83 protein-coding genes and 2 tRNA genes are annotated in these 99,280 nt (G+C 46.8%); 45 read left to right on the top strand and 40 right to left on the bottom strand.

Annotation, left to right across the window (positions count from 1 at the left end):
* A partial coding sequence (locus QUB68_RS08675) for a CHAT domain-containing protein (RefSeq protein WP_332991334.1) occupies window positions 1–1,891 on the top strand: 1,891 nt, incomplete at its 5' end.
* A gap of 11 nt (window positions 1,892–1,902) precedes the next feature.
* Here QUB68_RS08675 and QUB68_RS08670 read toward each other — a convergent pair.
* Both QUB68_RS08670 and QUB68_RS08665 read right to left on the bottom strand, forming a co-directional pair.
* Window positions 1,903–2,037: a hypothetical protein gene (locus QUB68_RS08670; protein WP_332991333.1), complete on the bottom strand. Its 135-nt coding sequence runs from the start codon at window positions 2,035–2,037 to the stop codon at window positions 1,903–1,905.
* Window positions 2,038–2,181: 144 nt separating this feature from the next.
* On the bottom strand, window positions 2,182–3,090 hold the full coding sequence (locus QUB68_RS08665; RefSeq protein ID WP_332991331.1) for an Rpn family recombination-promoting nuclease/putative transposase: 909 nt from the start codon (window positions 3,088–3,090) through the stop codon (window positions 2,182–2,184).
* A gap of 659 nt (window positions 3,091–3,749) precedes the next feature.
* Here QUB68_RS08665 and ccsB point away from each other — a divergent pair.
* From ccsB to tilS, 3 genes are all read left to right on the top strand, one after another.
* Window positions 3,750–4,820, top strand: coding sequence for a c-type cytochrome biogenesis protein CcsB (gene ccsB, locus QUB68_RS08660; protein ID WP_332991329.1), 1,071 nt, complete (start codon window positions 3,750–3,752; stop codon window positions 4,818–4,820).
* Between the two features lie 404 nt (window positions 4,821–5,224).
* Window positions 5,225–5,665 carry a KGK domain-containing protein gene (locus tag QUB68_RS08655; protein WP_332991328.1) on the top strand — a complete coding sequence of 147 codons (441 nt, stop codon included), beginning with the start codon at window positions 5,225–5,227 and terminating at the stop codon, window positions 5,663–5,665.
* 199 nt (window positions 5,666–5,864) lie between these two features.
* Window positions 5,865–7,046: a tRNA lysidine(34) synthetase TilS gene (tilS, locus tag QUB68_RS08650; RefSeq protein ID WP_332991326.1), complete on the top strand. Its 1,182-nt coding sequence runs from the start codon at window positions 5,865–5,867 to the stop codon at window positions 7,044–7,046.
* A 7-nt stretch (window positions 7,047–7,053) separates the two neighbouring features.
* Here the strand turns inward: tilS and hmpF are convergent, their stop codons facing one another.
* Window positions 7,054–8,802: a pilus motility taxis protein HmpF gene (gene hmpF / locus QUB68_RS08645; RefSeq protein WP_332991324.1), complete on the bottom strand. Its 1,749-nt coding sequence runs from the start codon at window positions 8,800–8,802 to the stop codon at window positions 7,054–7,056.
* 370 nt (window positions 8,803–9,172) lie between these two features.
* Here hmpF and QUB68_RS08640 point away from each other — a divergent pair, with 370 nt between their 5' ends.
* From QUB68_RS08640 to QUB68_RS08605, 8 genes are all read left to right on the top strand, one after another.
* A complete protein-coding gene (locus tag QUB68_RS08640) occupies window positions 9,173–9,328 on the top strand; it encodes a hypothetical protein (RefSeq protein ID WP_332991321.1) in 156 nt (51 codons plus the stop codon).
* An 84-nt stretch (window positions 9,329–9,412) separates the two neighbouring features.
* A complete protein-coding gene (locus QUB68_RS08635) occupies window positions 9,413–10,645 on the top strand; it encodes a response regulator (RefSeq protein ID WP_332991319.1) in 1,233 nt (410 codons plus the stop codon).
* Between the two features lie 1,499 nt (window positions 10,646–12,144).
* Entirely contained in the window at window positions 12,145–12,678 is a 534-nt protein-coding gene (locus tag QUB68_RS08630) for a chemotaxis protein CheW (RefSeq protein WP_332991931.1), read from the top strand.
* Window positions 12,679–12,822: 144 nt separating this feature from the next.
* Window positions 12,823–15,915, top strand: coding sequence for a methyl-accepting chemotaxis protein (locus QUB68_RS08625; protein WP_332991316.1), 3,093 nt, complete (start codon window positions 12,823–12,825; stop codon window positions 15,913–15,915).
* Between the two features lie 140 nt (window positions 15,916–16,055).
* Complete coding sequence (locus QUB68_RS08620) at window positions 16,056–16,874, top strand: HNH endonuclease (protein WP_332991314.1); 819 nt, start codon at window positions 16,056–16,058, stop codon at window positions 16,872–16,874.
* Between the two features lie 51 nt (window positions 16,875–16,925).
* Window positions 16,926–22,331 carry a hybrid sensor histidine kinase/response regulator gene (locus QUB68_RS08615; protein ID WP_332991312.1) on the top strand — a complete coding sequence of 1,802 codons (5,406 nt, stop codon included), beginning with the start codon at window positions 16,926–16,928 and terminating at the stop codon, window positions 22,329–22,331.
* 248 nt (window positions 22,332–22,579) lie between these two features.
* Window positions 22,580–23,074, top strand: coding sequence for a peptide-methionine (R)-S-oxide reductase MsrB (msrB, locus tag QUB68_RS08610; RefSeq protein ID WP_332991310.1), 495 nt, complete (start codon window positions 22,580–22,582; stop codon window positions 23,072–23,074).
* Between the two features lie 201 nt (window positions 23,075–23,275).
* The gene (locus QUB68_RS08605; RefSeq protein WP_332991307.1) at window positions 23,276–24,499 is read left to right on the top strand and encodes a Rid family detoxifying hydrolase; all 1,224 of its coding nucleotides are present in this window, start codon (window positions 23,276–23,278) and stop codon (window positions 24,497–24,499) included.
* A gap of 462 nt (window positions 24,500–24,961) precedes the next feature.
* Here the strand turns inward: QUB68_RS08605 and QUB68_RS08600 are convergent, their stop codons facing one another.
* The gene (locus QUB68_RS08600) at window positions 24,962–27,109 is read right to left on the bottom strand and encodes a polyribonucleotide nucleotidyltransferase (protein WP_332991305.1); all 2,148 of its coding nucleotides are present in this window, start codon (window positions 27,107–27,109) and stop codon (window positions 24,962–24,964) included.
* Between the two features lie 423 nt (window positions 27,110–27,532).
* On the opposite strand from QUB68_RS08600, the gene QUB68_RS08595 reads away from it, so the two are divergent.
* A complete protein-coding gene (locus QUB68_RS08595; protein WP_332991303.1) occupies window positions 27,533–30,901 on the top strand; it encodes a DEAD/DEAH box helicase in 3,369 nt (1,122 codons plus the stop codon).
* A gap of 243 nt (window positions 30,902–31,144) precedes the next feature.
* Entirely contained in the window at window positions 31,145–31,972 is an 828-nt protein-coding gene (locus tag QUB68_RS08590) for an SWIM zinc finger family protein (protein ID WP_332991301.1), read from the top strand.
* 288 nt (window positions 31,973–32,260) lie between these two features.
* Here the strand turns inward: QUB68_RS08590 and QUB68_RS08585 are convergent, their stop codons facing one another.
* Both QUB68_RS08585 and queG read right to left on the bottom strand, forming a co-directional pair.
* On the bottom strand, window positions 32,261–32,893 hold the full coding sequence (locus QUB68_RS08585; RefSeq protein ID WP_332991299.1) for an HAD-IA family hydrolase: 633 nt from the start codon (window positions 32,891–32,893) through the stop codon (window positions 32,261–32,263).
* A 243-nt stretch (window positions 32,894–33,136) separates the two neighbouring features.
* The gene (gene queG, locus QUB68_RS08580) at window positions 33,137–34,105 is read right to left on the bottom strand and encodes a tRNA epoxyqueuosine(34) reductase QueG (RefSeq protein ID WP_332991297.1); all 969 of its coding nucleotides are present in this window, start codon (window positions 34,103–34,105) and stop codon (window positions 33,137–33,139) included.
* Window positions 34,106–34,316: 211 nt separating this feature from the next.
* On the opposite strand from queG, the gene QUB68_RS08575 reads away from it, so the two are divergent.
* Together QUB68_RS08575 and QUB68_RS08570 are read left to right on the top strand one after the other, a co-directional pair.
* Window positions 34,317–35,279, top strand: coding sequence for an orange carotenoid protein N-terminal domain-containing protein (locus QUB68_RS08575; protein WP_332991296.1), 963 nt, complete (start codon window positions 34,317–34,319; stop codon window positions 35,277–35,279).
* 402 nt (window positions 35,280–35,681) lie between these two features.
* Entirely contained in the window at window positions 35,682–36,116 is a 435-nt protein-coding gene (locus QUB68_RS08570; protein ID WP_332991294.1) for a nuclear transport factor 2 family protein, read from the top strand.
* 422 nt (window positions 36,117–36,538) lie between these two features.
* Here the strand turns inward: QUB68_RS08570 and QUB68_RS08565 are convergent, their stop codons facing one another.
* The 3 genes from QUB68_RS08565 to rsmH form a co-directional block, all read right to left on the bottom strand.
* The gene (locus QUB68_RS08565; RefSeq protein ID WP_293256122.1) at window positions 36,539–36,961 is read right to left on the bottom strand and encodes an ATP-binding protein; all 423 of its coding nucleotides are present in this window, start codon (window positions 36,959–36,961) and stop codon (window positions 36,539–36,541) included.
* A 306-nt stretch (window positions 36,962–37,267) separates the two neighbouring features.
* Window positions 37,268–38,941 carry a SpoIIE family protein phosphatase gene (locus QUB68_RS08560; protein WP_332991292.1) on the bottom strand — a complete coding sequence of 558 codons (1,674 nt, stop codon included), beginning with the start codon at window positions 38,939–38,941 and terminating at the stop codon, window positions 37,268–37,270.
* Window positions 38,942–39,158: 217 nt separating this feature from the next.
* On the bottom strand, window positions 39,159–40,061 hold the full coding sequence (rsmH, locus tag QUB68_RS08555; protein ID WP_332991291.1) for a 16S rRNA (cytosine(1402)-N(4))-methyltransferase RsmH: 903 nt from the start codon (window positions 40,059–40,061) through the stop codon (window positions 39,159–39,161).
* A gap of 65 nt (window positions 40,062–40,126) precedes the next feature.
* On the opposite strand from rsmH, the gene QUB68_RS08550 reads away from it, so the two are divergent.
* The 4 genes from QUB68_RS08550 to QUB68_RS08535 all read left to right on the top strand — a co-directional run bounded on the left by QUB68_RS08550 (window position 40,127) and on the right by QUB68_RS08535 (window position 43,511).
* The gene (locus QUB68_RS08550) at window positions 40,127–41,311 is read left to right on the top strand and encodes an NAD(P)H-quinone oxidoreductase subunit H (protein WP_332991290.1); all 1,185 of its coding nucleotides are present in this window, start codon (window positions 40,127–40,129) and stop codon (window positions 41,309–41,311) included.
* Window positions 41,312–41,397: 86 nt separating this feature from the next.
* The gene (locus QUB68_RS08545; RefSeq protein ID WP_332991287.1) at window positions 41,398–41,736 is read left to right on the top strand and encodes a type II toxin-antitoxin system RelE/ParE family toxin; all 339 of its coding nucleotides are present in this window, start codon (window positions 41,398–41,400) and stop codon (window positions 41,734–41,736) included.
* Entirely contained in the window at window positions 41,729–42,106 is a 378-nt protein-coding gene (locus tag QUB68_RS08540) for a helix-turn-helix domain-containing transcriptional regulator (protein ID WP_332991285.1), read from the top strand. Before QUB68_RS08545 ends, QUB68_RS08540 begins: the two co-directional genes overlap by 8 nt.
* Before the next feature lie 190 nt (window positions 42,107–42,296).
* Window positions 42,297–43,511, top strand: a complete 1,215-nt coding sequence (locus QUB68_RS08535; protein WP_332991284.1) for a class I SAM-dependent methyltransferase — start codon at window positions 42,297–42,299, stop codon at window positions 43,509–43,511.
* A 26-nt stretch (window positions 43,512–43,537) separates the two neighbouring features.
* Here the strand turns inward: QUB68_RS08535 and QUB68_RS08530 are convergent, their stop codons facing one another.
* The 6 genes from QUB68_RS08530 to QUB68_RS08505 all read right to left on the bottom strand — a co-directional run bounded on the left by QUB68_RS08530 (window position 43,538) and on the right by QUB68_RS08505 (window position 48,613).
* On the bottom strand, window positions 43,538–44,185 hold the full coding sequence (locus tag QUB68_RS08530; protein WP_332991282.1) for a hypothetical protein: 648 nt from the start codon (window positions 44,183–44,185) through the stop codon (window positions 43,538–43,540).
* A gap of 261 nt (window positions 44,186–44,446) precedes the next feature.
* Window positions 44,447–45,556 carry a DNA cytosine methyltransferase gene (locus QUB68_RS08525; protein WP_332991280.1) on the bottom strand — a complete coding sequence of 370 codons (1,110 nt, stop codon included), beginning with the start codon at window positions 45,554–45,556 and terminating at the stop codon, window positions 44,447–44,449.
* Window positions 45,557–45,674: 118 nt separating this feature from the next.
* The gene (locus QUB68_RS08520) at window positions 45,675–46,448 is read right to left on the bottom strand and encodes a Uma2 family endonuclease (protein WP_332991278.1); all 774 of its coding nucleotides are present in this window, start codon (window positions 46,446–46,448) and stop codon (window positions 45,675–45,677) included.
* A gap of 128 nt (window positions 46,449–46,576) precedes the next feature.
* Complete coding sequence (gene hisS / locus QUB68_RS08515; RefSeq protein ID WP_332991275.1) at window positions 46,577–47,899, bottom strand: histidine--tRNA ligase; 1,323 nt, start codon at window positions 47,897–47,899, stop codon at window positions 46,577–46,579.
* 122 nt (window positions 47,900–48,021) lie between these two features.
* Window positions 48,022–48,303 carry a hypothetical protein gene (locus QUB68_RS08510; protein WP_332991929.1) on the bottom strand — a complete coding sequence of 94 codons (282 nt, stop codon included), beginning with the start codon at window positions 48,301–48,303 and terminating at the stop codon, window positions 48,022–48,024.
* Between the two features lie 34 nt (window positions 48,304–48,337).
* Window positions 48,338–48,613: a helix-turn-helix domain-containing protein gene (locus tag QUB68_RS08505; protein WP_332991273.1), complete on the bottom strand. Its 276-nt coding sequence runs from the start codon at window positions 48,611–48,613 to the stop codon at window positions 48,338–48,340.
* A 449-nt stretch (window positions 48,614–49,062) separates the two neighbouring features.
* On the opposite strand from QUB68_RS08505, the gene QUB68_RS08500 reads away from it, so the two are divergent.
* On the top strand, window positions 49,063–50,040 hold the full coding sequence (locus QUB68_RS08500) for a carbohydrate kinase family protein (RefSeq protein ID WP_332991271.1): 978 nt from the start codon (window positions 49,063–49,065) through the stop codon (window positions 50,038–50,040).
* A 316-nt stretch (window positions 50,041–50,356) separates the two neighbouring features.
* Here QUB68_RS08500 and QUB68_RS08495 read toward each other — a convergent pair whose 3' ends face one another.
* Window positions 50,357–50,845, bottom strand: coding sequence for a gluconokinase (locus QUB68_RS08495; protein WP_332991268.1), 489 nt, complete (start codon window positions 50,843–50,845; stop codon window positions 50,357–50,359).
* Between the two features lie 309 nt (window positions 50,846–51,154).
* Complete coding sequence (locus QUB68_RS08490; protein WP_332991266.1) at window positions 51,155–52,477, bottom strand: 3-isopropylmalate dehydratase large subunit; 1,323 nt, start codon at window positions 52,475–52,477, stop codon at window positions 51,155–51,157.
* Between the two features lie 433 nt (window positions 52,478–52,910).
* Between QUB68_RS08490 and QUB68_RS08485 the strand changes: the two genes are divergently transcribed.
* From QUB68_RS08485 to QUB68_RS08460, 6 genes are all read left to right on the top strand, one after another.
* The gene (locus QUB68_RS08485) at window positions 52,911–53,642 is read left to right on the top strand and encodes a response regulator transcription factor (protein WP_332991264.1); all 732 of its coding nucleotides are present in this window, start codon (window positions 52,911–52,913) and stop codon (window positions 53,640–53,642) included.
* A 167-nt stretch (window positions 53,643–53,809) separates the two neighbouring features.
* On the top strand, window positions 53,810–54,898 hold the full coding sequence (locus tag QUB68_RS08480) for a C1 family peptidase (RefSeq protein ID WP_332991262.1): 1,089 nt from the start codon (window positions 53,810–53,812) through the stop codon (window positions 54,896–54,898).
* Window positions 54,899–54,978: 80 nt separating this feature from the next.
* Entirely contained in the window at window positions 54,979–55,416 is a 438-nt protein-coding gene (locus QUB68_RS08475; protein ID WP_332991260.1) for a hypothetical protein, read from the top strand.
* A gap of 341 nt (window positions 55,417–55,757) precedes the next feature.
* On the top strand, window positions 55,758–56,087 hold the full coding sequence (locus tag QUB68_RS08470) for a protease inhibitor I42 family protein (RefSeq protein ID WP_332991258.1): 330 nt from the start codon (window positions 55,758–55,760) through the stop codon (window positions 56,085–56,087).
* 136 nt (window positions 56,088–56,223) lie between these two features.
* Window positions 56,224–57,510: a S8 family serine peptidase gene (locus QUB68_RS08465; protein ID WP_332991256.1), complete on the top strand. Its 1,287-nt coding sequence runs from the start codon at window positions 56,224–56,226 to the stop codon at window positions 57,508–57,510.
* A 280-nt stretch (window positions 57,511–57,790) separates the two neighbouring features.
* Window positions 57,791–58,018, top strand: coding sequence for a hypothetical protein (locus tag QUB68_RS08460; protein ID WP_332991254.1), 228 nt, complete (start codon window positions 57,791–57,793; stop codon window positions 58,016–58,018).
* Between the two features lie 5 nt (window positions 58,019–58,023).
* On the opposite strand, the gene sfsA is transcribed toward QUB68_RS08460, so the two are convergent.
* Both sfsA and QUB68_RS08450 read right to left on the bottom strand, forming a co-directional pair.
* Entirely contained in the window at window positions 58,024–58,758 is a 735-nt protein-coding gene (sfsA, locus tag QUB68_RS08455; RefSeq protein WP_332991252.1) for a DNA/RNA nuclease SfsA, read from the bottom strand.
* Window positions 58,759–58,839: 81 nt separating this feature from the next.
* Window positions 58,840–60,012 (bottom strand): DUF3095 domain-containing protein, encoded by a 1,173-nt coding sequence (locus QUB68_RS08450; RefSeq protein ID WP_332991249.1) that lies wholly within the window; start codon window positions 60,010–60,012, stop codon window positions 58,840–58,842.
* A gap of 67 nt (window positions 60,013–60,079) precedes the next feature.
* On the opposite strand from QUB68_RS08450, the gene murJ reads away from it, so the two are divergent.
* The gene (gene murJ, locus QUB68_RS08445) at window positions 60,080–61,693 is read left to right on the top strand and encodes a murein biosynthesis integral membrane protein MurJ (protein WP_332991246.1); all 1,614 of its coding nucleotides are present in this window, start codon (window positions 60,080–60,082) and stop codon (window positions 61,691–61,693) included.
* A gap of 80 nt (window positions 61,694–61,773) precedes the next feature.
* Here the strand turns inward: murJ and QUB68_RS08440 are convergent, their stop codons facing one another.
* The 4 genes from QUB68_RS08440 to moaC all read right to left on the bottom strand — a co-directional run bounded on the left by QUB68_RS08440 (window position 61,774) and on the right by moaC (window position 64,364).
* On the bottom strand, window positions 61,774–62,718 hold the full coding sequence (locus QUB68_RS08440) for a phytanoyl-CoA dioxygenase family protein (RefSeq protein ID WP_332991245.1): 945 nt from the start codon (window positions 62,716–62,718) through the stop codon (window positions 61,774–61,776).
* 410 nt (window positions 62,719–63,128) lie between these two features.
* Window positions 63,129–63,431: a DUF3181 family protein gene (locus tag QUB68_RS08435; RefSeq protein ID WP_332991242.1), complete on the bottom strand. Its 303-nt coding sequence runs from the start codon at window positions 63,429–63,431 to the stop codon at window positions 63,129–63,131.
* A 64-nt stretch (window positions 63,432–63,495) separates the two neighbouring features.
* A complete protein-coding gene (locus QUB68_RS08430; RefSeq protein WP_332991239.1) occupies window positions 63,496–63,753 on the bottom strand; it encodes a 2TM domain-containing protein in 258 nt (85 codons plus the stop codon).
* 89 nt (window positions 63,754–63,842) lie between these two features.
* Window positions 63,843–64,364 carry a cyclic pyranopterin monophosphate synthase MoaC gene (gene moaC / locus QUB68_RS08425; RefSeq protein WP_332991237.1) on the bottom strand — a complete coding sequence of 174 codons (522 nt, stop codon included), beginning with the start codon at window positions 64,362–64,364 and terminating at the stop codon, window positions 63,843–63,845.
* A 78-nt stretch (window positions 64,365–64,442) separates the two neighbouring features.
* Between moaC and QUB68_RS08420 the strand changes: the two genes are divergently transcribed.
* Window positions 64,443–64,516, top strand: a tRNA-Arg gene (locus tag QUB68_RS08420).
* A gap of 328 nt (window positions 64,517–64,844) precedes the next feature.
* Here QUB68_RS08420 and QUB68_RS08415 read toward each other — a convergent pair.
* A complete protein-coding gene (locus QUB68_RS08415; RefSeq protein ID WP_332991235.1) occupies window positions 64,845–66,089 on the bottom strand; it encodes an MFS transporter in 1,245 nt (414 codons plus the stop codon).
* A 152-nt stretch (window positions 66,090–66,241) separates the two neighbouring features.
* Window positions 66,242–67,429: a glycosyltransferase family 4 protein gene (locus tag QUB68_RS08410; RefSeq protein WP_332991233.1), complete on the bottom strand. Its 1,188-nt coding sequence runs from the start codon at window positions 67,427–67,429 to the stop codon at window positions 66,242–66,244.
* 114 nt (window positions 67,430–67,543) lie between these two features.
* Here QUB68_RS08410 and QUB68_RS08405 point away from each other — a divergent pair, with 114 nt between their 5' ends.
* Window positions 67,544–67,702, top strand: coding sequence for a hypothetical protein (locus QUB68_RS08405; protein WP_332991231.1), 159 nt, complete (start codon window positions 67,544–67,546; stop codon window positions 67,700–67,702).
* On the opposite strand, the gene QUB68_RS08400 is transcribed toward QUB68_RS08405, so the two are convergent.
* Entirely contained in the window at window positions 67,659–69,347 is a 1,689-nt protein-coding gene (locus QUB68_RS08400) for a DUF2079 domain-containing protein (RefSeq protein ID WP_332991229.1), read from the bottom strand. The genes QUB68_RS08405 and QUB68_RS08400 overlap by 44 nt on opposite strands.
* 88 nt (window positions 69,348–69,435) lie before the next feature.
* Here QUB68_RS08400 and QUB68_RS08395 point away from each other — a divergent pair, with 88 nt between their 5' ends.
* Complete coding sequence (locus QUB68_RS08395; RefSeq protein ID WP_332991226.1) at window positions 69,436–70,674, top strand: histidine kinase; 1,239 nt, start codon at window positions 69,436–69,438, stop codon at window positions 70,672–70,674.
* A gap of 120 nt (window positions 70,675–70,794) precedes the next feature.
* Here the strand turns inward: QUB68_RS08395 and mutT are convergent, their stop codons facing one another.
* The 7 genes from mutT to QUB68_RS08360 form a co-directional block, all read right to left on the bottom strand.
* Entirely contained in the window at window positions 70,795–71,199 is a 405-nt protein-coding gene (mutT, locus tag QUB68_RS08390) for an 8-oxo-dGTP diphosphatase MutT (RefSeq protein ID WP_332991225.1), read from the bottom strand.
* Window positions 71,200–71,494: 295 nt separating this feature from the next.
* Window positions 71,495–71,836, bottom strand: a complete 342-nt coding sequence (locus tag QUB68_RS08385) for a DUF760 domain-containing protein (RefSeq protein ID WP_194009546.1) — start codon at window positions 71,834–71,836, stop codon at window positions 71,495–71,497.
* Between the two features lie 222 nt (window positions 71,837–72,058).
* Window positions 72,059–73,018 (bottom strand): RNA polymerase sigma factor, RpoD/SigA family, encoded by a 960-nt coding sequence (locus QUB68_RS08380; RefSeq protein ID WP_332991223.1) that lies wholly within the window; start codon window positions 73,016–73,018, stop codon window positions 72,059–72,061.
* Window positions 73,019–73,550: 532 nt separating this feature from the next.
* The gene (locus tag QUB68_RS08375; protein WP_332991221.1) at window positions 73,551–74,327 is read right to left on the bottom strand and encodes a TrmH family RNA methyltransferase; all 777 of its coding nucleotides are present in this window, start codon (window positions 74,325–74,327) and stop codon (window positions 73,551–73,553) included.
* Window positions 74,328–74,401: 74 nt separating this feature from the next.
* A tRNA-Leu gene (locus QUB68_RS08370) sits at window positions 74,402–74,483 on the bottom strand.
* Window positions 74,484–74,801: 318 nt separating this feature from the next.
* Window positions 74,802–75,890 (bottom strand): alanine dehydrogenase, encoded by a 1,089-nt coding sequence (ald, locus tag QUB68_RS08365; protein WP_332991219.1) that lies wholly within the window; start codon window positions 75,888–75,890, stop codon window positions 74,802–74,804.
* Between the two features lie 106 nt (window positions 75,891–75,996).
* Entirely contained in the window at window positions 75,997–76,842 is an 846-nt protein-coding gene (locus QUB68_RS08360) for a class I SAM-dependent methyltransferase (RefSeq protein ID WP_332991217.1), read from the bottom strand.
* A gap of 347 nt (window positions 76,843–77,189) precedes the next feature.
* Here QUB68_RS08360 and QUB68_RS08355 point away from each other — a divergent pair, with 347 nt between their 5' ends.
* The 7 genes from QUB68_RS08355 to QUB68_RS08325 all read left to right on the top strand — a co-directional run bounded on the left by QUB68_RS08355 (window position 77,190) and on the right by QUB68_RS08325 (window position 82,479).
* Window positions 77,190–78,725, top strand: coding sequence for a DEAD/DEAH box helicase family protein (locus QUB68_RS08355; protein ID WP_332991215.1), 1,536 nt, complete (start codon window positions 77,190–77,192; stop codon window positions 78,723–78,725).
* Window positions 78,726–78,779: 54 nt separating this feature from the next.
* Window positions 78,780–79,994: a DUF790 family protein gene (locus tag QUB68_RS08350; protein ID WP_332991212.1), complete on the top strand. Its 1,215-nt coding sequence runs from the start codon at window positions 78,780–78,782 to the stop codon at window positions 79,992–79,994.
* Between the two features lie 248 nt (window positions 79,995–80,242).
* Complete coding sequence (locus tag QUB68_RS08345; protein WP_332991210.1) at window positions 80,243–80,962, top strand: DUF2786 domain-containing protein; 720 nt, start codon at window positions 80,243–80,245, stop codon at window positions 80,960–80,962.
* 42 nt (window positions 80,963–81,004) lie between these two features.
* Window positions 81,005–81,610 carry a hypothetical protein gene (locus QUB68_RS08340; protein ID WP_332991208.1) on the top strand — a complete coding sequence of 202 codons (606 nt, stop codon included), beginning with the start codon at window positions 81,005–81,007 and terminating at the stop codon, window positions 81,608–81,610.
* A 122-nt stretch (window positions 81,611–81,732) separates the two neighbouring features.
* On the top strand, window positions 81,733–81,933 hold the full coding sequence (locus QUB68_RS08335) for a DUF2281 domain-containing protein (protein WP_332991206.1): 201 nt from the start codon (window positions 81,733–81,735) through the stop codon (window positions 81,931–81,933).
* Window positions 81,934–82,016: 83 nt separating this feature from the next.
* Window positions 82,017–82,196: a type II toxin-antitoxin system HicA family toxin gene (locus QUB68_RS08330; RefSeq protein WP_332991204.1), complete on the top strand. Its 180-nt coding sequence runs from the start codon at window positions 82,017–82,019 to the stop codon at window positions 82,194–82,196.
* Window positions 82,197–82,266: 70 nt separating this feature from the next.
* Window positions 82,267–82,479 carry a type II toxin-antitoxin system HicB family antitoxin gene (locus QUB68_RS08325; protein ID WP_332991202.1) on the top strand — a complete coding sequence of 71 codons (213 nt, stop codon included), beginning with the start codon at window positions 82,267–82,269 and terminating at the stop codon, window positions 82,477–82,479.
* A gap of 46 nt (window positions 82,480–82,525) precedes the next feature.
* Here the strand turns inward: QUB68_RS08325 and QUB68_RS08320 are convergent, their stop codons facing one another.
* The 4 genes from QUB68_RS08320 to QUB68_RS08305 all read right to left on the bottom strand — a co-directional run bounded on the left by QUB68_RS08320 (window position 82,526) and on the right by QUB68_RS08305 (window position 85,290).
* The gene (locus QUB68_RS08320; protein ID WP_332991200.1) at window positions 82,526–83,086 is read right to left on the bottom strand and encodes a Uma2 family endonuclease; all 561 of its coding nucleotides are present in this window, start codon (window positions 83,084–83,086) and stop codon (window positions 82,526–82,528) included.
* A 228-nt stretch (window positions 83,087–83,314) separates the two neighbouring features.
* Window positions 83,315–84,031 (bottom strand): GUN4 N-terminal ARM-like repeat domain-containing protein, encoded by a 717-nt coding sequence (locus QUB68_RS08315; RefSeq protein ID WP_332991198.1) that lies wholly within the window; start codon window positions 84,029–84,031, stop codon window positions 83,315–83,317.
* 220 nt (window positions 84,032–84,251) lie between these two features.
* Window positions 84,252–84,824, bottom strand: a complete 573-nt coding sequence (locus tag QUB68_RS08310; protein ID WP_332991196.1) for a hypothetical protein — start codon at window positions 84,822–84,824, stop codon at window positions 84,252–84,254.
* A gap of 256 nt (window positions 84,825–85,080) precedes the next feature.
* The gene (locus QUB68_RS08305; protein ID WP_332991194.1) at window positions 85,081–85,290 is read right to left on the bottom strand and encodes a hypothetical protein; all 210 of its coding nucleotides are present in this window, start codon (window positions 85,288–85,290) and stop codon (window positions 85,081–85,083) included.
* A 1,079-nt stretch (window positions 85,291–86,369) separates the two neighbouring features.
* On the opposite strand from QUB68_RS08305, the gene QUB68_RS08300 reads away from it, so the two are divergent.
* The 5 genes from QUB68_RS08300 to aroF all read left to right on the top strand — a co-directional run bounded on the left by QUB68_RS08300 (window position 86,370) and on the right by aroF (window position 92,390).
* Window positions 86,370–89,003, top strand: a complete 2,634-nt coding sequence (locus QUB68_RS08300) for an AAA-like domain-containing protein (protein WP_332991192.1) — start codon at window positions 86,370–86,372, stop codon at window positions 89,001–89,003.
* Between the two features lie 165 nt (window positions 89,004–89,168).
* Window positions 89,169–89,789 carry a Holliday junction branch migration protein RuvA gene (gene ruvA / locus QUB68_RS08295; RefSeq protein ID WP_332991190.1) on the top strand — a complete coding sequence of 207 codons (621 nt, stop codon included), beginning with the start codon at window positions 89,169–89,171 and terminating at the stop codon, window positions 89,787–89,789.
* 257 nt (window positions 89,790–90,046) lie between these two features.
* On the top strand, window positions 90,047–90,316 hold the full coding sequence (gene rpsO, locus QUB68_RS08290) for a 30S ribosomal protein S15 (RefSeq protein ID WP_332991188.1): 270 nt from the start codon (window positions 90,047–90,049) through the stop codon (window positions 90,314–90,316).
* Between the two features lie 170 nt (window positions 90,317–90,486).
* Window positions 90,487–90,960, top strand: a complete 474-nt coding sequence (locus QUB68_RS08285) for a PAM68 family protein (RefSeq protein ID WP_332991186.1) — start codon at window positions 90,487–90,489, stop codon at window positions 90,958–90,960.
* Window positions 90,961–91,328: 368 nt separating this feature from the next.
* A complete protein-coding gene (aroF, locus tag QUB68_RS08280) occupies window positions 91,329–92,390 on the top strand; it encodes a 3-deoxy-7-phosphoheptulonate synthase (RefSeq protein ID WP_332966536.1) in 1,062 nt (353 codons plus the stop codon).
* 508 nt (window positions 92,391–92,898) lie between these two features.
* Here the strand turns inward: aroF and QUB68_RS08275 are convergent.
* The 3 genes from QUB68_RS08275 to QUB68_RS08265 all read right to left on the bottom strand — a co-directional run bounded on the left by QUB68_RS08275 (window position 92,899) and on the right by QUB68_RS08265 (window position 96,778).
* The gene (locus QUB68_RS08275) at window positions 92,899–93,162 is read right to left on the bottom strand and encodes a hypothetical protein (RefSeq protein ID WP_332991184.1); all 264 of its coding nucleotides are present in this window, start codon (window positions 93,160–93,162) and stop codon (window positions 92,899–92,901) included.
* A 95-nt stretch (window positions 93,163–93,257) separates the two neighbouring features.
* Complete coding sequence (locus tag QUB68_RS08270) at window positions 93,258–95,282, bottom strand: serine/threonine-protein kinase (RefSeq protein WP_332991182.1); 2,025 nt, start codon at window positions 95,280–95,282, stop codon at window positions 93,258–93,260.
* A 176-nt stretch (window positions 95,283–95,458) separates the two neighbouring features.
* Window positions 95,459–96,778 (bottom strand): NB-ARC domain-containing protein, encoded by a 1,320-nt coding sequence (locus QUB68_RS08265; RefSeq protein ID WP_332991180.1) that lies wholly within the window; start codon window positions 96,776–96,778, stop codon window positions 95,459–95,461.
* A 189-nt stretch (window positions 96,779–96,967) separates the two neighbouring features.
* Here QUB68_RS08265 and QUB68_RS08260 point away from each other — a divergent pair, with 189 nt between their 5' ends.
* Window positions 96,968–98,080, top strand: a complete 1,113-nt coding sequence (locus QUB68_RS08260; protein WP_332991178.1) for a peptidoglycan DD-metalloendopeptidase family protein — start codon at window positions 96,968–96,970, stop codon at window positions 98,078–98,080.
* A gap of 286 nt (window positions 98,081–98,366) precedes the next feature.
* Complete coding sequence (locus QUB68_RS08255) at window positions 98,367–99,152, top strand: hypothetical protein (protein ID WP_332991176.1); 786 nt, start codon at window positions 98,367–98,369, stop codon at window positions 99,150–99,152.
* Window positions 99,153–99,280: the final 128 nt, after the last annotated feature.

The following is a 99,280-nucleotide window of genomic DNA, read 5'->3' as shown; positions in this document are numbered from 1 at the left end:
AATCGTGCAAAATCCAGCGCCGGTGTCAAATTTGCAGATCGCACCGACAATCGTCCAAAATCCCGCGCCAGTATCAAATTTGCCGATCGCACCGACAATCGTCCAAAATCCCGCGCCAGTATCAAATTTGCAGATCGCACCGACAATCGTGGAAAATCCCGCGCCAGTAGTGTCAAATTTGTCGATCGCACCGACAATCGTGCAAAATCCCGCGCCAGTAGTGTCAAATTTGTCGATCGCACCGACAATCGTGGAAAATCCCGCGCCAGTAGTGTCAAATTTGCCGATCGCACCGACAATTACTCAAAATCCAACGCCAGTATCAAATTTGCCGATCGCACCGACAATTACTCAAAATCCCGCGCCAGTAGTGTCAAATTTGCCGATCGCACCGACAATTACTCAAATTGTGCCTGCTGCCGCACCAATAAATCTCGCACCGATACCGACACCGGAAATCGCTCCCGCACTCTCCGCCAGCGGACAGCCCAGCACAAATCCTTTATTTTCCGCCAGCTTGCAACAGCAAAACCAGATATCTAATTCCTTGCAACAGCGCAATTCACCTCCCGCGTCTCCGAATATTGAGGCTTCCAAGTTGCCACCCAACCTCAGCACCGTTATTTTTCCCGTAGAGGACAGATTTACCAGCGAGTTTGCCGATTACCTAAATTTGCCAGCCACAAATACGATCGCCACCCTAGAAGATGCTCAAAATACCCTTCGCAGCGTCCAACAAGCCACAGGCATCAAACCAGCTCTCGTTTATATGAGTTTTGCACCCAAAGGTTCTACAGTCGATCGGCCTTACAACAGTTCGCCCCTGTTGCGCGTAGAACAGCAAATTCAAACCTCTGACGAACTCGAATTGATGGTAATTACCCCCGAAGGCGTGCCCGTTCGCCTGCGCATCTCTGGAACCTCTCGCGCCCAGGTAATGGAAGCTGTTCGGAAATTTCGCAACGAACTGACTAATCCGGTAAAGCGCAATACTACAAGTTATTTGCCCTTGGCTCAGCAGCTCTACCAGTGGATGGTAGCGCCGCTGGAAGCAGAGCTGCAAGCCAAAGGCATTCAGAATTTATCTTTTATCTCGGATCTGGGGTTGCGATCGATCCCGATGGCCGCCCTGCACGACGGCAAAGGCTTTCTGATAGAGCGTTACAGCGTCGGCTCGATGCCGAGTCTGAGTTTGACAGATACCAGCGCCGCCAATTTCAAAAATACCCAAGTTCTAGCCATGGGGGCGTCGCAATTTCCAGATATGAGTCCTTTACCTGCGGTGGAAATAGAAGTATCGACAATCACCCCGCAGGAGTGGCCCGGGAAGTCTTTCTTGAACCAAGCTTTCACTCTGGCAAATTTGCGATCGCAGCGCCAGCAGCAACCTTTTGGGATAATTCACTTGGCTACTCACGCCGAATTTCGATCGGGAGATCCCAGCCAATCCTTTATTCAGTTGTGGGATACTAAATTGCGTTTGAATCAGTTGCGCCAAATGGGATGGCACAGCCCGCAGGTTGAACTGTTGGTTTTGAGTGCCTGCAAGACTGCTGTGGGCGATCGACAGGCGGAGTTGGGTTTTGGCGGTTTAGCCGTGCAAGCCGGGGTTAAATCAGCTATGGCGACTCTTTGGTATGTCAGTGACGAGGGCAGTTTGGGATTGATGGCGGAGTTTTACGGCCAGTTGAAAACTGCTCCGATTAAGGCTGACGCCTTGCGGCAAGCTCAATTAGCGATGTTGCGCCAAGAGGTGCGCATTGAAGGGGGGATGTTGCGGACTTCTGTTGGTAATGTGCCGCTACCTCCGGAATTGGCAAACACGGCGACTCGGAATTTTTCTCATCCTTATTATTGGTCTGCTTTTAGAATGATTGGTAATCCTTGGTAATCAGATTTGTTTTAGTTAAGCGATTGTTTGACTGTGCGGGCGATCGACTTTTGGTAAATTGTGGGAGAGCAAGTATCAAGGGAGGGGTACTGATAATTGCCTATTTTATAATGTCCATTCCATTTTAAGTTAATCAGTGCTGCCATCAGCAAGGCAATTCGCTATTGCCATTACAGCGGATGCACTTTCATACCGCCCCAGAACCAGGTCATCCGAGGGGGAGTGCGTTTGAGGTATTTGTTCGCGTAAATGGTGCGATCGCCTCCTCAAACGTAATCCCTAACATCGCCTCAATCTTCCTGCGGCAAATTTTCCAACCAAACCTCCAAATCCTCGATCGACTGAAAATCCAACAATTCCTCTGCTAGAGTTTCAATTTGCTCGATCGACAAATCAGCAATTCTAGTCGTGATAGATTCCGGCAAAGTTCCAACTCGCCGATTTAACAGACGGCGATTTAACTGACGTAAAATCAAGGCTCTTCCTTCTTGTGCGCGGCCTTGTGCGCGGCCTTGTTCGATGCCTTGTTCGATGCCTTGTTCACGGCCTTCTTCCTTAGCTTCCCGATAAAACCGCGTTTCCTCAAGCGTAATCCCTAACATCGCCTCTGCCTCCCTTCGGTTCAAATTTGTAAACTTGTAAACCAGTATCGTCGTCAGCATCTCTATTATGGCCCGACTAGCTGCTTCCGACTCCTCCCGCTGCGATCGCGCCAGCAACAATCGCGCCGCTTCAGGCGTACTCGCTTCGTCGATAGTCGTCAACGCCATCAGCGCCACCCCCAGCGGCAACTGTTCGATCGCACCCAACTCATCCAAATATACCAGATGCACCTGATTGCTGTTCAAGAGCGATCGATAGGGATACGTTTCTGATTGTTCAGTCGATCGTGTAGGATAAATTACCACCGCTTCCCAATCTGTAAAGCGCTGACGGTTGCGATAAAAATACAAAAACGACTCACCAAACAATCGCTCATAAAGCAATTCATCCCGCTGAAACTGCACCTCACAGAAATAGACAACTCCCGGCTCAGCATCCGGCGGCAAAAACACCCCATCAATTTCAAACTTCGGTTCCTTCACAGCAACCGAGTCAAATCGATATTGTTCCGCATTCGATGGTGACTCTTCCAATAGCTCAAACAGCAGCGTCGGAGCTTCTTGAAATAACTTGTAAAATATTGAATCTCGACGCATTAACTCAACATCTCCTCTAGCCTATGCAACTCATCCAACCGTCAGTCGATTTTAGATTTTAGATTTGACTCGCCTTGATAAATCTGGGAGGTTGAGCTTTGGTCTAAAATTTGGGGAGTATCCACAACGATTGTACGTGGCACGATACCCGTTTTTTTGCTGGTTGCAAAAACAGCAAGTGGGTAATCTGCTCAATCAATTCTAAAGGATTCCAGATAGCCCCAGATCAAAAAACATCCTATATTTTCAGTCCTAGACGCACTCCCGACCAAGAAACCGGGTTTTTTACTTAATCTTTGAGTACGAACGAAGGATTTTCCTAAAAAAACCCGGTTTCTGGCCCCCCGTGCGTAAGTCCTAATTTTGTTAATTGGCGATCGAATTTCGCCCGTCAGAATTCCGTGTTTCCTTACTTTCAACTCGTCCAACCTCAAGCCGTCAGCCAGAATCAACAAGCGTGACTTGACGGGATCACACTCGTCTGGTGGGTCAATAGTAGCTTGTTTGATGCGTCCGGGCGATCGCCCCCCCGCACCTCAACAACCGCCAAAAACTCAGAATTGCCACAAAAATTCAAAATCCCAAACCCAAAACTCCCGAAGCCCAGTACGATCGAGATAGTTAGCAAAAATAAGTAAAAACCTACGAGGGTAAATTTTATGGATCTGGTCGTACTCCAGAACTGGCTGGACAACATCTCCTTCGCCATCTTGTTCTCAACAATGCTCATTTACTGGGTTGGCGCAGCATTCCCCGGCATTCCCTACCTATCAGCCCTAGGAAGCGCAGGAATGGCCGTCGCCAACCTCTCCATCGCCGCCTTACTCGGTTCTCGGTGGATAGAAGCCGGCTACTTCCCACTCAGCAACCTCTACGAATCCCTATTTTTCCTAGTTTGGGGAATCACCGCCATCCACCTAGTCGCGGAAAACATGAGCCGTTCCCGCCTAGTAGGAGTAGCCACATCCCCCGTAGCAATGGCAATATCCGCCTTTGCAGCCCTGACTCTGCCCGACACCATGCAATCGGCAGAGCCCCTAGTACCCGCCCTCAAATCCAACTGGCTGATGATGCACGTTAGCGTCATGATGCTCAGTTACTCAACTTTAATGGTAGGAGCATTGCTGGCGATCGCATTTTTAATCGTCACCCGCGGCCAAAAAATCGAACTCACAGGTAGTTCCTTCGGCACCAACGGCAACCGCAACGGCAACTACCGCATCCAACGCGCTCAAAACCCCGAATCTCCAACCCTCGAAATAGTCGGCGACAGCGCATTAGCTTTCAGCGAACCATCTTTCAACCCCAACAATAACGGTTCAGGCAGCACCGCAGTGCTCGAATTAGCAACCGTTCAAACCGCATCAACCGCCCCAACTCAAACCGCAGAACTTCTCTCGCCCCAGCGCTTGAATCTAGCAGAAACTCTTGATAACATTAGCTATCGCATCATCGGTTTAGGATTCCCCTTACTCACAGTTGGGATTATTGCCGGTGCCGTTTGGGCTAACGAAGCTTGGGGCTCGTACTGGAGTTGGGACCCGAAAGAAACTTGGGCGCTGATTACTTGGTTGGTATTTGCTGCCTACCTGCACGCCCGCATCACTCGCGGCTGGCAAGGAAGACGCCCAGCAATTTTAGCCGCCACAGGTTTTGTGGTAGTTTGGATTTGCTATCTAGGCGTTAATTTGTTAGGCAAAGGTTTACATTCCTACGGTTGGTTTTTCTAATTTTAGAGCTACCAATCAGCCACAGAATAACAGCATAAATCTAAGCATAGGGATTAATATCATCTCCGGTAAAGAGAGTTGGTAATGCCCAATATTAGTGTCAACTCAACCCTAAAACTATTTGTATCTCTCGTTTACAGCCGAGTCTCGATCCCCCTCGCATCCCCCTAAAAAAGGGGAGTTGGGGTTGACGCAAGAGAATGCTCCTGTCCCCCCCTTCTTAAGGGGGGCTAGGGGGGATCAGATCCTAATAGTAAAACAGCCGATCGATACTACGTTTGACGTTAAGTTGACACCAATCCAATTCCTAGCTTACTCAACCACCGAGACTGTAAAACTTTCTTCCCTCTTCCTTCTTCCCTCTTCCTTCTTCCTTCTTCCCTCTTCCTTCTTCCTTCATTAAAATGACAATTGATATGGACGAGTCGCAAATATTTCTCAAAGAAGACGATGTTTTGTCTGCTCCAGCCAGCGCTTTGATGTATCAATGTACATTCAAAGCCAGCGAATTTATGACTGTGATGCAGTCAAAATTGCAAGAACAAAACTTATTCTCAGACGGCATGGATTGCGAGGTTTTAAGTGCCGGCAAAGACTGGACAAAAGGCAAACTTAGGATGCGTTTGGAGTTCTGCCCCATCGCACCTGAGGTCAAAGAACAAAAAGCCCTTCCCGCCGCCCCAGAAACCTCAGATACCGACGCCACAAACTACGGCGAAGAGAGCTTCAAGCAAACTGATATAAACGAGCAAACGACTGTCAGCGACTCAACACAAATAAGTAATAATTTTCCTAATTCTAGGTATCCAGACAGCAACCCTCACAGTCGAGGAATGTGGAGCTAAGCTGCTACTTATGGGAGATGGGAAGGGGAAGATTTTTAAGTTTTAAGTTGAGAGTTTTGAGTTGAGGAGCTTAAAACTGCACTGCCTTCCTACAACTGTCAACTGCCCACTCCCCACAGATTTCCTAACAACTGTCAACTGTCAACTGTCAACTGCCAACTGCCAACTGCCAACTGTCAACTGTCAACTGACAACTGTAATGCCTGAATCTGACCATTGGACGCACCTGCACGCTCAACTGCACCGGACACTGCTGCAACGACAAATTTTGCCCTCAAATCAGCGATTGTTAGTAGCAGTATCCGGCGGACAAGATTCTCTGTGTTTGGTCAAATTACTGCTAGATTTGCAGCCAAAATGGGGCTGGAATCTAGCGATCGCCCACTGCGATCACCGCTGGCGTTCTGATTCCCAATCTAATGCCAATCATGTAGAAAATTTAGCTAAAAATTGGGGAATATCCTATTATTTGCAAACAGCCTCCGACATCCCCAAAACCGAAGCAGCCGCCAGACAGTGGCGATATCAAGCTTTAACCGAAATTGCGTTAGCGAAGCCCGCCCCTACGCGAGGCTCATCAACGAAGACGATCGCCCACAACTACCCATACATTGTCACAGGCCACACAGCCAGCGATCGCGCCGAAACACTCCTCTACAACCTAATTCGCGGTAGCGGCGCTGACGGACTTTCCGCCCTCACCTGGACACGCCCCCTTGCCGATTTTAGATTGCCGATTTTAGATTTTAGATTGAGGGATTCTGAGGAAAATTCCAACTCCCAAATATCTGACGATTTTCCATCGGATAATCTCGATGAAAATCCCCAATCGAAAATCCAAAATCTAAAATCTAAAATCTATTTAGTTCGTCCGTTGCTGGAAATAACCCGATCGCAAACAGGTCAATTTTGTCAACAGCAAAAACTACCAATTTGGGAAGATTCCACAAATCAAGACCTCAAATATGCCCGCAACCGCATTCGATCGCAATTATTGCCTTATTTAGAAACTCATTTCAACCCAAGAGCATCGACAGCCCTCGCCCAAACAGCCGAACTCCTCCGCGCCGACGTAGAATATCTCGAACTTGCAGCCAGCGACTTGCTACAGCAAGCAATCTCTCCAATTGAAGACAGCCCGCAGGTAAAAATTCAACTGCCCGTCAAGTTAAATCGCCCGATTTTACGAGCAGCACCCTTAGCCTTGCAGCGGCGGGCAATGCGACAGGTACTGCAACAAATATTGCCCTCAGCACCCAGCTTTGACAGCGTAGAAAAACTCACCAGCTTAATCGTAGCGCCCAACCGATCGCAAACCGATCCATTTCCAGGAGGAGCCATCGCCCGAGTGGAACACCCTTGGATCGCGATCAACATTTAATTTTAGGTTAAGGAAGATCCATCAAACCCGAAAGAGCTTGCCGTAAATCAGAAAGTACCCGATCTTGCTGCTCTCCAGTCTGCTGCACGCGATCGAGTTCCCCCGCCGCCGCTTCCAACTTTTGGCGCAGCCCCTTCAAATTATCCTGCACCGGCTGCAACATTTCTTGATAAACATTCACCCGGCCCCAGAGTTCCGCCACTGCACCTTTCTGGTTGAACAAATTTTGCTCCAACTGCTTGAGTTCGTAGCGTTTCGATTCACTTTCCCCCTGAAGGCGGTTGACATTTGCCTCAATTTGAGATAATGATTCCCGCACCTGCTGAATTTCATTTTCCAGCCTTTGCAATTCTTGGCTTTGCTGCTGGCGCCCAGAATTTAGCTGTGCAACGATCGGCCCCAAATCAATATTTCCTCCTTCTGGTTTTGGAGCATTAGCAGTACCCAAGCGGCGCCACAGCACCGCCTGATGCTGCTTCAAAACATCCTCCCGTTCCTGCAAGCGGAGGCGCTGTCCCACCAGAGTTTCATTCAACATCTGATAACTTTCGAGTTCATCTGTCATTTCATTTTCCAAAGCCATGCGATCGTACTCGCTAGCAGCTTCAATCTTCGCTTGCAGCTCCTCGATTGTCTCCCGCTGGAGAGTCAACTCCTCCTCTTGATCGTTAACAAACCGGAACACCTTTTCCAAATCCTGTTGCAAATGTTGCACCAGCCCCTGCAACTCCTCAACCGACATCTTCTCCAGAGCAGACACATCTACCACCTGCTCTGAGCCGACCGCACCCGAAGCAGATGCGAGCCTAGAAAGTTGCTGGTACAAATCCTCAACAGCCCGCACCTGCAAAGACACCGACTGAGACTGCTCCTGCTTAGCACTGAGGGTACTTTGCTGACCTTTCAGGTCTGCCCGAGCTTGCGCCAAAGTATCTTGAGATTGATACCACTCCTGCCAGCGGTTTTGGAGGCTTTGATTTTGTCGATCGACCTCTTCCTGCTGCTGCCCGGCCATGCTGTGTTTTTGCTCCAACTGCTGCCAGTGCAAGTCCAGAATTGCCTGCTGAGCCCCAACAACACCAAAAGACTGATTCAGTTGTTCCCGAACCTCACGCGCCGAAGAAATTGCCCCCCCCAGCTTGTTCATCAACTCCTGAATCCGGCGTGCCTGCTGCTCATCGACCACCGCCCCCTGCGGAACCTGAGACTGCTGCTGCACCACCTGCTGCTGCTCGCCCCGCAACTGTTCCCAAGCCGTCTCCATTTCCACCCGGCTGCTTGCGACCTCATCCCGCAGTCGGTTAGCCTCATCGCGAGTATTTTCAATTTCCGAGCGCTGAGCCTCCAGCCGCTCCAACTCCTCTTCCATTTCAGCCAACTGCTCTTCGCGGGCTTGCATTTCCATTTCCCGGCGATTGAGTTCCTGACTCGAAAACGTCAGAGAAGCCTTCCACTGTTCGATTTCCTCTTCCTTATCCTTAAACTTGTCCTGCAAGCGCGAGAAATTTTGCAGAATGCTCACCAACTGGCGGGCAGCCTCCTGAATCCGCTGCACTTGCTTGCTAGCACTCAATTCCACCAGCACCAGCGTGCCGTCGTTAAACTTATTAGCTTCCTCAACAGGAATCGCGTCATCGCCTGGTACGGCGCTCCAATTGTGTTCGCCCCGCTGACAAGCTAGCAGTTTCAGTTCAGCCTTACCGCCACCGAGACCAAAGCCGCTTCTCTGTTTTTGTACTTCTGCTAGATACAGCACACTAATAGTCCTCTATGAAGGTGTCGTTTGCCCTATTTCGGGATAGCATCTTTTCCCACTCGCGCACAGCGCTCACGCACAGCACTACCTCACGGGAGAGCGTCCAGAAAGCACTGCCGCCGCCAGTTTTCTGGACGAATGGAAGAGCAGTATCAATGCCGCTTGATTCAAGACTAGCAAAACTGCGGGGACAGCCGATCGCCCCAAGCCGAAAAAGGTGAGTCTGTCAAAAACTTTCTATTGATTGTAGCAGGCTTTAGTTGCGGGTCGATCGCTCCCATCAGCGCTCCCGACCCCAACCGACCACCATCGGCAGGCGGATTAGGGATTTGAACCGCGCTGCTTTAGAATAGGGGAATAACGCGAGCCTGTGACTGAGCCACAAGTGAGCAAAAAAGTCGATCGGCAGTCAGAGTTTCGAGGTTTCAGCTTGTGGACTGGTAGCGTAGCCGACTTACAAAGAGAAAATCGCCCTTTCGTCAATTCCCAATTGTGCGATCATCGGCATAAGCGCCTAAATTATTGACAGAAACTCAAGTCAATCTTTGGGCCAGCACACAGTCTTTCCGAGCTCAGACGCCAACGGTTTTAAAGAGGATACTTTAGCTGCATGCAGGGAAATTTGAGTGAAATTGACATCCGCAGCATCCTGCAATTAATTGAGTTAGGTCAGCGCACCGGAGAACTGTTCGTAGAAGCCTTCAGCTTCACGGGCAGCACCACGGGTACTCAACCTACCCAGCGCTCCCTTGCAGGACAATCCTGGTATGTCTTCTGCTTCAACGGTCAAATTATTTACGCTACCCAGAGCGCGGGCAGTTTGTTTCGCTTGCGCGACTACCTGCGCCGCTACAAAGCAGATACCGCCCTGGACAAAATCCAAGTTCCCTATATGGCATCTACCAATGCCCCAGAATACGGCTACCTGTGGGCCCTGCTAGAAAACCACATCCTTACCCCAGCTCAAGGGCGCAACATCATCCACAGCATGATCCACGAAACCCTGTTTGACTTGCTCAGTCTCCACCAGGGTTCATTCACTTTTGAAATGGGGTCAGCTTTGGCTCCTCAACTCACCAGCTTAGAAATTAGCTCGCTGCTGGCGAAGATTGTCAAACAGGTGCAGCAGTGGAAGCAGTTTCACCCTCACATTCAGTCGCCCAACCAATGCCCGGTAATTTCAGACCCCCCCAAGCTGCGAGCAGCGCTGCCGGTCAATACCTTTAATACTCTCAAACGCTGGGCCGACGGCCGCACTTCTATCCGCCAAATGGCGCGCTACCTCAACCGAGACGTGCTTAGTGTCGCTAAGGCGATTTACCCCTTCGTGCAGCAGGGATTGGTGCAACTATTTTATGAGTCCTCTGTTGCCCCGGCCAACCACAAAAAAGAATGGTCGTCTCCCGAAACCAAGGTCAAGAGAGTTGTCTGCATTGACGACGACAATATTATTCGCAAAACAGTCGAGTCAATTTTAAACGAACACGGTTACGAAGCTACTGCCATCGGCAACCCCCTCCAAGCCCTGAGTTTGGTTTTTCAACTCAAACCTGATTTAATTCTGTGCGATATCGCCATGCCAGAACTCGACGGCTACGAAGTTTGCGCCATGCTCCGCAATTCTAGCGCTTTCCGGCAAACGCCGATCGTCATGCTAACAGGGATCGACGGATTTATCGATCGCGTTAAAGCCCGGATGGCCGGAGCTACAGACTTCTACACCAAACCTTTTGGCGAAAGCGAGTTATTAATGCTGGTAGAAAAATATGTGGGCGCGGGCTACCCTCGGGCGAATCTATCCGAAAGATTATTAAGCCGATCGCTAGAAGACGAATTAGAATAAAATTGGCTCTCTGGGTTCTTTCATAGACTGAAATTATTTGCTCAACGAATCCACTTTGTTAGTGTCAGGATTAGCGGTCGTTTCTCCCCTTAATTTAGGAGATGCTATGGCAGTAGATATAGCAGTTGACAGTTGACAGTGGACAGTTGACAGCTTGTCCTGAGCGACTTGTGCTGAGCGTAGCCGAAGCAAGTCGAAGGGTTGCATAACCGGAATCAAATCATTGATGCAGTACGGGTATCGGCTCTATTCATTCCGGTTATTTATGTCCTCACCGATGTGGCGGTTGCTATAAAAAAACAATTGAGTTGGGTAAACCGTGAAAGTTTAGAGATTTTTAAACAAAAAGTTGCGTTTTTCGGGTAAAATTTTCAACAGAAACACTCTTCATCTTGAACCGGATGGGATTACATTTTATCGGCCCTAGCTAATATTGCAGGATTATTGAGAATTGGTATATAGCAACCGCCACATCGGTGAGGACATAAATAACCTCATGAATAGAGCCTCCTAACCCATAGCCTAAACGGTTTGATTTCCTGATTCTGCAACTGTCAACTGTCCACTGTCAACTGTCCACTGCTATATGTGTTCGATCGGATTCACAGAAGACACGGGGAGTCAAGCCCTCTGTGCCGCTTACAGGTCATCAATTTCATAGTCTGAGTTTTCCGCATCCCGCTTTTTATGGATAAATTCCGCATCGGTGCCATGATTGGAGCTTTTTTGTACCTCCGGACGCCAAGGGCGTCTCTCTCGTCATAGATAGAATACAATTTTCAAAAAAGAATGAACTGTAGGGAAACTCCAAACCCTTATGCAGTAAGTCATTCCCAATTATTAACCTCTGATATTCAATCTCAAATGGTATAAGCTTAGGCTTTGGGGCGATCGCACCATAAACTAGAATGTATAAATCCGCGCGCCCTGATGAGGGCGCCGATAAAACTCTGTTCAATTTCTCGACCCAAGCCGGGATAACACGCTCAAAGTGCAAATATAATATACTTGTTCTCCACTTGCAGCTACTCGCCAAAACTGATGCGCAGAGCTAGTGATTGCTAGGCATTTCTGTACAAAGAGTCGGAGAGTGCAGTCGAGAGTCTTAACTGACGGAAGTTCCTTTAGTAGCGACACCAGCAATGTCAACAACCCGTGGCTAAACCGGTACTCGGATTAGCATTCATCGCAGAAATTGCCCGCAATTTTTACCAATTTAGACGGCGGTGGTAGTACAAAGTCAAGCTTCGCGGTTCCAAATTCATGGTTTGCAGTCAAGTTGAGCCAATTTGTCAGCACTTGAAGCGTGAATTATTGATGGCACCGTGAATTATTGACGGAGCTCTATTGCCAAGTAATCCTTGGCAGTCGTGCCATTCACCCCTTGGCTGTGTCAAGCTTGGCTGTGTTAAGTTTCGACCGTCGAAGTTTCGCTCGGGATATTCAGAGGCCCGAAAGGTCAACAATTTGCTAGAAAAAAAGCAGTGTCAGAATTTATGATTAGTGGCAGCCCAGACTTTATATTACCAGGACAAGGTGTAGATCACGCTCCAGAATTCCAAGAACTAGAAACTCCCGAAGGCGAGCTGCACCTGCGGTTCTACGTTCCTTCGGGGAACGAGTTCGCACTGCCGGCGACAGGGATTAGAGAGGTACTATCGCCGTCCCCAGACCGCATGACACCCATCCCTAACGTTTCCTCTTTGCTTTTAGGTACGCTAAACATGAGGGGACGAGTGATTTGGGTGGCAGACCTCGGTCAATTTCTGGGAGACCAAACACCTCTGAACACAGACAGGCCCGAAATCCCGATCGTGGCTGTGGAAGACCAAGATACGATTTTGGGGCTAGCGGTCGATCGAATTGTGGGGATGGACTGGCTCGACGTAGAGCAACTGCACTCTGGGAACAATGCACCAGACGGCATGATTCCATTTCTGAGGGGAGAATGGATGTTAGGTGCAGAAGCTGACAAAGTGCTCCGACTGCTAGATCAAGTGAAAATTCTGCGCTCTGCGCGGTGGGCAGCGTGAAATCGATTTTAGATTTGCGATTTGCGATTTGCGATTGGGGTCTAACCATTAACAGTCACATGACTTGAGGCGCGCATCTAAACACATTCAAGATAAAAATCTAAAATCTAAAATCTAAAATCTAAAATCTAAAGAGGGCGGAAAATGGCAACAAGTACCAACTTTCAGCAGGACTACCAACGGGCAGAAGCGGCTTACATGGATGGCAACTATTCAGAAGCCGCGGCCCTAGTTTATCAATTAGTAGAAGATTTTCCCGAAGACCCCAGCGCTCGCCTGCTGTGCGGACACATCTACTGTTACGGACTGCAACAGTACGAGGTGGCGCGGGAACAGTACACGGTTGTGCTAGGCCTGAGCGACGACCCGAGTTTGGTCGAACACGCTCACAGCGGAATTAGCTACACAGACCAATTTTTATCCGGCGAACTGCATACAGAAAGTTTCGAGGCTTTGTCTGCTGAAACAGAATTGGAATTCTACCCAGACTTATCTCTCGATCAAGGATTAGAAGACCCGGATGTGGGACTTTTCGGTGGAAATTCCCCATCGCAGTCGGTGAAAAGTCGATCGCCAAAGGATCGGGAAAACGAGGACTTGGCAGACTTGGGCATGAGCGGGTTGGAGTGGGAGCCAGAAGACGAGTCGCGCGCGGTCTCTGTCGAAGATTTAACTTCGGATTCTAACCCCTTTGCTAGCGACAGCGGAGCGATGGCAGCTTATGCTGAATCTTCCTCACCGCTAGACATGGATGAATTTGACGGCTCGGACTTTGGAGATCCTTTTGCCTTAGATGACGCAGGGTTTAATGCTGCTGACTTGTCTGGTGGCAAAGTGTCTGGTTCAAGGGCATCAGACTCAGGAGATTTGTTTTCTGAAGCTCCGACTCAAATGCTCAACGGTCAAAATTATGCCGCAGCAGAAATCGAGAATTCCTTCGACTCGAACCAATTTGACTCTCCCACCGGGCCGTCGGACAATTTTGGCGAACCTTTTGCACCGCTAAATTTGCCAGATCAACTCGACGGGAACTCGGATTATGACTACCAAACGCCGCCCCAGACTGGCGCTGCTCGCGGCAAGAACGCACCAGAGGCCCCAGAGGCCGACCCGTTTGCACAGCCGCTTTCGTCGGGTTTCGGGTCTTCTCGACCTCAAAACAAGAAGACGGAAGCTGACTCGGACTACTCGTCAAATTATTCGCTGGCGGAAGACGAAACGCTGCTGATGGGAGGTGCTGTTCCCAACTCTCAAAGTCAAAGGTCGAGCCGGGGACAATTTAATTCGGTCGATAGCTCAAACGCTAACAGCAATGGTTACGGCGACTCGGAGCCTCCGGCATTTGGCTCGATGGACAGCTTCGAGTTGGACGCTTTTGATGATGACGCTTTCAGCGATTCTTTCTCGATCGACGAAAACGAGCAAGCGACGGCTTTTGGGGCGGCGGGCAAGAACAGCAGCGACTGGTCGCCAAAAACTACTGGGAATGCTCGAGAACACAGCGACTTTTTGGACGAATTTGACGAGTTTGACGATTTGGGCAATTTGCCGGATTTTGACATCTCAGAAGATGCCAGCAGTTCGATCCTGACTAGAGGTAACACCAATTTCGGCAATTCGACCAGCGGCATGATGGGGACGACCGGCAGCAGCCTGGACTTTGACAACAGCGACGGCTCGGCAATTCGGGATGACGAGATATTTAGCATTTCCGGCCCGGCTGATTCGTCGGTGCCGACTTTTGCGCCGACAGAAACAGAAGCGCTCGATACTTCGGTGACTGTGGAACAGGGGGGACTGGCTTTCTTGGAAAATGCCCCTTTGTTTACCAAACAGTTGTATACGGCGATCGGGGCGGGACTGGTTTCTCTGGTAGCTGTGGCTTTTGTGACTAATATTGCCTCTTATCAAGCTCTGCGGCAAAACAAGCCGGAGGCGATCGTTTACCTGCGCCAAACAGGCTGGGTAATGACCGCAGCCGCTGGCGTTACGAGCTTTTTAACTTCTTGGGGCATCGGTCAGTTGATCGCCAAGCAGGTTCGCAAGTCTTCGGACAATTTGCAAGCTCAGTTCGATGCCGTATCTCAAGGAACTTTGGACGCTCGCGCTACGATTTACTCGGAAGATGAATTTGGCAAAATGGCTGCTAAATTCAACCACATGGCGAAGGTGATCCAAACTACGATTAGCGATACCAGGCGCAAGTCTGACGAGCAGGAACAGGCAAAAGAAGATTTGCAGCGCCAAGTGATTCGCTTGCTAGATGACGTGGAAGGAGCGGCTCGGGGCGACTTGACGGTGACGGCGGAAGTGACAGCAGACGTTTTGGGTGCTGTGGCTGACTCGTTTAACTTGACGATTCAAAATTTGCGCGAAATCGTCCATCAGGTGAAGCAGGCGGCTCGGGAGGTCAGCAAAGGCGCTACGGATAGTGCCAAGTTTGCGGGCGATTTGTCTTCTGACGCGCTGCGGCAGGCTGAGGAACTGGCGGCGACGCTGAATTCGGTGCAAGTGCTGACCGATGCGATTCAGCGGGTCGCAGAGAGTGCTAGGGAGGCGGAAGAAGTGGCGCGGGGCGCTGCGGCAACGGCTCTGAAAGGGGGCGAGGCTGTGGAGCGGACGGTGGCCGGGATTTTGGAAATTCGAGAAACGGTAGCAGAAACCACGAGAAAAGTCAAGCGGTTGGCGGAAGCTTCTCAAGAAATTTCTAAGATTGTGGCTCTGATTGCGACGATCGCCTCTCGGACTAATTTGTTGGCTCTCAACGCTAGTATTGAGGCGGCGAGGGCTGGGGAAGCTGGCCGGGGTTTTGCGATCGTGGCGGATGAGGTTCGACAATTGGCAGATCGATCGGCGAAATCTTTGAAAGAAATCGAACAGATCGTGATGCAAATTCAAAGCGAAACCGGCGCGGTAATGACGGCGATGGAAGAAGGGACGCAGCAGGTCATTGAGGGTACAAGATTGGCAGAACAGGCGAAGCGATCGCTTGAAGATATCATTCAAGTGACTAATCGAATTGACGTGTTAGTGCGATCGATTACGGCGGACACTGTAGAACAGAATGAAACAGCTCGCTCGGTCGCCTCGGTGATGCAAGCAGTCGAGCTAACTGCTCAGGAAACGTCCCAAGAAGCGCAGCGAGTTTCTGGTGCTTTGCAAAATTTGGTAGGTGTTGCTCGCGACCTTTTGACATCGGTAGAAAGGTTCCGAGTAGAAACAGCAGAAAGACAATAATTGATTGTTTAATGTTTTTTTACTTGCTGATTTACAAGCACAGTAGTGTGGCAATAATGGCAAACAAAAAGCAACCTCGCAGTCTTGAAACCGCTGCGGGGATGCTAATCCAGCACCTAAACAAACTAGGAGTTGTACAGATGAACAATAACATAGTAGAGGTTATTCCTGGTATATTTGGTGAGATTCAGCCGACGGGCTGTATTATCTCTACTCTCACCAAATCTAGCAGTGGCTATGCTAACAAAAGACTTCGGATTAACGGTGAATGGAAAACGCTTACAGTTCACCGTTTAGTATTAGAGAATATCTTAGGTCGTCCGATTAGATCAGAATACTTTTCTTGCCATACTTGTGATGTTCGGAACTGCATTAATCCTAATCATTTATGGGAAGGTTCTCGACTAGAAAATTCTCAAGATAGGTTTAAAAAAAAACGAATTAAAGATGTAGGAAGCACATCTGCTCCTAAACCTCAAAAACAACTGCGAGGCGTAGAAATAATTCCTGGTATTCGGGCTGAAATACAGCCCAATGGTTGCATGATTTGTATCTTGGCTAAAAGAAGTGATGGTTACGCCATTAAGGGTACTAAAGTTAATGGCAAAACAAAAAGTTTTTATCCCCACAGACTTGTACTTGAAGATAAACTGGGAAGATCGATCAAACCGGGTTATTTTGCTTGTCACAGTTGCGACGATCGCGGTTGTGTGAATCCTGACCATTTGTGGGAAGGAACTCCCGCCGATAACTCCCGCGATTCTATAGAAAAAAACCGCTTTCCTTTCGTTCCTGGCAAGATAGGCCCTAAACGGAAGCTAAAACCCGAACAGGTGCAGCAGATTCGCTATCTTTTAGGTGAGGGGATATCGAAAGCAGAAATAGCTAGGACATTTGCAATATCTCGCAGTCAGATTATTCTGTTGTCAAGGGGAGAGATTTACAGAGATATTCTCTAAGACTACTAAAATAGACCCAATACAATAACGATTAAAATCAGGAATAAAAATATGCTGCCGGAACAACAACAGAGGATTATGGGCTACTTTATTGAGGAGGCAAAAGACCACCTCAATACGATCGAACAAGGCTTGCTGAACCTGCAAACTACGATCGAAGACCCAGAACTGGTCAACGAAGTATTTAGGGCGGCTCATTCTGTGAAGGGAGGAGCGGCAATGCTGGGGCTGACCAGCATTCAGCAAACAGCTCACCGACTAGAAGATAGTTTTAAGGTTTTAAAAGAGTGCAGCGTTAAGGTAGACCAACAGCTAGAGTCTCTGTTCCTGCGAATTTTTGACACGTTGCAAGGGCTGTTAGAGCAACTGTCAGGGCCTTTTGGGCTGACAGAGGAATTGGGAGAGCAGATGGTTCGAGAATTAGAACCGGTATTTGAAGAGCTTAACGGGCATTTGGGGGGACTCGTGGGACACACGGGACACGATGCAGATGAGAGCGGCCCGCTGCCATTACCCCAACAAGTTCTGGCGGGGATGGGAGTGGGGGTGTTTAATTCATCGATGAGTTTTGCGGACTCGGGGTCTGTTTACGCACCAGACAATGCTTCTTCAAGAGAAGAAAACGCGCTTTCTCTAGTATTTGATTCGGATGTGCCGGCGAGGATGCGGGAAATGCTGCAAGAGTTTAAACAGCCGGAGGGGCCAGAAAGCAGGCGCCAGCTCAAGAGCATTTGTCGAAATTTGAAAATGGCGGGGGAAGAGTTTGATTTGCCGCGCTGGATAGAGTTGATGGAAGTTGTAGAAAAGTCGATCGCCAACTCAGCGAATACCTACCGCACCCTAGCCCCAACAGTAATTAAAGAGATTAAACAAGCTCAGGAGCAGGTACTTGCGGGTCAAGAAAGGTCGATCGCGCCGGGCGCCAAACTTCTGACGCTGCTGCCCGCTGTTGTGGCCGCTGAAACCGACTTTGAAGATTTGTTGGCATTCGCTCAACCCAGTACCTCAGCAGCAAAAGTGGTTTCTCTCGAAGATTCAGCGTGGGATATGAGGAGGCTCAACGATTCCGGGGCGGGAGAACAAATGCTGCCGACAATTTCAGGGCTGAGCATAGATGAGCTGTTTGAACAACTCGACGGCAGCGAGAACGACGATTACGGCAGGGGACGCGCGGCGCAGCTATCCCGTAGGGAATCGCCCCAGTTCGATGATTCCCCGGGGTTCGGAGAATCTGACATAGATACAGGTAGTTTCAGAACCTCAACCCGCACGGGCCCGGAAGTGGGCGCAGCCGAACTCAATACATTAGCTGATTTGTTCGACGGGGAATCCCCGGATCTCGACGGCGCTTGGGAAGAAGAAGAAGACCTTGACTATGCGCAATCTTCGAGAATGCCGGCGGGGGGAATGCGGTTTTCTGACGATGACAATTCTGGCGATTTTACTGATTTGTTGTTTGACGAATACTCGGTAGAAAATTCGGAAATCGGCACAGCGCCTGCTATTGACGACTTCACAAATTTGTTCGGAGAGGATTTGCTCGCCCCCAGCAAATCAGACATTTCGGTATCCTCGACCGATCGGGAAAATCTCAGTTTCAGACTGGCCCCAACTTCCAAAAAACTTGAAATGTCTCACAGGGGGCGCTTAGAGCAGCGAGAAAAAACCATGGAACTTACCAAAAGGCAAGCTGAAGAAGATGCTCTGGGCACACTGTTAGACGAAGTGGCAGCCCAAACTTCTGCGGTATTTACAGAAGAAAATCCCGATTTTGACAACCTGTTCGGCGACTTAGAAGAAACCACAGCAAGGGTACCGGCAAATTCTTCTGACAACTATGCTCTCAACCCAGAAGGTTTCGATACAGGAGATGCGGAGCCAGCGTTTAGCGGCAACAACGATGATTCGGAAGATGTCGAAGCACTCACCCTGCCGGAAATAGATGACTTTGAGTTGCTGTCGGAGCTGGGCGAAGATTCGGATTTGAGCGAACTGTTGAACATCTCTTCAGGTTTCCTGAGATCGGAAAACGAAAGTGGAGAGAGTAGGGGCGATCGCAATTTAACTGCTCGCAACTCACAAAACGCAGAAATTGACAGCGTTTTTAAGAGTGCCATAAATTCAGAATTAGACATCTCATCGGATAGCAATTGGCTAGAAGATGCTTTCGGTACAGAAGACGAGTCTATGCCATCAGCCAACCTAGAACTAGAAGATACTGATTTAGATGCGCTGTTTGGCGACATCACCTCGGGCCCGATTTCTGAGGATGAAGAAACAGCGCCAGCGAAGCCGCCCGGGGGCGCTACTTCCCAAGAAGCGGCAGATTTGGCTGAGCTGTTCGGTTCTGTCCCCACAGGTACCGAGTATGACGGAGAAGCTTCCGGGCAGAACAATGGCGATTGGCTGAATTTAGATGGGGATGCAGAGTTGCCGAGTGCCGGCGATCCAGCGTTTGAGGACGACTTGGGGAGTTGGTTCTCGAACTCGTCGGCGTCGGCAGTTTCCGACGCAGGTTTGACGGATTTGGCAGGATTTGAACTTGGGGCCGAGCCCTTTGGTTCGGATGCGGAAAATTCCACGGAGCGCAGCCGAAGTGTCGAGTCTGATAGCAACACTTTCGATTTATTAGAGGATATGTTCGGGGAAGAGGTTCTATCGCCTGCGGATGCCGGCTCTACTGTTGATTTGCAGGAATCGTCTGCTCCTGAAACTGAGAGTTTGTTCGATGCCGAAGCTGCGGATTTGTTCGATCGACTCGAGTCCGCGGAAACCGCCACAGAGTCGAGTGGCGAGGATGACTTGTTTGAGGCGCTGGAAACAGATTTTGCTGCTGGGGATTTAGAAGCGCTGTCTGCCGAATCTCTGGAGAATATGTTTGATGGCGATGCTGAAATGCTTGCTGCTCTAGAAACTGGGGCGACTCTGAACACTGAAGAATTGGAGGGTTTTGATGATTTATTGGATTCGATGGATGCTGGGACTCTGGCGACTTCGGAACTGACATCGGGCTTGTGGGACACTGATGATTCATCTCTGGAACAAGATATCTCAGGGTTAGAAGAACCAGAAGAACCAGAAGAATCAGAAGAATCCCTGGCAGATTTCTTTGGCAGTGCAGTATCCGGCTCAGAAGATGCTGAAAGCAATTTTGACGATTTAGAAGCTCTGTTAATTGCAGGGGGCGCAGGAGCGGCGATCGCCGCATCGATCGGCACAAATCAAACTCCAGTGACTACAGAAGTATTCTCCGATCTCGAAGAACTCCTGAGCGAGAGCGCCACGATGCCGGAAATTCAAGGGCGATCCTCTTCGAGGGCTTCGCTAACGGGGACAACTGCAAGCATTGCCCCCAGCATTGCTTCGCCCCCCACTGCTGAAGAAAGTGACGACGAATTTGGCGATCTTGAAAAACTGCTAGAAGATTCCAGGGATGGGGGCGGCCGCCAAGGGGAAGCTAATATCGGGCCGTCGGCGCTCAACAGATCGAGGCGAAATGCCCGCGCGGGCGGCTTTGGCGACCAGACGATGCGGGTGCCGGTCAAGCAACTGGACAACCTCAGCAATTTGATGGGGGAACTGGTAGTCAACCGCAACAGTTTGGAGCAAGACCAAGAACGGATGCGGCAGTTTTTGGACAATTTGCTGCACCAGGTGACGCTGCTGAGCGATGTCAGCCAGCGGACTCAGGATTTCTACGAGCGGAGTCTTTTGGAGATTGCTTTGCTGGCAAACCGCCAAGGACATCGATCGCCCTGGCGCAATGAAGAGTCATCCCACAGCCGGGAAAGTGCCTGGAGACCGGAGGAAATGGACAGGTTTACTCCTTTCCACAGTTTGGCACAAGAAATTATTGAGCTGATTGTGCGAGTGCGGGAGTCGGCAGCAGACATTGAGTTTTTGGTGGATGAGGCGGATCAGGTGACTCGCCAATTGCGCCAAGTCACGACTCAACTGCAAGAAGGTTTGACTCGCGCCCGGATGAAGCCGTTTGCGGAGACGACTGACAGGCTGTTCCGCGCGGTGCGGGAAGTTGCGATCAAGTGCGGGAAGCAGGCTCAGTTGCAGGTTGAGGGTAAGGATATTTTGATCGACAAGATGATTGTGGATCAGCTTTATGACCCGATGACTCACTTGGTGAACAATGCGATTACCCACGGCATCGAACCGCCGGAAGTGCGTCTGGCGGCCGGAAAGTCTGCGATGGGCAGGATTACGATTCGGGCTTTCCACCAAGGGAATCAAACGGTGATTTCGGTTTCTGATGATGGGGCGGGCATTGACCCGCAAAAGGTGAAGGCGAAGGCGATTAAGCAGGGTTTGTTGACTGCGCCTCAAGCTCAGAGGATGTCGCGTTCGGAAGTTTACGATTTGCTGTTTATGCCGGGTTTCAGCACTCAGGAACAGGCGACGGAGTACGCGGGCCGCGGGGTTGGTATGGATGTGGTGCGGACTTCGTTGCAGGAGATTCGGGGGACTGTGGGGATTGATTCTACGATCGGCAAAGGTACTGTATTTACCATCCGTTTGCCTCTGGTGTTGAGCATTTCTAAGGCTCTGACTTGCATTAGCGATCGAGCAAGGATTGCTTTCCCGATGGACGGGGTGGAGGACATGATCGACGTGCCCCGCGATCAGGTGACGACGGGTGTGGACGGTTTGCCCTGTATTGAGTGGCGCGGTACGATTTTGCCGTTCCGGCCCCTGCGGGATTTGCTGGCTTACAACCGCCATTTGGGCCGGGGCAGCGTTTACGGGTTTAATACTGACGATGACATGATTTCGGTGATCGTGCTGCGGTCTGCTGGGAATTTCTTGGCGGTGCAGGTGGATCAGGTTTCGACGGAACAGGAAATCGTGATCAAGCAGTTGGAGGGGCCTGTGCCGAAGCCGATCGGGATTGCGGGTGCTACGGTGCTCGGGGATGGCCGGATTGTGGCAATTGCCGATGTTCTGGAATTGATCGATTTGGCTACGGGAAGGCTGCAAAAGGAAGCTGGCGGTACGCTTTGGGATGAGAGCGGCGATCGGGCTGCTGCGGAGGCTGCTGAGGAGAAAACTGAGCCAACTGTGCTGATTGTTGACGATTCGATTACGGTGCGATCGCTCTTGTCGATTACTTTTGAGAAAGCTGGCTACCGGGTTGAGGAGGCTCGCGACGGTAAGGAGGCTTGGGAAAAGATGAAATCCGGTTTGCCTTGCGATATCGTGTTTTGCGATATTGAGATGCCGAGAATGGATGGTTTGGAGCTACTTTCTCGGATGCAGAAGGATGCGGTTTTGTGTGAATTGCCGATCGCGATGCTAACTTCTCGCGGTGCTGACAGACACCGCCAAATGGCTTACGGTTTGGGCGCGAAGGGCTATTTTACTAAGCCTTATTTGGAGGAGCAATTGATGGATGCTGCTGCTCGGATGTTGAAGGGTGAGGTTGTTGGTGCTCCGGCTGTTGTATAGGTAGGTGATGTTTGAAGGGGTATGAGTTCTGTGAGGATTAAAGTCCTCACAGGACTTGTATTATATGGCGATCGATTACAGCATTTGTGAGCGACGATTTACCGCAATAAGTAAGGTTCGTAGTGCGGACTTTAGTCCGCTCTTATTGCGGACTAAAGTCCGCACTACGAACCGTTTTTGTTATGTTAATCCATCGGATATAATATAAGTCATAATGTAGTTAATTAGCAAGAAGTGGAATATCTATCATGAAAAAACGATTATTTTTGAAAGCTGGTCTAGCAACAGTAAGCATGGGATGGTTATCGTCCTGTTTGCCTGGAAATTCAGATGTTATGGCTGCTTCTAAGGGTGTTTTTGAAGTTACTAAAACTGAGGCAGAGTGGCGCAAACTTTTGACTCCGGCACAGTTTGATGTGTTGCGAAAACATGGCACTGAACGCTCTCATACTAGCATTCTCGATAAGCAATATGGGAAGGGGATTTATGCGTGTGCTGGGTGTAATTTGCCAGTTTATGCGTCGCAAACTAAATTTGATAGCGGTACTGGTTGGCCGAGTTTTTCTGATCCGATCAAAGGGGCGATCGCCACTTCTGTGGATAATTCGCTGTTTGGGACTAGAATTGAAGTGCATTGCCGTCGCTGCGGCGGGCATTTGGGTCATGTATTTGATGATGGCCCTGCACCTACTGGCAAACGCTACTGCATGAATGGTGTTGCTATGAAGTTTATTGCTGGCTGAGGTTCTTTCACTGCGACAAAGAAACCGGGTTTCTGCGTAAATCTCGGTGAGGATGCTTAAATTCTCGTAGAAACCCGGTTTCTTGCACAACGTCGCTGGGTGTGGAATCCCATAATTATCGACGCGCAAAATGGCGGGTGCACGCGGATTCGTGCGGATGGTATAGTGATTTTTGGGACGAAAGGGCGATCGAGGTTATGAATGGACGCTGAAGAACTTTTAGAAAGATATGCCAAAGGTGAACGAAATTTTCAGTCGGCTATGCTCAGAGGTGTAGACCTCAAAGGTGCTGACTTAAGTGGGATAAACTTAAGCTCTGCAAACTTGACAGCAGCCGAGTTGAATGAGGCAAACCTAACCGGAGCAACGCTTAATAGTACAAATCTCACCAAGGCATCTCTGACAGGTGCAAATTTGAGCGGGTTAGTAGCAGCTTCTTCTGCAAACTTCACTGATGCAGATTTGTACGGTGCTGATTTGACTAAAGCCAATTTGAATTCTGCTAATTTTAGTAATGCCAACTTGAATGAAGCCAACCTAAGTGATGCCCAACTAACTGGTGCAAACTTCACGGAAGCATCCTTGATTGAAGTGTGTTTGAGTAGAGCTAAACTTAACAGTGCAAACCTGACTCAAGCAAACTTGACTGAAGCAGACTTAAGTCGGGCAGATATAACTGGCTTAACAATCAAAGATACTAATCTTCAGGGAGCAAAGCTGCGCGGTGTGAATTTGTCTCAAAAGGACTTGTCTGGTATCAATCTAGCAGAAGCCGATTTAGCTGGAGCAGAATTGATAGCAATAAATCTGAGAAACGCTTGTTTGCAGGGTGCAAATTTAGAGAGGACAGGTCTTCAAAGAGCTAATTTGATGCGAGCTAATCTGGAGGGTGCTAAGCTTAAGAGAGCAGATTTGACTGATGCCAATACTTATGGTATGAACATCAAGGATGCAGACTTCACTGGTACAATCATGCCCGATGGAGAATTTTACAAACCGGAATCCTCCGAAAATTTATCCCAAAAAGTGACTTATATGACTCGCAAAATTATTCGTACTGACAAAGCACCCGCACCGGTTGGCCCTTACAATCAAGCGATCGCCGCAACGGGCACTATGCTGTTTGTAGCTGGCCAAATTGCGATCGACATTCGACTAAACGATATCGTCTACACCGACGACGTGGCCAAGCAAACCGAACAAGTCATGGCAAATCTCGAAGCGATTCTCACAGAAGCCGGCGCTACTTGGTTGGATGTGGTAAAAACTACGGTTTTTCTCAAGGATATGAATGATTTTGCCGCCGTGAATGCGGTTTATGCGAAATATTTTGATGCGGAAACTGCACCGGCGCGCGCTTGTGTGGAAGTTGCTCGTTTGCCGAAGGATGTGTTGGTGGAGATTGATTGTATTGCTGTTATTTAAACTCGGCAGCCTGAATCTTCGGCAATAAGACTCGGCGGTTGAAACCGCGTCTACACAAACGATGTCCGCCTCCGCGGACTGAAGAAATAAAGATGGGACTCGGCGGTTGAAACCGCGACTGGCGCGCATCTAATTTTCAAAATCTTTTTTCTTAAAACTCTTGTGGGCCGTTGCTCTGAGCATCGCCCAAAAAGTTAAACCTAAATACAAAACAGCTTATCTGTCAAAATCTTAGCACGGAGATTCTAGAAATCGAAGGGTAAAGTGCGCGACTGTCTTAACTCCCACAGCCGATCGCAATTGATCTGTCGCTGTCGCGCACTCTACACCCAAATCAACCCGCAACAACCGGATTGAATCTTAATTAGCAATTAGCAATTACCTGCTAGCAATTACTAATTACCACTGAGAAATTAGCAATTAGCAATTACTTTTGAGCAATTACCAATTACCAACCATAAACTACTTATTCAACGCTTCACGAGCGGCAACCGCTTCGTCAGGATGAATGTTCAAACGGGTCAAATTAATTCGACCTTTATTGTCAATTTCTCGCACTTTGACAATCACTTCATCATTCACAGCTAACTCGTCTTCCACTTTCCCAACACGGTAATCCGCTAACTGGGAAATGTGAATCATTCCTTCTTTTCCTGGCAGAATTTCGACGAAAGCGCCGATCGGAATAATTCGAGTTACGCGGCCGACATACACATCTCCAGCATTCAACTTGCGCGTCATGCCTAGGACAATGTTGTAAGCCCGCTGAGCTTTTTCGCTGTCGTTACCAGCAATTGTCACGGTTCCGTCGTCTTCGATGTCAATCTTGACACCGGTTTCTTCGGTGATGGCTTTGATTGTTTTGCCACCAGGCCCAATTACCAAACCGATGAATTCTGGATCGATTTTCAGCGTTAACAAACGCGGTGCAAACTGCGACATTTCCTTGCGGGGAGTGTCGATAGTTGACAGCATTCTTTCTAAAATGTGCAGTCTGGCGGGTTTGGCTTGGCGGATGGCTGTGGCAATTACATCTAAGGGCAAACCTTTGATTTTCATGTCCATTTGCAAAGCAGTAATTCCGGTGTCGGTACCGGCTACTTTGAAGTCCATGTCGCCTAAAAAGTCTTCAATTGCCTGAATGTCAGTCAAAATTCGGACTTCATCGCCTTCTTTAATTAAGCCCATTGCCGCGCCGCTGACGGGTTGGGAAATGGGAACGCCTGCATCCATTAATGCTAGCGTTGAGGCGCAAACTGAACCCATTGATGTTGAACCGTCGGAAGAGAGGATTTCGGAAACTACGCGAATCACGTAGGGGAAATCTTCTTTGGATGGCAAAACGGGTAGCAAAGCGCGTTCTGCGAGGGCTCCGTGACCAATTTCTCGGCGTCCGGGCGATCGCATCGGCTTAGTTTCTCCCACGGAAAATGGCGGGAAATTGTAGTGATGCAAGTAGCGTTTGTCTTGCTGCGGGTGCAAGTCGTCTCCTAAATCTTGGGCATCGCCCGGGGTTCCCAGGGTAGCTGCGGACAAGACTTGGGTTAACCCACGATTGAACAACGCACAGCCGTGTACTCGCGACGGCAGCACGCCTACGCGACAAGAAACGGAGCGCACCTCGTCTAGCTTGCGGCCGTCTACACGAACGCCATCTTCGATGATTTGCTTCCGCATCATTTTTTTGGTAACGTCTTTGAAAACGCTGCCAATTGTCTTGCTGGTGGCGGCTACTTTGATCGGATCGTCTTCGGCAAGTTCGGCGATCGCAGATTCGACTGCATTTGCCTTAACTTCGTCCAAAGCTGCATTCCGTATTGCTTTGTCTTTTTCAAATCTTGACAAAATGATGCGGATGGGCTCTTGGGCGCGATCGCGAATGAAGTTTTCGAGGGCGAAATCTTGCGGTGGGCGTTCCTCTACCACGAAATCGATGCCCAATTCTGCCATGATTTCGCGCTGGGCTTGAATCAAGTCACAGGCTGCTTCATAGCCGAAGTCGATCGCCTCGATGATATCCTGTTCGGGCAATTGGTTAGCGCTGGCTTCCACCATGATTACTCCGTCAGGAGAACCGGCTACCACGAGATCCAACTCGCCTTCTTTGATTTCGCTGTAGGTTGGGTTGATGATGAAATCGTCCCCTACCAAACCGACTCGCACTGCTGCCATCGGGCCGTAAAACGGCATTTTCGCCAGCAGAATCGCTACGGAAGCGCCTGTTACCGCCAGAACGTCTGGGGGTACTTGTTCGTCCATCGACAGCGTTGTTGCTACGACTTGGATGTCATCTCGCAACCAGCTTGGGAATAGCGGGCGCAACGGGCGATCGATCAAACGGCCAGTCAAAGTCACTTTTTCTGGGGGACGCCCTTCCCGGCGCAAAAATCCACCGGGAATTTTACCGCCAGCGTAGAGTCTCTCTTCGTAATCCACCAACAGGGGCAGGAAATCAATTCCTTCTCTCCCCTGCGATCGAGTCGCCGTCACTAAAACCGCCGTGTCACCCGACTGAATCAACACTGCACCGCCTGCTTGAGGCGCCAGTAAACCAATCTTCAATCTAATATCCCGTCCATCGAAGGATATTGACTTGTCTATCTCTACCATTTAGGACTGCTTCCTTATCTACCACATTCTTTCTCTGTCGGGATCGTAGCATTACCACAGGATGTTTGAGAGTCCGAGGCCAAAAGAGAGGGATAATTGGTGGGCGATCGACTGTCAGCGCCTCGATTGTAAGCATTTATACTCTTTGATTGTTTTGGGCCTGATCGTCGGGTCGATTCTCCGGTCGATCTCCCGCCAAACGCCTTCCATAGATGGTACGATGAATTTTCGATTTGGGAAACTGGTAATTGGTAATCGGTAATTGGTAATCGGTAATTGGTAATCGGTAATGGATAATTATTTCTCATGACTGATGACTCCGTTATTTGCGTACTCTGCGGTTCGTTATCAAAAAAAATATTAATAAATCTTCTAAAAAAGCTGTAGTAAATATCGCAATCACTAAAAAATCAGGATAAAAAAATGGCAATTTTACACGGTAGTTGGTTATTAGAACAAGAAAAAAGTGGCTTATTTATTTGGGGAGAAACTTGGCGGAAAATTGGGGCGATCGATATCGTTGAATCAGCGATAAGTCTACAGCATCCCTTGGCAATGACGGAAGCTGAATTTAAGATTTTCCTAAGTTCCTTGCAGCAGTCGGGCAAACTAAACTGGCAATTACCCGAAACCGCAGAGATTCAGGAGAAAAGTAAGAAAACTAGGCGACCCGCCAAAACGACGGCGGCAGCCCTTCCTACGGAAAATTTATCGGTTATGAGGCAAGTTCGGGCGATCGCACTTCCCACCCAAATCTCGGCAGACAACGCAACTATCATGCCGCAGCACTCAGCAGCCGCACTCTCAGAACCGGCCCAAACTGAGGAAATTTATCTTTATCCTTGGCAAGTTGAGGGCTATTTACTTAATCCTCAAGCAGCTTTTGTTTTTTTGCAATCATTGCCGCTTAATAGCACAGAAACTGACTCTTTTGTCGGTTCTGATTTGCGTTTTTGGTCTCATGTGGCTAGGTGGAGTTTGGATTTGTTGGCGAGATGCAAATTTTTGCCAGCTTTGGAGCAACTATCGGATGGTTCTGCTATTGCTAAATGGCAACCTTTGTTAGATAGTTCTACTGATATTCTCCGTCTCGCTACTTTTTCTAAGCAAATGCCGACGGCTTGTCGAACATATCAAAAGAGTTCGGTAGCGGGTTCTGTAACGGATTTAACGGATGGAAGATTGGCAGCGGATTTTGTAGCGGATTTAGCGGATGTGACGGATTTAAGAGATGGAAGTTCGGTAGCGAGGAAGGTATGGGCTTTGGCGGTGGATTTGCCTGTGGGGGCCCAGGAGTTGGTGTTGGGGTTTTTGAGTAGTGTGGTAGATTGTGAAGTGCGATCCTCTTCGAGGGCTGCGCTAACGGCTATTGGGTCAAATTTAGATATCAAAACTGTTTCTCCAACCCGCGAATGGCTGCAAGCTTTGCAGCAGGAATCTGGAATTGTGCAAGTAGAATCAGCAGCCTTGGAAAAATTGGCAACCAAGCTGAATGCTTGGAGTGCGCCGCTGCAAAATGCACTATCTCAACAAAGTCTATTTCGCACTTGTTTTCAACTCATCCCGCCAGCGCCTGGTAAGGTAGAATGGAGTTTAAATTATTGTTTGCAAGCAGCAGATGAAGCAGAATTTTTGGTAGATGCTAGAACTATTTGGAACAACTCCGTTGAGAGTTTTAATTATGCGGGGCGGACAATACAATTACCTCAAGAAACTTTGCTCAGCGGCTTGGGTTTGGCCTCAAAACTTTATCCGTTCATTGAACCGAGTTTGCAAGCACAGCGGCCTCAATCTTGTCTGTTAAAACCGTTAGATGCTTACAATTTTATCAAGTCTGTGGCTTGGCGGTTTACTGATAGCGGGTTGGGCGTTGTTTTGCCGCCGAGTTTGACTCATACTGATGGTTGGGCGAGCCGTTTGGGTTTGAGCATTCAAGCGGAAACTCCGAAGGTGAATCCGGCGAAAGGTGGACTGGGATTGCAAAGTCTGTTAAATTTTAAGTGGGAATTGTCGATCGGCGGACAGCGCATTTCTAAGGCTGAATTTGAGAGATTGGTAGAGTTGAATTCGCCTTTGGTGGAAATTAACGGCGAGTGGGTGGAGTTGCGCGCAACCGATGTCAGGGCGGCTCAAACTTTTTTTGCTAGTCGCAAAGAGCAAATGACTCTTTCTTTGGAAGATGCTTTGCGTTTGGCCTCTGGCGATTCTCAGATGATTGAAAAGTTGCCTGTGGTGAATTTTGAAGCAACTGGTCAACTTCAGGAATTGTTGAATACTTTGAGCGATAATCAGGCGGTAAGTGCGATCGCCACTCCAGCGAGTTTCCGAGGACAATTGCGGCCTTATCAAGCGCTAGGAGCAGGCTGGTTAGCCTTCTTAGAACGCTGGGGTTTGGGTGCTTGTCTCGCCGACGATATGGGACTAGGGAAGACGATCCAGTTAATCACTTTCCTCCTGCACTTACAAGAAGAAAATGCACTTAAAGCCCCAACATTACTGGTTTGTCCGACATCAGTATTGGGCAATTGGGAGCGCGAAGTCAAGAAATTTGGCCCGACACTGAAAGTGTTAGTTCACCACGGAGACAAACGCGCTAAAGGCAAAGCATTTGCGGCGGCAATTAAGGGCAAAGATTTAATAGTTACCAGTTACGCGCTGGTGTTTCGCGATGCTAAGGAAATTCAAAGCACTAAATGGCAAGGATTGGTTTTAGATGAAGCGCAAAATATTAAGAATTCTGAGGCTAAGCAGTCGCAAGCAGTGCGGCAAATCGAGGCATCTTTTAGAATTGCGCTGACGGGAACTCCGGTGGAAAATAGACTGCAAGAATTGTGGTCAATTTTGGAATTTCTGAATCCCGGCTATTTGGGGCCGCGCAATTTCTTTCAGCGCCGATTTGCTATTCCGATCGAGAAATATGGCGATAGAGAATCATTGCATACTTTGCGATCGCTCGTTCGGCCTTTCATCCTCCGCCGCCTGAAAACTGACAAAGAAATCATCCAAGATTTGCCCGAAAAACAGGAGATGACTGTATTTTGCAATCTGGCGGCTGGGCAGGCGGCATTATATCAGAAAGTAGTCGAAGAGTCAATCGCTAATTTAGAGTCAGCCGAAGGTATTCAGCGCCGGGGAATGATTCTGGCTTTGCTGGTAAAACTCAAGCAACTTTGCAACCATCCCGCTCTTGTGAAAGCAGAAGCTAAGCCGAAAGAATTGAGCATTAACAGCCAAGAATCGGGGAAATTGCAGCGGTTGGTGGAAATGTTGGAAGAGGTTGTCGCTGAGGGCGATCGGGCTTTGATTTTTACTCAATTTGCTGAATGGGGAAAACTCCTGAAACCACATCTGGAACAGCATTTAGGACGAGAAGTTTTGTTCTTGTACGGCGGAATTAAGCAACAGCAGCGGGAAGAAATGATCGATCGCTTCCAGCACGATCCGCAAGGCCCACCGATTATGATATTATCGTTAAAAGCGGGCGGTACAGGTCTTAACTTAACCAGAGCCACCCACGTTTTCCACTATGACAGATGGTGGAATCCCGCAGTAGAAAATCAGGCCACTGACCGCGTATTTCGCATCGGCCAAACCCGCAACGTGCAAGTACACAAGTTTGTCTGCACAGGTACGTTAGAGGAGAAAATTCACGATATGATCGAAAGCAAAAAAGCTTTAGCCGAACAAGTAGTCAGCGCGGGGGAAAACTGGCTCACTGAACTCGATACTGACCAACTTCGCAATTTATTAATCCTCGATCGCAATGCTATTATAGAAACCGAAGAAGAATAATTTATTGGTTTGTAGCAGCCGGGGCGGGGCCGGTTTACTAGATCGATCGTTTGTGTCATATATATTGGTGAATCAGCCCCTACAAGAATTAGAGTTGATTGAGTTCGGATATAAGATAATATATACCTTCTTACCTCTTCCTTCTTCCTTCTTCCTTACATCCGTTACAAAATCCGCTGCCGAACTTCCTTTTTACATCCGTTACATCCGTTACAAAATCCGTTGCCGAACTTCCTTCCGCTTATGATAGACAGAGAATGGTGGACACAACAGTGGCTCGATTTAATCAATACCTACCGCTTCAAAAAGCGTCTAGAACGCGGCTGGCAATACGCCCGCGAAGGTAAAGTTCTCAGCATTAAATTTCCCAACCAAGAAGTAATCGCCCTAGTTCAAGGAACTGATCCCAAACCCTATCAAGTTTCTTTAGGACTCGATACATTAACTGATGAAGATTGGGATTATGTGATTGAAAATATGTCGCAAAGAGCAGTTTTTTCAGCTAAACTATTAGCAGGAGAAATGCCGCACAATATTGAAGATGTATTTGCAGCGGCTGGGAAAACGCTATTTCCCTTAAGTTTGTCAGATATTCGATCGCGCTGTAGCTGTCCCGACCCCAAAAATCCTTGCAAGCACATCAGTGCAGTATACTACTTATTGGGCGATCGCTTCAGCGAAGACCCCTTCGTACTGTTTCAAATGCGGGGAAGAACCAAAGAGCAAATCTTGACCGCACTCCGTCAGAGACGAGGTACGCAAGCAGAGGAAAATTCCCAACTCAACTCTGGCGAAAATTCCCCGACTGCGAATGCTAAATTGCCCAAGGTCGATCGCTTCTGGGAATACAACCAGCAGCTAGAATCATCTTTAGTCGTAATTGTGCCGCCGCCCAGCAGCGAAACAGTCTTAGATATTTTAGGCCCAATTCCCCTCACCACCGACGGAAAAGGAACCGCCAGCAAATCCTCCCCCGCATCTGACGCGCTGAAGCAGCAATTTAGCAAAATCTACCAAGCAGTTAGCCAGCAAGCAGTTTTAGCCGCACTGAAACGGGGCGAAGGAGACTAAAAAATTGATTTTTTCTTCAATCCGCGCACCATCCGGATTTCGTTTGTATAGGCCTGGTTTCAACCGCCGACTTTCTTCAATCCGCGGAGGCCGATTTCGTTTGTATAGGCCTGGTTTCAACCGCCGAGTCTTATGATCTAATTGCTGTTCCTCTTTATTTGAGCGATCGAATAAATATCTTCCTCTACCTCTACCTTTATATCAGCCTCGATCAACTTTTTCAATCGGCTTGCACACAAAGTTTTTACTACTTTAACTTTTGCAATTTTAGTTTGCACAAGTTTACACTTATCCCAGATTACTCATAATCTCGATCAATTCCTGGGGGCGTTCAATCAAAAAATCGGGATTGTGTGCAGCCAAAGCCTCCAGAGAATTAAAACCCCAACCTACAGCAATTATCTTAATTCCAGTTTTTTTAGCAGCGTCTATATCTCGGATTTCATCTCCCACATAAATGACTTCTTCAGGATTTATATGCTCTCTTTTTAGCCATCTATCAATAACTTTATTTTTTCCAAAAGTTGAACCAGAGTAAATAAAGGTGAAACTGTCTTGCAAACCGTTAATTTCCAGCAATGCTAAGACATTTTCTCTGGAATTAGAGGTAATAATACCCAGTTGAAAGCCAAGTTTTTTTAACTCTAGCAAAACTTCCTTAATTCCCGAAAATAATTTAATGTTGGGAATTTCACTGCGCAACTCTGCTTTCAACTTTCTAATCAGCAGCGGGACTTTGAAGATAGAAATGCCAGAATACCTAAGGATTTGCCAAGAATTTAAATTGCTCAGTTGAGCGAGTTCCTCTTTTGTCGCAGACTTAAAGCCGAATTCTGCTGACAAACGGTTAGTGATGCTCAGAAGAATATTGATTGTATCTGCTAAAGTACCGTCAAAATCAAAAATAATTACTTTGGTCATGGGACAATAGCAAATAAGGAACGGGGAATCATACTATTTTAGATTTTAGATTTGGGATTTTAGATGGGATGAGAATCACTTACTGCATCATAGACGAGCAATTGCCTAAATTCTTCATTGGTACAGAAACCGCTTTTTTCAGGTAGATGCAACAGAGATGCAGCGCAGAGGCATTTCAAGATAATTGGGGAATGAGTGCAATCCAAGTCTAATGTATTAGTTCTAATCACCACTGACTGCTGACTACTGACTCTTAATTTGATTTGCTTTGGCATTCCGCCGCAGCATTTCAGGTTTAATTCGCCGCAGCGCTGAGGCTGTAAATCTGCGGTTCCACTCCTCATCGGAAATTTCGGCTAATTCTGCAAGTGTGGGCGCGATGTTTTCAGGATAAGGCTCAAATTCCGCAACGTCAGTTGGTTTAGCAAATCGCTGATTCCAGGGACAAACATCTTGACAAATGTCGCAACCTGCTACCCAACCTTGTAAATTAGATGCAATTTCATCGGGGAGTTTTTCGGCTCGATTCTCGATCGTATGATACGCTATGCACCGATCGGCATCCACGACAAAAGGCTCAGTAATCGCCCCCGTGGGACACGCCTCGATGCAGCGAGTGCAAGTACCGCAATGTTGGGTATGAGCAGCATCCGGCGCTAACTCCAGATTAGTCAAAATTTCGCCCAAAAACACCCAAGAGCCGTATTCCCGCGAAATTACATTACCATTTTTAGCAATCCAGCCAATCCCCGCCCGCTGCGCCCACATTTTATCCTGAATCGGCCCGGTATCAGCATAATACCGCGCTTCAATTCCTTCACCGTGCGATCGCACCCAATTTGCCAAAAGCTTCAATTTTTTGTGCAGAATTTTGTGATAATCCCGTCCCCAGCCGTAGCGAGAGATCTTAGCATACTCGATCGCTTTATCGTCCCCGCCCTCAAACGGGGGATTCGGGGGGCGTTGGTGAGGCGTGTAATAGTTGATGGCGACACATATCACTGACTGCACATCTGGCACGAGCGATCGAATATCCTGGCGCTTCGGGTTAGCCATCCATGCCATATCCGCCTGATAACCCTTGTCCAGCCAAGCCTGCAATCTTTGTTTTTCTCGATCGACATCCGCATCGGCTGAGGCGATCCCGACTTTGTGAAATCCCAACTCAAGGGCTTTTTGCTTAATGAGATCGCTATTAATTGATATTTTCATTGGATTAGGAACCATATCACAAAATGCGCGATAAGTCTATTAATATTTAGACTGATTTTGTCCGAAAATTCATAATACTTTCAAAATCTTTATATTTATAAATTTGAATTCTAATTTGTCAAAAACGTTACATAATTTTAATCAAGGGAGAGTTTGATTCGCTCATTTCAAGTACGCAAGTAAAACCAACAGCGAATCCCAAAGTATACACATGGCAGTTAGTATTCAATCAGCTCAATCTATTTTCTCGAACACCGAGATTGCTAGTGCCGTTCCGGCTACTACGGACTCATTCTACAAACTCAGCGTTGAAGACCAACTCGCACTGCTCTGGTATGCCTACACCGAAATGGGCATTTCCATCACCGCAGCAGCTCCAGGAGTAGCCAGCATGGCGCTTGTCGAAGGCATCCTCAGCGAAATCAAGCAAATGTCGCCGGCTGCTCAAAGCAAGACCATGTTTGACCTCGCCAGCAACGCCGACACCACGATCGGCCGGATTTACACTTCATTGCGCGTCAACACCAAACTCGGTTTTTGGTACGAGTTGGGACAGTTGATGAAACAGGGCGCTGTCGCTCCGATTCCCGCTGGCTATCAAATGTCTCCAGAAGCCACCATAGTTCTTGAAACCATCAAGAAACTAGATCCAGGTCAGCAAATTACTGTACTTCGCAACACCGTAGTTCACATGGGCTACGATCCTGATTTTAGCCAAGAGTACGGCAAACGCTCGGCCCCCCGCAGCACTCCCACCGCTGTAGGAGACCGGGTGAAAACCAAGATTGAGGGTATCAGCGAGCAGACAGTGCTCAGCTACATCGACTACATGAACGCCTTCGACTTCACCCCAGCCGTCGGTTTATTTGCCGAAGAAGGTGCTCTGCAACCTCCTTTCCAAAAGCCGATCGTTGGTCGCGAAGCTATCCTCAACTATATGCGGGAAGAGTGTATCGGACTGAAAATGATGCCGCAGCAAGGTTTATCCGAGCCGGCAGAAGATGGCTACCGACAAGTGAAAGTGACCGGCAAAGTCGAAACTCCTTGGTTCGGCGCGAATGTGGGTATGAACATTGCGTGGCGGTTTTTGCTCGATCCTCAAGGTCAAATTTTCTTTGTGGCGATCGACTTGTTGGCTTCTCCTAAGGAATTGCTCAACCTGATGCGTAAATAGAATATTCTTGTTTGACTGACCAAACAGGACTCTACAGAAACCCAGATGCCTTAAGGTGTCTGGGTTTATATTATTTTAGATTTTGGATTTTATATTTTAGATTTGAAATTTTTCTACTCGTTCTACTCGTTACCAGCAGTGCCTGGTAACGCAGATCCGGAGGCTCTGCCTCCTTTTTTCCAACAAGCGAGGCAGAGCCTCTAGACCTCTGTTCCCAGGCACTGCTGGGAACCAGTTAAGTGTCTGGGTTTATACAATTTGAGATTAGAGATTTGAGATTGCTGTAGGTTCCTGCTTTTTTTCGGAGAATTATTTTCCAGGCCATACCTATATCTTTTGAGGGATTTGCTGGGCCAAAGAGAATGATTAGAGTATATTCATTCATTTGCAATCACTTCTTTTATGACCGCCACAACTCGACCTATTTTAACTCGCTCTATAAAGATTGCTGGCATCACAAAGCCAGCGGTACTGCGATATTTTGAAACTTTAAACGCGGGCGATTTTGAAGCGACTGCTAATTTATTTGCTGAGGACGGAGTTCTGCACGCGCCGTTTGAAGAGCCAATTATCGGTAAAAGCTCGATCGCCACTTATCTAAAAACAGAAGCGCGAGGAATGCAGCTAGAACCGCAGCAAGGTATCAGCCAAATTTTAGAAGATGACCAAATTGAAGTTCAGGTCAGCGGTCGGGTGCAAACTTCCGCATTTGGTGTTAATGTCGGGTGGCTGTTCCTGCTAAATTCTCAGCAACAAATCCTTGCTGTCACGGTCAAGCTGTTAGCTTCTCCTCAAGAATTGCTAAATCTGCGGCCGCATCAGAAATTTAATGTTTAATATAGCAATTCTCAAGTGAGTGAGGTACAGATTGCTAATTGGTAATGGGTAATTGGTAATGGCTAATTGCTAATTGCTAATTGCTAATTGCTAATTGGTAAGAACGCTACTGCAATCAAATTATAAAAACCCGGTTTCTTTGGTATTTGTAGGCAAGTCAGGCATAAACCGGGTTTTTCACCCAAATCTGTGCTGAAGCGTCGCCAACGGTATGAAAACCCGGTTTCTTCGGTATTCGTGCACCTGGGACTGTACCCTAACAATTTTACAGTCTCTTAGAGAGGGACGAGATTGCACGAAAAAGTTGCTGTCACCGCACGGTGCGACAGACAACCACTAGAATCAAAAAACATTGTCAATCACTAATCATTAATCACTAATCATTAATGACTAATGAGTAATGACTAATGACTAATGACTAATTAAGATTTTTCCGGCAAACTCGCTTCCAACTTCAGACAATTGCGACCGTCTAGTTGCAAACTATAGTCCACCCGATCCATAAGCCTGCTCATAATCAACCAGCCATAGCCGCTTTCCTGTTTGGCTTCCGGTCTCGGGGGACTGTAAGTATCCATTTCGTAACCTTTACCGTAATCCCAAATTTCTAAACCAATATCCCGATTTTTTAAATTCAAGCGAATTAACACCGGCAAATTGGGTTGATCTTTGTGAGCATGGCGGATCACGTTAGAATAGGCTTCTGCTAACACCAAGCGCAAACGATTCGACTGACGCGGCCAATCGACGTGCTCTCCTAGCTCTACTTCCAAACTGCTCAGCAACCAATTTTCAACAATTGTTAAAAACCGCAAGTCGCTTGGCACATGAAGCTCAGTATTCATAAAAAAATCCTGTAAGTTTGGAAACCTGTGTCTTCAGACCAGGGATGAAATACGACACGCCGCATTTATTTGGCGTTGATATTTGTCGCTACATGAAGGATACTCAAGACCGGGCGATCGATGCAAGAGACTTTTTTTGAAAGCATCGATCGACAAGCATCAGTTAAGAGTTAGGCATTGACGCGCTAGTTCTGTAACTTTTGCCAGTCGCCCGCCTTCTGTGCGGTAATCTGTGGGCTGTCAACTGAGCGCTTCAGTTTTCGAGACGCGAAGCCCCCGACTATTCGTCGGGAGTGGCTGACAGATTCAGAGAACCTCCAGAGAGAGTATGGTTTGGTCGTCTTCCTGAATGGGATTGTCAGCTCGGATGTAAGCTAACAAATTGTCCAAGTTGATGGAACCAGGCTCCTCAATCAAGAGTTGCCAAAGCCCCTCTTGTTGTAGCATAGAACGGGTTGGTTCGCCCCCTGCGATCGCCTCCGTAGTCACGCTAGCTTCAGTAATCCCGTCACTTGTCAGCAGAAATACATCTCCTGACTTTAAGTCGATCGCACCGGCTTTACCTTTCCAGACTGGTAGTATCCCCAAGGGAATGCCGCGAGCTTTCAGGAAATTCGGCTCTGCTGGCGTTGCACCGCTAGCGGTCTGAGCTTGCACTTCCGAGTGAGACCAAACAATCGGGTAAATGTGACCGGCATTAGCAAAAGCCAGGTGTCCCGTTGACGGAGTGTAACGAGCAACAACCATTGTAATAAAATGGTTGTTGCCGATCAGGTCGTCAGACATAGTGCTATTCATATTCTGCATAACTCGATCGGGCTCTGGAGAAACTTCTTGAGAAAGTTCCCGCCGCATCACCGAAATCGCGCTAGCCATAAATAGAGCAGCCGGAACACCTTTACCGGAAACATCACCCACCGCTATCCAAATATCCCCTTGGGAGTGGACGTAAACTTCAAAAAAGTCGCCGCCAACTGCCCGCGCGGGATAGCAACAAGCTTGCACCCTGACAGTTTCAAAATCCGGCCAACTTTGGCGCAACAAGTTTGTTTGGATTTGGCGGGCCACCTCCAACTCATTTTGCATCTGCTCGGCTAAATCCAGAGTGCGCTGGTAGAGCTTAGCTTGAGACAGGGCGAGAGCCGCTTGAGCCGCTACACCTTCTATTAACTCTATCTCTTCTCCCGACCAAGGGTTACTACCGCCAATCTGACACAGGGCTAGTATCCCCAGCAAGTCTTGCTGATAAGTCAGGGGCACAGCAATCTCAACCGAGTTACCGTCACCCCCACTGTTGGCGTTGACTTGAGTTTGGCGGCTGGCTACGGCTTGCACCAGCAAATTTTCGTCAAAATCAAAGCTGCTGGCTTCGGCGGTTTGGGCTTGGTAGGGGAAGGTACTGGGTAATAGTCGATCGGCCTCAACCGGCCGCAGCATACAATAGTTGGCCTCAAAAGTTTGACCTACGGTTTGAACAATAGTTTGTACCATACTAGAGTAATCTAGCGACCCGCGAATCACGCTCATCACCTCATTGAACAGAGATTCCTTGCGTAAAGCGCGGCGCAGTGCAACACTGCGCTGCTTGTAGTATTTGTAAGTATCTGACGCTTGATTGATAACTGATTTCAGTTCTTCAGGATTCCACGGTTTGGTGATGTACTTGAAAACTTGACCGGCGTTGATTGCTTCTACCAAGTCTTCAACATCTGTGTATCCCGTCAGCAGAATCCGAATCGTATCGGGAAAGCGCTCAACTGTTTTCCCCAAAAACTCGGTGCCGTTCATTTCTGGCATCCGCTGGTCAGATATAATCACCGCCATCTCGCCCTGTTCGTCTAGAACTTCCAGGGCGCTGAGGGCGCTATCTGCTTTGTAAACCTGAAAATCTCGTCGAAACGTCCGGTACAGCAAATCCAAGTTGTCGGGTTCGTCATCGACTACCATTAGTTTCAGCTTGCTTCCATCTCCCCGACTCATGCTATTCCCTTCCTAGGCGAATTAATCAGGTCTAAAACTAGCTTGTCAAGTACCCTTGGCGGATTCAGCGGAGCCGAATCTGCGTCAGGGCTTCGGGTTTCATCGGTAAGTGCCAGATTAGTGATACCACAAGGATATTGGGAACTGGCATCCGGTCGCGGCCTTACCAGACCTCGCCTTAGTTTGGGACTCGTCCTTTACTCCCCTTACTGCCGCATCAAGTTAATTTTTCTGCCAGTCTGAGCTTAGCAGAACGAGAGCGGGGATTTCTAGCTACTTCTTCGGATTGTGGCACGATCGGCTTTTTTGTGAGTACCTGCAAACAGTCTGTTGCTCTCAATTGGTGCTTAACGGGCCTGTCTTCGAGACTGTGAAAAGTAATAATTCCGATTCTACCACCGGGTTTCAACCATTTAGGCGCGACCTTGAGGAAAGTGTCTAAGGACGCTAGTTCCGAATTGACGGCTATCCTTAAAGCTTGGAAAGTGCGGGTGGCGGGATGGATTCTGCCGTTGCGCTGCTTGGGTGGGAAGCTGCTAGCGATCGCGCCTGCGAGTTCTGTAGTAGTTTCAAAAGGACGTTGTGCGACAATCCGCCTCGCGATGCGCCGCGACAGTCGCTCTTCTCCGTATTTGTAAATAATATCTGCCAGTTTAACTTCTTCCCAGTGATTGATAATCTCTTCTGCCGTCAAAGATTGCTGTTGGTTCATACGCATATCTAATTGAGCAGGGTGGCGAAAACTAAAGCCTCGTTCCGGTGTATCGAACTGAGCCGAGCTAACCCCCAAGTCTGCTATGATACCATCAAATTCGGCATCTGGGGACTGATATTCAGCAAAATTCCCGTGCCAAAACTCAACTGGCGCGTTGGCAAATCGGGCCCCGCAAAAACGGATGGCTTGTTCGTCGCGATCGATCGCCACCACAGTCACATCAGCCGCCGCCGCCAAAATCAAACCAGTATGTCCGCCGCCCCCAAGCGTCGCATCCAAATAGCGCCCGCCGGGACGCACACCTAAACCCGCAATTAATTCACTGGCCAAAACAGAAACGTGATAAGCCTCAATACTCACATCTGATGCAGGCGTATCCTTCTCAGACGGCTCGATATCCTTCATAATTTATAAGAACGAAACAAAAATCAACAATACACTGACTAATTACCCATCATTAATTATCAATTATGTCAAGAATTGAGACGAGAACCGAACCAATGGTGCTCAACATGGGGCCGCACCACCCATCCATGCACGGCGTACTCCGGTTAATTGTCACCCTGGACGGCGAAGATGTAGTGGACTGCGAGCCTGTTTTGGGCTATCTGCACCGCGGCATGGAAAAAATCGCCGAAAACCGCACCAACGTCATGTACGTGCCCTACGTGAGCCGCTGGGACTACGCTGCGGGGATGTTTAACGAAGCGGTAACAGTGAATGCACCGGAAAAGTTAGCCAATATTGCTGTCCCGAGACGGGCGAGTTACATTCGCGTCATCATGCTGGAGTTGAACCGGATTGCTAACCACTTGATGTGGGTAGGGCCGTTTTTGGCGGACGTGGGCGCGCAAACTCCCTTTTTCTACACTATGCGCGATCGCGAACCAATTCTCGACTTGTGGGAAGCAGCTACCGGCTACCGCATGGTGAACAACAACTATTTCCGCATCGGCGGAGTCGCAGCAGATTTACCCTACGGTTGGGTAGACAAGTGCCAAGATTTCTGCGATTACTTCCTGCCCAAAATTGACGAATACGAACGTTTAATTACCAACAATCCGATCTTCCGCCGCCGGATTGAAGGTTTGGGTACGATTTCTCGCGCCGAAGCGATTAACTGGGGACTATCCGGCCCAATGTTGCGCGGTTCCGGCGTGAATTGGGATTTGCGGAAAGTTGACCATTACGAATGTTACGATGACTTCGAGTGGGATGTTTGTACCGAAGCTGCTGGCGATTGTTTGGCCCGGTACTTAGTCCGAATTCGCGAGATGCGCGAGTCAGTTAAAATCCTCTATCAAGCCTTGAAAGGACTCCCCGGCGGCCCTTACGAAAACTTGGAAGCGAAGCGCTTAGAAAGCGGGCCAAAATCTGAGTGGAACAGTTTTGACTATCAGTTTATTGGCAAAAAAGTAGCGCCTACTTTCAAGATTCCCAAGGGCGAACATTACGTGCGTGTCGAAAGCGGCAAGGGTGAGTTGGGAATCTATATTGTCGGCGATGACAGCGTGTTTCCTTGGCGCTGGAAGATTCGGGCTGCGGATTTCAATAATTTGCAGATTTTACCCCACATCGTGCGCGGTGTAAAGATTGCGGATTTGGTGGCGATCCTGGGTAGTATCGATATTATCATGGGTTCGGTCGATCGCTAGAAGCAAAAGGGCGATCGCATTTTTTGGCTATTTGCTAAGGAGTGCGATCGCTGCTAGTTTGCAGGTGCGATCGGCTAATATAAATTATGGAAGTCCAACCAAAAGAAATTCAGCGTTATGTCACACCCGACGGCAAAATTCCTTTTACAGAATGGTTAAAATCTCTTCGGGATATCAAAGCTGAAGCCAAGATTCGCGGGAGACTAGAAAGAATTAAGCTCGGCAATTTGGGAGACTATCGTTCAGTGGGATCGGGTGTTTTTGAATTAAAAATTGATTGGGGCCCAGGCTACCGCGTCTATTTTGGGCAAATAGAGCAAACGATTGTTCTCATCCTCTGCGGTGGAGATAAAAGCACTCAAGATCGAGATATTCGTAAAGCTATTGAATATTGGATAGATTATGGGAGTCGAGACAATGCCTAAAAGTGTAAGTTACCAAGACGACTTGATTGAATTCCTGAAAAAACCTGAAGCGGCGGCGGCTTATATCGAGGCGATTTTGGAAGAAAAAAATGTAGAAGCTGAACTCTTGTCACTAGCACTTAGCAATTTGGTTGAGGCTCGCGGGGGCGTAATTCAGCTTTCAGATATAGCTAAGTTGCACTATGAAAAGTTAATAAATTTGCTCTCAAAAACAGGAGGAGATGAAGTTTATCTGTTGGTGGCGTTGCTGGATGCTTTGGGATTTCAGCTAAAAATAGGGGTTAAGTCTGATAGTTTAACATTCGAGGCTGAGGGTGCGATCGCAGCCGCAGAGCATCTTCCTACCGTCGCTCCCATACGGTGGCCATGAAACTGTCCAAAATGTTGTTTGAGTGGCGATCGTTTAACATATAGAGGTTCTGCGTAATTCCTGTATAGCAACAATCTTAAATTGCTGAACATCAATATTTCTCTCTTCTCTCTTCCTCTGTGTCCTCTGCGCCCTCTGCGGTTAAAAATATTTATTTCATAAATAAAATAACATCAACCTTAATTTAATTATGACAGTCCAGCAATCAAATATCAATGACAGTAACCCAGAACTCTGCGCTTTAATCAGCGAAAGAATTGCCGCAAGTCCACAGCAGCGCATAACCTTTGCGGAATACATGGATTTAGCATTATATCATCCGCAGCACGGTTACTATAATGGCGATCGCCCGAACATCGGCAAACAAGGCGATTTTATCACATCACCTCACTGGAGTGCTGATTTTGCCGAGGTTTTGGGCGAGCAATTTGTTGAAATGTGGCAAATTCTCGGCAAACCTCATGCTTTTGCGATCGTAGAAATGGGCGCGGGGCGGGGAACCTTTGCCGCGAATGTGCTGCAATACCTGCAACGAAAATATTCCGATTTATTTAAAACTTTAGAATACATTATTGTTGAAATTTCGCCTGTACTGCAAGCAGAACAGCAGCAAAAGTTAGCTGATTTTAAAATAGTCAAGTGGTGCAATTGGGATGAGATAGCTAATAACTCGATTGTCGGTTGCTTCTTTTCTAACGAGTTAGTAGATGCTTTGCCCGTCCATCAATTTATAGTGGAAAAAAGGCAAATTTGCGAGATTTACGTTGCCGCAGCCGAAGAACAAAACGAACAATCTGGAAGCAAGTTTATTGAAGTAGTAGGCGAACTTTCAAATCTTAAGATTGCCGAATATTTTGATTTAGTCGGAATAGATTTGTCGGCGAGTGTCTATGCGGATGGTTATCGCAGTGAAGTTAATTTAGCAGCTTTAGACTGGATTGGTACAGTTGCGGAAAAATTGCAGCGCGGTTATTTGTTAACAATCGATTACGGCCATCCCGCGCACCGCTATTACAATCCGAGGCGCACCGAGGGAACACTACAATGTTATTACCGCCACCGATATCACAGCAATCCTTATATTAATGTTGGGCGGCAGGATTTAACAGCCCATGCTGATTTTACGGCGCTGGAAAAACAAGGAGAATTGTGTGGTTTGGAGGTAATGGGTTTTACTCAGCAGGCTTTATTTTTAATGATGTTGGGTGTGGGCGATAGAATTGCTTCTCTGTCAACAAATGATGCACAAGTATTGGATTTGACAACATTTTTGCGCCGCCGGGAAGCTTTGCATCAATTGATAGATCCGATGGGTTTGGGAGGTTTTGGGGTTTTAGTACAGAGTAAGGGGTTGAAGGAGGATGAGAAAGGGGAAAAGCTTAAAGGTTTGAGAGTGCCTGATTAGTTACTTGCTTGACTTACGCACATTAATTACGCGCACTGACTCAGTGGCGGAAATTCCCATTTTCCAGAATATAAAGTAGATGGCAGCTTTAAACAATAAGCAGCAGGAATCACCTCAATTAACCACCAATTAAACATATCTCGTTGGGCCGCAGCAAAACCAGAAATGGCATCCCCAGTAATGGCATTGTACAGAATATCCAAGATGGCATTATAGGCTGTTTTGGTGTTGAGTGTTTGCAGCAAGCCGTAGAAGATGTTATAAGCTTCGTCAGTAGCTTGATATTTTCCAATTTTGTTGATATTAGGAAACAAGGTATCTGCCCAAGTTTCTGGGATTTCACAACCATCCTTCAGCCAACAAGATACAATTCCTTGAACGATATCAGCCTTGTGTTCTTCAGGAAAGTAATGTTTAATGGTCGGTTTAACTGCTAATGCTATTCCATAAGCCATATAGACGTATCGCTGATGGGATATTGCATCATTAGGCATCCCAAAGGCTGTCATCACTTCTGCAAAAGCTTCTTCTACATTGCACTTTCCACCTGTTTCGTATAAATCACGATACTTTCTGTCCCAAACCGTGTGAAGTGTTTGCTGTAATTGGTCTGGAATATCTGAGTTGCTGGGCAACTTAAAATCGCTGTAGTAGCCTATGTCAAACTCGCTCATTGACTTTTCCCTCGTTATAGTACCATTTATAAAAAATCTTGCTACAAAACAAGTGTTGAGTTTGTTTTTTGAACTATTAGACTTTTTGCACTCATTCCCAGACTATCTTGAAATTATCTGCGTTAATCTGCGTTGATTTGCCTTAAATCTGCGGTTGACTGGCTCTATCAAAGATTTATGCAATCTTGTTTATTTTGTAAGGTGCGTCGCTATGAGATTGTCGATGTTTTTTGGGATTTTTTATAGCGACGCACCATACAATTATACTTCTAATTCTGCGTGTTTTAATCGTTCCTGAATTGACATTCCCTGCAACTTTTCACTCATTTTATATAAATCAACTTTTGGATAATCACCCTGAAATAGCGGAATCAGAGACTCAACAACCGCAGCAATTCCCTGTGGCGGGACTGCATTGCCAATCTGCCTTCGCACTTCGGTAACAGAACCTTCAAATACAAAATCATCGGGAAAAGTTTGCAGTCTCGCCCTCTCCCGATTTGTCAATGCACGCGGTTCTGGATAATGATAACCCCAGGTTCCGCCACCTCCGCCAGCAATGATTGTAGATGATGGTTTATTGGGATGAATTCGCCGATAAACGTGACTGATCATGCCTTTTACGTAATAGGGACTGTCTTTGGGAATATCAGAAAAATTCCCTCCGGCTTTGATTCGATTCAAAATTTCGACGGTGCGATCGCGAATTTGATGATTTTGGTTATTTTCAATAACTCGATCGACATCTTGGAGTGCTTCGCCCGCTGTGCGATAAGGATTTTGGCGATTAGGGCCGTATTCTGCTTGAGGGTGCACGAAATCAAATCCTGTATCCATCCGAATGCCGACTAATAAGACTCTTTGCCGAAATTGCGGCACTCCGTAATCGGCAAAGTTGTAAAGTTTGGGTTTGACTAAATAACCTGGTGCGATACTTTCAAAGTCGGAAATTATTTGTTTTATTGCTTGATAATTATTGGCGCTTAATAAACCTTTGACATTTTCTGCTACAAAAGCTTTGGGCTTTTTTGTGTTGACAAAATCGAGAAAGTATGTATATAAATTGCCTCTGGTTCCTTCAAGTCCGGGGCGCTTCCAAATTAGGGAGAAATCTTGACAGGGGAAGCCTCCTATACATATTTCTGCTGCGGGAACTTGTGCAATGTTTATATTTTCTATGCTGTCGTTGATGATAACATCGGCAATGTTTCTGCTGAATGTTTTGCAGGCGTATTGATTGGAGTCGATCGCCCAAACTACATCAAACCCAGCTTTGTGAAATGGCAAATCCATGCCACCACAACCGGAAAACAAGGATATCAGTTGCGGTTTTGCTTTCCAGGTTACGTCTTTGAGGCGTTCGAGTGACATATTAGTTCGCAGTGGGACAATAGCCGGCTGAATGCCTGCAACACAAGAGTGTGATTATACCAAATAGTCGTCAGGTGTGCTGTGCAAAACCTACTAATAGTCGATCGCCTTTGATGTTTCACTCTTCGTCATCTAAGGTGATTCCAGCTTGACGCAATTTTTCTGCTAGTCTTTCAGCGCGGAGACTTTCGCGATCGCCCCGCAGCCGTTCTTGCTCAGCCCGCTCCTCCGACCATAACAATAACTCACCTTCGGCATTCCACCACCTCAACCAATAGCCAGTTCTAGATTCGTGGGTGCCTTCCCAAATACCCAAAAACAAGTTTAATCCAGGTATCCAAAAACGTCCGTTATTATCCGGTTCTTCCGCTTCATAACGCTGCGATCCTAAAGAATAAACCTCTAAATGAGCGGTATTCGCCCGAAAAATAACGTATCTCGGTACTTTGATAATTTGCTCATAAAAGAACCATTTACCCACTCGCTGCCTAAATTCAACCGAGTATTCTTCCCCATATGTTGCTGATAGGAATTCGATCACAATTTGGGGGATAGTTCCTTCGGTATGCGGTGTGTAACTGCGGCGGACTTGCGAGACATTTTGAGGATTGACGGGTTTCACGTACATCCAATCGGGTGCTTTGCAAATAGTCTGCGGTTCGTCGTTGGTGGAGGATGGGAAACTAATTCCCGCACACAAGGCAAAATTAGAAACTATTAAGGCATCCTCCACTAATTCAGGAAGCGCGGTTAGAGGTTGGCGCAATGCTGCGGCTATTAAGGGTTGGGTTTCGTCTTCCACTGGGTCGTCCGGTAGTTGAAAGTCGTCTGGTAGTAAGGGCCAGGTTACGATTAGTTTAGTGGCAGAAGGGTTTTTAGTTGCTGCTAACATAGTTTATCAGATGTTATATGGGTTTAATTTTTAATTATACCTTTTTGTTTTTGGGATTAATGTTAATTGCGAGGCGGAGCCAAAGCATCGGCGTTACCAGGCTGAGCCTGGTAACGAGAGGATTTTCTTCAGTCCGCGTCGGCGGACTTTGTTTGTGTAGACGCGGTTTCAACCGCCGTGTTATCTTTGATCTTCTGTTTTAGCTCGGCTGTCATGGCTAGCAGTTCCGATTGGCCGATCGCACTTTGTTCACCACTCGCCAACCACTTCAATTGTACAGTCTCATTTTCCGCTTCCGCATCACCCAAAACCAAACACGCAACTGCACCGCTTCTGTCAGCTCTTTTAAACTGTTTCCCGAAAGCACTGCCGCTCAAATCTATCTCTACACTAAAGCCAGCACTCCGCAATTTTTGAGCTAACAATACCGATTGCTGTTCGGCTTTATCGCCCCTGGATACCAAATAGAAATCCAACTGCGGAACGGGCAAAGGTTGCAACTTTTGCAGCAGGATAATCAACCGTTCAACACCCATAGCCCAACCGACTGCCGCCGTATCTGGCCCGCCCAATTCCTTGACTAAACCATCGTATCTGCCACCACCACAAACTGTTGCTTGCGCCCCCAAATCGTCGGAGATAATTTCAAAGGCGGTGTAGGTATAGTAATCTAAACCGCGCACTAATCTGGGATTTAACTGATAGCTAATTCCTAAATTTGTGAGCATAAGCTGCACTCGCTCAAAGTGCGATCGCGATTCGTCACCCAAATATTCTAAAATACTCGGCGCACCAGCTACAATTTCTTGAGTGCGCTGATTTTTGCTGTCCAAAATTCGCAGCGGATTGCGAGTCAAGCGGTCTTGGGAATCTGCATCTAATTCGGATTTGAACGGTGTAAAATAATCGATTAAGGCTTGGCGATAATTTTGCCTGTCTTCCTTATTTCCGACAGAGTTAATATCGAGTCGCAAATTCTTTAAACCGAGAGTTTGCAGGATATCGCAGGCGATCGCAATTACCTCCACATCCGCACGGGGATTCGCACTCCCCAAGACTTCCACGCCAATTTGATTGAATTGGCGCTGTCTGCCTTCTTGGGCGCGTTCGTAGCGAAACATCGGCCCCGCATACCACAGACGCTGCACGTCTCCCGCCGCGTACAAACTGTTTTGAATAAAAGCTCGGACTACTCCGGCAGTGCCTTCTGGACGCAAAGTAGTCGATCGATCGCCCTTATCTTTAAAAGTGTACATTTCTTTGCCGACAACATCGGTAGCTTCGCCGATGCCGCGTTCAAATAAAGATGTTTGTTCAAAAATTGGCGTGCGAATTTCTCGATAAGCCGCTTTTTTCAAAATTGTTCTAGCGACTGCTTCTATATTTTGCCAATATTGAATTTCAGCGGGCAAAATATCCCGCGTTCCCGGTAAAGTTTTAATTGCACTCATTTTGTTAGTCAGTTGTCATTAGTCAGTTGTAAGTTGTAGTTGTCAACAGTTAACAATTACCTATGCCCTATGCCCTATGCCCTATGCCCTATGCCCTATGCCCAATGCCCAATGCCCAATAACTAATGACTTAATAATTCCCAAGCTCCATAACGATCGCCATAATAAGCTAAAATGCGATCGACTCGCTCGCGGCAGGCCAAATCGAACCCTTCAGGATACTGAATCCACAAGCCCCCAACTTGGCTGTCGTTGTAATCAAACCGCTGCGACTGCTGCGGAATTAAACCAGTTTCCACCCCTTCAACTTGACGCAAATGGGCTGCCACTTCGCGATACACCGCCAGCGGCAATCCAGGGCATTGAATTTGATAGCGGAGTTGTTTTTCTTGTGCCGTTTGCATCATTACTTTGCCTGTCCCCAACCAGAACCCCTATTTAAGATACTTCTTTATCGATCGGCCCTGGTAGAGGGCAGCAGTTAATATTGTCCATACATACTTTCCCCCACTGCAAAGCCCAGCGCACCAGCGTAACTCGATTGTCAGCCCGCGTCTTGTTCAAGATATTGCTAATGTGGTTGTCAACAGTACGCTTGCTAATCTCTAACTTTTCAGCGATTTTCTCATTGGTCAATCCCGCGGCTACTAACTCTACCACCTGCAATTCTCTGTCCGACAGGGTGACAGGGATCCCAGAGACGCTCCCGCTCATAAATTTTTCCTATGTGTGCATATTTACCTATCTACAATTCTAAAGGATGACGGATAGAGTATGAAGAAAAAATTAAATCTGCTGCTGCTCCGGTTTCGGACACGCGAGCACCAACTTGCTTGCAGAATCGCTGCTGAGTGCAAAAGAAGGCGCCGACACCGCAAGACGCGCAGACACTTGCACTCAAGAGCGCCTGGGGTGGCGGATGTTCCCTTGACGCGCGCGCATCTGACATCCGCGCCAAAAAACCCGCAGGTGTTTGCACGTAAAACTACTGGTACGCGCGTACTGCACTTGTGCGTTGAGGGGTAACTGCCAGTATCAGTAAGTCTGATATTATAGGAGCAGCCATTAAAAAATAGCTGGCAATTTTTCTGGGATGGGTTAAAAATAATTATTGACTTGTCTGCTGCTGGTCTAAAATCTAAAATCTAAAATCTAAAATTGATATGACTTATCCTCGCGTTCTGTGTCTGGGTGAAATTTTATTTGATTGTTTAGCAGACAAACCAGGAGTATCTCTAGAAGAGGTAGAATCTTGGACAGCGTATCCCGGCGGCGCTCCTGCAAATGTTGCCTGTGCTTTGGCTAAATTGGGCACGGCGGCGGCATTTATCGGTGCTGTTGGTGGGGATGAGTTGGGGAATTCCCTCGTGCAGGTATTGCAAGAAGCAGGGGTTGATACCGCTGGAGTGCAGCGCCATCCGAGTGCGCCGACGCGGCAAGTTTATGTGTTGCGGAATGAAGCGGGCGATCGAGCTTTTGCCGGTTTTGGTAAAATGGATACTGCGGATTTTGCCGACACCCGCCTCCAGGCTGCCCAAATACCGGAAGTTTTGTTTGAAAATGCCGAGTTTTTAGTGCTCGGCACTTTAGAATTAGCTTATCCTGAAAGTCGAGAGGCTGTAGAAAGAGCGATCGAACTAGCAGAACGTTACGACGTTAAAATTATAGTTGACATCAATTGGCGTCCGGTGTTTTGGCAAAATCCAGACGATGCAAAAGCGCACATTAGAAAACTCTTAAAAAAAGTAGATTTTCTCAAGTTATCTGACGAAGAAGCCGAATGGTTGTTTGGAACTACCGACGCTGGAGCTATTACGTACCGTCTCGATTGCGTCGAAGGCGTTTTGGTGACGGCGGGCGATAAAGGTTGCTCCTATTGTATGTCGGAAAATGAAGGAAAAATCCCCGCTTTTGCAGTAGATGTTGAGGATACAACAGGTGCCGGCGACGGGTTTGTCGCTGGTTTTGTGCGGCAGTTGTGCAAGCAGGGAATTAAGAATTTAGCAGATCCAGAAATAACCAAAAAAATTGTAACTTATGCGAGCGCGGTGGGTGCGATGATAGCGATGAAACCCGGAGCAATTACCGCTCAACCAACCGCCGCTGAAGTAGAAGCTTTCTTGTATTTGTACAAAAATTAGAACGCAAAACCTTTCTAGGTTCGATCGTTCGGACTTGAGTCCTCAAAGTGCAAATAAACATTACATGGGCAGAGGACGGGTTTTGCATTCATCAACTCGCTTAGATCAGAGATATAATGCTAAACCCGCCCCTAAAAGATACTATTGTTTTTTTGTGCTTAGGATCGCGAATTAAATAATTTACACAAGTTTGTGGGATGGGCGTCCCGCCCGTTCAGAAAGGACGGGCGGGACGCCCATCCCACAAGAACCATCAAATTGTAAGTTATTTAATTCTCATTCCTTACCTACTTACAAACTGGTTTTATTGTGGGAATTAATCGCACATCAAATGATTTATAATTTGGCATATAATTACCTCTACCGTTGGGGAAGCATCTACAATTATTGCATCTTTTGGTTCTTCGAGAGTGTCTAACTGACTTGACAACAAGTCTGCTTTCATGTAGTGATTTTCTCGATTTTTTAGCCTGGCTGCGAATAGCTCAAAATTACCTTTGAGATAAACTATTTTCATCCGCTGCTTGTCTCGGTACAGCATTTCGCGGTAAGATGCTTTTAAGGCAGAACAAGCTAACACGACATTTTTATTTTCCAACAGCCACCTGTCTATTGTAGCTTGCAATTGCAACAGCCAAGGCAGGCGATCGGCATCTTCTAAAGGAATCCCCTTACTCATTTTCTCGATGTTTGCTGACGGGTGAAAATCGTCGGCATCGCTGAAATCCCAATTGAGAGATTCCGCTAGCAACTTGCCAACAGTAGTTTTTCCCGAACCGGAGACTCCCATAACAATTACAATCATCGCGCCTATAGCAGAAGGAAGAAGGAAGAAAATTAAGCAGTCCTGGACGCACGGCTGGTCATAAACCGGGTTTCTTCGTAGATATATCGTTGAGAATCTGAGATTTTTCAGAGAAACCCGGTTTATGAGGGTAAGTCCTATTAAGGTTTTTAGTAATTAATGATTTCCCAACTATCTTGGCGGTTGCTATATTTACCAAATATAGGCAATTTCATTTAGTTGTGCGATCGCAAAACCGAAGATTTGCGCAGCGTGCACCCTACATTCATCTCGTAGGGTGCGCGCTGCACACCTGAAATCAGCTACTTTCTAACGCAGGAATTCGCGCGGATCGGTGACGTACCCAGTTAGCGCGGAAGCCGCAGCCGTGTAAGGCGAAGCGAGATAAACTTGCGCTTCTTTATTCCCCATCCGGCCGGGGAAATTGCGGTTAGTTGTAGACACGCAAATTTCCGGTTCGTTCATCCGCCCAAAAGTGTCTTTCGGGCCGCCCAAACAAGCGGCGCAAGAAGGCGCTGCGGGTTCGATGCAGCCTGCTGCTAAGAAGATTTCCGACAGCGTTTGACCGTCGTATTTGGTGACAAACAAATCTTCGTAAACTTTCTGAGTTGCTGGTACTAAATATGTCGGAACTTTGACTTGATTTCCTTTGAGAATGCGGGCGGCATTCAAAAAGTCGGAGGTTTTGCCGCCGGTGCAGGAACCGATGTAAACTCGATCGATCTTGACATCGCGGCAATTGCGGGCCAAGTCGCGGTTGTCGGGAGAGTGGGGTTTGGCGACGACTGGTTCTAATTTGCTGACATCGTAGGTGCGATCGCTATAAAATGTAGCATCCGGATCGGTGTAAAATGCTTCAAACGGCACATTAGTACGAGGATTAACGTAATCAAAGGTGGTTTTGTCCGCAGCCACCGTGCCATTTTTGCCACCAGCTTCAATCACCATATTGCACAGCGTCATCCGTTCTTCCATCGTCAAACGATCGACTGTATCGCCCGCAAATTCCATCGTCCGATAGTTAGCACCGGCAACGCTAATATCACCAATAATCTGCAAAATCAAGTCTTTTGCTAACAAATAATCTGGCAGTTCGCCGTTGAGCACAAACCGCATGGTTGCGGGAACTTTGATTAAGAGTTTGCCGGTTCCCATGATAAAAGCAGCGTCTGTATTGCCGATACCGGTGGCGAATTGTCCGAAAGCGCCGGCATTGCAGGTGTGGGAATCTGTGCCAAACAGCACTTCGCCCGGCCTGGTGTGCCCTTCTTGGGCTAGGGCGATGTGGCAGACTCCTTTGTAGTCGGGATTTGCTTTGAAGTCCGATCGATCTGTGATGTCGTAAAAGTATTTTATCCCTTGTTCCTTGGCAAAATCGCGGAGAATATCGACGTTGCGGTTAGCGCGTTCGTCGTTGGTGAAAATATAGTGGTCAGGAATTAAGACAATGCTGTCGGGATTCCAGACTTTAGCATTCTCGCCGAATTCGCGTTTGAAAACGCCGATGGTGCCGGGGCCGCAGACATCGTGGGTCATCAACACGTCTGTTTCTACCCAAATGTTTTCTCCGGGCTCGACTTTAGTGCGGCCTGATGCTTTGGCTAAGATTTTTTCGGTCAGGGTCATTCCCATAGTTCGATCGCTCTTTTAATTAGATGCTACAAGTGTATTGCCATTGTACGAAACATCGGCTGATACTGACAGCTAATTTATCAAGTAAACATTTTCTCCCATCTCAAATCGAATATTCTCTTTTCTCAAATCGATTGACTGTCACATTCTTTTTAGCCGATCGCAAATCTATACAATAGCCTATACAGCCCTTAACACAAAAATAAAAATTTTGCAAGTCACTCGATTATGTGACTGGTAACTAACAGCTAGTGAGTGTTATTAGTTAGTGATTACTTAAAAAAAGCAACTTAAATCAGGGACTGTCAAAAAATCTCAGAGTGCATTTCTACAGTTGTAGACCTCAACAAGAGTGAAATCAGCGAGATAGCCGCACCGTAACGGTATCTAGTTTCGCCATTTTCACGCCAATATGCCAATGGAGATACTTCCCATGAATTCACAGAAACAAAAGCGTCAGCGCACAGTTATTTTAACATCTCAAGGTTTTGATAACGTCCCAGCAGCAAAAGCTGAGGCCGAAAGTTACGAAAATTCGCACTCAGATTATACTCTCGAAGTCTTGAGCGATCGCACAAGCTCAGATCCAGATACTTTAACTAAGGTAGCAGTCAAGCAAATCCTCGATCGGGTAGGGGCGATAGTTGTAGAGATTGCAGGGCAGGTGCAATTCATGACTCAACGTGCAGAAGAACTTTTGAGCCAGTATTTTTTACCCCATATCCCATATTCATTACCAGAATCCTTACAACATTGGTTCAAAAATCAGATTTCGCGACTTACGTTCAACAGCAATGTTCCATCTCGCTGTTTACCCTTGCACATTCAACAAGCAGGAAAACAGTTGATCGTCCGGCTGATTACCGATCCCATCAAAGAGCAATATGTCTTGCTATTGGAGGAAGAAGAACTGCAATCTTTCTCTATTTCTGCTCTGGAATTGCTAGGGCTCACCAAACGCGAGGCGGAGGTTTTATTCTGGATTGCCAAAGATAAAAGCAATGCAGCAATCGCTAAAGCGATCGGTTGCAGTGAAGGAACAGTGCGAAAACATCTAGAGCATCTTTACGGGAAACTAAGCGTACAAACCCGGACGGCTGCTGTGATGGTTGCTCTGGAAAAATTGGGGTTGTTCAACGGGGAATTTGTTGCAATATCTTCATAATCCTATACGCAGATCGTCGTATTGTTGCCCGAGTTTATTTGGAAGACTATTAGATCAAACGCTGTTATCTAGCGTTCGATCGCAGCTCGAAAAAAAAGCAAAAAATACGGCAACTCACGAGCGATTTTAGTTTGATTCAAACGTACTTTACGTTTTAAGGAGATGACATGGATTCCATTAAATTGCAAGCAGCAATCGAGCTAGCGGGTGCCTCCTGGCAAGCTGGCGAAACGAGCATGACTCAGCTTTCAGATGCCGAAAAGCAACTGCGACTTGGTTATACGCCGGGGCCTAACGAACCGTCCTTTGAAGAACAAGAGCAGATTGCCAAGATCAATCAGGAAGTCTTTAAGTCGGCACAGATTAAAGGCGAGACTGCTGGCTTTCCCGCCAGCTTCGATATGCGGACAGGTGGATTTGTTACACCAATCAAAGACCAAGGTTCTTGCGGTTCTTGTGTGGCGTTTGGTACTGTGGCAACGATCGAAACCACCATTCGCCGCATTCGCAATAATCCGGCGCTGGCGATCGATTTATCCGAAGCTCACTTGTTCTACTGCTATGCCCGCGCTCTAGGACGTAACTGCGGGAACGGTTGGTGGGTGCCACCCTCAATGGATTCTGCCAAAACAGGACTCGCCATCGAAGCTTCTTACCCTTACACCGCAGCCGATCAAAATTGCAGCAACCTCGCAAGTAACTGGCAAAGTAGCGCCGTTAAAATTAGCGGGTGGCATGAGATTAAATCGAGCGCAGATATGAAGGAATGGCTTTCCACTCGCGGCGCGTTGGTAGCTTGCTTCACTGTTTACACAGATTTCTACGCTTACAAAAGCGGCATTTATCGCATGGTTAGTGGCAAGGTTGAGGGTGGTCATTGTGTCTCGATCGTGGGTTACAACGACACCGAAGGCTATTGGATTGCAAAAAATAGCTGGGGACAGAACTTTGGTGAGAATGGCTTTTTCCGCATCGCTTACGGGCAGTGCGGGATTGACTCCAGTATGTTCGCGGTGGATGGCATCGTTGAAACCGGCTGGTTGTCAAATGTGAAAATTCTCGGACTCTGGACAAACAATGCCGATCGCAATGCTTATGTCTATGTCAGCGAAGGCATCGGCTGGAGAAAACTCTCTGATGCTAGCGATGAAACAAACCTGGATATGTTGATTCAGCTTGCTGCGTCTAAAGCCGCCGATCGTGCAGTCAGCCTCTATCAAGAGAACGGGATCATCAAAGAAATTTACGCCTGGTAAAAAACAGCGGACTTGAGACGATCGTCCAAAATCCCAAGTCCAACAATTAACGATACGCTTCTAGAGATTAAGGAACAACCATGACTTATTCCAGCAATCGGGCCGGTTCACCTGATGAGGCTTGTCTGCCTTGTCAGGCGATCGCACAACCCTTCAACCCCAATACTAAGGAGATAAAAATGGAAGCCTACCCCACCCAAGAACCTCCCGTTCAAACTGCGAAGCAAACCGCAAGTCAAGAAGACCGTCCCACCTTCGATCCCCCCGCTCAAAATGCTGTTAGTCAAGGCAACACAGCTTGGCAAACTGATAAAAAGGTACTGGGACTGTGGACAAACAGCTCAACTCGTAACGCTTATATGTATGTGGATCAGATTGGTTGGCGCAAATTTGCCGATAACTCTGACTCTGCGATCGTTGCCTTCAACGTCATCGCAGCCCATGCTAAAGTTTTAGCTAAACCCGTCCAATACTATGAAGAAGCCGACAACAAAGTATCCACCCTTTACGTTTGGTAAACCTTGATTGTCGCCGAGTCTCCAAGTTTATGCCGCGCTGCACTCAAAGATTTTGCATCGAGTCTGTTGGCGGTTGATGGGTCAACTTCAAGGTTCACCATGCAACCATCAACCGCCCCACCAGCAAATTGCGATTCTAGCGTGACTAAACTTGGCGATTGCTCTTTCTTTTGTCCATAAATATGTTTTTAGCCTTAATCCTTTCGACGTATTTAGTATCTTGTACCCCCCAGTCTCCTAGCATTGCTCCAAATACTCGCATAACATCTCTTGCACAATCTGCCGCACAGCCGAAACAGCAGTCTATACAGCAGCCTCAATCACCCCATACATCACAATCTATGTCTGAAGTAACTTTATCTCAAGCCGATAGTGGCACAGTTTTAACCCTCAAGCGCGGACAGACACTCATACTTCGTTTAGACGAAAATTCAACAACAGGCTACCGCTGGTCTCTGCCCGCCTTAGATACAGAAGTTTTACAATTCAAAAGTGACGACATTAATCTGCCTAGTAATACAGGGATAGGTGGTGGCGGGCAGCGCGTGTTCACCTTTGAAGCAAACAATCCCGGTCAAGTAAAATTACAACTAAAAAACTTGCGTGATTGGGTTGGTGAGGAATCAACCATTGAGCAATTTCAAGTCACTGTTCAAGTCTCCGAACTCTGACGATCTTGCCAAAGACTTTGAACTACCCGCTAGTATTTTAGTGGCAGGCAAAATCCACATTGGGAATTGAGAGTGCAAGAATCTCAGGAATTTGCACAGCGGTTTCAATCATTTAACAGTGAATAAGAGGTATTTTATGTCTGAACAACCTAGTTTTCCCATTCCAGAAAATGCCCGAGCAGATGAAACGACAGGGCGTTACATTATTACTTTCCGCGAAGATGCAGTGACAGAAGGATTAGATATTCTGAGCGATCGAGCTGGCATCAGGGGGCTGGCAAACGCTGCCGATTTCCCGGAGTCGGCTCTAGACTTGAGCCAACTCGAAGCCACAGAGGGAGCAGTCTTTCCCACTCTCGGGGTGGCCGTCGTCTCCTTAGAGGAAGGGGCACTCAGCAACATCATGACCTCAGCTGCAGAGGATTCTGCTATTTTGGCGATCGAACCAGAGCGCATTTTCTATGCCATTGACGATGGGTTGTCGGCTGAGTACCTGGAGGGCTATCGCGATGCGGTGAATCACCTGTACAAGAAAGGGACTAATCCAGAGGCAGCAGGATTCGATCCTCAAAAATGTTTTGCTGATGATATCGCGTCTACTTGGGGTCTGAAGGCAACGAAGGCGATCGACTCTCAGTTGACTGGTAAAGGAATGAAAGTTGCCGTGCTGGATACGGGCATGGATTTATTGCATCCGGATTTCGCAGGCCGATCGATCGTATCGCAGTCCTTCGTGCCTGGGGAGGAGGTACAAGATGGGCACAGTCATGGCACGCACTGCATTGGAACAGCGTGCGGATTCAAGGATATCAACGGCCGCAGGTACGGGATTGCTTACGAATCGACCATTTATGTGGGTAAAGTGTTGAGCAATGCTGGTAGTGGCAGTAGTGGCTGGATTCTCGCGGGGATGGAATGGGCGATCGCCAACGGGTGTCAAGTCATCTCCATGTCCCTCGGAAACACCGATCCAAAACCGTCTCCTGCCTACGAAACTGTCGGCCGTCGGGCACTCCAAAATCGGTGTCTGATCGTGGCCGCCGCAGGTAACCACCGAAAAACGGCTGCTCCCGGTACTGTCGGCCAACCAGCCAATAGCCCGTCGATTATGGCTGTTGCAGCTCTCGATAGCTGTCTCCAAGTGGCTGACTTCTCGTGTAAATCTGGCGGATATCCAGGCGCTAAAGTTGATATCGCCGCTCCAGGAGTGAAAGTATACTCATCAGTGCCTATGAATAAAGGGCGTTATGCTGCCTTCAATGGCACTAGCATGGCGACACCTCACATAGCGGGGCTCGCTGCCCTGTATGCCCAATCGACTGGTAAACGAGGTTCTCAACTTTGGCAATTGCTAACTTCCCATGCTATGGCGCTACCATTACCAAATAATCGTGTTGGAAGTGGGTTGCTGCAAGCTCCGTAATCACCGTTGCGAGCGATCGCAACGGTAGAGATCCCCCTAAATCCCCCTTAAAAAGGGGGACTTTCTAGTTCCCCCCTTTTTAAGGGGGGCTAGGGGGGATCAAGATTTCAAAGTTCAAATGCGTAATCACCGTTGCGAGCGATCGCAACGGCAGAAGTTCCTGTGGGTAGAAGGTGGTGAAAGTGCGATCGCAAACCTCCTTCTACAAACACAATTCACTCTCATTGAACGATACAGTAGGGACAATAGCTCAATGGATTTAGCCCAAAGGAGGCTGAATATGTCTGATGAACAAGTAGAGCGCATCATAGTGACTGTTGACGACCAACACTTATCGGTAATTCAATCTGTTGTCACTGCCTTAGAGTCGGCGGGAATGAAAGTCGATGGGGTGCTACCTGTGACTGGCATCATTACTGGAGAAGTTTCTCAGTCGAAACTAGAAGGACTAAAGAGTGTAACGGGCGTTGCTAGTGTCGAGCTTGATGCAGAAATGAAGGCAATTTAAACCAATCATTTAGGGGTTGGTAAATCCATTTTTGCTAACCCTAAATACCGCACACCTTCGGGAGTTACGTCAAACCGGCAAGGCAAAACCTCTACACCTTCACTGATGGCCTGTCTGAACAATTCTCCGTAAAGGCGATCGGCACTATCCCCCGGAGCAAAATCAGTACAATCCCCGCGATTAATAAAATACAGCATTACAGCCCTCGAACCCTGCCGCACCACCTCGATCAATTCTCTCAAATGTTTCTGTCCTCTCTCCGTCACTGTATCAGGAAATAGAGCTAATGTATCTTTGACCCAAGTTGTATTTTTAACTTCCAGAAAAATAGGTTTTTCCTCACCAGTCAGCCAGAAATCAACTCTACTTTTTTGATCTTTCCCATAAACAACTTCCGGCTTAATCAAACTGTAATTGCCCAACTCTGGAAATAATCGCAATTCCAAAGCTAGCTTAATTACTCGATTTGGCAGACCCGTATTAACTCCCACCCAAGTTGGCACAGTGTCGCAAACTTTAATTAATTCCCAAGTATAAGCTAACTTGCGTTTAGGATTGTCGCTGCGAGATACGAACACTGGATTACCGGGAAGATAAACACCGATCATTGGGCCAGTATTCGGACAATGTGCCGTGATAATTTCTCCCGAATCTAGTTCGATTTCTGCAAAAAATCGCTTGTACCGCTTGATTAAAATGCCGGCTAAAAGAGGGGGATATTTGTAAAGTAAGTCAGTCATTCGATTTTAGATTTTAACTTTTAGACTTTAGATTGAGGCATCATAGCATGAAACGACGGTTGGTAGTTTAGCTAGGCTTACTTATTCATTCATTCTTTGTTTCATATCCTTTGCAGCTAAAGTATAACCTCCATCAGCACCGTCTATAAAATGCACTTGTTGGCCGCCGCGTTCAAACACCAAACAAGTCATCAACGCCCTGTCCGAAACGTGCAAACCGTAAACCAGCTTGCCTTCTCGGTAATTCCTTTCCAAGTACCCCGTCAATTTTTTTCGCCGCCACTCATTGCCAGAAATTACCATTCTCAACATATCATCAAATTTGCGGTAATCCGTAGCTGCGATCGCCATATCTTTATAAACTCCCCAATCTAACTCTTCTGTCTTAACCTTCAAATTCATTAGCAGCGAACCAAGCCCCGTCTCTAACTGTATTTTTGATAAATATAGCTGGCGGTCTAACCAACTAGCATTGCTCGCCCTAACTAGAGTTTCTTTAATCAGCTTTGCGCTATTCAATGTCAATTTAAGATTTTTACGAGCGATAGGATTTAAACAATCTTCCTTGCCGTAAATGTATTGGATTTTTTTTAAAATATTTCTATAAAATTGATGACTCTGTTGACCAAAATCCGATCGCACCATTACCAGCAGCGTTACTATTTCCCCATACGTGCTGGGAATATCCTGCCATCGGCACTCCAATCCCGAAAAATCGGCTGTTGCAGAAATGCCATTATTTTTAATACTGTAAATATTACCAGCCGCCGGATCTTTAATAAGTTCAGTAGCACGGGTTAAGCCGCCGCCGATAAAAACAGCTTGGCTGTAATTCTCCGAAACTTTAAACTTAGCTATTTTTACCGAATAATTAGCGGCTACCACAACTTTAACAGGCACAACCCCAACTCGCAAATCCATGTCAAATTCAGTCTTAGCCAGTTGTTGAGTGGCCAGCAAAGCAATCTTAGCAGCGGGTAAAAGCGATGGCCCAATTAACAGAGAAGCGCCGTCGCCGCCAAACACAAACGGAATCTCAGTTGGGCCTGCTACATTCAAAACAGCAACGATCGAACAAGCCCCCAATAAGTTAACTTCTTTGTATTTTCCAGCTTCAATCGCTTTTGTAGAACCGCGAATATCTGTGACAACAATGTACCAATCATCAGGTACGTCACAAAAATTACCGAGATCGGTAATCTTGAGAAAATTGTCCAGCAAAGGTAATTGGGAATAGAAATTTTCTGAATTCATGTTATCATTTTCCCGATTTGCTATTAAACTTAGTGAAGCCTGTTAGCACTTGCGTTTGTAACTATTTGTGTCTGAAACCCAGAAGCCCTCTCGTTCCCTAGCGGGGATTGCCGGCATTGTCGCAGTCGCCACTCTGATTAGCAAAGTCTTTGGATTGGTGCGCCAAATTGTGATCGCCGCAGCCTTTGGAGTCGGTGTCGCCGTCGATGCCTACAACTACGCCTACGTCATCCCCGGTTTCTTATTTATTTTGCTCGGAGGCATTAACGGCCCGTTTCACAGCTCCATAGTCAGCGTTTTATCCCGCCGCGACAAAAAAGAAGCAGCACCCTTAGTCGAGACTATCACCACCTTAGTCGGTGGCATATTGCTGTTGGTAACAGTCGCTTTAATTATTTTTGCAGATCCGGCGATCGATTTGGTAGCACCGGGATTAAATAGAACAGCAGAAGGTTTAGAAATCAAAGCAATTGCCGTGCAGCAATTTCGGATTATGGCACCGATGGCCTTACTTTCAGGCTTAATCGGCATTGGTTTCGGCACTCTCAACGCCGCCGATATGTACTGGTTGCCTTCGATTAGTCCTTTATTTTCCAGCGTTGCACTTGTCGGCGGTTTGGGAATTCTCGCCCTGCAACTCGGAGACAAAATAACTCAGCCAGAATACGCACTAATCGGCGGCTTAGTGTTAGCTTGGGGAACTTTAGCGGGAGCAGTTTTGCAGTGGTTGGTGCAACTGGTGGCGCAGTGGCGGGCGGGCTTGGGAAAATTGCGTTTGCGGTTTAATTTTAAACGCCCCGGAGTACAAGAAGTAGTTAAGGTGATGGTTCCTGCTACCTTGTCATCGGGAATGCTGCAAATTAATGTCTATACTGACCTATTTTTCGCATCGTACATCCCTCAAGCTGCATCTGCTATGGGCTACAGCGGCTTGTTGGTAATGACTCCTTTAGGGATTGTTTCTAATGTGATTTTAGTACCATTTTTGCCAATTTTTTCTCGCCTTGCCGAACCCAAAGACTGGCCGGAATTAAAAGATAAAATTCGTCAAGCTTTAATTTTGACCGGGATTACGATGCTACCGCTAAGTGCTTTAATGGTAACACTTGCCGGGCCGATCGTCCGCATTGTTTACGAACGCTATGCTTTTAATCAGTCAGCCTCGCAATTTGTCACGCCGCTCTTGATGGCTTACGGTATTGGAATGTTTGTGTATTTAGGCCGCGACGTTTTGGTACGGGTATTTTACGCTTTGGGAGATGGAGAAACGCCTTTTCGCATCAGTATTGTCAATATCTTTTTGAACGGACTGCTGGATTATTTGTTAGTAGGAGCTTTCGGCGCGCCCGGTTTAGTTCTGGCGACGGTGGGAGTGAATCTTGTTTCGATGGTTATGCTTTTGTACTTATTAGATAAAAAGCTGGGTGGCTTGCCTTGGGGGGAATGGAGTTTGCCTTTTCTGGGGTTAGCTTGTGGAAGTTCTCTAACTGCTTTCGTGTCCTTGGCTACTTTGCAAGGCTGTCAAAGAGTTTTGGGTACTGAAGGTTTGGTAATTCAATTAGTGCAGTTGAGTCTGGCAAGTTTCGCAGGGTTGGGAGTTTTTGCCCTGTTTGTCAGTCAGATGAAGTTGCCGGAAGTTGATATGTTTGTCGATCGCATTCGCGGGCGTTTTGGAAAATAAATCGTCCAAGCTTGAACCGGAATTTGATGTGATAAGTCTCGATAGACAGACAAGACTTAGGGATTTGCGAGGTTGATTTGCTAGTAACCTAACGCCTCGTGAATGTTGCCGTAGTCATTAATGGCATACTCTATTTGCACCATCAAGCGCGGTTTCTGGGTTGGCTGCGTTCCCCTGTGAAAGCAAAGGGGATCTTCTACAAAGCCAAAACCAGCTTTTCCGCAGACATTCACTACATTTCGATCGCCGTAAAATTCAACAATCTTTTCGTCGTTGATGTCTGCACAGCGCGTACCTATAAGTTGGTGCAGCAACTTTTTGCCTTTGTGAGTTCCGCGAATGTAAGCGTGCGGCCCGCTGGACATATCGACATCGGTAAGGTAGAAAAAAAACTTAATGAACCGATAGTCGTCTAAATCGTAGTGAAATACTTGTGCGGCCTCGCGTTGCTGGACGTGGTTTTCTGCTGGAACTGGGAAACTCCACGATATTTCGCTTCCCATGTGTACTGGTTGGGCACCTAGAAATTTAGCTGCAATAGCCAGTATTCCCGGGTCTTTTTCGAGTTTTTTCATGGTTGAAGACAGTTGTCCGTTGCTCATATAGCTGCAAACACGGGCATTTTCAGGTAAGTCCGCACCGACTTGTTCTGTCCCTTTGTAACGGAAGGGACGCTTGGCCTCTCTGTTAATGTAGCCAACGGTAGAATTCGCAAAGTTCAAAAGTTCTTGAACAGCATAGGACGGTAGCTGAAGACCTTGATAGCAACTGTCAGTTTCGATCGTTGCTGCGATCGCATCTACATCCAATTTTCCCAAAACTGAAGCGTTTTCTTGACTGATTTCGCGAGATTGAGTTGGACGCTTCAACAACATCGTTGCCCAGTCGCGTACAATCTCGAAACGAGCGCACTTTCGCATCAAAAACAGTCGGGGGTCTTCAATCAGACATTGATAGTTTCTGAGGAAATAATTGGCAAGCTTGTACCAGATATTTTCCGATTTTTGAATCACGGTTGTGTTCATAATTTGCGGTATTTTTGTACAAAATCTGTTCTTGTAGCTTGCACCTTTGATGTTTAATTTGTCTTTGTTGGCAAAAAATATTGAGCAAACAAAGACTTTGTATGCAGTAATATTATCTCATACTTACTTAGGTTTGTAAAGAAATATTTCATCTTTTAATGATTGTTGCTCTTGATAGCTCTGTCAATTTAAATTCGGCTGAACCGACTACATTGACTGATTGTTGTTTGCTGCGATCGATCGCTAATGCAAGCTGCAAGCGATGTGTTGCTTTGATTTTAATAATGTCACTACTTACGCCCGCAAATCCTTTCAAATCCTATAGGCTTATAACTCTTTATATTCGGCCGCAAACACAAATAAAGCGGGCAATGCCCGCCTTATTTGTGTTTCCCAACCCGCGCTTTACTTTACATCTTCCGCTGAAATTCCTCAAGCACATCCATCAAATGAACTTGAGACTGCATCGGAATCAAATCTGCTAGCGGCACTTCCCGCTTACCGCCGCCCAACTTAACTGAAATTCCTTGCAAAACTCCTGCAACTCTGTCATCATCTAAATTTCCATCTTCCAACATCGGGTAAAGTTGTTCGGCAACAACGGTATGCAGGTGGGCATCACGGAGATACAAATGCCACTTGGCAATGTCAATGTAGACATTTTCGCCGATTTGGGCGGCTAAGGATTCGATCGCCAGCGTAGTATTAGCCATATAAAAAAAGCAGAAAGTTATTTGTTATCAATCAAAAGAGTTAACAAATCGCCGACAATCACCTTCAGCCAGAATCTTTGGTGAGGGGCGAATAATCGGCGATCGCAAAAATGAAAATCGCGTGGGCCAAAACTACTAGAGCCCATACACCCGTTACTGTAACCGCCCAAGGCCAATCAGCCTTTTGCAAATTGTCAACAAACCACAAACCAGAATTAGTAGCAGAAAAAAGACCGACGTGGATCGCAAAATTCATGCGGTCATCTAAGCGGCGGTACTCTGGATCGTTGCGATCGGGTTTGCGGGGCCAACGAGGAGGCATAGTTTCTCACTTTATGTTAGGTAGTTCTCTGCCTATTTTAATCTTAAGCGCAGCTTTTTGAATTCTGCATCCCTCTCTAGACAGGAAATTTATTCCTCTAAATTTTGATAGTCCCCTGACTTGCCGCCGCTTTTGCTTACCAGACGAATCGATTCAATGGCGATCGACTTTTCCAAAGCCTTCGCCATATCGTACAGAGTCAGCGCCGCCACCGAAACCGCCGTCAGCGCCTCCATTTCCACCCCAGTTTCCGCCTTAATCTTCACCGTCGCCCGAATTTGATACCCCGGCAACTCAGAATCCGGTATCACCTGCACCTCCACGCTGCTGATGGGCAGAGGGTGACACAGAGGAATCAAATTAGCCGTCTGCTTCGCCGCCATAATTCCAGCCAGCCTTGCAGTGCCCAACACATCCCCTTTCGGCGCATTCCCCGCTTCAATCGCAGCAAACGTCTCCGGTAGCATCCGCACCCGCGCCGCAGCCACAGCTTGCCGTACAGTTGCCACTTTCGCCGAAACGTCTACCATTTGGGCTTCCCCGGTGTTGTCGAGGTGAGTTAGCTGCGCGCGATCGGGCAATTTAGAAAAAGTTTGCGAAAGGTCTTGCATTATTTTGAAAATGGTGTTACTGTTAGTTTCTGTGAGAAAAGAAGTTAATCAATTTTAGATTAAATCTGGACTTGACAGGGGCTTGTAGCTTAGTTGGATAGAGTGCATGGCTACGAACCATGAGGTCGGGGGTTCGAATCCCTCCAAGCCCATTAAAATAAAATATAATTTTTGATCCCTGAGTTTTGAATTAAGAAATTAATTTAATTCAGGGATCAAAGATTATACAGGTTCGTAGTGAGAACTTCAGTCCTCTTTTGTAGTTTCAGTTACTAAGGACTTTAGTCCTTAAGTAGGTAAGTAAGCACAAAAAAACAATAATATCTTGTAGGGGCGGGTTTAGCACACGATATACGATATAAGCGAGTTGATCGTTACAAAACCCGCCCTCCCCATGTAATGTTTATTTGTACCCAGGTACTTACTACTCCCCATGTAATGTTTATTTGTACCCAGGTACTTACTACAAGCAGCTTATCGTCACTTATTCAAAGCATAAACATCTTTGCCTCGCCCGATCGCAAATTTCATCGAATAAGACAAATCCTTGCTAGAGCGAGTAACAAAAATCAGCAAAGCCAAGCCAGCGAGTCCAGCCGCCAAACCAAACATATTTCTGTAGCCGACAAGTTCCGCAACAAAACCTAAAGTCGGGCCAGCAATCGCAATACCCAAATCAAATCCACCAATACAAAGCGAAAACAATCTGCCCCTTTCTTGAGGTTCGCACCTGTCCGACATCAGCGTCACCATCATCGGTAAAACAGTACCGCCGCCCGTACCTTCAAACAAAGCAGCGATTAAAAAAGCACCGCTGCTGTTAGCAAAATACAACAATAACATCGACAAGGCGTAACAAATTAGACCGCCAGAAATAAACAAGCCGCGGCCGTATTTGTCCGAAGCCCGTCCCGTCAACAACCGCAAACTGAAACTAGCCACAGCCGCCGTAGAATAAAATAATCCCGGATTCAAATTAACCTTAGTTTCTTGGAGAAACAAAGGCATAAAAGTGCTCAAAGTTCCGAATACCAAACCAACCAGCAATAACACCAAAGCCGGAATCCGCACCCGGGGATTCCACAGCATTTGCCAGTATTTTTGGTTGTTTTTCGCCTCAGATAGCGAATCAGATTTTGTTAACTCGGCAAAATTCGGTTCCGCAATTTTGCTGGTAAAAAACACAGCCATTGCAGCCAAAGCCGCCGACATCGCAAACAAAGCAGGATAACCAAACCCAGCTTGCATAAATCCGCCCATAGCCGGGCCAAATGCCAAACCGATAGGGGCCACCAAACTCATATAACCGATTAATTCGCCCCGCTTGGAGGGTGGCGACAAATCTGTCACCAAAGCGCTGTAAGCTGTGGTAAAAGCAGCGATGCTAATGCCGTGAAAAGCGCGGAGAAATAACAGTAAGGGGACAGATTGAGCGAACAGGTAGCCTATAGGGGCGATCGCAGCAACTGACACTCCTAGCAGCAAAACTTGTTTTCGCCCCGTGCGATCGGCTATTTTACCCAACTGCGGCCTCGATAGCAAAAGCCCGATCGCAAATGCACCCATCACAAAGCCAATTTGCTGCTTTGTACCGCCCACAGATTGAACGTACAGAGGCAAAGTTGGCAGCAGCGAAGCCAAACTCGACCAGAATAGCAGGCCTGCGGTAAATAAAGTCACCAAGCTGCGTTTGGGTTGGGGTTCGATGTCGCTAAAAATATTCAAGATGCAAATTCCCTTTAAATTTTCTGATTACCAATCACCAATCACCAATTACCAATTACCAATTCACTAACTTGAGAATTGCCATATCTGTCAACTGTCAACTGTCAACTGCCAACTGTCAACTGCCAACTGCCAACTGCCAACTGTCAGTCTCACCAATCAACCTCGGCCCTTTCCTCCACCACCCGGTGATAAACCCACTCAGTTTCCATCGCCAACTTCTGCCAACTAAATCGGCGTTCCAAATCCTCATAAGCATTGTCAACCAACCACCGCCCGTAACCCGGATTTTTCAGCACCTCCAAAATTCCCCAAGCCAAAGAATCCCGATTGTTTGCCTCAGTAACAACGCCAGTTTTAGTATGCTGCACCACCTCCGGCAAGCCGCCCGCATTCGACACCACCACAGGTACTCTTGCAGCAAAGCTTTCTAACGCCACAATCCCAAAAGGTTCATAAAGACTGGGGAAAACCGCGCAATCAGCTACAGTCTGGAATTTATCGAGATGTTCCTCAAACATGAAGCCCGTAAAATAACACTTATGCCAAATTCCTAAATTCCAAGCCAAAAGTTTGAGATGATCTGTATTGCCGCCACCAACAATTACTATTTTGGCTTTCCCCCCCATTTCCCAAATAACTTTAGGTGCAGCATTCAGAAATACAGCAATGCCTTTTTCATAGCTAATTCTGCCTACATAATAAACTATTTTTTCGTCGTCTGCTGCAAACTGGCGGCGGAAACCCATCGCATCAAATTCGTTCCTGCGGGGCTTTTTTTCCGACCTGATTCCGTTGTAAATTACCTCTATTTTGTTCCAGGGAGTCGATAGTACCCGTTCGGCTTCCCGCCGCATATAATCGCTGCAAACAATTACCCGCCAAGCGTTGTAAGCGAGGTCGTTTTCCTTGGCGTTAATGTAGCGCTGCCCGTCATTGTGGATGCCGTTGAAGCGCCCGTATTCGGTGGCGTGGATGGTGGCAATTAGCGGCACTTTAAAGGTATGCTTGAGGGCGATCGCCGCATCTCCTACTAACCAATCGTGAGCGTGGATGATATCAAAGGGGCCTTCTTCCAGTATCAGTTTGCCGCCTTGGTGGCCCATGCTTTGATTGAGGTTCGCCACCCAGTGAAAAAAGTCCCTTGCGTGCGCCACTACTACCCGATGCACGTGTATTCCTTCCACCACTTCGTACATCGGCGCGTGGCCGAACTCTACTGTAATTAAATGAATCGAGTGGCCCAGCTTCACTAATTCTGGATACAGTTCCGATACGTGGCGGGCGATACCGCCTACTATTCTGGGAGGAAACTCCCACGCCAATACCAAAATTTTCATTTTTCTCCCCTCCTAATAATTTATATATCTTAATGTTTAGTGTTGACTACTTTATTGTATAATAACCAGCCTAAAATGTAGATTGATCGCAAATTTATTCCCGAGGGCTGACTTTTGGCAGCAACCAGGACGGAAAATTATGCAGAAACCGGGTTTTTGCAGGAATTGCTCGATCGCCCGAAACTAAAATATTTGGGCTACACCGTCAGTTTCGGGCGATCGCGCACCGCTACCCTTGCTTCAAAATCGGCTCCAATTCACGCCGAAAACTAGCCCAAGCAGCCACCGATGCAGAGTCTGACACAGCACCCTTACGCATCAAAATCGCGCCGTCTTCAAAGCCAACAATGCCATACTCGCCCGATTTCGATAGTCGATCGATCGTCGGGACGATTTCCTGCAACTGTCCCCGTTCCCGGCTAAACGCAGCCTGATACTGCTGCAACTGCCACATATCGGCAATTACATATTCCATCTTCACTGCTTTTTTCGCATCATTCCGCAGTTCCAACATCGGAAACCTCAGAATTTCCCGGCGGCTTGACAAAATCGGCACAATAGTATTCGTTGCAGCCACGCTAGCATCAGCAGGAATTTCAGCCAACAGCGGCCGCACTTGAGACACATGCTGCCACTGTCTGATCAAAGGAACCTGCACCCAAGGATCGATCGCATCCGGTAAAATAAACGAAAAAGTCCGATTTGGGTTAGATGTGAAGGTAAAAAATAGCGACAAGCAGATGCAAAACCCCCAAAAGCGGCGAAACTTTGAAGACGAAGGGAAAGGCAACACGGCATTCGGAAAACGCAAGATTGTTTGTTCTCCCCTCCTAATTTTATCCTCTTCCTTTTGGCGCCCGGCCCACCACAGGATCGCTCCATAAAACAGCCCAGGAACCACAGTCATCGCATAGCGAATATTAATCGCCAACACCGACTCTCCTTTCGCTGAAAATAGCTTCAGCAGCGGAAATCCCGCAATCATCCAAGACGCAGGCGCTACCGCAGGAACCAAAGCTAATGGCAACCACTGACCCAGTAGGTATTTAATCTTACCAAAAAACGGCGTAAATAGTTCACCTACCAAACGCCCAGGATTGCTAACCATTCCCCAAAGAATTTCCAGAGTCGAAGCTTCATCCCCATCGGCATATTGGCCGAAGCGTTCCATCATAAACCGCTGGGAGATATCAGCAGAAAACAAAGGCATAATCAGATTAGTCAGGACGATCATGTAACCAAAACTGAGAATGCAGACAGCCAAGCCAGTTAAAGGATAGCGCCGGCTCAAAATTAGATAAACTCCCACGCCAAATAAAACAACTCCCCCATCTTCTCGCACAGCCAAAATTAAAGTTGCCAGAATCCCAAACAGCGGCCACCAGCGCTTCTCCATCGCCAGCAGCAAGGTAAAAACATAAAGCGGAATTTGACAAACATCGTGAAAATTGCCCAAAGTCGGGCCGATGACCGCGTTAGCTGCGTAATAGCTCACCACAATTGTCGCTGACAACCGTGGTTCCAGATAGTGTCTGGCGAGAGCATAGAGCACTCCTCCCGCCGCCGTAATCAAAGTTACCTGTAACACAGTCAGAGTGACAGGCGAGGGAAACAGCGAGTAAATTGGCAGCCACAGCATGAGCGCCGGGGTGAAGTGCTGCCCCAGCCGGTGATAAGATACTTCCGGGAGTTCGTGGTGATGAACGACATTGGTGGACAAAGCCGAAGAGAGGGAACTCTCAAACAAGTGACCACGAGTGCCGTTCCAAAAAAGTTGATTGAAAATGCCTTGGTCGTATGTAGCGTAAAAGCTGTAGTAGCGGTGCAGCGTCAGCAATAGGCATAGCACAAAAAAGGTGATCGCCACTTGAACCACCACCTGTAGCGACTCATTTTTCTTCCATCTCAAAAATGTCATTGGCCCGCCGTAACGAAATTATCGGACAATAGCATAAATCTAAAGGAAGTATTAAATTAAAGTAGAAGTGAAATAACTCGGCTCGGCAATGGTCAATTATTTTCACCCGATCGAAAAGCTCAACAGCGTCCATCCGACATCCGGCACCGGCGACACCGACTGTTCTCCCGAACAGGCGGCATCTTCCGCACCGCTTTTACAGCTTTTGCTGTTCGTAGACAAGCGTCCCTCTTCCAGGGAACAGACCAGACACATCCGCAAGTACCTAAAGGATTTGAAGGCAGAGTGCGACTTTGAGCTTCAAGTCATCGATGTAGGAGAACAACCGGATTTAGCCGAACACTTTAAACTTGTAGCCACTCCCTCGCTGCTCAAAATTCATCCCGAGCCCAGGCAAACTCTCGTCGGCAGCAATTTGATCGCCCAACTCGAACACTGGTGGCCTCGCTGGCAGCGTTCTGTAGAAGAATACGCAGCTCAGCAGCAGTCGGTTTCGGCTCTGGCTGCCAAGAATGCCGACCCAAAACCCATCTATTCGGTTGCTTGCGCTACTGAGCTCGTGCAGCTTGCGGATGAAGTTTTTCGGCTCAAACAGGAAAAAGAGCACCTGCAAGAGCAGTTGCAGTTGAAAGACCGGATTATTGCGATGCTAGCTCACGACTTGCGCAATCCCTTGACGGCCGCATCTTTGGCTTTGGAGACTTTGGAGTCAAATCAGAAGGTGAAAGAAGGCCAAAAGTCGCGTTTGACACCGACTCTGGCGGCTCATTTGATGAAACAAGCCCGCCGCCAAATCCGAATTGTCGATCGCATGATTACAGATATTCTGGAAGCAGCCCGGGGTACAAACGCTCAACTCCACATTGAACCAAAAAAAATCGAAGTGGGGGCGATTTGTCAAGAGGTAATTTTGCAATTTCAAGACAAGTTTCAGGCGAAAAGTCTGGACTTAGAAACAGACATTCCCGCAGATTTGCCTTTGGTTTATGCCGATCCCGATCGCATCAAACAAGTCATAGTCAACCTGCTTGACAACGCCAGCAAGTACACGCCAGAGCAAGGAACTGTTAATCTTTCAATTCTTCACCGCACCGCTTACAAAGTTCAAGTCAGCATTTGCAACAGCGGCCCGGGAATTCCTGAAGAAGATTGCACGAGCATTTTTGAAGACAGCTTTCGCTTGCAGCGAGATAAATCAACAGACGGTTACGGCATTGGACTGTCTCTGTGTCAAGGCATCATCCGCGCCCACTACGGTCAAATTTGGGTAGACTCTGTACCCGATCGCGGCAGTTGTTTTCACTTTACTCTGCCCGTCCAAAAATAGTTGTCAGTTGACAGTCAGTTGGCAGTTGATGGTTAGCAGTTGACAGTTGACAGTTGGCAGTTGATGGTTGGCAGTTGACAGTTGATGGTTGTCAGTAGCAAGCGAATTTGATCTGAAAGTTCAACTTGAGCGCAGTGCAGCAATAATCTGTTCGTTTGCCTTGGGAAAAGTAAATTGGTCAATTTCGTCGAGTGTCACCCAGCGAATTTCATCGCATTCGATCGTTTGCGGTTCCCCGCTGACGTGGCGGCAGTGGTGGACGTAGAGCCTGACTGTAAATTTAGTGTAGTCGTGGTCAATTGTAATCAGGCGATCGCCCACTTCGACGACAATCCCCAACTCTTCCATAATTTCCCGTTGTATGCAAGCTTCGACGGTTTCCCCAGGCTCTATTTTACCCCCCGGAAACTCCCAGAAACCGCCGTGCAGTCCGTGTTGTCGGCGCTTGTCAATCAAAATTTGTTGTCGATCGTTCCAGATCGCAGCAACGCCGATAACTTTGTGGGCCACAGGAGAAAGAGACATATTATATTAATAGGGAATTAGTCGTCGGTCATTGGTCATTAGTCATATTATATCCGGTCGATTACCACAACAAAATGGTTCGTAGTGCGGACTTCAGTCCGCAAAATGGAGCGGACTGAAGTCCGCACTACAAACCCGATCGAGTTCGGTCTTTCGATCGCCCACGATATTTAAGAAATATATCAATAATTATTCAATTATTTAATCTAAAATCTAAAATATAAAATATAAAATATTAAGCCCCCATCTTCCGAAGGGGGCTTGACACTTGTACAATTTAAATGTTAAGGATCTACTAATCTTCTGAGCCGTGTCTCTCACTAGCTTGTATAGACTTTTCAAAAGTCATTCGCTGTTCGGCATTTTTGAGAAAATAGCCGCTAATCATAGCCGAGGCGAGCAATCTACCCAAATGTTCGCGACTGGTAGTCACTGTCACCCCGAAGTGTTCCGAAGGCAAATTCCCCAAAAGTCCGACAATATTTCGCTCCATTACTTGAAACACTTCGTGAGAAGTCGGCTTAGACAACTGAGAAACAGTGTCGGGAGCCATTGACTGCACGTATTGCCATAATAAGTTGGCATTTTCTCCGTCTTCTTCAAAGAATTCTGGGGATTTATTAGATGAGTTGCTCACGAGTACCTCCGTTTCAGAGACAGCTTGTTATGTTAGACGCGGTTAAATTAAATAACCTTTATCCGATCGCTGCTGATGTTTATTACTAAGTAATTACTAATGTAGCAGGACAGTCCTAGCAACCGAGTGGGCACAACCGTATTAAAGGCGGCGGTTTTTACTATTTTAGATTGGGGAATGGCGATCGAGTTCTGGTTGCCGATCGCACAATCCCCAATCTACCTAGCAGGCTAGATAATCGTTGATATCTTGCTTGCGCTTGCGGAGTTTGGTCAAAGCTTCCCGTTCTATTTGCCGCACCCGTTCCCGACTGATGTTGAGACGATCGCCTATTTTTGCCAAAGTTAAGGTTTGCCCGTCTTCTAAACCGAACCGCAAGGCCAGCACATCTCGCTGTTGCTGAGTCAGTTCCGCCATCAGTTGGTCTAAGTCAGTCCGCAGAGAAGATTGCAAGGCAAAATCTTCTGGGGTAGTACCCGTATCTTCCAATAAATCGCCCAACTCAGTATCTTGATTGTCTCCCACGCGCAAGTCCAGGGAAAGCGGGAGGCGCGCGCGATCGAGATATTCGCGAATTTGCTTGGGAGTCAAATCTAACTCTGACGCCAATTCAGCAGCAGTAGCCGCGCGGCCTAGCTGTTGAGCAAGTTGGCGCTGAGCCTTTTTAATTTTGTTGAGTTTTTCGGTGATGTGGATCGGTAAGCGGATGGTGCGGCCTTTTTCGGCGATCGCCCGCGTAATTGCCTGACGAATCCACCAATAAGCATAAGTTGAAAATCTGTAGCCCTTAGTCGGGTCAAATTTTTCTACTCCCCGCTGCATCCCGATCGTGCCTTCCTGAATTAGGTCGAGTAAATCTACATTGCGCTTGATATATTTTTTGGCAACAGACACTACCAGGCGCAGGTTAGCTTCCACCATTTGGCGCTTTGCCCTTTCGCCGTGGTTGATTGTCCGCTGCAACTCAAGCTCAGTCAGCCCGACTGTCTGTGCCCATTCAGCCACCGTCGGGTCGCGGCCTAACTCTTCTAGCAGAGTCTTTTTCTCTTGATTCAGTGCGGTTGAGCGCTGTACCTGTTTTCCATAGAGTATTTCTTGCTCATGGGTCAACAAGGGGACGCGGCCGATTTCCCGCAAGTAAGCGCGAACAGAATCTGTATCTGAGGACTTAAGAGTTTTCATGAGCTTTTCCCGCTGAGGATGTGTGTCTCTAAAGGTTTGGTATGTCGCAAACCCTTAGCTTTAGCTGGGAAGGAAAGCGGGCGGGGACTTGCGCTTTCCTCTGACTTAAAAGGCTTCGTTTTATGGTAGCTAGCTGCTACTCCCAGTCAGCACCGTCTTAGGTTAGGTTTTGGTTGGGCGTGCACAATGCTACGTTATGTTAAGAATTTTAACATTTCTGAGAGCAGTTGACTACACTTCTTCACATTTATTTCATGCAAGTCTGCACTGCACTGATTTGAGGGTAGCGACAAACTAGCTTCTGGCGTTGCATCATGGTAAACAAAATCGGGCAAATCTCAGAGGGGGAGATGGGGTGAGGGGCATTTGGCAGTGGGCAGTGGGCAGTGGGCAGTGGGCAGTTGACAGTTGACTGATATCATGTCCGGTCGATTACCATAACAAAAACCGTTCGTAGTGTGGAATGCGAGTCCGCAAAACAAGAGCGGACTCGCATTCCACACTACGAACCAATCCGATCTATGACTAATGACTAATGACTTCTTTGCCGTTGAGCTTCGTACAAAATTAGGGCTCCGGCGATCGACACATTTAAAGATTCTACACCGCGGCCCAGGGGGATTTGGATTTGTCGATCGGCTAAACTTCTCAATTCTGGCGACAACCCAGATCCTTCGTTGCCCAAAACGATCAGAGTCGGCACTCGCAAATCTACTTCCCAATAAGTTAAACTTGCGTCGGCGACGGTTGCTAAAATTTGCATCCCCCGATTTTTATACCCGGAGACGGCGGCGGTTAAATCTGGAGTGACTGCCATTGGCAGCTTAAACCAAGCTCCTGCCGAGGCGCGCAGCACCTTTGGATGGTCTAAATCGGCGCTATCTGCGCTCAGCAGCAAACCGTCGGCATTAGCAGCCGCAGCCGTGCGGACGATCGCCCCCAAGTTGCCGGGATCTTGGATTGTTTCTAAGGCTATTCCTAAAGTTGATAGTTCTGCGGGCGCGGTGGCGGTGCGCGGTGCGGTGGCGATAATGCCGTCGGGTTGAACTGTGGTGGCGATCGACTCTAACACTTTTGCACTGACTAATTCTGTGCGATCGGCTAAACTACAAATTTGCTCCCACAGTCGATCGTGCTGATCCAGCCATTCGGGAGTGCAACAAACCGTTGCTAGGCAATGTTTCGCCGCGCAAGCCTCCTCCAGCAAATGCGTCCCTTCGAGTAAAAATAATTGTTGATCCCTGCGTCCCTTCGAGCTGTGCAGCCTGCGGACTTCTTTAACTAGGGGATTTTGAATACTTGTAATCATTGTTTAATTCAGCAGAGGGAATGGGGTTAATTGCCTGTATCGGGTTAACCCCAAACTTTTTCCTGCCTTGGGAATGCGGAACCCGGGACTTGAACCCGGAAGGCTTGCACCACATGAACCTGAATCATGCGCGTCTACCAATTCCGCCAGTTCCGCATCGGTCACGAATCACCACTATCCCCTATCTCCGCGAATCTGTCAAGTGTTTTTTGCAATTAAATTTTAATTCGGGGATGCGAGTAATATAAATGCCCCATGCCCATTGTGTTAAAATTGTCTTGGCAGATAGTTCTCACCTCGGCTACCTATGTGTCAGCCATTAACCCTCGATCCTCAAGAAAGAGCGACAATCTAACAGCGACGCACCAGGCTATTCAATAACTACAAAATTTAGTAATCTTGTAGGGTGCGTCAGCAAAGTGTTAGTTTATTAATCGAGAAACTACGACCTGACGCACCCTACAGGATTTAGACTTAATCAGCTAAATCGGGGAAAACCTCGCGCACTGCGGGATGCACCAATCGGTGATTCTGCACGTTCAATCCCTTCGCCAAACTCGGATTATTTTCTAAAGCTTTGATTCCGTTATTTGCCAACTGCAAAACATAAGGCAAAGTGCTGTTATTCAAAGCTTGAGTCGCAGTCCAAGGTACGGCACCGGGCATATTTGGTACACCGTAATGCACAACTCCTTCCTCAACATAAGTAGGATTTGTGTGAGAAGTTACCCGCAAAGTTTCCACGCAGCCGCCTTGGTCAACGGCTACGTCAACAATCACAGAACCGGGGTGCATCTTCGCAACAAATGCGCGAGAAACGAGCACCGGAGCTTTTTTGCCCAATACCAAAACCGCACCGATTAACAAATCAGCATCGGGGATAACTGCTTCAATTTGCAAAGGACTGCTGTAGAGGTATTCTACTCTGGAACCGAACAGAGTTTCTAGATAAGCGAGTCGATCGACATTTACATCTAAAATCTGCACCCTAGCGCCCATTCCTACAGCAATACGGGCTGCTTCTGTGCCGACGATTCCGCCGCCCAAAATCACAACTTTGCCCGGTCTTACCCCCGGTACGCCCCCCAAAAGCACTCCTCTGCCGCCTTGCTGCCGTTCCAGAAACCGAGCACCGAACTGCACGGCTAAACGCCCTGCAATAATACTCATCGGCGTTAGGAGGGGCAATTTCCTGTCCGGGAGTTCGACGGTTTCGTAGGCGATGGCCTGGACTCCGCTGTTGATTAAGTGCTCGGTTAATGTGCGATCGGCTGCTAAGTGCAAATATGTAAACAGCAACTGCTCTTTTTGAATCAGCGGATACTCAGCAGGCAGCGGTTCCTTAACTTTAACAATTAGTTCGCGCTTCCAGACATCTGAAGCCTTTAAGACAATCTTAGCCCCTGCTTCAACGTAGTCCTCATCCGCGAAACCGGCCCCAGCACCAGCATTCGTTTCGACGAAAACTGTGTGACCTTTGTCCGAACAAGCCCGGACACTCGTGGGACTGAGCCCGACTCGAAACTCTAAATCCTTGATTTCCTTGGGGACGCCTATTTCCATACGTGATACTCTAAATCTCAGGCTTATGTCGATCGAAATTTAACGCAAAAATCAGTCCTAGCGGGATAATACCATTGGAGATTTTAGATTTGGCAATCGGGCTGGGCTAGGAGAATATTTGTTTGATTTTCATCCAGTGCGATCGCAACTTGCCAAATTGATCGTTTTCCATAAAGTCGATCGCTCTTTTAGCCTGCTCTAACTCTACCTCAAGCTGTTGCATCTGAACTTGCGAACTCTGCAATTGGGACTTAGCCTCCTGCAACTGGATTCGCACCTCATTTTCCCCAGTGTTTTTCTTGATCGCAATATCGTGATAGCCTAGGAACTGAAGCGCCAGAAATACTATTTCCCAGTCATTGGCAATACAAAACTCATTAACTGCTTTCGCCACACCGTAAGGCATGATTTCGCATACCGACCAATTCGTATAATCGTTGAAAACCATCATCCCGTCTGGCTTCACTTTAGTATAACCTTGCTGAATATCTTTGCAGACACCTTCATAGGCGTGGTCGGCGTCGATATATATCCAGTCGAAATACTCGTCAGGAAAACTGCTTAAAATTGTCGAAGAATCGCCTTCATGAAGCTCGATAGTTCCATTTTCTATCCCGTCTTGAAAGATATTTGTTTCTTTCTGACTTAGCTCTTGTTTAAACAAGTCAAAACTATAATCTATGAGGTGCAGTTTTTGGGGCTTTGCAATAGAAATAATTTTTTCTGCAAAGCGCCCGTATTGAGTCCCAACCTCAGCCACCACAGTATTTTTGGGCAGATATTCCAACATTTTTGCCCGACTTTCAACTAAGCGACAATTCTTAACGTGACAATCTTGAAGGATTGGGGAAGAAATCAGGAAGGGATTATCATTAAAATTGCTCCATTTCTCGTTATCCCAGCCCTCAGTAGCGTTTAAAAAATTTTGTTTGTATCTGATAAAGTCAAACATATTATTCTGAGAATAAGTGAACTTTGAGCCTTGCGAAAATCTTTAAAAACAGGTTCGTAGTAAGGACTTCAGTCCTTTGTTTTCAGGTTTGTAGTAAGGACTTCAGTCCTTTCTTACCAACTCAGCAGGAAAAACTAAAGTCCCTACTACAAACTTTTGACAGTGTGGCAAACTTATCTGCTAAAAACTGGTAAAAATTCAAACAAACTACCCGTAACAGTATAAAGTAGATTGTGGTTCTGTAGATTTAGCTTAAAAAAAACTAACTTATAGAGAATCTGCTGTCAATATATTTTATCGATCGCCTATAATTTAACAGGCTTGCACTCAGCGCGTCTCAAAAACAAATGCCACGCATACCCACCCTAACATTCGATCGCGGAACGCTATTGCTGCACCCGCCGCCCAAAGGCAGAGACTGGGTGGACTTTGCTACGTGGGACGATCGCGTCGAAAAATACCGAATTCGAGCCATTCACTACCGCCCGCTGGTAGAATCTCTCCAAGCCGAGTGCATTCACTTCACCGACGAAGCCAGGGGATACGAACTACTCGAACTCGTACCCAGCGTCGAAATGCAGCCTTACCAGCATCAACAAGAAGCCCTAGCAGCTTGGCAAGAAGCAGGAAGCCAAGGAGTAGTCGTCCTCCCCACCGCTTCCGGCAAAACTTACTTGGCACAATTAGCCATGCAAGTCACAGGTCGCAGTACATTAATTGTAGTACCAACTCTCGATTTAATGCACCAGTGGTATGCTAATTTAAAAGCAGCATTTCCCGACATCGAAATCGGATTGTTGGGCGGAGGTTCGCGGGACAAAACGCCAATTTTAGTGGCAACCTACGACAGCGCCAGCATTCATGCAGAAACCTTGGGCAATAAATACGGCTTGCTGGTATTTGACGAATGCCACCATTTACCAACCGACTTTTATCGAGTAATATCAGAATATGCGATCGCGCCTTTTCGACTCGGACTGACAGCAACACCCGATCGCACAGACGGCCGCCACAGCGACTTACATTTCCTCATCGGCCCTACAGTATATAGCAAAAGACCCGAAGATTTAGCAGGTGATGCCTTAGCCGACCATAAAATAGTGCAAATCATGGTCAAACTGTCAAAAGAAGAAACCGATCGCTACAGCGAAGCCATGAACATTCGCAACGACTTCCTCAAACAGTCCAACATCAAAATATCCAGCCTCGAAGGATGGAAACATTTTATCATGGCAAGCGCGCGATCGCCATTAGGAAGGCGCGCCATGATTGCCCACCGCCAAGCCAAAGAAATCGCCCTTTGTACCGAAGGAAAACTGCGAATATTAGCCCAAATATTAGCCGAACACTCTCCCCAGCGCACCCTAATCTTCACCGGAGACAACGCCACAGTCTACCGAATTTCCCAAGAATTTCTCATCCCCACAATTACCCACCAAACCCCAGTCAAAGAAAGGCACGAAATCCTCGATAAATTTCGCAGCGGCGAATACAAAACCCTCGTCGCCTCCCACGTTCTCAACGAAGGAGTTGACGTACCCGACGCGAGAATTGCTATCATATTATCAGGCACCGGTAGCGAACGAGAATACATCCAGAGATTAGGTAGAGTTCTCCGCAAAAGTAGCGATGCAAACAAACTAGCAATTCTCTACGAAGTCGTCACCGAAGACACCAGCGAAGAAAGAACATCCCAGCGTCGCCGAGGCGGAATGCAAGTTCACAAACCCCAACCAAAAACACAAATAGAACCGCCACCAACTGAATATCCGAAATTAGAAACAGTCAAACCAACACCCATTTACGGAGTCAACAGAGAGACAACAAAAAAAGCCGCAGAAACACCCGCAAAATGGGGAGATGATGATGACATTCCCTGGTAGACAGCCTAAATTCTTCCTTCTTCCTTCTTCCTTCTTCCTTCTTCCTTCTGTCAAATGCTACCAACTGATTTACTAAGCCACCGTCAAAACGGCGAATCAATCATCCCGCTACGCCTCAAGATAGATGGGAAAAACCTAGATGCAGCTACCGAAATGATCGACTGCTTCCAAGAGTCGATCGGCAAAACCCAAGGCGAACTCGACGGACGCTTGCTAGAATTAGAAGGCGACAGCCCCGACTATCGGCTGAAACGGGGTTTAGCGCACCTCCTCAAAGGCGGTTTCAGCACCTTGGAAGTCATCAGTCCCCTAGAACCATCGGACTTGAGACAGCGGGTTTTTGCGTTGTCCGCGCGATCGACTCCCAGCCCACAATCCACCCAAATAACCCTCGAAAAAGTAGCCACAGAGCTCAGCCAAGACTTAAACAGAGAAGTTTTTACACACGAAATCAGTACAGGTTTGTACGCCGATTTAAACGAAAACAAAATCCTCACCCAATTTGACGCACCCACTCCCGAAAACCTGCTTCACAAATACAATCTTTCCCAAGTCCAAGGCATATTTTACCGAGCAAGTCAAGTCCAACTAACCGCCCACCGCAACGATCCCGGAGAATACAAACTCCTATTTCGCTATCTGAAACTATTTCAATTAATGACCTACATCGAAGGCGATGCAGACCACGGCTTTACCCTCACAATAGACGGCCCCACAAGCTTGTTCAAACCCAGCACGCGCTACGGCTTAGCCCTCGCCAAAATGCTACCCGCACTCCTACACGTCACCAAGTGGAGTATGCACTCAACCCTGCAAACCAAAGATGCTTTTAGTGGCGCAGTAAAAACAGGTAAATTCACCCTAAATTCCGACTGCGGTTTAGTCAGCCACTATCCCCCAGGCAAGCCCTATGATAGTATGTTAGAAGCAGCATTTGCTAGCAGGTGGGATAGCTTAAAAACCGAGTGGAAACTCGAACGAGAAGTCGATTTAATCCCGATTCCCGGAAGCGTGATGATTCCCGACTTTCGGTTAGTGCATCCCGACGGGCGAGTGTTTATCTTAGAAATAGTCGGCTATTGGCGGCCGGAGTATTTACAAAAGAAATTTGCTCAAGTACAGAAGTCTGGATGCGATAACTTGATTTTAGCTATTTCCGAACGGCTGAATTTGGAAAAAGCTGGAGTGAATATCCAAGATGTGCCTGCAAAAATAGTCTGGTTTAAAGATAAATTGCCGCCCAAATCAGTCCTGGAAATCCTCGATTAGTCAGCTATTCTGAATTTAAGTTTATTTTTGGGGGCGGGCTAGAAGCCCACCCCACAAGAGTTTAAATAAAAATTCAGTGTACTTTTTTCTGTCTCTCTCTGCGCCCTCTGCGCCCTCTGCGGTTCAAAAAAAGCCTAATTTAAAAATGCGTCGCCAATAAAAAACATCGTACATTCCAAACTACAGTAAAATACAAATATCCCCAAATCCATACCACCGCCTACCCTCACCCCAAAACCTATCTAAAAATGGCAGACACAAGTATTGTCGAAAAAATCAAAAAGCTTCTAGCCCTCGCCACCTCATCCAATGAAAACGAATCGACTGCTGCGGCCGAAAAAGCTTCCCTTTTACTCGCACAGTACAATCTGGGCCTTGCCGATTTAGGCCCGAATCACCAAGAAGAGATTGACGAAAGCGGAGTTGAGACAACATCGAAATTTGTCACTTGGAAAATGATGCTGCTTTCGGGAATTGCGGAAGCTAACGGTTGTACTGGTATGCGCAACACTTATACTGGTAGTATGTTTTTGGTAGGAAGTTCTACCAACCTGATTGTTTGCAAACATCTTTATGAGTATTTGAGTTCTGCGATCGAGAAACGGGCGAAATATCGCAAAGGAAACGGCCGGGGATTGGCCTATCTGAATGCTTTTCGGGTTGGATGCGCGACAAGGTTGAGACAACGATTGTTGGAACAAAAGCGGGAGATGGAGGAGTCTGGGATTCCGGGATCGGTTGATACGGCGGCGACTCCTGCGATTGTAGTGCGATCGATGTTTGAGAAGAATCAACTGGCGATCGCAGATTATTTAGAAGGCCGAGGGGTTAAAATTAAAACGAGGACAGATTCTCAAGTCAGCAGCGAAGCTGGTTTTAATTCTGGGTATGAAGTGGGCGATAAAATTAGTTTGCAGAAGCAAGTGCAGCCGGAAGGAGAACAAAAACAGCTCAATGAATCTCTGTGAGTTTAACTATAATTTCAAAATCAACTTATATTGTTAATTGCTATGCCATACAGTTCTTTCACCACAATCGGTAAAGTCAAGGAAGCGTTCAATCTAACCACTGTAGAAGTAGTTGGTTTTTTACCTAAGATTGACCCAATTTCTCCGTCACAAACACTGACTGCTTTTTTAGAAGAAAGCCTCCCCTTAGCGGCATCGGCGAGTGACAAAGCTCGTTCAGAAGGAATTATTTACCCTGTTTTGTTAGAAGCAAGACGAATTTTACAGCGGCGAGTCAGCTTATTTTCGGGAGAAGATTTCACAGTAGACGAATCAATAGGATTGAACGGAATGTGTGATTTTATTTTTAGTCTTTCCGAAGAAATACTAGAAATTGAAGCACCGGCAATCATCATTGTGGAGGCAAAAAAAGCTGATATCAGAACAGGATTTGGGCAATGTATTGCAGAAATGGTGGCTGCACAAAAATTTAATGAGGCAAAGCAAAAACCGATTCTGATAATTTACGGTGTGGTAAGCAATGGCACTCAGTGGCGATTCCTCAAACTTGAAGGGCAAATAGTAACAATCGACTTGATGGATTATCCACTTCCTCCTGTCGAGCAAATTTTGGGTTTTTTGGTATGGATGCTGCGGCAAGGTAGCTAACTTATTTATCATAAAATGGTTAGTAGTAGGGTGCGTCATAGGGGAAAATCCTAATTATTTCGCAATCGATGATTGGAGCAAGAGTGTTATAGTTAAGTGAACAAGGTACATAGCGTAAAAACATGACTCTTTACGATATAACTATTTCTAAAATCAACCAACTACCTGACTCGCTTGTTCAAGAGGTGAATAATTTTATCGACTTTTTGCTTCTCAAATACAACAGTGAATTGCCACAGCTTACTGAATCAGATTTTTCTGACTATTTAAATAATCTAGAAGCATACGAAGAAAACTTAGCCTGTGGAGAAATTCAATGGTAGAATCTTCATCTGATGCAGGAAAAAGTTGAGTATCATGAACCTTTTGGAGTTTTTCTATATCGGAAGGGAGGTAAGAAAAAATAATGAGTCAGCAAGATAAGTTACTGGCTAAAATCCTGCTAGGAACCTCCGATTGCAACATCCCCTTCGATCAACTCTGCCAACTCCTACGCACCCTTGGCTTCGATGAACGAATACGAGGTAGTCACCACATCTTTTCCCAAGAAGGTATCGAAGAAATCCTGAATCTCCACCCCAAATAAGGAAAAGTCAAAGCGTACCAAGTCAAACAAGTTCGCACCGTAATTTTGAACTATCAACTCGGAGGACAAGATGAAGATTAAGTATGAACTGATCATTTACTGGAGTGAAGTAGATCAAGCCTTTATTGTCGAAGTTCCCGAACTGTCGGGTTGTGCAGCAGATGGTGAAACCTATCAGGAAGCCGTGCAAAATGCTGAAGTCGTGATTCAAGAATGGATTGAAACTGCACAAGAATTAGGGCGCGCTATCCCAGAACCTAAAGGTAGATTGCTGTTTGCATGAATTTTTGATTGGAATATTTGAGTCTGATTCAGTATAAACATCGCCCTCAATCAATCAACTGGGCCTCTTCAAAAATCTGTCGAGTCGTCAACTCCAAACCAGGTAACAACTCATCCGCGATCGCCATTCTATCCGTATACACCTGACTAGAACCATCAGGGAAAAAGCTTCTAATTAAAATCAATTCGGGATCTATAACCCAAACTCGCGGAACACCAGCCGCCAAATAATCCTTCGCCTTATCTTCAAATTCCTGCATACTTTGATCGGGAGAGATAATCTCAATTACCAGTTCAGGAATTGCAGGACAAGCTTCATTCCGCCGCCAACTTTTCGGCAGACGTTCATAGGAAATATACGTCAAATCAGGAACAGGTGCCCAATCTTTGCCCAGACGCTTTAACAGAATTGCCCATTCTGGAAGAACTCGCCCGCGACTTTTACACCAGACACCAATCAGGCGACACAAAGTAAACTGTAAACTGGAATGAAAATATTTTGGAGACACTTTGGGGATTGCTTGACCATCTACAAACTCATAATATACGTCTCCGTCGGGCAAAGCTAGAAATTCTTCTAAAGTGAGTTTGGTTCCGATTCCTACCATGACTCCCAGCCCTCTCGCTAATTAATTCAAATATCAATTATACAAAATTTCCCAACTTTCCTAAAAAAAGACCGGGCGGTTGAAACCGCGGCTATACAAACAAAACCCGCCTGCGCGGGTTCAAGAATAGGCTGTGAAAATTACGTTTTACATTATTCTCTTGAGTCCGCGGAGGCGGACATTGTTTGTGTAGACGCGGTTTCAACCGCCGTCCGATCTTCTTCTGTCTTACTTCGCCCAAGCTCGATGAGCCATCAAAGCCGAAAACGGCTGCACGCCCCGCAACTGATTCGACAGTGGCAAATGACCTCTCGGCGCGCTCAAATCCCAAATAAACTCCTGCGGATAGCGCGTCCAATTATTCCCCTTCTTCCAGCCAATTAACGGCCACAACTTATCCCAATTCTTGCCCGAGCTCAGCCAAATTTCCCGCTGCACCGAAAAGCCAAATTTGTTTTCTGAATGAACTTTCCACAGCGTATTAATTGTTTGCAAATCTGCCACCGGCAAACTCTCAACTTGCGTAAAATACAGCCACTTTCTCACGGAAGCTGTTCCACCTGCCAATTCACAAAGCTTCTCTAAAGTCAAGCGATCGGCTTCTTGAAATTCCTGTAACGCCAATAATTGTTGCAGCGGAGTGTAGTCAATGTTAGAGTCCGATCGCAGCGGCACAACTCCCGTCGGAAAATTCGCTTGCAAAAACTCCGTCGCTCTGGCAGAGTCAGCACTGTAAAGAATTTGGTAAGCCTTACCCATTACCGCAGTCGGTGCCTCCGACTTGCGCTCTAATAAAAATTCCATCAATACATCCCAACCGGCATCTGCGATTTGTTGTTGCAGCAGTTGCAGTTGAGTTTTTTCCGAACCCGACCTCAACTGTGAGCGGAGTTCGGCTGTATCGGCCGCCGAGTTTAGAGGAGAAGTAGAAATCGAGTCAGTCATGGGAAACTATCAGCTATCAGCTATCAGCTATTAGCTGAAGCCCTGGTTTTTCCCCATTGTACAATGGTACTGACTCGGATTCACTTCTCTGTACTCCGATGCCTGGGCGCAACGCCGGCCTAATGCCGATCGCGCACTCCTCGCCAATGGCAGCAATCGCCCATAGGTTTACCATCAGATTTGGGCGATCGATGCCATGTCAAAGAGTTTCTTGCGGCACCTAATCGTCCACGATCGAAACCCATGCAGAGAACGAAGGCGGAAAAAAGTTTATGTCATATTCCGAGTCTTCCCACTCTTGAACCCACAGCGGTACAACGCCCGGGCGAGCAGTTGCCGCAAAAATCCGTTCTTTGGACTCGATCGTATGAAATAGCTGTTTCAAAGTATCTCCCCGATCCAAAGCAGAGCTGAGGATGTCGTCCAAGTCAGGATCGACCCGTTTGACGCGGTTTTTGTCCTCATCCAGCCACAGAAGTTTCAAAGACTTCAGATCCCTCGGACTGAGAATGCTCTTGTAGTAAACGCGCTTAAGGGTCGCTACGGGCTCCAACGAGCGTTCGATCCGGCGAATTTGCTGAACTCGCAGGTAGTGCCATTCCGCTAAGCGCTTGCGTTCCGAAGGTGCGAGAGTTTCCTTCCCCGCTGCGTGTTTGTAGTCATAGTTAATCAAGCTGCAAGCCATATTTGCCAGCAGGTGAATTAACTGTTTTTCTTTGGGTGTTGCCTGACGCCGTTCCTGGGTTCTTGTCAATACCCGCTGTCTGCGGGTAGTTTCGAGAGTATTTTCCATTGGGTTTTTAAGAGATGAAATACGATTGTGCCAGATCCGAATCCCGAACATCAGATGGTAAGCAAGTTGAGAGGCGGGGAAACTCCACCGACAGACTCGCCTCACCTATTTATTTTCCCATTCACCGTTCTTTGAAACTGACTTCAACCCCCGGGATTAGGTAGACCGATCTTAAAATCGAGTTTTAACCGCCTCGATGCGAGGCGGTTAAAACAACAAACACAACCACAAACACAACAACAACCGATCGCGTCAATTATTTCATGCCTTTACCTGTCTTTACCTCTTCTTGCTCCCCATCTTCATTCGTTCCAGTGTAGTTGAAGTCAGGATGACTCCCCGATGCCGTCAAATGCAAGGCTGATGAAGCTTGTGGGGCGATCGCCAAAGCGCTGGCGCTACCTGCATACAAAAAGCCCATGCCCGCTGAGGCAATTACCCCTAATACTAAGATGCTGTTTTTCATGTTCGATGACCCTGATTTGCGTAGATTGGCACTTTTTGGCAAACCCGATCTGTCAGAAATGGGTTGATGCAATAGCCCACTTGTCTTCTGATAAATCTGCCTGCCATAATCAATTTAGACAGGCACACCCGAAGAGCGATCGGAAACGCCGGAAGTGACGTGTTACTAACGTCCACGATCATCCACCAACCCGAATCTTTTGGGTAGTGGAGCGAAAGCCATCAGGGCGTCGATCCATCAGGGAGTTATGCCATCAGGGTGCTAATCCATCGGGTAGTTAAGTCATCAGGGCGCATCTTCTATAAACTAGCCACACACTTCACTTTTATAGTTGAGCGAGTGGCTGGCGGCGTACTGACAACGCCTTTAAGAATTAAACTTGTTGCGGATTTATCCCTCCTTTGTTTGTTCTTAAGAATCCCCCCGCGCGACAGCCCGGGAAGTGTCAGCAGCATGGAATTCCATGCCATCTAAGTCAACTAAAAAAAACGCAGATTAACGATATCTCCCACTCAAGCAGTCCTCAGCAAAACGCTGGGGTTTTTTATTGGCAGCCATTGCTGAGCCTTGTCCTCCGGCATTTGGTAGCCGGCTCTCTCGGCAGAACGTTGGCGGCGCTGCGGTGATGAGTTTCCCTGGCAACATCATACCACCGGGTGAATTTTTCAGTAAAATTGTAAAAAAATGTGAACAAAAAGACGTTTTAACGCTCTCAATCCGGTTGAGTGAAAAATATTATAATTACGTGAACGAGTGTAAAGTATCGGGTGCTGGGTACGATCGCCCTCCTCGCAGGACTTGGGGTTGGTTGCAAAGATACGGTAAAGATTGAGAAGGAGAAAGGTGAGTTAGTAGACAATAGAGAAAGAGGAACAAAATTTTCAAGCATCGTAATACCAGTTCCCACAAAGAATGCAACTGTAGGCAAACTCCGAACCCTTATTGAATAGGTCATTCCCAATCTCAAAAAATCTCAAATCGAAAATGGAAAATCTCAAATCGTATAAGCTGGCAATAATTGCAATTTGTAACCTTTCGATCGCACCGCACAGGGGCGCAGCATCTTGATGAATTCGCAGATGACAGCATCCGTCAACTCAACCTACCAATATCAAGTCGGAGGATATTTGCCTGCCGGTGCGCCCACCTATGTCAGGCGATCGGCAGACAGCGAACTCTACGAAGGACTGAAAGCCGGACAATTCTGCTACGTGTTGAGTTCGCCGCAAATGGGAAAGTCCAGCCTGCTAGTGCAAACTGCCAAAAGATTGCAATCAGAAGGTACAGTTTTTGTCGCCATCAACTTGAGAAGCATCAGCAACCCAGAAATCTCCCTCGAAAAGTGGTATGCCGGAATCGTGTACCGCATGGCAAGCAGCTTGCACCTCACAAACAGGCTTGATGCCCTCAAGTGGTGGAACGATCGCGAACTGCTGTCACCAGTGCACCGATTCGAGATCTTTATCGAAAAAGTATTGCTCAAGTCAATTCGACAAAATCTCGTCATTTTCATCGACGACATTGACAGCACCAAAAACCTAAATTTCAGTACCAGCGATTTTTTTGCTTCGATCCGGGCTTGTTACTCCAAGCGGGCAGAGCAACCAGAATACGATCGCCTGAACTTTGCTGTTTTCGGAGTAGCAGCCCCCTTAGAATTGATGCGAGATCAAAGCTGCAACCCTTTTAATATTGGACGGCCGATTAATTTAAGTCGATTGCAACTAGAAGAAAGTTTGCCACTAGCAAAAGGATTAGCACTCAAAGCTTTTCGCCCCCAAAAAGTGCTGCAATCAATATTAGCTTGGACGAGCGGTCAACCGTTTCTGACTCAAAAGCTTTGCCACTTCGTACTTGAGTACGGGCCTTTTATCGGCAGAAATTGCGAAGCCCAGCAGGTAAAAAAACTGCTCAAACACAGAATTATTAAAGATTGGGAAGAACGCGACGAGCCGCCACATTTGACAGCAATTCGCGATCGCATTTTTCACAGCCGCTGCGACCTCACCCGGCTATTAACGCTGTACCAGAAAATTTTGCAGGCGCCCGACCCTAAAAAACCCGGGGAAGCGCCGGGAATACCTGCCGATTTCACTCCCGAACAAAGCGAATTGCAACTGTCAGGACTGGTGGTTAAATCTCAGGGTAAATTAATAGTCGCTAACCTAATTTATCAATCTGTTTTCAATCAGTTTTGGGTGGAAAAAGAACTCGGAAATCTGGCTCCGTATCGCGAGGCGCTGGCAGCATGGCTGGCTTCCGATCGCGAAGATAAATCGCAGTTATTGACCGGGGAAAGTTTGCAGTCAGCTTTGGATTGGGCGGCGAACAAACAATTAAGTCAAGAACACTATTGGTTCTTGAATCCCGGAACTTTTCAGGAACAACCCACAATCGCTGCCGCACAAGTTGCACACACCAGCACCGACATCGATTCTGACAGCAGCATTCTCACCCCGCCCTCAGATACTGTTCAATCTGGCAGCAACGAACAGAGATTGTACGATCACATCGTCTCCTGCGTGGACACAGAATCCGCTGCACAGGTGATCGAGCGGTTCCGCAAGCTATTTATCGACGGTATGGGCTATCCCGATCGCGAGATTGAAGCAACTTTGTACAGTATAGTGTCTGTTAAGCGATCGGATCGGGAATTTAAATATATCCTCCACCGCTGCTGCTACATCCCGATCAACCGCTGGCAATTGCACTCGCAAAACAAATTGGCGATCGGCAATCTAGTCGCTTTATTTAAACAGACTTCTCCCCGATTCGGGATGGAATTTTACATAGTCAAGCGCTTGCAAGAACAAATAACTTTCTTTACTAAAAGTGAAGAATTCCAGACCCTAGAGCGCTTAGTAAAAGCCGTAGAGCAAGAGCCACAACCGCAGAAACAAGATATTCATTCCCCCTTGGGCGAATTGATTTGTCGCTATCCTTATTTGTACGGGCATTCTCTGCTGAGCAAGGACAGCATTGAGGAAGACCAGCAAACCATCAAAAAACTGGAATTTCAAAGACAGCGAGAATTTGAAAACAATTTGTCTCAATATTTAAATTATTTGGTTGAGCCGAGAAATACAGAAATAGGAATTGTACAATCGGCGGCTAATCCCACACTTTTGAATGATGCGGAACTGCACTTAGCTGTCAGGGAATTTGCCGGAAAAGTGGCAGGCGATCGCACATACAAAGAATCGGCTCAGTTTTTCCTGAGAGATGCCAGAAAAACTCCATCTTATACCTCATTCAAAGTGGATTTATATGAATATTTAATATCGTCAGTCGAACCAGAATACGGCGGGCGGCAATTTAATGACCGTTTGTACAAGCACATCAAAAATACATTTCCAGAACATGACTCTGTAAAATTAAATAATGTATTGTTAGTTCGGACTTGCAATCAATTGTTCAACTTCTTAGTTGTGGAAAATTCCCAACATCCCAGCCACTACGTTTTTTATGACTTGGTACACAACCTCGGCCCCAGCCGAACCATGGGTTTACTGCTGAAACTCGTACTGCTTTCGGGCAAAGTTAAACCAGAGTTGGAAAAGAGAATTTCTATTTTGTTCAACCACTATGAAGGTAAAGCTTCAAATGAAATCATGTGGTTTGTCAAATCATTGGAGAATTTAAATGTGGCTTTGGTGGTGAATTTTGGGAATGCAGATTTGTCTTTGGTTAGACAGCATCTGATTTTGAATTGAAAAATAATGAGAGCGATACAGAAGTATAGTAGTATTCAGTAGACCTCTTGCACTCCCAAGCTCTAATATCTTCAAATTATCTGCGTTTATCTGTGTTGATCTGCCTTACATCTGCGGTTGATCTATCAGTCTAAAGTTTATGCAATAAGTCTAGTCAAAAACAATATGATCAGCTATCTCAAAGGCACAGTCGCCGATATCAGCAAAGGCAGCAACCGCGTCATCTTGATTCTAGAAGTCAATGGAATTGGCTATGCAATCCAGATTTTGCCCCGCGTGACTGGTGAATTGCCAGCATCCGGCGAAGTCGCCCAAATCTTTACTCACCAGCAAGTTAAGGAAGACCAAATCATATTGTATGGTTTTGGTAGCGCGGCAGAACGCGATTTGTTTCGGCAGTTGACGAGTGTTAGCGGTGTTGGTGCTCAACTGGCGATCGCACTTCTCGATACTTTAGGATTGCAGGACTTAGTAAAGGCGATCGTCGGCGCTAACACCCGCATCCTCGCCAAAACCCCAGGTGTGGGCGCAAAAACCGCTGAACGCCTTGTCCTCGAACTCAAAAACAAACTCTCGGAATGGAGACAGGAAGCAGGTTTGACAACTTCAATGGCCGCCGGAGTCCCCCCAGCTATTCAAGAAGAAGTCGAGATGGTCTTGCTGGCGATGGGATACACTGGGGCGGAAGTCTTGGATGCGCTACAAAACCTCTGTCAAGACGATAGTTTGTCCGGTAAAGGTGCGGAAGATTGGATTCGTGAGGCGATCGGGCATTTGAGCCGATAATCCCTTACCCAATCAAGAAACCGGGCATAAAAACCCAAATTCTGCCCAGCCAACAAACCCATCCGTAGCAAAAATTTGATCCTTCACGCTTCTCCTGTGATATCATTGCAGATTGTGGCTCATACTCTACAAACCCGGTCGGGCAGTCCGAGTAAGCTTGCTGAGGGTAAAGTCATTTGACTCCCGGTGATGCAAGAATCCCCCGCATTCATGCGTGGGGAATGCCAAATCGTACAAAAAAACATAAAATTCAAGTCATGCCACTTACACAACAGCGCAAACTAGAAATCATGGGCGACTACCAAACCCATGAAACCGACACCGGTTCAGCAGATGTCCAAGTCGCCATGCTAACCGATCGCATCACCAAACTCAGCGCCCACCTGAAAATCAACCAAAAAGACTTCGCATCTCGGCGTGGTTTGATGATGATGATCAGTCGCCGCAAGCGCCTGCTAGCCTACATCCAAAAGGGAAGCGTCGAACGCTACAAAGCATTAATTGCCCGTTTAGGCATTCGCGGCTAAACAGCCAAGCGAAAATTTGCGACAATATTCAAGAATCTTGGACAAAAGCCAGCAGGATTTACGCACCGATGACCAATCTATGTCAAACCGTCGATTAACCATCAGAGTTGCGTAAACCTTCGCCAAGATTTATTGAATAAATGTTCGAGATTTCAGGTTAAAGATAAAATATGTCCTCCGAACCACCCAGCCAGCGCCTACCCTTTGAACCGGCCTCAAATCGGAAAAAAACGCCTAAAAAGCCCCCAGAAACCGAAGCAAAGCTAGTCACAGAAGAACCAAAACCAGACAAGCAGCCCAAAGCCACAAAAACAGGCCCGCAGGCGCAATCTATCCCAGAAGCAGTCAGCAAACGCATGATATCCCGCATCGCGGTATTCTGCGGCGTACCGACAATCCTGGGAATTTCCACATTTTTTGTGAGTTACTTGATAGTCAGCAAAGGCTTGTTTGACTTGCCCAACACAGCAGTATTGCTGGTAAGCATGGGCTGTTTTGGTCTAGGCGTACTGGGATTGAGCTACGGAGTCCTTTCGGCTTCCTGGGATGAAGAAACTTCAGGAAGCACTCTGGGGTGGGAAGAATTCAATACTAATTTTGGACGGATGCGAGAAGCGTGGCGTGCCGCTAAACCCAAAAGTTAGAAGTCAGAAGTCATCAGTCATTAGTCATCAGTTAATAGTTCAGTGGACAAGATTGCAAAAGTCCTTTTAATCAAATTTTCGGGCGGGCTAGAAGCCCACCCCACAAGAAAAAATGATTTTTGTGGGATGGGCTTCTAGCCCGTCCTAGATATTTTTGCAATAGTTCAGTCATGGACGTATCAAGACCAAAGAAACCGGGTTTTTTACCTAATCTCATGGCTACAACGCAGGATTTTCGTAAAAAAACCCGGTTTCTAATCACGCTTGCGTCCAAGACTATAAATAGAAGCTCGATCGCCCTTGCATCTATTTTTCGCATTCCATCCGTGTCATAATGCGTGTCTGAGCGCAACACAACAGAAAAAAATATGATTATTGTCATGAAAGCCGGCACTCCAGAAGCCGAGATCGATCGACTAGACGAAGAGCTCCGCACTAACTGGGGTTTGACACCAGAAAAAATCGTCGGGCGTTACAAAGTCGTCATGGGCTTGGTAGGCGACACCGCCGAGCTCGAACCGATGCAACTGCGGGAAATGAGCACCTGGATTGAGGAAGTTCTGCGAGTGGAAAAACCCTACAAACGCGCTTGTCTGGAATACCGCCAAGGTGAACCGAGCTCCGTAGCGGTTGCGACTCCTTTAGGAACTGTGATGATTGGTCTAAATCACCCGATCGCAGTTGTAGCAGGCCCTTGCTCGGTCGAAAACGAAGAAATGATTGTCGAGACGGCAATGCGCGTCAAAGCTGCTGGTGCTCAATTTTTGCGCGGTGGAGCGTACAAACCGAGAACCTCTCCCTACGCTTTCCAAGGACACGGCGAGAGTGCTTTGGGATTGTTGGCGGCGGCGCGGGAAGCTAGCGGTTTGGGAATTATTACCGAAGTTATGGATGCGGCGGATTTAAGTGCGATCGTAGAAGTAGCCGACGTGGTACAAGTCGGGGCGAGAAATATGCAGAATTTCTCACTGTTGAAGAAAGTCGGAGCTCAAGACAAACCGATTTTGCTGAAGCGTGGCATTTCCGCCACCATTGAAGAATGGTTGATGGCTGCCGAGTATATCATGGCTGCGGGCAATCCCAACGTGATTTTGTGCGAGCGCGGAATTCGCGGCTATGACAGGCAGTATACGCGGAATACGCTTGATTTGTCGGCGGTTCCAGTGCTGCGAACTCTGACTCACTTACCAATTATGGTTGACCCTAGTCACGGGACTGGTTGGGCGCAGTTTGTACCTTCGATGGCCTTTGCGTCGATCGCCTCTGGTACTGATTCGCTGATGATTGAAGTGCACCCGAATCCGAAAAAAGCTTTGTCTGATGGGCCGCAATCGTTAACACCGGATCAGTTCGACAAGTTGATGGAAGAATTGGCTGTAATTGGTAAAGTCATGAAACGTTGGCCGCAACCGGTGCCAGTTTTGGCGTAGAAATATCAATCAGTAGGCGATCGCCCTAAAAAACCGTAGTATCTACAAGGTACTATGGTTTTTTTGTGCTTACCCTCTACTCATTGAGTTAGCCAGCACTTCGATTTAAGATTGTTTCAATTTGACTCTTTACTTGTTCGAGTTCCCGGCGTTTTTCAGCCAGCCAAACCTTTTCGGCTTCGCATTCTGCTTGATTTTGGCGATCGCGTTACAAGATAACCGCAAAATATGTCAAAGTACCGTCTTATGAATGATGAAAACCAAGCATAATTTCACTTTGGGAAACCCTTGCTATGAACAGTTAGTAAGCGATTCCTTCTTCTGTCCAGTCTTCTTCAACAGACTTCTTTCCAACCCCCACCCTGCTAAACCCGACTTTTTCCAACTCAACGGGGCGACAAAAGTGGCGACTTTTCTATACTGACAAATTAGGGCTTCCGTGACATCATGTAAATAGGTTAAGTTAATAAAGTGAAAAAACGGAGTTAATCAATGCGTTTTGAATTTTTTAGTTTTGGTTTACTGGTTCTCTCAGGAGCGATAATTGCCGTAGATGTCGCACCTTCTCTAGCAGCAGCAAGCGCCCAAACAAACAGAGAGTTGTCACAGTCGCAGGCACAAGAGCGATCGCAGCAGCTAATTGCCTGTAGCTGCCCTGCTGGCTCAAGCAGCTGTAGTTGTAGTAGCCGTGATACTCGGCGTCGTCGTCGTAGATAGGATAATTAGCAGCTATCGAGTGACTGCTGTTCTTAGATAGTTGAGGATTGGGCATAAAAGAATAGTCTTGTTTCAGTCCAATCCTCTTTTTCTAGAACTTAATTGGTAAATCAATTCACCAACAAACTTGCTTGCTGCTACTAAGCTCTGTTAATGGGAAACACTCCAAATCCTAACAGAGCTATCTGGACTGCCACTGGCAATAGTCTGCCCATCAGGGCTAAAAGCAACAGAATAAACCCAATGTGAATGTCCGGTGAGAGTTTGCAATAATTCGCCAGTACGCAGATTCCAAAGTCTAATGGAACTGTCATAACTGCCGCTTGCAAGAGTTTGCCCATCCGGGCTGATAGCAAGACACCAAACCGAGCTCAGATGTCCAGTAAGAGTGCGCTGCAATTCCCCTGTTTTCGGATTCCACAGTTTAATACTATTTTCAGCAGTATTAATACTATTTTCAGCAGTAAGGCTAACTTCGGTCAAGCCACTACTGCTAACAAGGGTTTGACCGTCAGGACTAAAAGCGACAGACAAAACTTTCGCTGAATGTCCTTTAAGAGTGCGGATTAATTTCCTACTATTCAGACTCCACAACTTAATAGTCAGATCGTCACTACCGCTAGCAAGGCTTTGGCCATCAGGATTAAAAGCAACGGAAGTAACGTGATTAGTGTGTCCGTAAAAAGTATAAAGCAGTTCTCCTGTATTAACACGCCACAGTTTGATTGTTTTGTCATGGCTGGCACTAGCGATAGTCAGACCATCAGGGCTAAAAGCAATCGATCTAACATCGCTAGAATGACCTTTGAGAGTGCGGAACAGCATCCCAGTACCTAGATTCCACAACTTAATTGTTGTGTCCTTCTCCTTTTTCGCCTCCTCCAGTTGTGGCCCGGTAGCTAGCAATCTTCCATCCGGGCTGATTGCAACCGACCAAAGCTTTGATGAAGCTCTAGATAGTTTTTTAATGACTTTCCCTGTACGCCAATTGTAAAGTTCTATCGGTTCATCGTAACTACCTCTGACAAGGGTCTGTCCGTCAGGGCTAAAAGCAACTGAGGTGACTGCATCAAAGAATTCCGAACCTCCTTTCAAGGTGTTGACTAGAGAAAGATTTTTTAAAGGTGCAGGAGATTGACCTTGTAAAGGAACAAATTTAGGTAAAATTAATACAGTGACGCTAGCAAATGCTGTTATTCCAATTCCGATTAATGCTTTCTTAGTTTTAGCTAATGACTTCAGCCACTTTCTTTCAGTATTCGGCAGGCTAATTCCCTGTAACTCAGTCGGAGGCAGTGCCGACAACCCTTCTGCACCAGGGCATTCAATCTTAGCGATAGCGTGTAAAATTGCTTCGGGATTTTTCGGTCTATTCTTGGGATAGAAAGCCATCAGCTCATCAATTAAATCTGCCAGCAATTCCGAAATTTGTGGTGCTTTATCTCGCCAAATCACCTCTTCATATAGCTCGTCTTCAAGGTCAGGTGGATTTTTTCCGGTTAGAAGAAAGACAAAAGTGCGTCCCAATGCGTAGAAATCGGATTGAGGCAGCGCTTTGCCGTTTTTTTGCTCGAACGGGGCGTAGCCTTCGGTATATATCTTTGTAACTCCCCCCTCATTCTCGTCTGCAATTTTTGGAAGGTAAGTGTTTGTGACTATCCGGACTGCTCCAAAGTCGATTAACACCAGTTGACCATCAGGTTTCAATATGATATTGGCAGGCTTAATATCTCGGTGAAAATAATGCTGCTGATGCAAGTAAGCTAGAATCTTCACTACTTGCTTTAACCAGTTAATTGCTTGTTGTTGGCTTATGGGTTGAGAATCTCTCTGCTTTAGCCACTGCTGCAAATTATGACCATCAATTTTCTCCATCACTAGACAGTAAAGCGTGTTTTCTCCTTCTTGATATAAAAAATATCCATCTGGTTCTACTTTAGGAATGCCTGGATGATCTAATTGTCTTAAGACATTAGCCTCTCGCTCAAACAGGGATACTGCTGTTTGTTTTTGCTGCAAGTTTGAGCAATTCTCAAAATGCAGAACTTTGAGAACTTTTGGTGTTCCTCGATCATCAACAATCTCAAAGATTTTGCCAAATCCTCCGCGAGTATCCAAATCTAACTCTTGCACAATACGATAGCGATTTTGAAGTCTCAATCCAGGCTGAAGCATGGCAGATAAAATATGCTTTATTTAAACACTTCGGACAGTTTTTGATTGTCAACAGTAGAATCATGGTTTCATGGCGATCGAGAAGGAGGGCAACGCTAACAAAGCACACTATAGGCTTTCAGGAAAATCAAAGGTTTCAGGCTATACCTAAAAACTGTCCGGACTCTTGTTATTTGTTACATACAATAATGATTAATAACATATTTCCTAATTACAGGCTGTAGCCTAAACGAGTCTTGACCGATTTCGGTTTCGATCAGCGATCGCCAACTCAATGACTCCAAAGCATTCATTAATGTTGAGCTAGATATATCTGACGAAATCTCTTCTCGCAATTGATTAAAGTCAACAGACTTGTTAATTATAGCTAATTGACGTATTACCTTTATTTCTAAATCAGTTACACGTTCAAACATCTGGGATAAAACTACCTCTATTTGACCTCCTATAAAGATCGTACCTGTTTTCATAAAGTCAGAAGTTTTACCTGCAAATAAAGTGAGAATTGTTGCTGAAATCATCCATAGTGCTAAAGGATTTCCTTCGTACCTTTCAATAAAATCATTCCATTCTTTTTCTTTGACTAACCCTCGATCGAGGAGAATTTGCTGTGCGGCTTCCTTCTTCAAGCCACTAATTTTATAAGAGCGAACAAGGTGGCTTCGATGTTCCAACAATGAAATTTCGAGAGATTTTTCTGAACTTGTCAACACCAAGCAGCTTTTATGGTTCAATTCACCTACTTTTTTGAAAAATCTACCGTAATCTTGATATCCATCTCGATATCTGCCAGCCAACTGACCTGTTTCCATAATTGTCTCGACTCCATCAATTATTACCAAACATCGGTGCGCGTTTAAACACTCGATCGCTCGCGAGATGGTATCAGAGGGTGTTTCTGGTAAATTTGTTTCCTGTTCGCCACAGATAAATCGGATGATGTCTTTGAGGATGGTATGTATCGGTGGAGTGCGATCGAGACTTCGCCAGATAATGAAATCAAAATCATTTTGAATTTTTTGTGCCAGTTTAACAGACAGAGACGTTTTGCCAATTCCCCCCATGCCCAACAGTGCCACCAACCGGCAGCCGTCTGTTACAATCCACTGGTTCAGTGCGGTCAATTCTTCTGTACGTCCGTAGAAAACAGAGACATCAGGGGCTTCCCCCCAATCTTGTTGAGAACGGGTGATCGCTGCTTCTGGCAATTTTTCCTGCAGCGGGAGAGTTGGTGAGGAATGATCGTATTCCTCTAGTACATTCTTAAAGCTTTTTTTTCTGACCGTTTTCCCCAGTGCGGATGACAGCAGCCGCCAGAATTCGGAACCTAACCCCTTAGCATAACTCAGATTGCAGTTACATTCATTGGCAATTTGCTCGTAAGTCTTATCTTCTAATACCTTACGAAATATGTTTTTTTGCAGATCGGTTGGGGATTTCCCAGTCTGAGCGCGAAAATATGCCTCTGCACGCTCTAACGCAGTGTCAACGTTCATATTTGGGAGTTATGCAAAAATCATATTTCAGTATAACCCATTTTCCGATCGCCCTACTTTTTCCAACTCTTGCCGACAAACTCAGCCAAAAGCGACTTTTATCGACCAAATTGAGCTGTGAAACAACCCACTTTACCAGACTGAAAAATTATTGGTTTTGAAACAACATGGTAAATGTCAAGTCAATCGATGAAAACAGGAGTAACGATTGTGCCTTTACCGACAACCGAGCAACAGTGGGATTTACAAAGTGGAGATGGCTGGCAATTTGATGATAATTACAGTACGGGGGGTAAGCTTACCGGTATCAAAGAAGCCTCACCAGAAGTAAAACAACTCTCTAGGGAATTGTCTCAAAAACTGGTTGGATTCTCCGTTGCAATGACTGCTGGTTATGCCTATGAGTACAGCGGTGCTAATGGCAACCCCTACAATGGTAATAATGTCTCCCACGCTGGAATTGACTATGCAGTTGGTGCAAACGTAAATGTCTCAGCGGTGGTTCCAGGAAAAATCATTAATGTTGTATCTTATGGTGCAACAGGGCAATTTGTGACTGTAGAAGGTAATGATGGAAAGCGCTGGGTATATGGGCATATCCAAACCAGCAAGAGAGCTGGAGATTATGTGAATATTGGGGATGGGATCGGTACAGTGAAAAACCAAGTTGGGAACACTCATCTCCACATAGAGGTTCAAACTCCACCTTTTGATTCCAGTATTATTGGTGGAATTCCCTATCAAACAAAAGGAAGTCGGAATTTTGTTCTAACCAATACAATGAGTCCACTTCAAGCCTACTCGGAGTGGAAAAATGGTGGTAATAATGGTGGCGGTGATCCTGTAAACACTAAGAGGGGTACAGAAGGGAACGATCGCATTAGTGGAGGAGCCGGCAACGATACTTTAATCGGTTTGGGTGGCAATGATACCCTGTACGGCGAAGCTGGTAATGATTCCCTCATTGGTGGCAATGGAAATGATTACCTTGACGGCTATGCCAGTTATGTCAGTCGCGAATTTGACACTTTAACGGGTGGAGCTGGTGCAGATATTTTTGTACTTGGCAATGTAGGACAAGGAGTTTTATATCAAGGTGATGGTAACGCAATTATTACAGATTATTCAAGTCGAGATGACTATATCCAACTCAAAGGAAGCGCTAACGACTATCAGTTAATCCGTCAGGGTTCTGATACCGTAATTTCCTTGAAAAACGGAGATAGGATTGGTATTGTTCAGGGGGTAACAGACTTGAGCTTAACTGCCCGAACGGGAAGAGTTGATTTCAAATTTGTCTGAGGTTGAGTCGCTTGATTTCTTCTCACCATTAATCTCGAATGTGAAAGAGCGATCGCCCAATATGTCCTACAAGCGGTCGCTTTATTTCAATCATCTTAAATTTTCAGCAAGTTAGCCCAGATTTTTTACAACCTTAAATAGAGGTTAGTTTACTAGGAGGACTGGCTCTCCTGATTTTGAGGTGATAAGCAAACCGCATATGCTTACTCCGAGGGCATCACAGAATCGCGAACAGTTGTGCTTAATACCGTATACACCATAAACTCAGGAGAGCCGGAGGACTGTTATGGATCGCATAAGTAAATTGAGAGCAGCACTAGAAAAATATTCCGATCGCACTCCCCAAGACGAACTGCTGTGTCAACTCATTTTCACTATCTGCTCGCAACCTCGTGATAGTTTGCAGCGTCGAAAATCGATGGAGCGATTGTTACTGAAAGTGCAAAGCTTGCCAAAATTGTCCAAAAGCTTTCATCCCGATGCTTTAGAAGCGGTCAATAAAACTTGGGAATGGTTAGACAATAACATTCACAATTTTCATCCCCGCAGTTCTCCGATTCGAGACAGTCTCGTGACTTGGATTAACGGTAATCTCCGGTATCGAATTCGAGATTTATACGCTGCCAAACCCCAAAATATGGTTTCCCTAGATGTTATAGAACGCAGCAAATTTTACCACCCATGTTTGGGCAGTGTTGACGCTTATATCGAACAGCTTGAAGCTGAGGAAAACCAAAGTTTAGCACGAAAAATCGCGCAATACATTAATCGAGATCCCGAAGCTAAACTGCGAAAGTGTTATCCTAAAAATCGTCCAGACTGCAACTGTCAAATTATTGCTAAAAAATTGTTTTTGCAGCCGTCGCCCGAAAAATTGAGCGCGATCGCGCGACAGTTGAATATCAATACCCAAACTATTCACAGTTTTTGGAGGAGGAAGGGATTCCCAAGAGTGCGATCGCTTGCCACAGAAATTGCTCAAATAAACTCTGATGTTATGTCCGGGGGATTGGTTTTTGTCTGTTATGGTGACCGTCATTCTCTTTCCGAACGCTATCGCACTGCCCCTTAATACAAAAAACGAAAGCCCCACTCTGAGAATCAGAGCGGGGCTTTGTCTTTAAATAGAATCCCAGGCATCGAGCTATTTTCTCAGGCAGTGACCCGCCAAATATCTTCGCCACCGCAGCGTTTAACAAC

The organism is Microcoleus sp. A006_D1, assembly GCF_036702805.1.
Taxonomy (GTDB): domain Bacteria; phylum Cyanobacteriota; class Cyanobacteriia; order Cyanobacteriales; family Microcoleaceae; genus Microcoleus.
The sequence above is the reverse complement of the archived record's forward strand: the minus strand, read 5'-3'. Positions and strand labels throughout refer to the sequence as shown.

Coding starts and splice junctions, on each gene's coding strand:
- QUB68_RS08670 (WP_332991333.1), bottom strand. CDS start 2,037: ATGGCAGCACTGATTAACTTAAAATGGAATGGACATTATAAAATAGGC.
- QUB68_RS08665 (WP_332991331.1), bottom strand. CDS start 3,090: ATGCGTCGAGATTCAATATTTTACAAGTTATTTCAAGAAGCTCCGACG.
- ccsB (WP_332991329.1), top strand. CDS start 3,750: ATGGATCTGGTCGTACTCCAGAACTGGCTGGACAACATCTCCTTCGCC.
- QUB68_RS08655 (WP_332991328.1), top strand. CDS start 5,225: ATGACAATTGATATGGACGAGTCGCAAATATTTCTCAAAGAAGACGAT.
- tilS (WP_332991326.1), top strand. CDS start 5,865: ATGCCTGAATCTGACCATTGGACGCACCTGCACGCTCAACTGCACCGG.
- QUB68_RS08635 (WP_332991319.1), top strand. CDS start 9,413: ATGCAGGGAAATTTGAGTGAAATTGACATCCGCAGCATCCTGCAATTA.
- QUB68_RS08625 (WP_332991316.1), top strand. CDS start 12,823: ATGGCAACAAGTACCAACTTTCAGCAGGACTACCAACGGGCAGAAGCG.
- QUB68_RS08620 (WP_332991314.1), top strand. CDS start 16,056: ATGAACAATAACATAGTAGAGGTTATTCCTGGTATATTTGGTGAGATT.
- QUB68_RS08615 (WP_332991312.1), top strand. CDS start 16,926: ATGCTGCCGGAACAACAACAGAGGATTATGGGCTACTTTATTGAGGAG.
- msrB (WP_332991310.1), top strand. CDS start 22,580: ATGAAAAAACGATTATTTTTGAAAGCTGGTCTAGCAACAGTAAGCATG.
- QUB68_RS08605 (WP_332991307.1), top strand. CDS start 23,276: ATGGACGCTGAAGAACTTTTAGAAAGATATGCCAAAGGTGAACGAAAT.
- QUB68_RS08600 (WP_332991305.1), bottom strand. CDS start 27,109: ATGGTAGAGATAGACAAGTCAATATCCTTCGATGGACGGGATATTAGA.
- QUB68_RS08595 (WP_332991303.1), top strand. CDS start 27,533: ATGGCAATTTTACACGGTAGTTGGTTATTAGAACAAGAAAAAAGTGGC.
- QUB68_RS08590 (WP_332991301.1), top strand. CDS start 31,145: ATGATAGACAGAGAATGGTGGACACAACAGTGGCTCGATTTAATCAAT.
- QUB68_RS08585 (WP_332991299.1), bottom strand. CDS start 32,893: ATGACCAAAGTAATTATTTTTGATTTTGACGGTACTTTAGCAGATACA.
- queG (WP_332991297.1), bottom strand. CDS start 34,105: ATGAAAATATCAATTAATAGCGATCTCATTAAGCAAAAAGCCCTTGAG.
- QUB68_RS08575 (WP_332991296.1), top strand. CDS start 34,317: ATGGCAGTTAGTATTCAATCAGCTCAATCTATTTTCTCGAACACCGAG.
- QUB68_RS08570 (WP_332991294.1), top strand. CDS start 35,682: ATGACCGCCACAACTCGACCTATTTTAACTCGCTCTATAAAGATTGCT.
- QUB68_RS08565 (WP_293256122.1), bottom strand. CDS start 36,961: ATGAATACTGAGCTTCATGTGCCAAGCGACTTGCGGTTTTTAACAATT.
- QUB68_RS08560 (WP_332991292.1), bottom strand. CDS start 38,941: ATGAGTCGGGGAGATGGAAGCAAGCTGAAACTAATGGTAGTCGATGAC.
- rsmH (WP_332991291.1), bottom strand. CDS start 40,061: ATGAAGGATATCGAGCCGTCTGAGAAGGATACGCCTGCATCAGATGTG.
- QUB68_RS08550 (WP_332991290.1), top strand. CDS start 40,127: ATGTCAAGAATTGAGACGAGAACCGAACCAATGGTGCTCAACATGGGG.
- QUB68_RS08545 (WP_332991287.1), top strand. CDS start 41,398: ATGGAAGTCCAACCAAAAGAAATTCAGCGTTATGTCACACCCGACGGC.
- QUB68_RS08540 (WP_332991285.1), top strand. CDS start 41,729: ATGCCTAAAAGTGTAAGTTACCAAGACGACTTGATTGAATTCCTGAAA.
- QUB68_RS08535 (WP_332991284.1), top strand. CDS start 42,297: ATGACAGTCCAGCAATCAAATATCAATGACAGTAACCCAGAACTCTGC.
- QUB68_RS08530 (WP_332991282.1), bottom strand. CDS start 44,185: ATGAGCGAGTTTGACATAGGCTACTACAGCGATTTTAAGTTGCCCAGC.
- QUB68_RS08525 (WP_332991280.1), bottom strand. CDS start 45,556: ATGTCACTCGAACGCCTCAAAGACGTAACCTGGAAAGCAAAACCGCAA.
- QUB68_RS08520 (WP_332991278.1), bottom strand. CDS start 46,448: ATGTTAGCAGCAACTAAAAACCCTTCTGCCACTAAACTAATCGTAACC.
- hisS (WP_332991275.1), bottom strand. CDS start 47,899: ATGAGTGCAATTAAAACTTTACCGGGAACGCGGGATATTTTGCCCGCT.
- QUB68_RS08510 (WP_332991929.1), bottom strand. CDS start 48,303: ATGCAAACGGCACAAGAAAAACAACTCCGCTATCAAATTCAATGCCCT.
- QUB68_RS08505 (WP_332991273.1), bottom strand. CDS start 48,613: ATGAGCGGGAGCGTCTCTGGGATCCCTGTCACCCTGTCGGACAGAGAA.
- QUB68_RS08500 (WP_332991271.1), top strand. CDS start 49,063: ATGACTTATCCTCGCGTTCTGTGTCTGGGTGAAATTTTATTTGATTGT.
- QUB68_RS08495 (WP_332991268.1), bottom strand. CDS start 50,845: ATGATTGTAATTGTTATGGGAGTCTCCGGTTCGGGAAAAACTACTGTT.
- QUB68_RS08490 (WP_332991266.1), bottom strand. CDS start 52,477: ATGGGAATGACCCTGACCGAAAAAATCTTAGCCAAAGCATCAGGCCGC.
- QUB68_RS08485 (WP_332991264.1), top strand. CDS start 52,911: ATGAATTCACAGAAACAAAAGCGTCAGCGCACAGTTATTTTAACATCT.
- QUB68_RS08480 (WP_332991262.1), top strand. CDS start 53,810: ATGGATTCCATTAAATTGCAAGCAGCAATCGAGCTAGCGGGTGCCTCC.
- QUB68_RS08475 (WP_332991260.1), top strand. CDS start 54,979: ATGACTTATTCCAGCAATCGGGCCGGTTCACCTGATGAGGCTTGTCTG.
- QUB68_RS08470 (WP_332991258.1), top strand. CDS start 55,758: ATGTCTGAAGTAACTTTATCTCAAGCCGATAGTGGCACAGTTTTAACC.
- QUB68_RS08465 (WP_332991256.1), top strand. CDS start 56,224: ATGTCTGAACAACCTAGTTTTCCCATTCCAGAAAATGCCCGAGCAGAT.
- QUB68_RS08460 (WP_332991254.1), top strand. CDS start 57,791: ATGTCTGATGAACAAGTAGAGCGCATCATAGTGACTGTTGACGACCAA.
- sfsA (WP_332991252.1), bottom strand. CDS start 58,758: ATGACTGACTTACTTTACAAATATCCCCCTCTTTTAGCCGGCATTTTA.
- QUB68_RS08450 (WP_332991249.1), bottom strand. CDS start 60,012: ATGAATTCAGAAAATTTCTATTCCCAATTACCTTTGCTGGACAATTTT.
- QUB68_RS08440 (WP_332991245.1), bottom strand. CDS start 62,718: ATGAACACAACCGTGATTCAAAAATCGGAAAATATCTGGTACAAGCTT.
- QUB68_RS08435 (WP_332991242.1), bottom strand. CDS start 63,431: ATGGCTAATACTACGCTGGCGATCGAATCCTTAGCCGCCCAAATCGGC.
- QUB68_RS08430 (WP_332991239.1), bottom strand. CDS start 63,753: ATGCCTCCTCGTTGGCCCCGCAAACCCGATCGCAACGATCCAGAGTAC.
- moaC (WP_332991237.1), bottom strand. CDS start 64,364: ATGCAAGACCTTTCGCAAACTTTTTCTAAATTGCCCGATCGCGCGCAG.
- QUB68_RS08410 (WP_332991233.1), bottom strand. CDS start 67,429: ATGAAAATTTTGGTATTGGCGTGGGAGTTTCCTCCCAGAATAGTAGGC.
- QUB68_RS08400 (WP_332991229.1), bottom strand. CDS start 69,347: ATGACATTTTTGAGATGGAAGAAAAATGAGTCGCTACAGGTGGTGGTT.
- QUB68_RS08395 (WP_332991226.1), top strand. CDS start 69,436: ATGGTCAATTATTTTCACCCGATCGAAAAGCTCAACAGCGTCCATCCG.
- mutT (WP_332991225.1), bottom strand. CDS start 71,199: ATGTCTCTTTCTCCTGTGGCCCACAAAGTTATCGGCGTTGCTGCGATC.
- QUB68_RS08380 (WP_332991223.1), bottom strand. CDS start 73,018: ATGAAAACTCTTAAGTCCTCAGATACAGATTCTGTTCGCGCTTACTTG.
- QUB68_RS08375 (WP_332991221.1), bottom strand. CDS start 74,327: ATGATTACAAGTATTCAAAATCCCCTAGTTAAAGAAGTCCGCAGGCTG.
- ald (WP_332991219.1), bottom strand. CDS start 75,890: ATGGAAATAGGCGTCCCCAAGGAAATCAAGGATTTAGAGTTTCGAGTC.
- QUB68_RS08360 (WP_332991217.1), bottom strand. CDS start 76,842: ATGTTTGACTTTATCAGATACAAACAAAATTTTTTAAACGCTACTGAG.
- QUB68_RS08355 (WP_332991215.1), top strand. CDS start 77,190: ATGCCACGCATACCCACCCTAACATTCGATCGCGGAACGCTATTGCTG.
- QUB68_RS08350 (WP_332991212.1), top strand. CDS start 78,780: ATGCTACCAACTGATTTACTAAGCCACCGTCAAAACGGCGAATCAATC.
- QUB68_RS08345 (WP_332991210.1), top strand. CDS start 80,243: ATGGCAGACACAAGTATTGTCGAAAAAATCAAAAAGCTTCTAGCCCTC.
- QUB68_RS08340 (WP_332991208.1), top strand. CDS start 81,005: ATGCCATACAGTTCTTTCACCACAATCGGTAAAGTCAAGGAAGCGTTC.
- QUB68_RS08335 (WP_332991206.1), top strand. CDS start 81,733: ATGACTCTTTACGATATAACTATTTCTAAAATCAACCAACTACCTGAC.
- QUB68_RS08330 (WP_332991204.1), top strand. CDS start 82,017: ATGAGTCAGCAAGATAAGTTACTGGCTAAAATCCTGCTAGGAACCTCC.
- QUB68_RS08325 (WP_332991202.1), top strand. CDS start 82,267: ATGAAGATTAAGTATGAACTGATCATTTACTGGAGTGAAGTAGATCAA.
- QUB68_RS08320 (WP_332991200.1), bottom strand. CDS start 83,086: ATGGTAGGAATCGGAACCAAACTCACTTTAGAAGAATTTCTAGCTTTG.
- QUB68_RS08315 (WP_332991198.1), bottom strand. CDS start 84,031: ATGACTGACTCGATTTCTACTTCTCCTCTAAACTCGGCGGCCGATACA.
- QUB68_RS08310 (WP_332991196.1), bottom strand. CDS start 84,824: ATGGAAAATACTCTCGAAACTACCCGCAGACAGCGGGTATTGACAAGA.
- QUB68_RS08305 (WP_332991194.1), bottom strand. CDS start 85,290: ATGAAAAACAGCATCTTAGTATTAGGGGTAATTGCCTCAGCGGGCATG.
- QUB68_RS08300 (WP_332991192.1), top strand. CDS start 86,370: ATGACAGCATCCGTCAACTCAACCTACCAATATCAAGTCGGAGGATAT.
- ruvA (WP_332991190.1), top strand. CDS start 89,169: ATGATCAGCTATCTCAAAGGCACAGTCGCCGATATCAGCAAAGGCAGC.
- rpsO (WP_332991188.1), top strand. CDS start 90,047: ATGCCACTTACACAACAGCGCAAACTAGAAATCATGGGCGACTACCAA.
- QUB68_RS08285 (WP_332991186.1), top strand. CDS start 90,487: ATGTCCTCCGAACCACCCAGCCAGCGCCTACCCTTTGAACCGGCCTCA.
- aroF (WP_332966536.1), top strand. CDS start 91,329: ATGATTATTGTCATGAAAGCCGGCACTCCAGAAGCCGAGATCGATCGA.
- QUB68_RS08275 (WP_332991184.1), bottom strand. CDS start 93,162: ATGCCCAATCCTCAACTATCTAAGAACAGCAGTCACTCGATAGCTGCT.
- QUB68_RS08270 (WP_332991182.1), bottom strand. CDS start 95,282: ATGCTTCAGCCTGGATTGAGACTTCAAAATCGCTATCGTATTGTGCAA.
- QUB68_RS08265 (WP_332991180.1), bottom strand. CDS start 96,778: ATGAACGTTGACACTGCGTTAGAGCGTGCAGAGGCATATTTTCGCGCT.
- QUB68_RS08260 (WP_332991178.1), top strand. CDS start 96,968: ATGAAAACAGGAGTAACGATTGTGCCTTTACCGACAACCGAGCAACAG.
- QUB68_RS08255 (WP_332991176.1), top strand. CDS start 98,367: ATGGATCGCATAAGTAAATTGAGAGCAGCACTAGAAAAATATTCCGAT.